A 115,343-nucleotide genomic window follows, 5' to 3' on the forward strand; every position below is an offset into this window, starting at 1 on the left:
AAGATTGATTTTTCATGTGTCTTTCCTTAATTATTATGAAAACCCGCTAATTTTTAGCGGGTTTGTCAATAACCTGAAACCTGCATTACGCAGGTTTTTTTGTTGTACTTCCAGTATAAGTGACTGTCACCAAATTAAAAATTTGGGTCATCTGCTTAATCTTCCATAGATTGAGCTCTTGGTCTGCATCCGCTGCCGCCACCTGCTCCGCCAACAGAGTTTTCATCAATCTGTCTTGGGAATAATCTTGGGAATGTCTGGCATAGACTCGTTTGTTCAGGAGATATCTCTGTAAAGCCGGTGCTTAGAACACACAATTGAACCGGAACAACTATTTTCTTCTCGCAAGAAATACATAATGAAATTATTAGGTTAACTGACAATTCACCTGTTCTCGGATCAAGAGTAAAGTCTCTTTGAATACTGTTAGTAGCAAGTCTAACCACGCAATCCAGGTTGCAGAATTCGGTAAATCTCGGTAAGAATGCTGTATCAAATACTGATGGAACACAAATTTCAAAGAAGTTAGTTAATATTAATGGATTGCATTTGTCTGCTATTTCAACCATTGCTGATAATGTAATTATACTTTCATTATCAGAATTGCACGGTGTTACAACCAAATCCATTTCTATTTCTATACATCCTGAAACTTCTACATTTTGTGTGCCGAATACAGGAGTTCCGCGATCTTCATCATCACATAATTCTGTATCAACCCAAATTAATTTTTCGCTTAATGTACCGTCCGGTCCAACTACCTTGTAGTCGCAGCCGTCTTCTTTTTTAACAAATTGTCCGCCGGATATTGTTGTATCCGGGTTAATTCTTAAGTTGCAGTCATCATTAATGTTATCAGGATTGAAAAATTTTCTGCATCTGATATCAGCTATTCTTATAATGTTGACTCCACATCCTAAATTAGGTTCAAAACAAGTGTTAGGAGCTGTTTTTAATCCTTGCAGGTTAAACAATACAGCATCATAAACTTTTTGTACGTAAATTGGTTCGGTTACTACGTTTCTTAAAGTACCATCCCAATCGCATCCGGATTGACCGACACAGCATCTTTCCGCTATACCGCCTGTTCCTAACACATCATTTTTATTTGAGCATCTCATGCTTATATAACCTCCCTATTATTTCTATAACTTACTTTAATATATTCGTATATGCGATACTTGTTACAACTGCATATATTAAAAAAACATTTTGTTTTATAACTTCTTAATATCCTTGAATTTATTTATATATTAGTGTAAAGTATATAAGTACATTATATAAGGAAGGGCGACACACCTCTTTTTAACAGGGCGAATCTCTGTGGGATAGGAGGATGTCGTCAGAGGAAAAGGGACACATCTCTTTATGTCAGAGAAAGTCTTTGCGGATAGGAGAAATGCCCCTAAATTTACTAATATAAAAAGGAGGATATATGAAATTACCAATAGCAACATTTGAATTTGAAAACGGAGATATAATAAAGGCAGAGCTTTATCCTGAAATTGCTCCTAATACGGTGAGAAATTTTATTTCGTTAATTAATAAAAATTATTATGACGGGTTAATATTTCACAGAGTTATCAATGGGTTTATGATTCAGGGAGGAGACCCTAACGGAACAGGAGCAGGCGGACCCGGCTATTCCATAAATGGAGAGTTTACATCCAATGGATTTAAAAATGACTTGAAGCATGATGCAGGTGTTCTTTCAATGGCGAGAGCCATGAATCCTAACTCGGCAGGATCACAATTTTTCATAATGCATAAAAAATCTCCGCACTTAGACGGTCAATATGCTTCCTTCGGTAAAGTTATTGAAGGACTTGATGTAGTAGATAAAATTGCCAATACAGAAACAGATTACAGAGACAAACCCGTTAATGAGGTTAAATTAAAAAAAGTAACAGTAGACACTTTCGGAGAAACCTACTCAGAACCGGAGAAACAATAGAACAAGACATTTTGGACATTTTGTGGACATTTTGCATTTTGGGGACGGTCCTTTTTGGTTCCTGAACCCCAAGGAACCAAAAAGGACCGTCCCCAAAATGTCTATTGCTTAAAATCCTAGGTGTTCTCCTACCAATATAACCTTGATCCTGTTTTTCGGTTTGCACATTCTTGTGATTACTATCTGACCGCACAATGTGTCCTGCATAGTGCATTCTGAACATTTGCCTGTTATGCGGCATGGCGGCTGCGTATTTGTTCTGAAAGCATTAGGAACTGTTGCATCAAGGCGTATTTTTCTTACAGCCATATCTAATTCTGTTACGACCTTGTTCATACCCGCAACAACGATTACGCTGTCAGGACCGTAACATAGAGCAGCTACCCTGTTGCCGTTACCATCTATATTTACCAGTTCTCCGTCCATCGTTACAGCATTGGCACTCATTAAGAAAACATCCGAAGTTAATGCCTGTTTCATAAGCTTAACTCTTTCTTCGGGAGATTTTGCCTTATCTCTGTCTATAACTGAAATTTGCTTTTCCTCAAGAAGCTTCTTTATACCTAATTCATCTATGGTATAAGTACCGCCCCAGCCGACAATGTCCTCCTGTTTAATCAATGACATCACTTTTTCTATTGCTTCCTCTTTCGTATCAACATAGTAACCTTCCATAAATCTTTTCTGAAGATTCTTGATTATAGTTGAAGCTTTAACCCTGTATCCTTCTCTTGTGAAATCCATATTATCCTCCCTAATGTTTTAATTGTTTTATTATCCCATTAATTATATAATATAGTTAATATAAATTCAAGAGTTGAGGGGTGAAACAATAAGTACGATCCCAAAAAAGAAAGGAATACACAATGAAAGTACACGAAAAATTTTTAAACTACGTAAAATATGATACACAATCCGTTCCTGATGTTGATAAAATACCAAGCAGTGAAAAGCAAAAGGATTTGGCCAGCTGCTTGGTTGAAGAAATGAAAGCGATGGGTATCAAAGATGCCCGCATGGATGAAAACGGATACGTTTACGGAACAGTACCGAAAAATACGGATAAAGATATACCGGTTATCGGATTTATTGCCCACATGGATACGGCTCCGGATATGCCGGGAAATGATATAAAACCTAAAATAGTATATAATTATGATGGTAAAAATATTGTATTAAACGAAGAGAAAAATATTGTTATGAAAACAGAAATGTTTGAGCATTTAACAGATTATATAGGTAATGATTTGATAGTTACCGACGGTACTACTTTGTTAGGAGCGGACGATAAAGCAGGTATTGCCGAAATAATGTCCATGGCTGAAATTTTTATAAACAATCCGGATATAGAGCATGGAGATATAAAAATTGGCTTTACTCCTGATGAAGAAGTGGGAAACGGAGCAGATTTATTTAATGTAAAAGGATTTGGAGCGGATTTTGCTTATACTGTTGATGGAGGCAAATTAGGAGAATTAGAATACGAAAATTTTAATGCAGCAAGTGCTAAAATAGAAATAAGCGGAGTTAATATTCATCCCGGTTCTGCCAAAGATAAAATGATAAACTCCATATTAATAGCCATAGAGTTTCAAAACATGCTTCCCGTGAGAGAAACGCCGGAAAATACTGATGGATACGAGGGCTTTTATCATTTAACCGATATACACGGTGAAGTGGAAAAAACTAAATTAGATTATATAATAAGAGATCATAATCTTGAAAAATTTAATAGGAAAAAAGAAAGAATTGAAAAAATTGCGTCTTACCTAAATGAAAAATACGGTGTGGGCACTGTCAAAGTTAAAATGACGGATTCCTACTACAATATGAAAGAAAAAATATCGCCGCATATGCATATAATTGAAACTGCAAAAAAGGCTATGGAAAATCTAAATATTGAACCGATTATAGTACCTATAAGGGGAGGAACAGACGGAGCTAGATTATCCTATATGGGTTTGCCGTGTCCTAATCTCTGTACAGGCGGGCATAATTTCCATGGCAGATATGAGTATATACCTATACAGTCAATGGAAAAGGTGGTTGAGCTTTTAATTGAAATAGTAAAATTGAATGTAAAATAAAAGAACTCCCTCATTACGCTCTGAATGACGGAGTTGTCATCCCGAACGCAGTGAAGGATCTCATCTTTAGTACAACGAGATCCTTCTATACGCTCAGGATAAGCGACTGACACCAAATTAAAATTTGGGTCATCTGCTTATTTTTTAACCTTTTTCAATATACCGATATACGTATCATCAATCGAACTTTTATTTGTTTTGTAACCATTAAATGTTTTGATGATATCATAATCATTGATACCTTCCACAAATGCTCTTTCCGATTCGCCTATAAAATTCAGCACGTAAAGACGATTTAAAGAGTATTTGCTGAAAATTCCTTCGTATTCAATCAAGTCAGGTGTCGAAGGTTTTTCTGCTTTTTCAATCATCAACAAATTTACAAGCTCGACAATTCTGAGATTTTTGTTTAATGAATTAATCCCCGATGTATACCTGAGAAAATTTGTATCCCTGTAAAGTGAATAGCTGTACTTACCGAAGCTGTAGTCTTTGAAATCAATCAATTCAGAATCTGCTGTCAGGTCCCAGTTTATATTTAAAAGAGAAGGTATGTCGTTTGATTTTTTCAAATCATCAAACACTAAAGCCCTGAGCATTTCTTTATTGTTGTTTTTAATATAATAAGTATATCTGTAAAATAAAATGTTTATTTTGGCATTGTTGTTTTCGGTTAAATTATACCACTTTTCTAATGCTCCCATGTATAGCTCTTCTGAAACGCTGTACTTGCTTAAAAGAGTAAAAATCTGCATAAGTTCAGAGTCATTCAGATCGTTTCTTGCCATAATGCTTGCCAATAATTCATCTGCAAGTTTAGATTTTTCCTCATCTGAATATTTACCGAAGGTAATCATGTAAAAATTTGTGCCTACTACATTGTAATAGCCTTTTGAGCGTAATTCAGTCATTGTTTCAACTGCATTTAAATCATAAAGATGAGCATCTTCAGGGAAAATTAATCCGCCGTAGGATACATATTCTAAGGTGTCCTTTGCTTTTATAAATTTCCTGTCGTCAGCGGTAGCATTACTCCAGTTATATGTTTGAAAATATGAGTACATGTCTTCACCCTTGATAGGCATGAACTCAATTTTATTTAAATACTTGCTGCTGTCGCTTGTTTTAATATCACGATAAACTCTGTTTATCAATGCTGCTGCTTCTGCTCTCGTAATATTGTTGCTTCCTTTAAAGGTTCCGTCTTCGTATCCCGAAATGATTTCCGAATTGTAAAGTCTTTTTATTTCATTATAATATCTGTTATTAGCGCTTACATCTTTAAAATTAAGATTGTTATCATATATTGCATCATTGCTGAAGACCGCCAGAAGAGCCACGGATTCTTCTCTGGTAATCGGTCTGTCCGGATAAAAATCAGAACCTCTGAAAATGTCGTAGAATGAATAATCCTTATTTGGTTTCAAGCGTTCATACATTGATATTACGAATGTATAAGCCCAATGCCTATCTGACATATCGTTATAAGACATGTCACTTGTGTAAACCTCATTCATTTGTTTTTGTCCATAAGCAGTTTTCGCTAAAATGGTTATAAATTCAGCTCTGGTGATATTGTTTTCAGGTCTGAAAGTAAAATCACCATATCCTTTAAAAACTTTTAAGGTGTTAGAAGCAAAATCAATATCGCTTGCCGCCCAGTGATTATATGTATCATAATACACTGTTTTTGCCAATGCGGGTTGAATGGATAACACATTAAAAATAGTAATTAATAATAATAGCTTAATAAATTTGTTCAATATGCATCATCACCCTTTTTCATTATACTTATAAATTATATTTACCTCCTCATCAGTTATATTAAACATCTTTTTAAGGAATAATTCAATACTAATTTTTCCTAAATCAGATATATTTTGAGTTTGTTTTTCAGTGGGTAAATATATTTTTGCATTATTCAATTTGTTGGGATAATATTCATATAATCCGTTTCCTACTTTTTTTGCAATACATTTGAAATAAAATTCAAATATATTAGAATTTAAATAGTTCAACAAATACTCATAATTGATATTATCTCTTAAATTATTTATAAAGTAAATATCTGCGCTGCAGAAATAACCTTTTTCGTCATAACAGAAATTATTGCCTTTAGACTTATATGGGAAAATTATTTTTGGATTCTCAAAATCAGATTGAATACGGCTCCACTGGAGCTCATACCATTTACGATATCCATTTTTGCATTCTCGTCTGTTTGACAGCTTATCCCTAAACTGTAACAAGTAATTGATTGTATTTGGATATTTTTCTTCGTCATCTATTAAATTTGTGTATATTAAGTATAAGTTATTATATTTAATATCTGATTTTGATATGTTACTGTTTTTAATCCATTTCCTGAGCAAATTTTCTTCTATATTATAATTTTTGATAATTTCCTCATTCACAATGAAAGCTTTGTCTAAACCGGTTATTATTCCCTGCTTTATGTTACATATATCCTTTATAAAAGTATTGGAAATTGCATTAATTCTATTGAACAGCTGTTCATCCGCATCCTTTAAAATAATCCAGCCTGTGCTTTTAAGCTTATCCTGATCATAGCGGAAGCTTTCAATTTTATCGTTAATATATTTGACGTAAGGAAATTGATTATTGTTCCCGACTAAATTAAATAATGTTATGACAGCCGGGCTTACCATAGCATTTTTAAAGGTTGTTTTCCCGCTGAAATCAGACAGAGATACAATGCTGAAATTTTCCTTTAAATATTCTCTCAATTTATCGGCATAAAGTGCTTCCAAAAAATACCTAGAGGTAATAAAGGATAGTATACCGTTATATTTTAATAATTTCTTGCTTTTTTGAAAAAAGCAGTAAGAAATATCAGCTTTATCATAAAAAACATCTGTATATTTTTCATACAAAATTTTTTTGTATTCAGCAGAAGTATTTTTATGTCCTACATAGGGGGGATTTCCTATTATAATATCAAAATTTCCTATGTTTATATCATCGGTAAGAAAATCCAGATTATATATGTTAAAGTGCACATCATAGCTGTCACTGATGAAAAGGATACTCATTTTTGTTAAAAATATGGAAAAATCATCTATATCAATACCATAAAGCATGTTTTCAATTATATATTTGTCGTCTACATCATTTAATTTACTTTTAATCCTTCTAAAACTTTCTGCAAGAAAGTAGCCTCCTCCACAGGACGGATCAAGAATTTTTAATTTTTTGTTTATTCCTTTAATACGAAATACCTGAGAAAGCATCTTATCAATCAATTCATAGGGTGTATACACTTGTCCCAGCACTTTCTTTTCCCTGGAAGTCAGCAAGATCTCATATAGCTCAGCAGGGCTGTACATTGGGTTTTTATCAATGCTTAATGAAATTAAATTGAATATTTTTTCTTCGGTATTTTTGTCATTTAAGTTAAACTTTATATGTTCCTTAAATACATTCGGTTCATCACCGTAAAAATTTGGGGTACTTCTGTATCTTGTGTAACCTTGGGTTAAAATATCTCTTCCTGAAGTCTTTATATCATAAAGGATTTTTGATACAAAAAAAATCACATATTTAACGCTGCATATATAATCCGCGTATTCCATTTCTTTTATAATCGAAACTATTCCTTTTGCCAATGACTTGTTCATCAGTACCTCTTGAGTTGCCTTGTTTTGCATATCTTATCATTTTTTTAAAACAAAATCAATATAATCGGCTATAAAATGCTATATAGTACATGTGGGGGTGATAATATGGCAATTATAGTTAATCAATCTAATTCTAAATTGAAATTATTCTTCAACGCAGGTACGGACGAAAATGATAAAGACATCATTAAGAATAAGACCTATTCAAACATTAAAGCAGCAGTGACTAACGATGATGTATACAACTTAGGTGTTGAACTGTCACAGCTTCAGGAATACCCGTTAGTAAATCTTGTTCGTTTGGAAGAGTATCAGCTATTAAATGATATTGAAGACTAAGTATGTGTCATCATGGACGTAGTAAAAGATCTCCTGTGTTACTCATGGTGATATTCTTAGTACTAAAGTCCTCGGAATGACGAAACTATATTATAAAGGGGTGATAATATGGCAAAAAGGTTATTGATGACGTTTAAAACCTTGGACGGGGCAACAACTTCATTAACAGTTGATGAACCGAGAGACGGATTGACAGAAGCTGAGGTAAGAGAGGTTATGGACAATATAATCGCAAAAAATATATTCGAAACCAAAAAAGGCGATTTGTTCGAAATAAAGTCTGCTGAAATAATATCTACAACCGAAGAAATTTTAATATAGATTTTGGTAATACTGTGATATAATCATACGTAGGGCGGATAACCGCCCTGCGTATAATAATGAACAGTGAATAGTGAAAAATGAACAATGAAAAATGAAAGACAGGAGGATTCAATGATAAATAAAGGAGAAATTACAAACAGTAACAAAACTCTAAAAGATGTATCTCAATTAAAAGAAGTTTTATGGATTAATCCTAAAAATATGAAGTACGAAGAAGCCGCAAAAACAATAAATCTTGATACATCATTGATAGATGATGCCGAAAGACGTTTAAACAAATTTGCACCTCTTATAGAAATTCTCTTCCCCGAAACGCAAAAATCCCATGGAATTATAGAGTCACCATTAAGAGGAATAGATAATATGAAGCAGGAATTAATATCATCATACGATACTCAGATTTCCGGAAAGCTGCTTCTTAAAATGGACAGTCATTTGGCTATAGCCGGCTCCGTCAAGGCAAGAGGAGGAATATACGAAGTTCTTAAATATGCTGAAACTCTCGCTTTAAAAAATAATATTTTAAAGGAAGACGACGATTATTCAATTATGGCAGAAAAAAGATTTAAGGATTTTTTTGGCCAGCATAAAGTTCAGGTAGGTTCAACAGGTAACTTAGGACTCAGTATAGGCATTACCTCAGCGACATTAGGGTTTAATGTAATGGTACATATGTCATCCGATGCAAAGCAGTGGAAAAAAGATTTGCTGAGATCCAAGGGTGCACAGGTCTTAGAATATGACGGCGATTTTTCCAAAGCGGTGGAAGAAGGAAGAAAAATGTCCGATCAAGATCCTATGAGTTACTTTGTAGATGATGAGAATTCAATGAATTTATTCTTAGGCTACGCAGTTGCTGCAAGAAGATTGAAAAAACAATTAGATGATATGAATATTACGGTAAATAAGGATAATCCGTTGTTTGTTTACCTTCCTTGCGGAGTAGGAGGAGCACCGGGAGGAATAACTTACGGACTGAAATCAATTTATAAGGATGATGTTCACTGCTTCTTTGTGGAGCCGACTCATGCACCTGCAATGCTGATAGGTATGGTAACCGGACTTCATAACGATATAAGTGTTCAGGATCTTGGTATAGATGGAAAAACTCATGCAGACGGATTAGCGGTGGGAAGACCTTCTAAGCTTGTGGGTAAGATGATGGATTATTTGTTAGGAGGAGTTTTCACCATAGAGGATTATAAATTATATGATAATATGAGAATGCTGAAAACTTCTGAAAATATAGATATTGAACCGTCGGCATGCGCCGGATTTGAAGGGGTAATAAAAATAGAAAAATCTGAAGCAGAAAAAGATTATATAAACAAGCATCAATTGAAAGGTAAAATGAAAAATGCAACTCATATAGTGTGGGCAACGGGAGGAAGCTTAGTACCGGAAGAGATAAACAAAGAGTTCCTGAATACCTACCTGTAAAGACCCAGAGGGGACGGTTCTTACTGGACCAATGAGATTTCCCAAGTATTTACAAAAAAACATTGATAATAAAGTAATATTTTGCTAACATAAAACAAAACAAATAAAAGTGCAGACAGAACCGTCCCTTTTGTCTGTCAAGAGGAGGAGACATGAAAGCAAATTTAAACCCTGCTAAGGGGATGAGAGACATAATACCACAGGAAAAAGAAATAAGAGATTACGTTGAGGGTGTTATAATTAATACATACAAGCAAAACGGATTTGAACTTATAGAAACTCCGATGGTAGAAAATATTGAAAATCTGATAGAAAGTAAAGGCGGAGAAAACCTTAAATTAATATATAGAATATTAAAAAGAGGAGATAAGCTTGACTTTTCAAAAGAGACACTGACAGAGGAGGATTTAGCTGATTTAGGACTCAGATATGATCTTACTGTTCCTCTCAGCCGTTTCTACTGCAACAACAAAGCAAAATTACCTTCAGTTTTTAAAGCTTTGCAGGTAGGCAATGTATTCAGAGCCGAAAGAGCACAAAAAGGAAGATACAGAAGCTTCAAGCAATGTGATATAGATATAATCGGTGACAGCACGAATAAGGCTGAGCTTGAGCTTATTGCCACTACTGCAAAAGCGCTGACTTCATTGGGTGTAACCGATTTTATGGTAAGGTTCAATGACAGAAGAGTATTAAAATCCGTAATATTAAACTGTGGATTTGCCGAAGAAGAATTTGACAATGTGTGCATAATTGTTGACAAGTTAGATAAAATCGGATTGCCGGGAGTGGAAAAGGAGTTAAAAGCTAAGGAATATTCGGAAGTCTCCATAACCAAATTAATTGAAGCACTTGAAAATATCAATAAAGAAAAAACCAATTGCCTGAAAAATTACGGAGTGCCTGAAGAAGTTGTAAAAGAAGTGGAAGAAATTCTCGAATTATCAAGAGAATACGCACAAAATAAGTACGATATAGAATATGATTTTACTTTAATAAGAGGTCTGGGATATTATACCGGCTCGATATTTGAAATTGCATATAAGGATTTGGGATATTCTATAGCAGGCGGCGGAAGATACGATGAAATGGTTGGTAATTTCATAGGTGAAAGAATACCCGCAACGGGCTTTTCGATCGGATTTGAAAGATTAGTAAATCAATTGATGGAAGAAAGGTTCAAGGTTCCTAATCAGGAAAAATTAGTTTTGCTGTTTGAAACATCGGACAATTATGTAGATGTTATGAGAAAAGCCGATGAATTAAGAAATAAAGGATATTCGGTATCGACTTACGAAAAGGCTAAAAAGCTTGGCAAACAATTGAATCAATTTACAGAGTATGGATTTAATAAATTTGCTGTATACGACAAAGAGGAAATGGAAATTAAAGAATTATCGTAAATATAAAGAGATAGATTCTTCACTGCATTCAAGATGACACAATTGTCTTGTCATTCTGAACGCAGTGAAGAATCTCATCTTTTGACCAACGAGATCCTTTGCTGTTGCTCAGGATAAGCAACTGACACCAAATTAAAATTTGGGTCATCTGGAACATTCGAACAATATTAGCCATGTCATTCTGAGGGTTTGCCCGAAGAATCTCATCTTTTGTACAACGAGATCCTTCGCTTTCGCTCAGGATAAGCGACTGACACCAAATCACAGATTTGGGTCATCTGCTTACTTCTCTGTTTCAAATGCATCTTTTTTAATAAATTTTGATAATATAAATGTTATCAGTATAGCTGAAATAAAACGTGCACCTAACAATGCCGCTATATTTGCTCCTACACCTGCAAAAATCATCGAATCTTCAATCACAGCGTGGCAAACGGATAAAAACATTGTAATCAGGAAAATACTTCTTTTATCAACATCGTAATCTTTAACACTTTGTATAATTGCTCCCGCGCCGATAGTCAAACCGAAAGTCATCCCGAACAGCAATGATACGCCGGATTTTTCACTTATAGTAAAAAAGTTGGAAATCGGTTTAATTGCTTTAGATAATTTGTCTATTAATTGAGTATCCTTGAATATTTCAATTGTAATCATTATGGGTATTAAAACCTTTGTTATACTCCATATAAATGAAATCAAATTAATTATTATATCAATTATTGCATTCATAACATCACCCAAATATCCTATAAAATAAAAATCCCATCAGCAATGAAAAAAATAAACGAACTGAAGTACTGGCGAATGTGCTGACTCCTAGCTTTTTAACAACGGCGCCTTCGGTTATTAAATTATGTGCTATGGAACTCATTATTGCTATTGTGCTTATTTGAAAACCTGTCAATTCTATTGCTGCTAAGGCACCCAATGCTGCATACGTTCCGGAAAAATAACTTAATATCATTATTAATGATGCCTCACCGGGCAGTCCGAATACTGACATAACCGGCGCAAAGAATTCAGCAATTATGTTTAATAATCCGGATAATGATAAAACCTGCACAATTATGTAGACAGGGACCAGTATTTTCATTAAATCTAAAAGGGTGGCAATACCATTGGTTAACCCCCTTTTAAATGTATCTATAGTAATCATTTTTATCCTCCTGTTATTAAGCATCCCTTTTTACACAGTACAGAGGGATATTCTAATATAGTTATAACACAGTTGCTTTTTATTAACAATGTATATTTTTATCTCTATTAATTTGACAACCTTATTATGTCTTGGTAAAATTGTAAATGACAGAAAATTTAAGAGAAAAGGGAGAAATTTATGAGCCTTAAAAAAATATTTGCTATTACATTTTCACTGTTGATATTATCAATCAATTTTGCATTTGCAGAAGAAAATTCAACAATTTTAACTCCATACTCCTCAGGTTACAATAAATATACAAATAATCCTTACGGATATGAAATTATTCTTTTGGATGCTCTTGAATTAAAGGAAGACATCGTAAGTGTAAAAAGCAGATTTGAATCTGAAAATGTAGTAGTTGATATTTTGTATGATAATTTTGAGAACTCTTTAGATAATATTACTACATATATAAATTACGGGAATAAAGGAATATTAAGAAACCCTGATTTTGTAATAACGAGGGAATACAATCATAATTTTAATGGAACCAACAGTCACATTACGCTGTTTGAAAGAAGAAAGGTAAAAAGTGATGTGCCGGATCGTAATTATTATGCTATGATTGCATTTCCGAGACACAACAAAGAAGTAATAACGGTGTTTATTAAATCTGCACACCCTATATATATAGATTATATTATGCCAAGCTTTAAATTAACAAATAAAGCAGGAACTATGAAAGAGGATGTAATTTTTAAACCGGTACAGAAAAAGTTCGATGAAAAAACTTCAGTGTTTTTTGATAATTATTTTATCAATAATGAAAAAATAGATTTTGGTATATTTGAACCGACGTATCCTACGTATGATTATAGGTTAAAGCAGCTTGAGCAAATGTTTGATTATGAATTTCCGGTTGTTCTGCTATATAATTCATTTGTGCTTCCTTTCAAAACAGATTATATGAATTTGGCAAAGGAACAAGGAAAAGTTGTTGAATACGGACTATATACAACCGACTTTATTGATGGCAGGGAAGTAGACATAACCCTTGATATAATCGAAGGAAAATATGATGATTATTTAGATCGTCTGGCGCAAAGCTTCAATGAATATGATTATCCTGTTTTATTCAGATTAAACAATGAGATGAACGGAGAATGGGTTTGGTATTCGGCACACCTGGTTGGCAAGGACACAGATTTATTTATTGAATGCTGGAGATACATCTATAATAAATTTAAGGAGCATGGAGTAGATAACCTGCTTTTCGTGTGGAATCCTAATGAAAAATCATTTCCCGGCTATGCATATAACCATTATTTAAATTATTATCCGGGTGATGAATACGTAAATATAGTAGGACTCACGTCATACAATACAGGTAACTATTACATTGGAGAAACGTGGAGAAGTTTTGCGGAAAGCTATGACCATTTCTATTATGACTATGTTAAGCGTTTTGAACATCCTATGATGATAACGGAATTTTCCGGCGCTTCATTGGGAGGCAATAAAAGCGCGTGGTTTGAGGATATGTTTAACAGAATCACTCAATACGACAGAATTAAGCTTGCAGTTTTATGGAACGGTCAGGATTACGACATGACAAAGCCGGAAAAACCGGTTTCAAGAAATTATCGTATAGACCAGGAGCAGGATGTTATAGATGCGGTTCGTACCGGTCTTGAAAGATTAAAATAGGAGTAAATTATGAACATTTTAGTTTGTGACGATGACAAAGAAATAGTTGATGCAATAGAAATATATTTAAAAAATGAGGGATATAATATCTTGAAGAGCTACTCGGGTTTAGAGGCTATAGAAATGATTAAATACAATGAAGTGCATTTAATTATTATGGATATAATGATGCCTGAAATGGACGGAATAAGAGCCACATCAAAAATCAGGGAAATAAAAAATATTCCTGTAATTATGCTGTCCGCCAAATCAGAAGAAACAGATATCGTATTCGGTCTTAATATGGGAGCCGACGATTATATTACGAAACCGTTTAATCCGTTGGAGCTGTTGGCAAGAGTTAAGTCACAGCTTCGAAGATATACTACGTTAGGCGGAGCCGGAGAGGTAGAAAGAAGCAACTGTTATAAAACGGGCAGCTTGTTCATGGATGATGAAAGGAAAATAGTTACTGTTGACGGGGAATCAGTGAAGCTGACCCCGGTTGAATATAAAATATTGTTATTGCTTACAAAAAATAAAGGCAAGGTGTTTTCCATCGACGAAATTTATCAGGAGGTATGGAACGAACCTTCTTTTAATCCCGAGAACACTGTGGCAGTCCATATCAGAAGGATAAGAGAAAAAATAGAGATAGACCCGAAAAATCCAAGATACCTGAAGGTGGTGTGGGGTGTTGGTTACAAAGTGGAAGATTTATAAAAGAAAAAGAATTACCAAAACAGCTGCTTTTATTTTGCTGGTGATATGCATTATGATAGGTGTATCATCCGGATTAAATATTTATCTTAATGTAGAGAATTATGAAAGTATATCTGAAAAGAATTATTTGAACAGCAATACATTAAGCAACGAGCTTCGTTATGCGGCGAATCGACTAGAACATGTTTTGAGTGTTTATAAAAGTGAAGATTATATACTCGAAGGAGGAACGGTCGAAGATTTAGAAATAGAGGACAGCTGGCAGCTTACTAACTTATACAACAATTATATTACCGAAATGGGTTATGAAAACAATCAGCAATCCAGAGAGTTTTTTTGGAAGGAAAAAAGTAAGGAAATAGATCAATTAAAAGAAATAATATTGAATTCTGATTTGAAAACCTACCATCAGATATTAGATAATCTGAACAATCCAAAGGGGATGATTTATTATGCTACTGATGGTAAAAATGTAATAACCAATACAGAAAGACCGGATAAAAACTATTATAAGCAATTTAACGTATACATTGTAATAGATAATAAATCCATTGAAATAGTCCCAAATAACGGATATGGAGAGTTTTCCCCATCCTTGACCGATACATTTGAAAAATTAGAGAAACAAAGAGATAAAACATCCATCTATGCAAGCTTAATTGATGATGGTCTTTTGCTGCGGGTAAACAGATGGAATTCGGACAGACAAATATTGATTAAAAACACAGCAGTTATAGCATTATGCTTGTGTATCATACTAACATGCTTTGTTTATCTTTCTTCAGTTGCAGGCAGGACAGTAAATAACGAAGAAGTTAATTTATATAAAATAGACGAATTACCTACCGACTTAAATTTAATATTGATAGCCGGTATTGTTGCATTTGGATATTTTAATTTTAACAGTTTGTTGGATCTTCGGTTTGTAAACATAAATTTACTGAGATTTGCAATGATATCTTCAGCAGTGATATTTGTACTGATATTATTATCATTGTTTTTTTCTATTGTAAGACAAATAAAGAAAAGAGCATTTATAAAACATTCATTGCTTTATTTATTATTTAAAGCTTTAATTAACAGTATATTAAAAATCGTTGCAAGCGGACCTTTGATGTTAAAATCAATAGGAGCAATACTACTCTTAATAGGAATATCGGCATACAGTTTAAACAACCCTCCTCTATTGGTAATTATTGCTTTAACTTCCGTCTATCTTGTATATATAAAGGTCAAAAAATTTGAAACTATCCAGGCAGGCTTACAAGTTGCAAAAAATGGTGATTATGACAACAAGATAACCGTAGAAGGAACAGGGGAATTTTCACAGCTTGCAGAAAATATAAATGAGATGACAAGCGGTCTGAAAACGGCGGTTCAAAACGAGGTAAAAAGCGAAAAATTAAAAACCGAATTAATAACCAACGTTTCCCACGACATAAAAACACCGCTTACCTCGATAATGTCTTATATTGATTTATTAAAAAGAGAAGGTCTTTGCTCTGATGATGCTCCAAAGTATTTAGAGGTTTTAGACAGAAAATCTAAAAGGTTAAAAACACTTACCGAAGATTTGTTTGAAGCGGCAAAGGCAACAAGCGGAAGCATTGAGCCGAAATTTGTGAAGGTTAATGTAAACGCATTGGTCTCACAAATCTTAGGAGAATTAGACGAAAAGATTAATGAATCAGAATTGACATTTAAGGTAACCGCAACGGAGGAAAAAGTATATGCATGGGCAGACGGCAGATTGTTAAGCAGAGTTATGGAAAATTTGTTGTCTAATATTTTTAAGTATGCCATAAAAGGCTCAAGAGTTTATATAAATATTACGGGAACAGAAAAAGAAGCAAAAGTAAGTTTTAAAAATGTTTCGGCCTACGAATTAAATATTCCTGCGGAGGAATTGATGGAAAGATTCAAAAGAGGAGACGAGTCAAGGAGCTCTGAAGGAAGTGGTCTGGGTCTCGCAATAGCAAAGTCACTGATGGAAATTCAGGAAGGTATTTTGGAAATCAGCATTGATGCAGACTTGTTTACAGCAGAAGTAATACTGAAAAAATGGGAGCCGGCTTAAACTGTTTAAAACGCTGAGACAAACACTAACTTAGTGCATATAATATTTATAGAAAGCATATGCTTTCTTTTTTTTAAAGGAGCAATTAACATGGATATAAATAATTTAATTCAGAATTTTGGTTTTCCAGTTTCTTGCGTAATAGGATGTGGCTGGTTTATATACAAAATGTATTTTAACAGTACAGAGGAAAATAAAAAAAGAGAAGAACGAAATTATGAAATGCTTGGCAGATTCCAAACAAGCATTGATAAATTTGCAGATGTATTAGAAGGCTATGAGCAGAAATTAACGGTTATAGAAAGAGATGTAAAAGATATTAAAGACGTTGTTAATAAGTAGATAATAATTAGCAAATTCCTTTTTTATAAATAATTTTTTGGAAACCATGAATAAAAAATAATTAATCGCTCATAATACTAAAAAAGAAAACAGCGTGTAACTTTTAAATATAACGTCCCCCTTTATTTTAATCATACGCTTTTTTCTTTTTTTTATTGAAATTTTTTGCGAAAAATGTTATTATATATGAATATAAAAACAGCAAGCTATTAAGGGAGAAACATGGAAAAAATAATAGTAAGAAAAAGCTTAGGGCTTAATGGAAATATAAGAGTTGACGGTTCCAAAAATGCAATACTGCCTATATTGGCAGCGACACTGTTGACCGATGAAGAATGTATAATTCATGACGTACCATATTTAGAAGACGTTCAGGTTATGTGTAAACTGCTTGAAAGTTTGGGAGCAAATGTAGAAAAAACAGAAAACACTTTGAAAATTTCAGTTAAAAATATAAAAACATGTGAAGCACCGTATGAATTAATCAGTAAAATGAGAGCATCATTTTTAGTAATGGGTCCTTTATTGGCAAGATGCAATAGTGCAAAGGTTTATATGCCCGGTGGGTGTGCTATTGGGACAAGACCTATTGACTTACATTTAAAGGGTTTTAAATATTTAGGTGCTGAGGTAAAGTCAGAAAGCGGCTATGTTAATGCTGTGACCGAGAAGTTGACCGGTAATGATATTTATTTAGATTTTCCCAGCGTAGGGGCTACGGAAAATATTATAATGGCTGCTTCGCTTGCGGTCGGAGAAACAATTCTGGAAAATGCCGCAGAGGAGCCGGAAATTGTAGACTTGGCAAACTTCCTGAACAGTATGGGTGCCAACATTATTGGAGCCGGAACAAAGACAATACGTATAAAGGGAGTAAATAAGCTTCATAAGACAGAACATACGATAATACCGGACAGAATAGAAGCAGGTACATATATGGTTTTAGCAGCTGCAACGGGGGGGAATGTAACAATAGAAAATGTTGTTTCCAGTCACCTTCAGCCGGTTATTGCAAAGCTAAGAGAAGCAGGAGCAATCGTAGAAGAATATGATGATAAAATAAAGGTTGTATCTAACGGCAATATCAAGCCAGTAGATATTAAAACACTTCCATACCCGGGATTCCCTACGGATATGCAGGCGCAATTTATGGCTATGCTTGCCATAGCGGAGGGTACAAGTATCATACATGAAACTATTTTTGAAAACAGGTTCATGCATGCGAGCGAGCTGTCCAGAATGGGAGCAAATGTGAAAATTGAAGGAAGCAGCGCAATTTTAAAAGGAAGCAGCAAATTAAGCGGCGCGAAGGTTAAAGCAACAGATTTAAGAGCCGGAGCAGCTTTAATAATTGAAGGACTTATAGCCGATGGTGAAACAGAAATCACGGAAGTTTATCATATAAAAAGAGGCTATGCAAATATTATAGAAAAGCTTCAAAATATCGGAGCTAACATACATTACGAGGAATGACGATGTATTCAATGCCACTATACAGACCGCCCAGTGAGGCAAGAAGTTTAATAATCCAAATAACTGAGGGCTGTTCACACAATAAATGCAGGTTCTGCTACATGTATAAATGCAAGCAATTCAGATTAAAATCGGATGATGAAATAAAAGAGCACATAAATGAATTGAAGGCGTATTATAAAAACCCGGACAGGATTTTTTTAGCAGACGGAAATGTATTATGCTTAAAAACCGATAAATTAGTCAGCCTATTAAATTATATAAAGACTGAGTTTCCATCGGCTCAGAGAATCAGCTCTTATTCGGGACCATTGGATTTAATAAGAAAAACAGATGAAGAATTAAAACTAATAAGAGAACATGGCTTAGAGTTTTTGTATCTCGGGGTTGAAAGCGGTTCTGATAAAGTTCTTTCAATGATGGAAAAGGGCGTTAATCAGCGTGAGATGATTGAAGCAGGTCAAAAGGCGGTAAAAGCAGGATTTAAGCTTTCATGCATGATTATTTCGGGACTTGGCGGAGAAGGGCTTATGGAAGAGCATGCCGTAGAATCCGCGAAAGTTATTTCGGCAATAAATCCCCATTACTTTTCATTGTTGAGGTTAGTTGTTGAAGAAGAATCAGAGCTTGCAGATGACGTAAGACAGGGTAAGTTTAAATTGCTGAATCCGATCCGGATATTGGACGAAAATATACTCATGCTTGAAAATATGGAGTTAACTGACTGTATATTCAGAGCAAACCACGTTTCAAATTATCTTAACCAAGCAGGTGTCTTGAACAAAGACAAAGATATGCTGGTTGAACGATTGAAAAAGTTCAGAGAAAGCAATGATTTTATACCTATGGGTAATGATAGGTTGTAATTAAAAAGATGAGATTTTTTGCTATCGCTCAGGATGACGCATCTGTCATTCTGAAGGCTTTGCCCGAAGGATCTCATCTTTTTGTCTGCTGCTTATATTATCTCAAAAAAGCTTATTCCTAATTTTATACCATAATAAATTATAACCGCGCCGCATACTACGTTAATTATTTTTAACGCCTTTTCATTAAATGCCTTCTTAAATACACTTACAATTGTTCCAAGTGATAAAAACCATGTTAATGATGCCAATGAAGCTCCAATTATAAAGTATTTTGCCATATCTGCAGAAAGTGAAGCTCTGAATCCACCGAAAAGCATTGTTCCGTCTATGAGTGCCTGAGGATTTGCCCAGGTTACAAAAAAGCAGGCTAATGCAACTTGAGCGAAGGTTTTCTTGGTTTCTACCGTATTGTCCAACTTTGGGGCAGAACGTATCAGCCCGATACCAATCCAAATTATTGCAACGGAGCCTAAACCTAAAAGCAATGTTTTTACAATGGGAACTGCTTCGATCAATGCACCCATTCCGAAAAAGCAGGCAAGAGCCAATGAAATATCAAAAAATATGGTTATGAGTGCAACCATGTACAGCCTTGATTTTGGCTGGGTCATTGCCGTGTTGATTACATACATATTTTGCATGCCTATCGGAGCAACGTATGCGATACCAACGGTAAATCCTTTTATAATTGTCTGAATCATAAAATACCTCTCTTGATTAAATTTTTCGCCTGCATAAATAATATTACTTTATCACAATAATGTCAATGAATGTCATATTTCGGTCATGTTGAGCGATAGCAAAGTATTTCCAAAACATCCGTTGACACATCAGATACAAATGTTATAATGAATTAAAACAATGGCTGTCATAATAGGGGTAATTATGAAACTGAGAATAGATAAATTTCTTTCTAATATAGGAATCGGCTCAAGAAAGCAAATAAAGCAGGATGCAAAAAAGGGACATATTAAAATAAATGATGAGGTTATAAAAGACAGCTCAAAAATTGTAGACACCGACACTGACCAAGTAAAATACAAAAATGAAATAGTAAAATATGTTCAGTATATATACTTGATGATGAATAAACCAAGCGGAGTTGTTTCGGCAACAGAAGACAATTTTGACAAAACAGTTATAGATCTATTGAATGAAGATGACAAAGCATACAACCCGTTCCCCGTGGGACGTTTAGATAAGGATACAGAGGGTCTTTTGTTGATTACAAACGACGGTCAACTTGCCCACGACCTGCTTTCACCAAGGAAACACGTTGATAAAACCTATTATGCTGAGGTTGAGGAGGAAATAACGGAGAAGGATGTAAAAGCATTTGCCGAAGGAGTTATACTAACCAATGAAAATTATAAAACTCTGCCTGCCAAGCTTCAAATAATTGAATCCGGATATCCGTCATTATGCTATGTAACCATAAAAGAAGGCAAGTTTCATCAGGTAAAAAGAATGTTTAATGCTGTAAGCAATGAGGTAATATATTTAAAGAGATTATCAATGGGTCCCTTGAAATTGGATGAAGGGTTACAATCAGGAGAATACAGGCACCTGACGGATGATGAAGTTGAGCAATTAAAAAAGAGAGATTCCTCACTGCGTTCAGTATGATTAATATTGTTATCATTCCAAGCAGTATAAAATAAGAACAAAAAGAGTCTGGAGGTAATTACTATGAAAAAAATTATTTGTTTAGGTGACAGTTTAACCTATGGATACGGAGTGAGAAGGTCGAAGATCTGGACTAAGTTAGCACAAGATAAGCTAGGTATTGAAATAGTCAATGAAGGAATATCCGGTGATACGTCAGGAGGCATGTTAAGCAGACTTCATAGTTGCGTACACATGCAAAAACCGGATGCGGTATTTATAATGGGTGGAGTCAACGACTTAATTGCAGGGGCTGATTTGGGTGTGGTTAAAGCAAATATTATGTCAATGGCACATCAATCTGCAGCAAAACACATTGAACCAATTATAGGAATTCCTGTAGATATACAAGTAAACAGTATAATTAAAGAATGGTATGAACTTACCGATTTTAATAAAATATCGGGAGAAATTAAAATATACCGTCAATGGATATTTGATTTCTGCAAAAGTTTTAATATAAAGTACATCGATTTTTATGAAAAAATAAAAAAGGCAGGCGATGAGATTTACATAGACGGCCTGCACTTTAATGAACGTGGCAATGAAATAATGGCAGAAATTTTCTGCAATGAAATTCTCCCTAAAAATTTTCAACTACTATAATGCTGGCAATTTGAATTACAGAGTCAAAATTACCGATTTCTTTTAAGGCAGTATCAATATTTTTTCTTTCAATATCATGAGTAATGAATACCAATGGCGCCGTGTTGTTGCCATTTTTTTGTCTTTGGACAACTGAATTCAAGGATATGTTATTTTTGCCAAATACATTTGCTATTCTTGCCAATACTCCCGGCTTATCTATAACTTCAAATCTGATGTAATATTTTTTATATGCCCTGTTAACTATTTTGTATTTATCGGCATTTATAATTCCATCATTATATTTTCTGCATTCATTTTTAATAATGGATACTATATCATTTAATACAGCACTACCTGTAGGAAGCGAACCGGCTCCCTTGCCATAAAGCATTATTTCTCCTGCGGCGTTACCCTTTAAAAACACGGCGTTAAATTCGTTTTTTACAGTAGATAAGGGATGATCCGAAGGGATAAATGCAGGATGAACCCTTAATTCTATTTCGTCGTTTGTCTTGGAAGCAGAAGCCAAAAGCTTAATATTGTAACCTAATTCCTTTGCATAAACGATATCCTCTTTAGAGATTTTAGTGATACCTTCCTTTGGGATATCATTAACATTAATCCTCTGATTAAATGCAATTGAAGATAGTATAGCTATTTTATATGCGGCATCGTCGCCGTCCACATCCGAAGAAGGATCAGCCTCGGCGAATCCCAGTCGTTGTGCTTCCTTGACAGCTTGCTCATATTCAAGACCATTTTCCGTCATTTGTGTCAGAATATAATTAGTAGTTCCGTTAATTATTCCGGTTATTTGTTCGAATTCATTTGCGGAAAGATTTTCTGTAATAGTATTAATTATGGGAATACCACCGCCGACGCTGGCCTCATACAATAATCTTACACCGTTTATACGTGCTAATTGTTCCAGCTCTTCGCCGCGAGTCGCTATAAGAGCCTTATTGGCGGTTACAACATGCTTTTTACCGTTCAACGCATCTTTTATATATTCATAAGCCGGATTTATACCTCCGATCAATTCAACAACAATTTGGATATCCGCATTATTTATGATTTCATAAGCGTCTGTTGTATAGACATCTGCCGATAAATTTACATTTCTTTTTTTATTCACGTCCTTTACCAGAACCTTGCTGACAACTAATTGCTTATTTATACTTCCAACAACCTTTGTATTGTTAAGCTCAATAATATTTATAAGTCCTGATGCAACAGTTCCCATCCCCAATATTCCTAAGTTTATTGATTCCATTTTGTCCTCCGTTAATGTATTTAATTTATATACAAGTGTTTTTAAAACGAATATTTTAATAATATATCATGGTTTTTAATTAAATTCAATAAAATAATAAAAATAAATATCAGCAATTTCTTTTCAATTCGAAAATTGCTGATATTTATTTTATTTTATTCTACAAGGAAACTGGAAAGTGCAATTGATATTAGCTTATCTTCAACTGAGTCTGAACGTGATGTCATAACTAACGGGACGGTTGTACCAATTATTACTGAACCAATTCTTTTATCGGCGTAATATGTTATTGCTTTATGCAGCACATTGCCCATTCTGATATCCGAAACTAAGAGTATATCGGCATTTCCCGCGACCACGCTTTTTATTCCCTTATGCATTGCGGACTCTGCAGAAATTGCATTGTCAAGGGCAAAAGGACCGTCCACAATACAATCTTTTATTTGTCCCCGTTCATTCATTTTACTCAGTATTGCCGCATCTATAGTTTCTGGCATAGCCTGGTTTACTGTTTCAACCGCTGTTAAAACTGCAACCTTCGGGCATTCAAATCCCATTTTTTTTGCTAAATAAACTGCATTTTGAAGTATTTCTTTTTTAGTATTAAGGTCCGGTGAAATATTCATTGCGCAGTCGGTTATAAAGTTTAGTCCTGTTCCGGAAATATTATCTGTTACAGTTATTTGAGATACTAATTTATCTGAACGAAGTCCCCTTTCTTTATCTAAAACCGCTTTCATAAAAGTTGCTGTTGGCAATAATCCTTTCATAGGCATATCAGCCATACCTTTTTTAACCAATTCTACAGTCTTTACAGCACATAGAGTTTCGTTACCGGCATCAATTATTTCTACATCGGTAAGATCGTAATTACCTTCTTCAATCATATTTGTGATAGTTTCTTTATTTCCGACAAAAATAAAGTTGGCTAAATTTTTCTTTATTGCAATATCAGCAACCTGAAGTACATCTTTATCCGCTGCCTGTGCAACTGCTATGGTTTTTTTCGGACGTTTTGAAACTATGTGTAGTGCATCATCCAATGATTTAATCATAAAAAGCTCCTTTGATATTTTTTATTTATAATTTTGAATTGGCAGCTCACCGCTTATTGCTAACAAAGCACCTTCTGCAAGAGATTCTATTTCGTTTTCCCCGGGAAATAAATGAATCGGAGCAATAAAGCTGCACCATTCGGAAATTTCATTAACAATATATTCTGAGTAAGCTAATCCTCCAGTAAAGGCAATTGCATCCACTTCACCCTTGAGAGTAATCGTAGCTGAGCCAATACTTTTCGCTATTTGATAAATCATAGCATCGTATATTTCTTTTGCATTTTTATCTCCATCAGCTATCATTTGTTCTATTTCTTTGCAATCAGTAGTTCCTAATAATGAAAACAGGCCGCCTTTTCCGTTAATCATTCTATATAACTGCTCATAAGTATATTTATCGGAGTATGCATATCTTAGCACTTCACCTGCGGGTAAAGTTCCCGCTCTTTCGGGTGCCATAGGACCATCACCATCCAATCCGTTATTAACATCCTCAACCTTCCCCTTATGATGAGCGGCTATGGACATACCGCCTCCCATGTGTACTATTATGGCATTTAAGTCATTATAGTCCTTGTTAAGTTCATTCGCCAATTTTCTGCCTACAGCTTTTTGATTTAAAGCCTGGTAGAAGCTTTTACGATAAACATCCTTCCAACCGGTATATCGTGATTGAGGTATGAATTCATCAATGCAAGGTGCATCTACAGTTAAAGCCGTTATATTCAATTCATCAGCTAAATCTAAAGCAATAGCGCACCCCACACCACAGGGATGATTTCCATAAAGTCTGCTTTTTGCATCATTTACCATGGCTTCATTGATCCTGTATGTGCCGCTGTTCATAGCTTTAACCGGTGCACCTCTGGATATTATATAGTTAAAGTCTGACAGCTTGTATTTGCATTGATGTACGAAATCTGTAATAATGTTTTTCCTAAAATCGTACTGCTCCCAAATATCATTTAATGCACGAAATGAAGTATCCTTATCATGACGAATAGTATCCTGATGAAGACATTCTTTATTTTTATAAATTGCAACTTTTGTCGATGTGCTGCCAAGGTTCATTATTAATAATAAATTATCCATAGACAAGATCTCCCTTCAAAGATTAATTAATTTATCTAAAAATAATTTATTATAAATAAAAAAACAAAACTGTGTTAATTAGCACAGTTTTGTGAAAAAAAGTATGTCATTATGTATATACGATATGAATCAATCCAAATTAGAGAGTATATCTTCTAAAATTGAAAGATCGGGACAACATATAGTTCGCTTGTTTTTATAAATTAATTTTTGACTTTTTAAATTGTTGAGGGCTTTGGTTATAGCTTCTCTGCGGGCGCTGATCATGTCACCGATTTCCTGGTCTGTAATTGTCAAATTTAAGAATTGACCGTTAGGACATGCATCTTTAAGCTTACAAGGTTTTTCTTTACTTATATTATCATTTGAGCACTTTACACCAAAGGTAAAGAACAGTGTTAATAGCAATGATACTAATCTTTCCTCGATTTTCATAAAGGAGAGATATTCCACCTGAAATGACAGCAGACGGATTTTTCGGCTCATGGAATTGAATATATAGAATGCAAGATCAGGATAATCTTTTATCATATTTGTAATTTGTTCTTTATTTAAAAGAACCACGGTAGAGTCTTTAAGGGCTTCAGCACGTGAAAAGCTCGGAAATTCATCGAAAAAGGCTGTTTCACCAAAGAATGAAGCGGGCTCATTGATTGCCAGCGTTTTTTCAGAACCGTTAGAGTTTGAAATGCTGACCCGAACGCTGCCTTCAGTAAGGAAGTATAAGAAATCTCTCTTATCCTCTTGCTGGTAAATTAAGCTACCCTTGCGGTAGTAGCGGATATTTTTAGAATATTCCATAACTTTATTTTGGATACTTTCATCTTCAATAATAAAAAGTGAGTTATTAAGCATAGATAAACCTCCTGTTTACATATGAGCTTACATTTATTATATGATATAAATCTGTATAGTCAAACAATAAAATAATATACATAAAGAATGTTGTTCAAAATATCTAAAGTACTTATAAGGTTTATACCCAAAACGTGAGATACAGACTATTTTGTATAAATATATAAAAATTCGCAAGATTTGTATTGATATTGTGACAGAAAAGGAGAGTGAAATTTAATGAAAGAAATTAGAATTCACGGAAGAGGAGGACAAGGAGCCGTAACTACATCAGAGATAATTGTCTATGCAGCAGTTCAGGACGGTAAATACGGAGCTTGTTTCCCTTATTTCGGATTTGAAAAAAAAGGTGGTCCGGTTAGTGCCTTCGTAAGGATTGACGAAAATAAAATCAGAGAAAAAAGCCAGGTATATAACCCGGATTGTATAATGGTGATTGACCCCACGCTGCTTAACAGTGTAGATGTATTTGTCGGTGCCAAAGAAAACGCTATACTTGTTATTAATACCAAGACAATTGAAGGTATAGAAATTCCTGGAAATATTACTAAAGTAGCTTACGTAGACGCAAATGCAGCTTCGATGGATATATTCGGAAAGCTGTTACCAAACACTATTGTATTGGGTGCGTTTGTTAAAGCTACGAATTGGGTGAGCTTTGATAAGGTCAGTGAGAAAACTCAGGAAATATGGGGACCTAAAAATATTGAAGCATTGGAGTTTGGATATAACAATGTTGTCATAAAGGAAGTTAAGGGAGGGATAATTCATGACTAAGACTGATTTTATATGTGCTGTAGGAAAAGAATTGAACATTATCGATACAGGAAGCTGGCAGGTTTATCCTCCTGTTATACAACAAGATAAATGTAAAAAATGTGGAATGTGTTTGTTGTATTGTCCAACTAATTCCGTTAAGTTAATCGACGGTAGCTATTATATAAAATTAGATTTTTGTAAGGGATGCGGAGTATGTATTAATGAATGTCCTGCAAAAGCTATTAAATTTATTAAGGAGGATGAGCAGAAATGAAAAATATTAAAGTTCTAGACGGAAACCATGCAGCAGCTATAGGCGCAATTCTTTCAAAGCCTGATGTTGTAGCTGCTTACCCCATAACACCTCAAACTCCGTTGGTGCAGCATTTCAGTCAATACGTTGCGGATGGTGTAATGAATTCTACAATCGTTGAGCCGGAATCAGAACATTCGGCTATGAGTGTTTTAACAGGAGCTTCTCTTGCTGGAGCGAGAACTTTTACAGCTACATCTTCACAGGGACTGGCATTAATGTATGAACCGTATTTCAGGGCATCCACGATGAGGTTACCCATAGTAATGAATATTGTGAACAGAGAAATGATATCGCCTCAATCAGTCTGGGGAGGACCTCAGGATTCTCTGACGGTCAGAGATGCAGGATGGATACAGATTTATGTTGAGGATAACCAGGAGATCCTGGATATGACAATCCAAGCATTTAAGATAGCAGAAAATAAGGACGTTTTATTGCCTATTAATATATGCTATGACGGATTCTATCTGTCACATATGACAGAAGGTGTAGAAGTTCCGTTACAAGAAGAAGTCAATGGATTTTTACCACCTTATAAACCGACTCATGTGAAGCTGGATCCGGAAACTCCAATGGCTGTTGACCCGTTAACCCCCGGAAACTATCTGCAATATTACAGGGAGCTTCATATGCAAGCAATGGATAATGCAAAAAAAATCATTAAGGAAGTAAATGATGAATTTGCCGAAAAATTCGGAAGAGATTATTTTGGACTTGTTGAGCCGTACAGGATGGAAGATGCCGAATATGTTCTTGTAACATTAGGTTCTTTGACAGGAGCAGCAAGGATAGCTGTTGACATGGCGAGAGAAAAGGGTATTAAATGCGGACTTATAAAAATAAGATCACTCAGACCTTTCCCAAAAGATGAAGTGAGGGAATTACTGAAAAAAGCCAAAGCAATCGGAGTAATAGACCGTAATGTAAGCTTCGGCTGGCATACAGGTATTATTTATCAGGAAATAAAATCAGCCATAAGTAATTTAGATGCTGTTCCGACTGTACCTTTTATAGGCGGATTAGGCGGAGAAGACTTAACTACTGATTTGATGGTTGAAGCATTAGATTGTGTTATCAAAGCCGGAGAAAATAAACAAATTGATAATGAAGCCCATTGGCTGATTAACAGAAAGGGGAGATAAATATGTCTATAGCAGAAAAAATAGCGTCATATGAGGATATGGTAGGTCCCGGCATAACTGCCTGTTTAGGATGTAATGTCGAGCTTTCAATGAGAACGGCGTTACAAGTTTTAGGACATAATACAATAGTTGCAATCCCGCCGGGATGTATGGGAGGAGTACAAAGCGTAGGCTGGGCGGATAAGACCGGCATGAAGATCCCTGTTTTCTTTCCGCTCCTTGACAATACAGCATCAATGCTCACAGGAATAAAGAAATACTATGAGCGTATCGGAAGAGATGTGAATGCAGTTGCATTTGCGGGAGACGGAGCAACCTTGGACGCCGGCTTTCAGGCATTATCGGGAGCAGCAGAAAGAGGAGATAACATAATCTATATTTGCTACGATAATGAAGGGTATATGAACACCGGATTTCAAAGAAGCAGTTCAACATCTTTAGGTTCCTGGACATCAACTACTCCGGTTGGAGAAAAAAGTAAAGGTAAATCATCCCATAAAAAAGATATGCCTTTAATAATGGCTGCTCATGGCATACCATATATGGCGACAGCATCACCGGCCTATATGCCTGATTTAATAAAAAAGCTTGAAAAAGCTAAAAATGTAAAAAATGGATTAGCTTATATCCACATATATAACAGCTGTTCAACAGGCTGGGGATATGACTCTGAAAAGAGTATAGAAATTGTCAGAAAAGGTGTTCAATCAAGATTTATGCCGATTTATGAGTTTGAAAACGGTAAGTACAAGTTAAATATTGATGTTAAGAACCCTATTCCGTTAAAGGATTACCTGTCATCAATGAAGAAATACAAACATGTCAGTGAGGAGCAAATAGCAGAATTGCAGGAATTTATTAATGAGAAGTGGGATAACCTTAAGAAGCTTTGTGCGGAATAGAAAAATGAAAGGGTGAAGATATGAAAACGATTAATCGAGTAATTGATATTTGTATAGCTGCTCTATCCGGAATTGCTGCAATAGCATTGGCGTTTTTATTGGTAGGTATATGTTATTCAACTTTTTCAAGAGTTGCATTTAATAAGCCGCTTTCAAACTTAGTTGAGTATTCGACATACAGTTTGCTGTACGTTACATTCTTAGGCGCACCGCAGATATTGAAAAATAAGGGTCACATAAATTTAGATATAGTAACAAATGCATTGCCTTCAAAGGTTAATAATATTTTATCTTTATGTATTGATGTTGTTGGAGCGATTATATGCGCATGCATTTTCTATTTTGGATTATTAGTGGTAACTGATAATTATAATTTTAATATTAAGGTAATGGATTCAATGGGAACGCCGATGTGGCTGCTTACAATTGTTATCCCTGTGGGTATGTTCTTTCTCGCTATACAATTTATAAGAAATTTCTTTAATGATTATGATGAATTTAAGAAATACAAAAAAGTAGTCTAAGGAGAGGTGATAAAAGTGGAGTGGTATATAGTATTATTATCTGTTTTCTCTGTTCTGTTGTTTATAATGTTGACCGGATTACCTATTGCCTTTAGTTTTATCCTTGTATCTTCAGTTATCATATTTAATATGCAAGGAGCATTTGGGATTCGCCAACTCGTACTGGGTATGTATGATCAGGTAGCACAGTTTTCACTGACTCCCATACCATTTTTTATGATAATGGGTGAAGTGTTTTATCAATCCGGATTGGTGTCACGGACGCTGGATTCACTGGCAAAATTCGTTAAAAAGGTTCCGGGAAGATTAAGTATTATTACTTTGCTTGGAGGGGGTATATTTGCAGCGCTATCCGGTTCAGTTGTTGCAAACACAGCAATGTTTGGTTCTCTTATGCTTCCTGAAATGATGAAAAGAGGTTATTCAAAGAGTTTAATAACCGGTTCAATAATGGCTTCGGGTGCTCTTGCAATGGTAATACCACCAAGTGCGCTAGCTGTTTTATTAGGAAGTATAGCAGGGATTTCAGTAGGTAAGATATTAATAGGTGCAATACTTCCGGGAGTATTATTAATGGTTATATATATTGGTTATATTATGGTGGCTTGTATTATTAATCCTGATTTGGCACCATCATACGACGTTGAAGAATCTACCTTGAAGGAAATGATATTAGGAGCATTGAAGGATATTGTACCTTTATTCTTTATATTCCTTGTAGTAATGGGAATTATCTTTACCGGGATCGGAACACCAACAGAGGCGGCGGCAATTGGAGCCTTAAGTTCTTACATTTTAACGATTTTTTATAAAAAATTTTCTTGGAAGTTAGTTTACAAAACATTGGTGGATTCGTTAAAAGTAACATCTATGGTTTTAATTATTATAGCAGGATCAGCAGGATTCAGTCAAATATTGGCAATGACGGGCGCAAGCAGGGAAGCAGTTGTAGCTATAATGGGAATGTCAGCATCTCCTTTTATAATTATTTCTACAATGCTCATTATCATAATAGCTCTTGGCTTCTTTATGGAACAAACAGCTATCATGATGATTACTTTACCTATTATGATGCCGGTAATAATAAATTTAGGTACTAATCAGATCTGGTTTGCAGTTCTTTATCTGATATGCTTACAGATAGGTCAGCTTACTCCACCGGTTGGACTAGCACTGTTTACTATGAAGGGTGTATCCCCACCGGAAGTGACTATGCGTGATGTATATGATGGAGCAATACCATTTGTTACAATGGATATATTAGCATTAGTCGTAATGGCGGCAATCCCATCAATCATCACTTGGTTGCCAAGCTTATATTAAACAAACGTTATTAATTTGTTCATTAATAAAAAATAAAAACAAAAAATAGGAGGTAATAAAATGTCTTTTAAAAAAGGTTTACTATTTTTATTAATTGTCACATTAATTTTTGGTGTTGTTGGATGCGGAAAAAATGATACACCGGCACAATCTTCAGGTGACCAAGATTCAGATAAAAAGGTAACACTTTCGGTTACAGCTGCATGGGCTGAAGGCAATAGTATGCTGTATGGTATGGATGATTTTGCAAAAAAAGTATCTGAAAAAACAAATGGTACGGTTGAAGTTGTATGGGGAGGAGGTCCTGAAGCAATACCGACATACCAGCTTGTGGAAGCTTTAAGAAACGGCATAATCGATATAGCCTGGACATCACATACTTACAATGTTTCCCACGTGCCCGTTATGGAAGCAATGAAGTTAACCGATGCTGTAAAGCTGAGAGAAACAGGCGGATTTGATCTTGTGAAAGAGTTATATAAAGAGAAACTAAATTCTCACTATATAGCAGCAACTACAAACGGTTTGACATATAACCTGTACACAAAGAATGAAGTTAATGAGCTTGAAGATTTTGATGGGTTGACTATCAGGGCTACTCCTGCTTATCAGGCGTTTGTTGAAGCATTAGGCGCAGGTGTTGTTAATACTGCCCCGGGCGAGGCGTATCAAGCGTTAGAACGTAATGTAATACAAGGTTATGGTTGGCCAAGCGTTGGTGTAAAAGATTTCGGATGGCAGGAAGTGTCTAAATATATAATACAACCGGCTTTCTACAATGTAGACGTATGTATTATGATGAGCGATAAAGCCTGGAATAAATTGAGTGAAAGTCAGCAGCAAGCAATAATGGAAGCGGGAAGAGAAGTTGAGGCAGCCTCGAATGAATACTATGTAAAAGCAATTGCTGATGAGAATGATGTTTTAAAAGCAGAAGGCATGGAAGAGCTTACTTTAACACCAGAAGTAGCGGATGCTTATTATAAATTAGCTTATGAAAAAGGTTGGGAAAGCGCTTTAAAAGTAGATCCTGAAAATGCTAATAAATTAAAAGAACTATCAGAATAAAAATTTAGCTTCTTTATCCTAGTGAAGCTAAAATATCATAGATATAAATAGCACCCAATTTCTTTTCAATTCGAAAATTGGGTGCTATCTATTTGGGTTTTCTTTTATCATGCCTGTTGGAACCACCTCCTTCATCAATATCTATCTATATTATCAACCGGCTAATCTATACTCTTACAAGTCTATATTCATTTGATTCATCTTATCCATTACTGCAACTTTGAGCTTTTCCTATAGAATGCTCCTGTGCAATACTTTTGCAGTGTGTCCTCAAATTACTGATAGATTTTGTGTTTCTGTAAGATTTTAGTTTAACTTAAGTTGTATTAATAATATACCCCCTAAGTGCAGCTTTAAACATATAAAAAATAATTTTTTTACGCTTCTAATTTGTATCCTATGCCTCGTATGGTAGAAATTATATATCTGTATTTCCCGAGGTTATTCCTAAGCATTTTTATATGTGTATCAACAGTTCTGTCAAATCCGAAGAAATCATATCCCCAGACATCCGATAAAATTTTTTCTCTGGAAAGAGCCACATTTTTATTTTTTATTAAATAAAATAACAGTTCATATTCCTTTGGAGTAAGATCGACCTTTTCTCCTTCCACATAGACGCACCTGCCGGACATATTAATTTCAAGACCTTTAAATTTGAAGCTTTTCATTATAGGTTCGGAATCTTTTTTGTGGTTTCTCTTTAAAACAGCATTAATCCTTGCCATTAATTCCTTTGGAGAAAACGGTTTAACAACATAGTCATCGATTCCTATTTCAAATCCGAACAACTTGTCATATTCTTCTCCGCGGGCTGACAGCATTACAATAGGTACTTCCTTAAGCTTTCGTATTTCCCTTGCTGCATGATATCCGTCGATTTTTGGCATCATAATATCCATGATTATAATATCATAATCATTTTCCTTGCAAAGGTTTACAGCAGTCATGCCATCGTTTGCCTCGCTGACACAGTAACCCTCAAATTCAGCATATTCTCTTATAACCTCACGAATTTTGCTTTCATCATCAACTATAAGAATTTTATACAAGGCATTCACTCCCTAAAGGTATCTTACTAAAAGTATAGCATAAAAAAATAAATAACAAAACAAAAAATGCAATATTAATGATCAATCTTTCAATTTTCACAAAACTATCATAATTCATTCATTTGTTCAACACAATCAGGATGTAAAATGAAAACGATTACATTTTGAATAGGAGGAGTATAATGAAATCAAAATTAGCTTTGTTTTTAGTGTTAATTATGTTAATTTCAACTATGGCAACAGGCTGTACAAGCAGCCAGACTCAGGCGCCGGCAGAACCGCCGAAGACAGAGGATCCGGCAAATGAGCCTGAAGGGCCGGCAGCAGGTGAGCCTGTCAAGGTTGGCGCAATATTGCCATTATCCGGTTCAGCTGCGGCAACAGGTGTTAAACTGAAATATGCAATTGAAGTGGCACAAGAAATCATAAATGGCGAACATCCTGATATTGCTTTACCGTTAGCTGAAACTATGGGACTTCCCAACTTAGGAAATGCACCTATACAGGTGGTATTTTCAGACCATCAGGGAAATCCTGAAATAGCAAAGACTGAAGCAGAAAGATTGATTCAGAATGAAAAAGTGGCTGCATTGGTTGGAGCATATCAAAGTTCTGCAACAAAACCCGCAAGCCAATCGGCAGAAAGATTTAAAGTACCTTTCGTTGCAGGATCATCAAGTTCAGCAGCCCTAACTGAAAGAGGACTTAATTATTTCACACGTATAGCTCCTAACGATGATATGGAAACGGAAGTATTTTTCGAATATTTAAAATATTTGAATGAAGAAACTAATGCCGATATTAAAACAATAGGAGTCGTATTTATAGACAATGAGTATGGCGTGCACGCAGCTGAAATGGTTGATAAATGGTTAGAGGAAAAATATGCTGCCGACGGTTTTGAAAAAGTTGTTGCGGTTAAGTATCCTACAGACGTAACAAGCGTTGATACTGAAGTTCAACAAATCAAGGCAGCTAATCCGGACGTATTGTTCCACGCTTCATACATAGGTGATATAACTCAATTCGTTAAGAAATATAAAGAATTTGAATTTTCGCCAAAAGCAGTCGTAAACTATTGCGGAGGATTCCAGGATACGCAATTTGTGGTAAATCTTGATAAGGACGGAGATTTCTTCTCAGGTGGAGCGGCGTGTGCACCTACATTGTTCAGTACAATGGAAGTTGCAGATAAAATCAACGAATTATTTAAGGTTAAATCAGGCGGAGAAAATATTGACGGTCCTGCATTAGAAGAATTTGCTTCCCTAATGGTTGTAGCTGACGCTATCAATCAAGCTAAATCCACAAACGGTGATGCGATAATGGAAGTTATAAGAACTGCAAAATTTGATGCTCCATATTTCTCTACAGGTGCAATACAATTTGATGAAAAAGGTCAGAATTTTTATTCAGCATCATTTATAGTTCAAACTCAAGGTGCAGAGTATGAAGCAGTATTCCCGGTAGAAATTCAGACGGCTAAACCGATTGCTCCGTTCCCGACATGGACAGAACGTAAATAAGAGTCATCCTAATTAATGAAATAAATATTTCTGTATTCGTCATCCTGAGCGTAGCGAAGGATCTCAGCATTTGAAAGTCTGAGATTCCTCGCTTGTGCTCGGAATGACGAAAAACGGACGACAATCGATGACAAAAATAAAGGAGGAATTATGTTAGGGCAAATCATAAGCAACGGATTATTAATGGGATTCATATATAGCTTAGTTGCCGTGGGCTTAACCTTGACCTGGGGCGTTATGGATATTACAAATTTTGCTCACGGTGAAATGTTAATGCTTGGCATGTATTCTGCATTCTGGATGTTTCAGTTATATTCAATAGATCCGCTGTTATCAATACCTATAAGTGCAGCGGTTATATTTGTATTAGGAATATTAATATATAAGCTGATAATTAAAAAAGTATTGGGAGGAACCGGTCTTACGGCTCTTCTTGCTACATTCGGATTAAGTATGTTTTTAAAGAATTTAGTACAATATTTGTGGACTCCAAATTACAGATATATTAACGGTGCAATAGTAACTGATAATAAAATAGTTATTGGAAATATAATATTGGGTATGCCTCAGGTTGTGGCAGCGATCGGAAGCATCGCAATGACCCTGATTGTAATATATTTTATGAATAAAACGAAGACAGGAAAAGCAATTCAGGCAACTGCTCTGAACAGAGATACTGCTTCACTCATGGGAATTGATACCGGTAAAATTTATGCAATAACCTTTGGACTTTCAGGTGCATGTGTTGGAGTGGCAGGAGCTTTAATGTCATCGTTTTTTCCCATATATCCTCAATCAGGAGCACTTTACAGCATACTTGCCTTTGTTATAGTGGCACTGGGAGGTTTCGGAAATATCAAAGGTGCATTGTTTGCCGGCTTAATAATCGGATTGACGGAAGCTGTGGGTGGATATTTCTTAGGAACACAATTTAAATATGCTCTTGTATTCTTGATTTATTTAATAGTTATACAAGTGAGACCAAAGGGGTTGTTCGGATGGTAAAGAATAAGAAGACATTAATCATAATTATAGCTGTATTAGCAGCACTGCCTTTAATTTTCAAATCGGACAGCTTCCATAATATTATGGTGCTGCTGCTTATATATGCCACACTTGGGGAAGCATGGAACATTATTACCGGTTTCGCGGGTCAGATATCATTTGGACATGCGGCATTTTTTGGTATAGGTGCGTACACCTCGTCGGTTCTTTTTTACAGATTTGATATAAGTCCGTGGGTCGGTATGGTTTTAGGAGGAATATTTGCAGCTATGGTCGCATTAATTATAAGCTATCCGACATTCAGATTAAAAGGGAGTTATTTTGCAATAGCGACCTTGGCTGTTGCCGAAATCATTAAGCAATTATTCGTAAGCTGGAAGTTTGTAGAGGGTGCAACCGGTATTTCACTTCCCATAGTTGATGACAGCTGGCTTTGTATGGAATTTCACACCACAAAGCTGCCATACATCTATATTGCACTGGGACTGTTTGCAATCGTGATATTTGTATGCAACTACATTGAAAATTCAAAGACAGGATTTTACTTGAAAGCTATCAGAGAAAGTCATGAGGTAGCCGAATCCATAGGAATTAATACAACAAATTATAAGACGCTGGCAATGGTTATAAGTGCATTCATTTCTGCATTTGCCGGCTCATTGTACGCTCAGTACGTATTGTATATAGATCCGTTCATGATTTTCACATTGGACATATCGATTAAGATTGTTTTGTTGACTGTTCTGGGAGGTATAGGCAATATTTACGGACCGTTAATCGGAGCCTCCATACTCATACCTTTATCAGAAATCACCAGAGTGCAATTAGGAGGTACAGGCAGAGGAATAGATTTGATGATATTTGGTTTGCTTGTAATTCTTGTAGCATGCTATCAGCCGAAAGGAATTATCGGATTGGTAAATAAGGTAGCGAAGAAATTTAAAAAGGAAGGTGAAGGAAATGTTGAAGCAAATTCTTAACATAGATAATATAACTATGAAATTCGGCAGCCTGGTTGCTAATGAAAATGTGTCCTTTACCATTAATGAAAATGAAATAGTAAGCTTGATAGGACCTAACGGAGCCGGAAAAACCACGCTTTTTAATTGTATAACGGGATATTATCAGCCTTTCAGCGGAAAGGTTACATACAAGGACATGGATATCACCGGTTTTACGGCATATAAAATATGCAGATTAGGAATAACAAGGACATTTCAGATAGTTCAGACGTTAAAGGAAATGACTGTTGAAGAAAATATAATGACAGGAGCATTTCTTAATACAAAGAGCAGAAAAGAGGCTGAAGCAATTACATCAGAAATTATGGAGTTGACCGATCTTACCAAAAAGAAAAGTATTCTTGGAGGAAGTCTTACCATAGTTGATAAAAAAAGAGTTGAAATAGCCAGATCCTTAGCAACTAAACCGCAAATACTCATGCTGGATGAGTGTATGGCGGGGCTTAACCAAACAGAAATCAAGGATGTAATGAACCTTTGCTTAAAGCTTAAAGAAAGCGGGCTTTCACTGTTGATAGTTGAACACATAATGGAAGCAATAATGCCTATATCAGACAATATTGTGGTTTTAAATGCCGGTAAAAAAATTGCCGAGGGTGTACCTTCGGACATCGTCAATAACGACGACGTAATAAAAGCTTATTTGGGGGATAAATATCATGCTAAAAGTCAAAAATCTTAAAGTTGGATATGATAATGTTCCTGTTATCTTTGATGTATCCTTTGAAGTAAGAGAAAAAGAAGTAGTCTCGATTGTTGGCTCAAACGGAGCCGGCAAATCAACTATTTTAAGGACGGTTTCAGGACTGCTGAAGCCGATGAACGGAGAAATAGAGTTTTTCGGTGAAAGGATAGATGGTCTCAGGCCGAATAAAATAGTTGAAAGAGGAATATCTCATGTGCCTGAGGGCAGACACGTTTTCGGTAAGCTGAGCATAAAAGATAATTTAATGATGGGCGCATACATCATAAAGTCAGAAGCAGAAAAAAATAAAAAACTGTCTGAGGTATATGAAATATTTCCGAAGCTTAAAGAAAGGGAAAATCAAAAGGCAGAAACATTGAGCGGCGGGGAACAGCAGATGCTTGCCATAGCCAGAGGGCTTATGTCAAATCCAAAGCTGCTGATGGTGGATGAAATGTCTCTGGGACTTGCTCCCCTGATGGTGGAAACAGTTATGCAGGCATTAAAATATGTAAGTTCCACGGGCCTTACAGTTCTGTTGGTTGAACAGAAGGTTCAGGAGGCCTTGGAAATAGCCGATAGAGGATATGTAATTCAAAACGGCAGAATGGTAATTGAAGGTACGGGCGAAGAACTGATGGAAACAGACATAGTTAAAAAAGCATACTTAGGTCTTTAATGTTATTCTGAGCGGCAGCCATTATGTCATCCTGAGCGGCAGCGAAGGATCTCATCTTTTGTCATATTTCAAACCAGAACGTACAACCGTTGCCTGGGCTGTTTACTATACCGTATTCAGCATTGTGAAGCTTTAAAATGCTTTTAACTATTGACAGACCAAGTCCCGTGCCTGCAACAGGGCGGGACTTGTATTCATTTGCCCTGTAAAATCTATCCCAAATTTTATCTTCTTGATCTGACGGTATTCCATCGCCTGAGTCGGTAATTTCGAACCTGATTTTACCATCTGTTTTTTTAACTGATATGAATACTTTTTTATCATCTCCTGTATAATTAACGGCATTGGAAATGAGATTGTAAAGTATTTGATTGAATTTTTTATCATCAACCGAAGCTTCTAAATTTTCTTCACAGTGCAGTATAAAATCATAGCCATCCTTGGAATACATTTCGCTGAATGTTTTAATTATATTTTTAGTTACCTTAGTTATATTTACAGAGGAAAATTCCAATTGGCTTGTACCCGATTCGTATTTAGATAAATCCAATATATCATTAACTAAATCAGTGAGGCGATTTGATTCATTAATTATAACATCAAGATGCTGTTCCCGCTTTGCCGGGTTAGAGCCGGACAGATCTCTTATCATTTCAGCATATGATTTTATCAATGTAAGAGGTGTACGAAGCTCATGAGAAACATTGGATATTAATTCTCTCCTGAGCCTGTCTGTTTTAGACAGTTCATTTGTGGCGTAGTTTAAAGAATCGGCTAATTTATCAATTTCAGCGTAAACACCCCCTTCAAAGGTTATATCATAGTTCCCCGTAGCTAACTGACCGGCAGTATCCGTAAGCTGAGATATCGGTTTAGCTAATCTGAATGAAATAACCAGCGATAATACAACAGCAAATACTAAAGATATTATTGTGATTAGCACTAATTGCTCCTTTAAAACCGAAGCAGTGTTATCCATTGAAGCAAGCTGAGAAAAGATATATATGTAAATATCCTTACTTTCGGTTTCGCCTTCTTTCAAAAACATGCCGTAAACCATGTATTGAGAACCGGAAGTGCTTGGGTTGTCCAACACCTTGAAAATTTCGTTAGTGTAGGTTTCTCCGTAGGGCTCAGAAAACAATATTATATCAATGGGGTCCGGATTGGAAAGCTGCAATAAGGACGAAGCCAAATTAGCAATGCCGTCCCTGTTAAATATACGAACAGGCATGCTGTCATAGTTGGTTTTCCTGTAAATATTTCCGTGGAAATCTTCGGCCTTGTATTCGGAAACCAATGCATTACCTATATTTCTTATTTCACGTTCTTTAAATTTTAAATAAAATTGGTTAAAGAACACAATCTGAAACAACCACATAAGTACAGCAATGAAAATTATTAAAAAAACAAAGTAAAACCAGATATTATATTTTAAACTGTGTTTAGCAGGCATTATATTATACTTTTTCATAATAAACCTCTTTGGTATTCCGTCCTTCGGTTCTGTCATCCTTCGCTATCGCTCAGGATGACAAATACAGACATATTATTACGATTCAATTATACCACAAAGCAAATGTATGGAAAACATTTTTCTTTCCAATTTCAATACGCTATGTTATAATGAATACCGTTAATGAAACAAAATCTTAGTAAGTCGGTTTATGTCGTTAGCAAGTTGCAAGGAGAGACGTCATAATGAAAAATATTAAAATAAGTGTAATAATAATTATAGCAATCATTTTTTTAATAGCATTTAAAAGTATCAAAGGGCTTGATATCATTGCCGATGTAAAGGACGAAACTGTTAAAATCGGTGTCTTGCTTCCTTTGACGGGACCTGCAGAACCGACAGGTACAAAGCTTAAATATGCTATCGAAGTGGCGGAGGAAATAATAAACGGTAAACACGATGTAGACTTTGCCTTAGGTACTACAGAAGGTCTTCCTAATCTTAATAATAAAAAAATAGAATTCATATATACAGATCATAAAGCAAATCCCGAAACAGCAAGGATTGAAGCTGAAAGACTAATAAAAGAAGAGAATGTTGCCGCGTTGATAGGTGCGTACCACAGTTCCGCAACCAAGACGGCAAGTCAGGTGGCGGAAGAGTATAAGATACCTTTTCTCGCCGGCTCATCAAGCTCCGCATCCTTAACAAACAGGGGTTATGACTATTTTTATAGAATTGCTCCCAATGACGATATGGAAACGGAATTTTTCTTTGAGTACATAACATATCTTAACAAGAGATTCGACGCAGGCATAAAAACCATAGGGATAGTATATATAGACAATGAATATGGAATTCATGCTGCTGAAATGGTAGATAAGTGGCTTGATGAAAAGTATGGGGAACAAGGTTTTGAAATAGCTGTCAAGGTAATATACTCAGAAGATTTATTAGACATAGACGACGGTATCAATAAAATAAAGGAAGCAAATCCTGACGTTATATTTCAAGCATCATATATCGAGGATGTAACGCAGTTTGTGAAAAAGTATAAGGAAAACAACATAGTTCCAAAAGCCGTTTTAAACTATTGCGGAGGTTTCCAGGACCCTGTATTTATAGACAATTTAGGAGATGACGGCAATTATTTTTCCGGTTCAAGCGCAAGCATGCCCGCAATATTTAAAAACAGCGAATCAGAAAATCGAATCAATGAGTTCTACAAGAAAAAATCAGGTGAAGACATTGACGGTCCGGCATTGGAGGAATTCAGCTCAGCCATGATAATTGCCGATGCAATCAATACTGCCGGTTCAACAAACGGCGATGAAATTGTTGAAGTTTTAAAAACCAAAAGCTTTCAAACACCATATTTCATATCAAGAAGTATTGAGTTTAATGAAAACGGCCAGAATTCTCAGACCATATCATTTATGGTTCAGATACAGGATGGGAAATATGAATTAGTGTGGCCTATGGAAATTCAAGAAAAACAACCTCAGATTTTAAATAAATAATTAAGTAATTCTTCGGTTGGGTCATCCTGAGCGTCAGCGAAGGATATCAGGGTGTGTCCCCATACCGCTTAAATTTAATATATTAAAGGAGCATAAATGGAAGTAATTATCAAAAATAATTATCAGGAAGTAAGTGATGCAGCAGCAGAATATTTGTTAAATGTAGTAAAAAACAAGCCAAACGCAGTATTAGGACTACCAACAGGCAGTTCACCAACAGGAATGTACAAAATTGTAGTTGACGAATACAAGAATAACAATGTTTCATTTGAAAATGTAAAAACATTTAATTTAGATGAGTACATGGGATTAGACAGAAGTAACGACCAAAGCTATTATTATTTTATGAATGAAAATCTTTATTCTCATGTAAATTTAAAACCCGAAAATATTAACATACCAAACGGTATGGCAAAAGATATAAATCAGGAGTCAATCAGATATGAAAATAAATTAAAAGCCGAAGGACCTATGGATATCATGTTTTTAGGTATCGGCAATAACGGACATATCGGTTTTAATGAACCAAATGAATATTTTGAACCATTTACACACGAGGTTAATTTAACTCAAGATACAATTGAAGCAAACGCAAGGTTTTTTGAGAAAATTGAAGATGTTCCGACAAAGGCAATCACAATGGGTGTAAAAACAATTTCCTCCGCCAGGAAAATCGTTTTAATCGCAACAGGCTCTGCAAAAGCAACCGCAATAGCTAAAGCGGTTAAAGGAAAAATAACTCCCCAGGTACCTGCATCCATATTGCAAATGCATGATGATGTAACAGTCATTATTGACAAAGAAGCGGCAAGCAAATTGTAAAATATATTGACTTTGTCATTCTGACACTTTTGTCATCCTGAACGAAGTGAAGAATCTCATCTTTTCATAATTAAACAATTGGGGTTTAAGCTAAATTTATAATAAATTTGGCATAAGCCCCGAACTTTTTGTTATATTTGCCGAAATATATATGAGCGGTGTATAGGGGGAATGTATATGTATAAGAAGTTATCGGAATTCGTGGAGAATAGTATAAAAAAAGACAATATAGTTGTATGGATGAGCTTTGTAGCATTACAAATTGCTGTAATAACTTATCTTGTGTATATTACGGGCGGCGCATCATCCGTTGTTCAGATGCTGTATATTCCCATATTAATTATAGTTATTAAATTCGGTATAAGGTATGGAATTGCGATTGCGGTTATTGCCGGTTTAGCTGTGGGACCTTTTATGCCTTATGCGGCGACAAACACCATGCAGCCAACTTCATTGTGGGTATTGAGAATTATTATATCCATAGTGATTGTTTTTATTGTGGGAAAGTTATCGGAGAAATTAAACAAATTTAACGAGTTAGAAAAGAAAAAGGCATATGAGGATATTACAACAGGGTATCACAATTTAAATAAGCTGAAGGTTGATTTAAACAAAGAAATCAGCAGCAAAAAATACTCAAATATATCCATAATATCGTTTAAATTTGAAAATATGGATATGATCAGGCAGTACGTAGATTTTGAAGTAGGTGACAAATCATACATAAGGCTGCATGAAATTGCGGGAGAATTCTTTTGCAATAAATGCGTTTATTCTGCCTATGGGAACAAAATAGTTATAATGCTGCCGGGGTATAATATAAATGAGGCATATAACTCAGCCAAGAAATTTATACAGCAAACGAAGAATCCCATATACATAGATGATTTACCTATTTCACCTGTTATTAAGGCAGGCATAGTTAATTATCCGTTGCACGAAACAGACGTTGACAATATAATCGTTATGCTCGACAAGTCTTTGAAGCTATCTGATATGACCCACAATGACGTAATGATTTATGACGATATGGCAGAAAAAGAAAAAGACAGATACTATCAGGACCTTGTTTCATTGTATCATGCATTGAAAGACAACATGTTTAAAATGCATTACCAACCCATAGTAAACGTTAAAACAAATCAGGTTGTAAGTGTAGAAGCATTGCTTAAATGGAATGACACTAATCACAACAATATGTCAATAGCAGAACTGATTAAAATAGCAGAAGATGCCGGCTTCATCAATGAAATAACCAAGTGGGTTATAAAAAATGTAATAGATCAAATAAAAATATGGAATGATAAGGGTATAGAAATACCCGTTTCAATAAACGTTTCAGCCAGAGATTTATCAGATGAAACATTCATAGATTATGTAAAGGATTGTATATCATCAAACAACATAAAACCTAAAAACATACAATTTGAATTAACAGAACGCTCCATCATAAATGACGGAGAAACCGCTGCTAAAACCCTTAAAAGCTTAAAGCATATGGGTATAAAGATATCCCTTGATGACTATGGTACCGGATACAATTCATTAAAGAATCTGGTTGATTTTGCAGATAAATTCGATTATCTTAAAATTGATAAAATTTTCATAGACAAAATCATAAAGGACGAGAAACTAATCATAGTAGATTATATCATCAGCGCCGCCCACCGCCTCGGCATAAAAGTAGTTGCGGAAGGCGTCGAAATGATAGAACAAATAGAAATCCTCAAAATTGTTGACTGTGACATGATACAAGGATTCTACTATGCCAAACCTCTCCCGCCGGAGGAGTTAGAGGAGTATGTCAGCCAAAGCGAAGAGTCATCCTGAAAACATGTCATCCTGAGCAAAGCGAAGGATCTCATCTTGTTGTATCATTCCGAGTGCAAGCGAGGAATCTCTCTGCGATTCATGTCATTAAACCATCTGTTATCTTAAGCGTCAAAAATAGATAAGAATAATAAGATTGATTTAATAAATTGACTTTGGTCGACAAATCGAATATACTATATTAAAGCACCCATCGATTGGCTTAAAACCACGTGGTTTAGTAGAGGATAACATATGACAAAGATAGATAAAATTAAAGAAACGTTTAAAGAACACGGAAATGTACTTACTACTGCTGAATTGACTTCTTATAAAATATATTATGCGGATATCCAAAGGCTATTGAGTGAAGGATTTATTGAGAAAGTAAAACGTGGATATTATCATTGGATTGATGAATCTAACAGCAGTGAGGTTGTTATTATTAACAGCCTGTTTCCTGATGCAATTCTTTGCATGGACACAGCACTTTTCTATTATGGGTATAGTGACAGAAATCCTGTTGAATGGCATTTTGCCATAGATAAAAATGTTTCTAAGCAGCGTGTAAAAATCGACTATCCGTTTATAAAGGCATATCGTACAGAGCCTTACCTGCTGCATATAGGTGAAAGTACAGGGACCATAGACGAAACACCTGTGCGTATTTATGACAAGGACCGTACCATCTGTGACTGCCTGAAAAATATGAATCGTATGGATAAAGAAGTGTTCAATAAAGCAATTCAGGGCTATGTTAAAGACACAAAAAAGAATATTCCTAACCTGATGCAGTATGCAAAGGAACTTCGGGTTCAAAGAAAAGTGAAAGATTTGATTGGAGTGTGGTTGTAATGGTTGATATTGCAGCATCTGTTCTTGCCAAACTTAAAAACAAAGCAAAAGCTTCCAATATTAGTTATCAGCAGTGCTTGCAGCTTTTTATGCAGGAGGAATTTCTGCGTAAGCTGTCAAAGTCACAGTATACTAATAGTTTTATTCTTAAAGGGGGACTGTTCATTTATACTCTTACTAATTTTGAAAGCCGTGCAACGATTGATGTGGATTTCCTACTTAGGCATCAAACTAATTCGATGCAATTCTTCAGCGTTATGAGTTGACGGGACGTATGAAAGATTTTTATGATATTTACTATCTGTCTATGACATTTGATTTTGATGGAACAACATTGCAGACGGCAATATTTGAAACATTGCAAAATCGAGGTACACCATACGAAAAAAGTAGCTTTCAGCGTGTAGTCGATCTTGCAAATGATCCTGATATGCAAATTAAATGGAGATTTTTTTTGAAGAACATAAAAAATGATTCGTTAAACTTTAATGTTGTTATACAGAAAATACAAATATTTCTTGAACCGGTGTATAATGCAATTATAAATGAAAGCGAGTGGCAGCAAAAATGGGACAGCAATGTAGAAAAGTGGAAAGAACAATGATGAGAACTATAGTTGATAATTCTTGATTTAATATTACCACCTTATGATTCAATAATTAAAGAGGATGAATTTTTTAATAAATGGAGTTATAAGGACAGAAAATATATTTAAAGGTAAGCAAATTAATTATGGTATTTAGTAAATGCTTTTCAAGCTAAAATATTAGATATGGACCACTTGCATTTGAGTGCAAATGGTCTTCTCCCATTTTTGGAGGATAATATAATGAATTCACGACAAAAAACAGTTGAATATATATCTTTCAAATAATATAATAAATGACTATAAAGTAAGGGTGCAGTGAGAAATGGAAAAATTAAAGAAGATTATGTTAAATAAAAAAATAATGTCGGTGTCTGTTTCAATTTTAATAATAATATTGATAATAAGCAGCATGTATGTAAATTCATTGTTAAACAAAATCAATCGCCACGAAAAACCGCCTGCTGTAAATTCAGAAGACAATGGTATAATAGCAAGCAGACACGGTGAACCGCGAGTTGATATCGATGATATATTTACCGAAGACGACAAAGAAATAATCAATATCCTTTTAATAGGTAAGGACATAAGCTCAGAGGAAGAAAACTCTCGGTCTGATTCAATGATTATTGCTACAGTTAACAAAAAAAGTAATTCCATAAAACTAACATCACTTATGAGAGACATGTATGTGGAAATTCCCGGCTACATTGACAACAGAATCAATGCCGCCTATGCCTTCGGCGGAATGGACCTCCTGACTGCAACCGTAGCACAAAACTTCCATGTAGGAATTGACGGATGTGTAGAAGTAGACTTTTCCGGCTTTGAGAAAATAATAGATAAAATAGGCGGAGTAGATATAGACTTAAACGTAGACGAAGCATATTATCTGAGCAGCATAAGCGGTGTAAATTTCAAGACAGGAACAAACAATCTGACGGGAGAAACCGCTTTAAAACATGTCAGAATCAGATATGTAGGACATGATGATTACGAACGCACAGAGCGTCAAAGAAAAGTGCTTGTAGCAGTATTTAACAAGCTGAAGAATTCAAATATAAAAACCTTATTGGATATTACAGACGATATTTTACCTCTTGTAACAACCAATTTGTCAAGCACGCAAATATTAGGACTCACATCAAATATTATACTCATGGGTGTTTCAGATATAGAAACATACCGCATACCGGCAGACGGTGCATTCACCCCTGACACAATTCGTGATATGTCGGTACTTGTTCCCGATTTACCCAAAAACAGGGAATTGTTGAAGGAGTATATAGGTTATTAAGTCATACCGAGTGCCTTGTCATCCTGAGCGTAGCGAAGGATCTCATCTTTATTAATAGAAGAGACCTTGTACACAAAATGAAATTATGGTAAAATGCAATTGAAGACCTGCAATGAAGAACGGAGACATAAATGCTTATACTAAACGAATTTAAAGTATTACTTACCGCAGCACTTCCCATAGTGGAGGTAAAGGGAGCAATTCCGGTAGGGATAGCCTTGGGTATGTCACCAATCCATGCTACCATACTTGCTTTTTTGGGAAGCATCCTGCCGGTACCTATAATTTTATTTACAATAAGACCCATTTTCAATTATTTAAAGGAAACAGTTACCTTCAAAAAAATCATCCATAAGCTCATTCACAGATCCTTGAACAAAAGCGGCAATGTCAAGAAGTACGGATACTGGGGACTGTTTATTTTTGTTGCAATCCCACTGCCGGGCACCGGAGTATGGACCGGAAGCCTCATTGCCTCACTCCTTGATTTGAGATTTAAGTATGCCTTTCCCACAATTGTAATCGGAAATCTCGTTGCCTCCATATTCATAATGACTTTAAGCTTTGGAGCTGTAAGCATATTTGGAGGGTAACTCATATAACAGCCCTATTATGTCATTCTGAACCGAAGGTGAAGAATCTCATCTCTTGATCCTGTCACCATGAGCGATAGCGAAGGATCTCCTCTTTTGTGTCATTAAGAGCGATAGCGAAGGATCTTAGGTTTTGTCATTCAGAGCGATAGCGAAGAATCTCAGCCCCTATATATACTTTCACATATACTATAAATAACCATTGCGCCACAATCCATATAGTGTTACAATATTATACGACAAATAAAGACCATATGCGGGGTAATACTGTGAAATTTAAAAATGATAACAAAAATAAGCAAAAGAATACAATTACTATAGATTACGAAAACAAAAAATTATCGGTTTTTTATTTTCTACCACTATTACTAATAGCAGGCTTTGTACCTTTAATAGTATATGCAAAATATGTTGACCTTACAGGTACAACTCAATCATTATATTGGACAGGTCAGCAACAGTACCTGGATTTCTTCAGCTATTGGAAATCATGGTGGGTAGTCGCACTGACAGCAGTTGCACTAGTATTTTATATTATCTTATATGTGCAAAAAAAACTGCCCCTTAAGAACTTAAAACAGTACTATATACCTCTCGGTATCTATGCACTATTCGTTATAATATCAACCATGTTTGCAATAGACAAGCCAACAGCTCTATGGGGGTTTGTGGATATGTACCAGGGTATGTTTGTGTTGTTAAGCTATGTTACCATCACATTTCTGACAATCAACTTTGTTAACAACAAAAGAGATGTAAATCTCTTTGTAAATGCCTTCTTATTCCTTATGATAGTAGAAGGAATCATAGGGGTAGGACAATATTTTGGTTTTGATTTTTTCCAGACAAGCATTGGTAAATCCTTAATCATACCGGGTAACTTAGTTGTAGAGGACCTATCATTTTCCTTCGGACCGAAAACTATATACGGTACATTGTTTAATACGAATTTTGTCGGCAGCTTCGCTACATTGATGTTGCCGCTATCAGTTGCATTCCTATTAGGAGCAAATACTAAAAAGCAGAGAATAATTACAGGAATAGCTGTAGTATTGATGATATTTATATGGATTGGATGTAATTCAAGGGCTGGATATCTGGGAGTAGCGGTATCAGTTCCGTTTACTTTGTGGCTATTTAGGAAGGTTATAAGGAAATATTGGATTGGATCTGCAGTATTATTAATGTCCTTTATGTTGGTTTTATTTGGATTAAATAAAGCTTCGGGTGGTAGGATATTTGATAGGTTGGAAGTATTTAATATTAAAAAGCAAATAGAAATAATTAAAGAAAATAATGATAATGTATTAAAATTTGAAGAGATATATTTAAATAAAGATAAATTTTCCATAAAAACAAATAGAGAAACACTAAATTTAAGAGTGAATGAGAATAAAATATTTTTTCTAGATGAAGACTTTAACGAATTGGAAATCCAAAACAATGGAAATAAACTTACCATTAAAGATCGTAAGTATAAAGATTATAGGATAACAATCCCCAATAATTATCCAGGAGTATCTATTTCAAGAGCAACATATTGGAATTGGACATCTGTTAATTTTTATATATCTGATGGAGTAATAAAGATATTAGGTTCTGGCAGTAGAATCATAGACCCTATAATAGCTGAGACTTTTACACCATTAGATGGATTAGAAAGAATAGGATCTAACAGGGGGTATATTTGGGGACGAACTATAATTTTACTAAATAAATATATTATAAAAGGTTCGGGACCTGATAACTTTCCTATGGCATTTCCCCAAGACGATATAGTAGCTAAAATAAATACATTTAACGATCCAGTCATAGTAGTAGATAAACCTCATAACTTATTTCTTCAAATTGCAACTAATACAGGGATACTATCCCTTATACCATTATTAGCAATATGGATCATGTATATTATTAGCAGCCTAAAGTTATATAGTAAAATAACCTTTGATTCATTAGATAAATTCATAGGAGCATCCTGCGTAGTAAGCATTATAGGATACTTAGTAGCAGGAATATTTAATGATAGTATAATTAGTGTTGCTCCAATGTTTTGGATTATACTGGGATTAGGCATGAGTATTAACATAAGGTTGAAGAATAATATATCCTAATTTTATTAAGAGGAGAATAATGTCAAATTTATACAATAATATATATAAATTATTAAATAAATATCGTAAATATGTATTAATACTTATAGATACATTCATTGTTATAATCTCATACTTGTCACCACATATCATAAGTGGTGTTCACCCTACTAAAATAGATTGGTTTGAGAATACATGGTACATCTATACATTAATATACATGGTAACATTTGTTGTTATGGGCGTTTATAAAAATATATGGCGATATGCAGGAATACAGGACATATATAAATGTCTAAAAGCTTCCGTTATAGCTAATTTAATATTTTTAATATTCACGAAGTCTTCTAATATATTTGTCAGATACTATGTTTACTTGGTATCATTTATAGTCACAAGCTTTGGAACAATGGCTATAAGAGTTATTTACAGAGCTGTTCTTATTGTAGGTGAAAAGGGATCAAAAAAATTATCTCATTACACAAATATTATGATAGTAGGAGCAGGACAGGCTACGGTGTCTATATTGAGTGAAATAAGCAGGAACAATCCTAATAATTACATGGTTAGATGTATAGTTGATGATGATAAAACAAAGATAGGCAGGAATATAAGTTCTGTGCCTGTTGTTTCTTCAACAGAAGAAATTCCTACAATGGTAAAAAAATATGATATAGAGGAAATAATACTATCCATACCTTCTATAGATAAAGAAAACAAGAAACGAGTACTTGACATTTGTGCAAATACTAAATGTAAATTAAAAATTCTGCCAGAGGTATACAGTCTACTGACGAATGATAATGAAATAATGAACAAAATAAGAGAGGTTCAGGTAGAGGATCTATTAGGCAGAGATCCAATTGCTTTGGATTGCTCAATGACTAAAGAATATATTCAGGAAAAAACCGTCCTTGTAACAGGTGGAGGGGGTTCCATCGGTTCAGAATTGTGTAGGCAGATTGCTTCATATTCACCAGAAAAATTAATAATTTTGGATATATATGAAAACAATGCATATAGCATTCAACAAGAATTGTTAAGAACATACGGTGGTGACTTGACTATGGAGGTTGAGATTGCTTCCGTAAGAGATAAGAATAAATTGAATAAATTATTTGAATCAAAAAATATAGATATCGTATTTCATGCGGCGGCTCATAAGCATGTGCCCCTCATGGAAAAAAATCCTGAGGAAGCAATAAAGAATAACGTAATAGGAACATACAATTTAGTGCAAGTAGCTCATGAGTATAAAATAGAAAAATTTGTGCTCATTTCAACAGACAAGGCAGTTAATCCTACAAATATTATGGGTGCAACAAAAAGAATTGCGGAAATGATAATTCAGTCTTATAACAAACATAGTAAAACAGAATTTGTAGCAGTTCGATTTGGAAATGTATTAGGCAGTAATGGTTCTGTCATCCCCCTGTTTAAAGAGCAGATTAAAGCAGGCGGCCCTGTAACAATAACACATGAAGAAATAACCAGATATTTCATGACTATACCAGAAGCAGTGCAGTTGGTTCTTCGAGCCTCTTCGATGGCTGAGGGCGGTGAAATATTTGTATTGGACATGGGTCAGCCAGTTAAAATTAAAGAACTTGCCTATAATTTAATCAGACTGTCAGGACTGGAGCCGGAAGTTGATATAAATATCCAATATACAGGGTTAAGACCTGGAGAGAAACTTTATGAAGAACTGCTTATAAGCCAAGACAAAAATCAGATTAAAACAAATATAGATAAGGTATTTATAGAAAGACCAACAGAATTTGATGAACAGGAACTGTTTGAACTGATAGTACAATTGGAAAAAGCAGCTTATGATTTGGATATAGAAACAATAATACTTTTAATTGAAAGATTGGTCCCAACGTACAAGAGAACAAAGAATGACAAAACAACGAAAATCAGTTGTGCTTAATGTAATTTGCCATGAATAAACGCACAGTATTTTTTATGTTATTTCGAATATTGGTTAGGAATCTTGCAAATTTTTTATGTTTCTAGGTGTTACAAAAGCTATCATAGTAAGGTGGTAAAAATGTATAAATATATAAAAAGAATAATTGATATTATCTTATCGTTATCAGGGCTTATCATATTATCACCTGTTTTTTTAATAATAATTATTGCCATTAAACTTGACTCTAAAGGACCAATTTTCTTTAAACAAAAGAGAGTCGGGATTCATAAGAGTCATTTTCACATATTAAAGTTTAGAACCATGTGCATTGATACCCCGAAAGATATCCCGACGCATCTTTTAGAAAATCCGGATCAATGGATTACGAGTGTAGGTAAATTCTTGCGTAGAACTTCTTTAGATGAGCTGCCACAAATTATCAATATTTTTAAGGGAGAGATGAGTATCGTTGGTCCGAGACCAGCACTATGGAATCAGTATGATCTTATTAAAGAAAGAGATAAATATGGTGCCAATGATGTGCCTGTAGGTCTTACGGGATGGGCGCAAATAAATGGTAGAGATGAGCTTGAGATTGATGTAAAGGCAAAGTTAGATGGGGAATATGCTAAGAAGATTGGATTAGTTATGGATGTCAAATGTTTCTTTGTGACGATATTTAGTGTACTAAGAGGCGAAGGTGTTGTTGAAGGTGGAATTGGAGCTAAAGTGAAGAGAACTGATAAAAATTACTAATAATTCCAAGTCTGAGGAGATATAGATAAAATGAAAAACATATTAATAACTGGTAAAGATAGTTATATAGGTAATTCTCTAGAAAATTGGCTTATGAGAGAGCCTAATAAATATAAAGTAAATACGATTGATATGAAAGATGAAACATGGAAGGAGAAAGATTTCTCTCAGTATGATGTTGTGTTTCATGTTGCTGGGATAGCGCATGTATCATCTGCTCCGAAGATGGAAGCCCTATATTATAAAGTAAATAGAGATCTTGTAATTGAAACTGCTAAAAAGGCTAAAGAAGAAGGCGTTAAACAGTTTGTTTTTATGAGTAGTATAATTGTGTATGGTGATAGTAGAAGCAGTAAAGGAGTTATTGATAAAAATACAGTTCCAATACCAAGTAACTTTTATGGAAAAAGTAAACTTCAAGCAGAAGAGCATATTAGATTAATTGAAAGTGATAATTTTAAAATAGTTATAATTAGACCACCAATGATTTATGGTAAAGGGTCTAAAGGAAATTATACAAGACTTGCAAGATTTGCCAAGAGAATATTAATATTTCCTGATATTAATAATGAACGCAGCATACTTTATATAGATAATTTATGTGAATTTATTAAGTTAATTATTGATAATGAAGAGAGTGGATTGTATTTCCCACAAAATAAAGAGTATGTAAATACTAGTGAGATTGTTAAACTGATTGCTGAAGTGCATGGAAAGAAGATAAGATTAACTAAGGTGTTTAATCCAATAGTAAGATTAATGTTTGGAATAGGAATTGTGGGTAAGGTATTTGGTAATTTGGTTTATGAGCATTCTATGAGCAATTATGCTAAAGCTAGTTACCAAAATATATCATTAAAAGAATCTATTGAATTAACGGAGCGTTTAGACTGATGGAAGCAAAGTATAGTGTATTAATGTCAATATATATAAAAGAAAAACCTGAGTATTTTGTTGAAAGTTTAGAGAGCATGATTAACCAGACTCTTAAGCCAGATGAAATTGTGATTGTTAAGGATGGAGAATTGACAGATGAATTAGAAGATGTAATTGATTGTTATATAGATAAATATCCTAAATTGTTTAATATTGTATCACTTAAAGAGAATATTGGGTTAGGTCGAGCATTGGATGAAGGAATTAGACATAGTAGAAATGAGCTCGTGGCAAGGATGGATACCGACGATATTTCATTACCAGAACGTTGTGAATTGCAAATCAAGCAATTCATTAATAATCCAGATTTATGTATTGTTGGAACAATGATTGATGAATTTTATGATAGCCCTAGTAATATAATTTCCTCTAGGATTGTACCAACGACAAATGATGAAATATATAAATTCATGAAGCGTCGAAGTCCATTTAATCATCCAACTGTTATGTATAAAAAATCTGAAGTAATTAGATGTGGTGGATATGGTAAAATGAGAAGAAAACAAGATTTAGATCTTTTTTCTAGAATGATTAATAATGGATGTATTGCACAAAACATAAATCAATCACTTTTGTTGTTTAGATCGAATGAAGATAACTTTAAACGTAGAAAAAGTTGGTCATATTGTAAGAGTTACATTAATGTTCAGTTTGAAATTTGGAAGAGAGGTCACTGTAGTATTGAGGATTTAGTATTTGTTACTATTGGACAATTGGTAATATTTCTAGTTCCGATTAGATTTCTTAAGAAAATTTTGAATAAGTATTTAAGAAGTACCAAAAATTAAGAGATAAGAGAGTAGTAAGTAATTTATTAGTATAAAATTGGGTGGTGTTTGTTTATTAATGAATGATATAAGTGTTAAATTTTATATTATAGTGCCTGTATATAATTCAGAACTGTATTTAGAGAAATGTTTAGAAAGTATATTATTTCAAACATATACAAATTGGGAAGCAATTATTGTTGATGATAATTCTAAAGATGGAAGTTTTAAAGTGTTAAAGGATTATTCTAAGAAAGATCAAAGGTTTAAAGTGTTTGCCAATTCTGTAAATCAAGGGCCAGGAATAACACGTAATAATGCTATAGAGCATGTTGTAAATAACTATGATAGAAATAGAAGTTTTAACTATATTGTATTTTTGGATTCAGATGATTGGGTTGATAAAAATTATTTGGAAACTTTAGCAAAGAATATTATAATAAATAAGCCGGAAGTTATATTTATAGATGTAATACAGGAGAATGATAATGGTAATTTCATTAAAAATCAAAATATGTCATTATATAAGGGAAAAGATAAAGATACAATAATTAGATATCAGATGACAGGAAAGATTCCATGGGGTGGTGTTAGAAAAGTAGTATCGGTAGATCACATAGAATCCAAAAATATCAGATATACAAATGATAGTATTGGGGAGGAGGCTATTTATAGTTTTAAGCTTCTTCATACAGCTAAAAGAATTTCTTTCTGTAAAGATACTAATTATCATTATGTAGTACATAGAGATAGTCAATCAAGATCTTTTAATGAAGATCCTTATAAGCCTATATATTTAAAGTTAAAAAAAGTGCTTGATGAAATGAATGTTTATGAATATTATTCGCGTACGTATAATAGTTTTGTTTATACATCTGTAATAGTGTCCATATACAGACATGTTGCATATTACGGAGTAAAAAAAGCTAACAAGTATGCTAAGGAAGCAATTAAAAATTTTAGAGATGAATACGAGTATGATATAGACTATGATAGCTTAGAAAAAAGAGTAAAAGTGTTAATTCCTATTGCTAAATTGAATTTATATTGGGTAATAGTTATGATTGCGTACGCAAAGAACTTAATATCTAAAAAAATAGATTGAGCATTAAATTATTCAACATTATAAGGAGGTGAATGGTTGGGAGCTTCAGTATATTACTTTGTATTTACAGTATATTCTTATTTGATTATTTTTACAAAAAAAAATAAATGGTTGAGGATTTTACCTTATGTGATTTTGGCTTTATTTAGTGGATTTAGATATGGAGTAGGAACAGATTATTTTAATTATGCAAGTATTTTTAACGATGTAGCTAGTGGAGTCTATCCATGGAAAATTGAAAAAGGTTATGAATATCTGATTTTATTTATAAGTAAAATTGGAGGGACTTATCAACTTGTTTTTTTAATAATGAGCTCATTAACTGTTTTCTTTACTTATAAATTTATTAAGGAAGAATCAGTAGATTATGTTATGTCTTCAATTCTATATTTACTTATTGGACCGTTTTACCTTAGTTCGATGAATGGTGTGCGTCAAGCACTAGCTATTTCAATAGTTGCATATTCGTTGAAATTTATAAGAAAGAATAAATATGTTAAAGTAATTTTTTGGATTATATTAGCAGGACTATTTCATTCAAGTGCATTTATTATTTTACCTATAGCTATAGCGATGAAAAGACGATATGAATTAAAAACATTAATTATTGCCTTTTTTAGTGTTTTTATAATAATGCGTTCAAAAATAATTTTTTGGATTATGGATTTGTTTTCGTATGGCAAATATATTAATTACGGAGAATATGACATAGATAAAACACTTTTACTTTTTGTTTTTATAGGGATTTGTGTAATTTATATTGTAGAAAGATATGGAATATCTAAAGAAAAGGAAATGTATTACAATATGAGTATAAGTTCATTAATGCTAATTTTGCTAGCTTTATTTACTGATAATGTGAGTAATGTAGTTTTTATGAGATTTAATAATTATTTTTTTTACTCATATTTAATATTGACTCCAATTATTGCTAATAAATTTAGGGAAAAAATTTTTGTAAAGTCCATAATTTACATATTCTCATTATTATATTTTACATTAACTATTTTTATGAGTAATAATATGCTTCCGTATCAATTCAATTTTAAAATTTTTTAATTGCCATTTCAATTTAGATTATTATGAAATAAAAATGCTAGAAAGAGGAACTAATTTGAAAAAAATATGCTTTATTCTCGCTAGTTTAAATGTCGGCGGGGTAGAAAAGAATACATTGAGATTAATTAAAAAACTTTTAGATAAAGGTTATCAGGTGGATTTATTAGTTGTTAGAAATGAAGGAGTATATAGAGAGCAGTTAGATAAAAGAACTAATATAATTTATTTAAACAATAAAAAAATCTCGCATTCTATTATAAAAATTTCTAATTATTTAAAGGAAAATAGACCAGATGCATTTATTTCGGCAAAAGATTATATTAATATTATTGTTATTTTAGCTAACGTACTTTCAGGAACTAAAACAAAAACAATAATAAGTACAAGAACGCAGGTTTCAATTGAACTTAATACACAAAAGAGATTTAATAGAATTATCAATAAGTTACTGATGAAAATAACATACCCCTTTGCCACTCACCTAGTAGCAGTATCTAAAGGAGTAGCAAATGATTTAGCTTCTATAATAGGAGTTGATTCAAATACAATCAATGTAATTTATAATCCAATAGTTGATGAAGAAATAAAGAAAAGGAAAAAGTTACATGTCGATATTGAAAACAAAAATGATAATGAAGCAATGCTAGTATGTGCAGGTAGATTAACCACTCAAAAAGATTATCCTACTTTACTTAATGCGATGGAAATTGTTAAAATATATAAAAATGTTAAACTAATAATTTTGGGAGAAGGAGATCAAAGAAAAAAAATTGAAGATATGATTCATAAGCTTAATTTAGAAGATTTTGTATATTTAAAGGGAAATGTTACAAATCCATATCCATATATGAGAGCGGCTGACTTGTTTGTGTTATCTTCAAAGTGGGAAGGTTTTGGCAATGTTATAGTCGAATCATTGGCAGTTGGCACACCAATAGTTTCCACAGATTGTCCTAGTGGACCTAATGAGATTTTAAATAATGGAGAATATGGAATTTTAGTGCCTGTTGGAAATGCAAAATTATTAGCAAAAGGAATAATTGAGGCTTTAGATAAAACTTGGGATAAAGAAGCTTTAATTAATAGGGCTAATGAGTTTTCTGTCGAAAGAGCTACAAACAGCTACATTACTTTAATTGAATCATAGTTATGTTTTAGGATAATTTTAATCCGCTTATAACAGATTTTTAATAGGAGTGAGTTAATGAATTTATCTATTATTGTACCCCATTTTAATTCGGTTAGTTCTTTAAAGGTTCTCATTGATACAATTCCAAGTATTGATGATATAGAAGTAATAATTATTGACGATAAAAGTGATGAATTACATCTAGATAGTTTGAAAAGATTTATAAAAAGAGATAAGCATAAAAATATTATACTATACAATAATACAACAGAAAATAAGGGAGCAGGAACTTGTAGAAATATTGGTCTGAAAAATGCAAAAGGAAAATGGGTGATTTTTGCGGATTCGGATGACTATTTTATTGAGGGATTTTATGAAATAATTACTAAATATTTTAATTCTGAATATGAGGCTGTGTTTTTTATCCCTACGAGTAAGGATGTAGAGTCAGGTAAACAATCAGATAGACATATATTATATAAAAAAATTATGACTTCTTATATAAATGATAAGAACATTAAAACTGAGTTAGATATGAGATTTGGTATAGTGGTGCCATGGTCAAAGTTAATAAACACTAAATTTTTAAAGAAGTATAATATAGAGTTTGACCAAGTGATTGCTTCTAATGATATTATGTTTTCAACCAAAGTTGGTTATTATATGAAAAGCTTTTATGTTGACAGTCAAATTATATATTGTGTAACAAAAAGAAGAGGTAGTTTAACTACAAAAATTAGAGAAGACATTTTTAATACTAGGAGAGATGTGTTTATTGAATACTATATATTTCTTAAGAGCAATTTAGAAGAAGATAAATTTAATATATTAGAGTTAACTGGAAACAGATACTTACCATTAGCGTTAGAATATAAGTTAGGAGTAAAGAAAGTTTTTGATACATATTTAGTATTTAAAAGAAATAATATTAAAATTAATATTTCTAGATTTATATACTTGAATCCTATAGAGCTATTTAAAAAAATGCTAAAATATTATAGGAAAAATATAATTAATAAAAGATTTATGACTAAATAAGTTAGCATATTAGGAGTATTAACTATGAATAAATATATAAAATTAATTGAAGTTATAGATGGGGATCTATGTTCGGGATGTGGAGCATGTGCTGGTATATGTCCAGTACATGCTTTAGATATTAATAGTAAAGTATCTCATAAACCAGTATTGAATGAAGAAAAATGTATTCAATGTAATTTGTGTTACGAAGTTTGTCCTGGAAAGGGATGGAATCCTGTTGAAAAAGCAAATGAGATGTGTATTAGAGAAAATATAAATATGGATTTAAAATATGGACCAGTTGTAGATTATTACTTAGGTAAGGCTACAGATTCATCAGTACATCTGTCTGGCGCATCCGGAGGAATTGGAACTGCATTATTATTATATTTACTTGATAAGAAAATAGTGGAAGAAGTAGTTGTAATAACATTAGAAAAGGGAATACCAAAGGTCTTATTTACAAATGATCCATATGAAATAAAGGCAGCAAGTGGAAGTAAGTATAGCCCTGTGCCAGTAATGAAAGAAGTTCTTCGAGAGTTAAGTAATCGACCTCGGAAAATAGCTATAACAGTTACTCCCTGTCAAATGGCAGCATTAGAAAACGCAATTAAGTTGAGACGTAATATTAGTAGAGATTTAATTTATGCTATTGGTTTATTTTGTGGTGATGTAAAAGATTATAAATCTGTTTATTATATTTCAAAAAATTTAAATATAAAAAATATAAATGAATGTGAATTCATAGGTTGGAGATATGGAAAATGGCCAGGAAAAGCTTCCTTTAGACTTAAGGATGGATCAATAGTTGGAAAAGAGCTACAGAAATGGTTAGGCTTATCAAGGACATTTTATACTCTTAATAGGTGTTTAATGTGTCCTTCTAGAGAGAATTGGTTAGCTGATATATCACTTGCTGACAATCATAAAGGATATACGGATGAAACTGTCATTATAGTAAGGACCAAAAAGGGGTATGATTTACTAAATCAAGCCTGTACAGATGGTGTGATAAATAAGAGGGTAATGGGAAAGAGTTCAAACGAGTTCTGTGTAACATTAACCAAATTTAAATCAGCCTTGATATATATTGAATATACAAGGAAGAAAAAATTACCAGCGCCAACATACGATTATGAACCAGTAATATATTTAGGTGACTTAAAACCCAGGACAAAAAAAATATTTTTATTCAAGCACAAGATGTTTATGTTTTTTAGAAATAAAAAAGTATATAATATACTGAGCAAATCTGCTCCCGTGATGGAAAAGGTTGGTGTTTTTACTAACGGATTTCCTTCAACAATACCAGGAATATCTTATTTTTCAAAGATTAAGAAATTTATTAAAAACAACAAGAATAGGTGATTGAAGTGAAATTATATGATCTTATTGTTAATAGTGCTACTAGGGGATTAGAATTACAATATAAAAATGGGAGCTTTCCAAAAGGGAAAAATGGACCTTGGAAAGATAACGACACATACATGAGAACAACAGCACACTGGGCACAATTACTGTATAAAGCATATTTGATAACAACTGAAGATAAATATTTAAGGGGAGCATTAAGGGCATGTAATTACTTAATAGATGATGAAAATAGACCCAATAATTTTACATTCTTATGCCGAATTAGTGATACAAAAGATAATTGTAACGGTTTGATAGGTCAAGCTTGGACTTTAGAACCATTAATACAGATAGGTATAAAGGAAAAAAAGGATGAATATATAAATATTTCAAAAAATTTACTAGAGAGAATTCCATTTAACAAAGAACAATATTTATGGGAAACAATTGATGTTGATGATACAAATAGAGGTTGCCATCGAACAATTAATCAACAGCTTTGGATTTCTGTTATGAGTTTGATTTTAGGTGACTACTTAAAAGATGATACACTTATTAATAATTCAACCAATTTCTTTTTAGGACTTTCTAGAAATATTGAATGGCTTGAATATGAGGGGTTAATTAAGCATACAACTAATAAAAGAGATAATTTCCTTAAAAATATAATTAAGAAAGCTGTGCTAAAAGAAAAAGTGAAAGCTTCTACAAAGGAAATGCAAGTTCTTTCAAACGGATACTTATCATTTATTCTACATGGTTTTGCTTTAGCCTATGATTATTGCTCTGAATATAGTTTTTGGCAGGATGCAAGTTTATATAATATTATAAAACAGGCATACAACTTTTTGGATAACAGGTTTCCATTCGGCTATTTAGAATCAGACAAAGGGTTTAGATGGGCTTATAACCCAGTAGGAATAGAAATGGCATATGCTACTCAAGTTTTTGACAAATATATTTCTATTAAGGATACAAGCGAAAAAACCGAGAAGTGGTTAAGCCTTCAAATTTCTGGTTATTACGATTTTAATAATAATTTAATGAATAGGAATACAATAGACCAAAACATTCTATCATCAAGATTATACGAATCAATCAACTTGAAAAACATTGAAATAAAGCCTGAATATTGGTCAGCAAAATTGGAGAACAACTATGAATAAATATAAAAAAATTCTCCAAAATAATTTAATAAAAGGTTTCTTAATGATATCAGGAGGAACAGCTTTTGTTCAGGTATTTAATATGCTTCTATCTCCTGTAATTACGAGAATTTATACTCCAGAAGAGTTTGGTATATTAACACTTTATACATCTGTAATGTCTATTCTTATAGTATTAGGCTCATTTTATTATGAATCAGCTATACCGATTGCAGAAACTGAAGAAAAAGCTATTAATGTTTTAAGTTTATGTGTTCTAATTCTTGTAGCAGTAGTATTATTTATTAGCATTACATTGTACTTCTTAGGTGCTAATATACTTGGATTAATTAATGCGAATGCACTAACTAATTATTGGTACTTAATACCGATAGGCGTATTTACCGTAGGTCTATACAATATTTTAATGAAATGGGCACTTCGTGAAAGGAACTATAAAAGCATTTTCAGATCAAAAATTAGCCAAAGTATTACTGGGAATTTAATAAAAATTTTATTAGGAGTATTGAACTTTGGACCACTAGGACTACTCCTAGGTAATATATCTAATCAGAGTGCTGGAGTAACAGTCCTTTCGTTAAACATCCTAAAAAGAAGCTTGATTAAATTTGTAAATTTAAAGGAAATGCTATGGTGTGCAAAAAGATACATTAACTTCTTTTGGTATTCATTGCCTAATGCAGTAATATTAAGCTTTACAACTCAAATACCTGTATTTTTTTTGACTGCAATATACGGGAGTGAAATTGTTGGTTACTATGGATTGGCAAACTCCATTATTAAACTACCAGTTTCATTAATAGGGATATCAATTGGTGAAGTATTTTATGCTGAAGCAGCCGCAACGGGTAAAAAAGACCCTAATGGTCTCAAAGAGTTATCAAATAAACTATTAAAAAAAATAATTCTTTTAGGAAGTATACCATTTCTAATTTTAGGAATCGGTGGAGCGCAAATTTTCTCTTTCGTGTTCGGTAGTAATTGGTATGATGCAGGTGTATATGCTCAAATGCTTTCATTGGGGGTTTTTTCTAACTTAATATTTCATCCTATAAGTAGAATTTATGGAGTTTTTGAAAAGCAACGATTGAAACTTTTAATAGATTTAGGTAGATTTGGATCTATTACGGTAGGATTTATCCTTTCAAACAGATTAGGGTTACAGCCTAATATTGCTGTTTTAGTATATTCAATTATAACTATGACTTTCTATTTTATTACGTATATTTTTGCACAGCGTATAATGGAAGAAAAATAAAAAAGTATGAATGAGTAATAGAATATCTATAGCGTAAAGCTACAAAGATATAGAAAGGTTTGTGCTTATGAAAATAATAATAACAGGTGTAGCTGGCTTCATAGGCTTCCACCTATCAAAAAAACTACTAGACAATTCTTATCAAATAATAGGAATTGATAACATTAACGATTATTATGATCCTAACCTTAAGCAATCAAGGCTTGAAGAATTGGAGAAATATAATAACTTTAATTTCTTCAAGGTATATCTTAAGGACAAGGATGCTGTTGACAAGATATTTGAGACATACAAACCAACTTATGTTATAAACTTAGCGGCTCAAGCAGGAGTGCGATATTCTATTGAAAATCCCTATGCTTATGTTGATTCTAATCTAATTGGTTTTATGAATATACTTGAAGCTTGTAGAAATTATCCTGTTGAGCATCTTATATATGCTTCTTCTAGTTCAGTTTATGGAGGCAATAAAGTAGCGCCATTTTCTACAAATCACAATGTAGATCATCCTGTGTCGCTTTATGCAGCAACGAAGAAGTCTAATGAGTTAATGGCTCACACATATAGTCATTTATATGGCATACCTACAACGGGATTGAGATTTTTTACAGTTTACGGTCCTTGGGGCAGACCGGACATGGCATACTTTTCGTTTACAAAAGATATACTTGCCGGGAAGCCTATAAAGGTATTCAATCATGGAAAGATGGAAAGAGATTTTACGTATATAGATGATATTGTTGAAGGAATAATCAAGCTCATTGATAAAGCTCCTGTTGCAAATAAAGAATGGGATGAAAGCAAGGATGATTTAAGTACAAGCTTTGCGCCTTACAAAATATATAATATTGGTAATAACAATCCTGTACCACTTATGAGATTTATAAATGCCTTAGAATCTGCTCTCGGAAAAGAAGCAAAGAAAGTTTATATGGATATGCAGCCGGGGGATGTACTTAGAACATATGCAGATGTATCAGATCTTGAAAGAGACATTAATTTTAAGCCATCAACAAATATAGAAGAGGGTCTTAAGAAGTTTGTAGACTGGTATAAAAAGTATTATAAGGTTGGAGAATAAAATATTAACATAGAAGATAAGATAAGATAAGATAATATAAGTACCTATAGGGGGTAAACCATGAAAATAACAATTGCCGGAACAGGTTACGTTGGATTGTCCAATGCTATACTTTTAGCACAGCACAACGAAGTCATAGCACTCGATATAATTAAAGAAAAAGTTGAAATGATAAATAATAAGAAATCTCCGATAATTGACCAGGAGATAGAAGAATATTTAGCATCGAAAAATCTTAATTTAAGAGCAACTACAGATAATTATGAAGCTTATAAGGATGCTGAATATGTAATTATTTCTACACCAACAAATTATGATCCGGAGAAAAATTATTTCAACACAAGGACTGTCGAAGCTGTTATAGCTAATGTTCTTTCTATTAAACCTGATGCTGTTATGATTATCAAATCTACAGTACCGGTAGGATATACTGAATCAATAAAAGAGAAATTTGATACGGATAATATTATCTTTTCACCGGAGTTCTTAAGAGAAGGAAAAGCACTATATGACAATCTCTATCCATCAAGAATTGTAGTAGGAGAGCAGTCTGAGAGAGCAAAAGTTTTCGCTGAACTTTTAGCTGAAGGTGCAATCAAAAAAGATATTCCAATTTTATATACAGGTTCAACTGAGGCAGAAGCAATTAAATTATTTGCTAATACGTATCTTGCACTTCGTGTAGCATATTTTAATGAACTTGATTCTTATGCAGAAATAAGGGGACTTAATACGCAGCAAATTATTGAAGGTGTCGGATTGGACCCACGTATAGGAACACATTACAATAATCCATCTTTTGGATATGGTGGATACTGCTTGCCAAAGGATACAAAACAGTTGTTAGCAAACTATGCGGATGTACCGCAAAATATAATGTCAGCTATTGTTGACGCAAACAGGACGAGAAAAGACCATATATCAGATATGATTATTAAGAGAAATCCGAAGGTTGTTGGTATATATAGGTTAACGATGAAGATGGATTCGGATAACTTCAGACAGTCAGCAATCCAAGGTGTTATGAAACGTATTAAAGCAAAGGGTATAGAGGTTGTGGTTTATGAGCCTGCACTTAAAGAGGATGAATTCTATAATTCAAGAATCATTAAGAATTTTGATGAATTTAAGAAAATCTCTGATGTTATTGTAGCAAACAGATTATCTGACGAAATTAAAGATGTAGTGGACAAGGTATATACGAGGGATTTGTTTAGCAGGGATTAATTTTGATAATAAAATGAAAATTAACAAACGGATATAAAATTATTTTGAAAGAAGCAAGATAGATATTGTATAAATTAGTTTTCAACAAAAATAATACAACTATAATAAGGGGAAGAGATATGGTGTTATTTAATGACAGTAGTTTATTCAAATCGCACATTCCGGCTAAAGAATTCATTAATAGAGAAACACCAAGAAATATATTTTATTCTGCAATAGACAATTCTAATACACTGAAGAAGAATGTAATAATGTACTATGGAATTGGAGGAATTGGTAAGTCAAGCCTCATCAAAAATCTGAAAGACTATGCAAATAAAAAAAATATATTATATTCTTTTGTTGATTTTGATGATCCCGCATTTCGCTTACCATTTAAGGCACTCATTGAATTGAAAAAAAATCTGAATATTCCAATGCCACATTTTGATGTTGCCGCGGCTTTGTGTTTCATCAAAAGAAATCCAGAATTGAAGTTTAATGATAAATCATTATTTGAGGGAAATGCAATAAAAATCATGAAATCAATGTCGTCATTAGAACAAACTGGAATTTTAACTTCTATTCTTGGATTGACAGAAGTTATATACGATAAATATGCAGATAAAATCAAGCTAAATAAGGAAATAAAAAAACATCTTGAAATTCTTAAAGGAAAAAGTTCAAATGAGATTGAAAAGGAATTGCCCGACTATTTTGCATATGATGTTATCAAATTCTTATATAAGGAAAATAGAGATAATTGTGTTTTCTTTTTTGATACTTATGAGTCATTATGGGACAAGGGTAGAAATGAATCAAATAGACTTAAAAACGATTCTTGGATCAGGAGGCTTGTTTTAAATATCCCAAATGCAATTTTTGTTATTTCAGGGAGAGAAAAGATTCAGTGGGAACTCGAGGATGAGCAATGGTCAACAAATATAAGTTACGTCTCTCTGGATGTGCTAAGAAGAGATTTTGCTGTAAAATATTTGGATATTTGTGAAATCAAGGATGAAAAAATCCAATCTAAAATTATTGATTCTGCTAAAGGACATCCGTATTATTTAGATCTTTGTGTAGATACATATTATAAATTGTTGAATACAGATAGACAAATTAGTGTTGATTCTTTTGGTCGAGGAAGAATAGAAATTCAGGAATGCTTTCTTAAGAACTTATCAGATAGTGAAATTAATACACTTAGAGTTCTTGTAATTCCTCGTTTTTATGATAACATAATATTTGAACTTTTAATAAATACCTTTCAAACGGGTTATTCTGTTATAAATATGGAGAGTTTTAATTCCTTTTCATTTGTAAAGCGTGACAAAAACAATAAGTATTTTATACACGTATTAATGAGAGATGAAATAAAAAGCCATATGTCTGAACAATTGAAGACATCAGTTAATGCAAAAATGGTGTCCTATTATGAAAACAAACTATCTGATAGAGATATTTTTGTTGATGATATCAAATACTTATTTGCAGAATTACTATATCATTTAAAGGATTCATGTACAGACCAGGATCTTGTGAATTATATTGAAAACAATCAGCTGCAAATTATTAAAAAACTTCAATTTTCTGGTGAAACAAGTTATCTGCTTGATCAATTTTTAGATTTATTTTATACAAACAAATCCACTATAGAGGGAACCGAATTTTTCTCAATAATGATTGATATGATTCATTTATCCGGGAAATATAGTGAAGCCGTACAAATAATATCTGACTATTTGGGTTCCTTTAGTCTTAAGGATATAGTAAATTCATCATATCGTTTGGATCTGTTTATTCGTAAAGTACATCACATGATGTTTTATACTCCACTTAAAACATTAAAATATGAAATGGATAAAGTGATGAATGTGTTTTCAGAACAAGAAAATCTCCGGATTCAGTATTGTGAAATTCTTTTTATGATGGGGGCTCATATATATTTGCCACTAGGGGATTTTGAAAATGCTAAGTCTTGTCTTAATAAATCAATTTGTATTGCTAGGGCTATTGGCTCAAACAATCTCATCTGCAGGGGTTTACGTAAATATTCGGAGTTGCTTTGTGCAAAAGGAAAGCTTGATGCAGCAGAAAGAATATGCAAAACTGCTATTGAAATCGCAGATAAAAATTCATTGACCAGATATGAGTTATATTTAAATTGCGTATTAGGGGAAATTAATCGTTTAAATGGGTTAGTTAATGAATCTATAAAAATTTTTGATGATGCTTTGCCTGTTGCAACTTCACTTGGAATAAAGGGATGGATTGGTCATATAAATTTATCGTTAGGAAACTGTTATGCCGATTTAGGTAATTATGATCTTGCTAAGGAATTTTATGAAAAAGCTTTATGTATATATAATGATGTTGAGCAGAAGTGGGGGATAATTAATGCAAGCTATGCTATTCAACGACTTTTACTAATTTCAGGAAATGCTCAGAACATAGCTATGCTTGATCATTTGTCGCTGGAATCTAAAAGAATGGGATATACTAAAATAAGTAAGTACATTGAACAAACCAAGAATGGTGAGTTGCATGTTTTTCATTTTGAGTTTTTATAAGGAGGATTTTTATGTTTAAGAAAATTAGTGCAGAAGACATTTCTGCTTCCCTTGAAGTAAGCCACCGTCAGTATCTGATAGGAAAATTAAAACTACCACAGATTCTCTCTCATATTGACGATGATAATATTGAGATTGGATTAACCTCTTATAAAGAATATAACATTGAATTACCTCATAAACATAAGATGGCTTTTGAATATCAATATATTATTAGTGGAGAGACGAAGTATCTTGATTTGCATAGTGGAGAAGAATTTTATTATGCTGCCGGAGATTTTTACAGAATAGATCCGGGAACAGAATATGCGCAAAAATCATTAGAGGATACATCTATTCTGTTTATTAAAACACCTCAAGGTAATGATAAAGTAGTTTTAGAGCAATCACCTGCATTGAAAAAATGGTTTTCTAGTTGGGATGCAGAAATATAGTGAACATTTTCAAAAGCTTATAACCTTTGAAGTGATAGATCCCGAAGTTTGGTATACTAAGGTAAAAAGGGTATACTTAGAATGGGAGAAAAGATATGGTGATTTTGAGGAATATTTAGAAATTTTAGCTGGTGTTTACTTAGATGAGCTAAAGGGTTTCGATAAATCTTATATCGAATATATTGCTGATCATGTTATTAAATCCAATGGTGACATGATCTATAAGTATTCTAGAAATCAAATTGAATATCATAAAAAGCAAAATCATAAAGTTTTTTTCATATCCGGCAGTCCTGATTTTCTTGTATCAAAAATGGCAGAAAAGTATAAGGCAACAGATTTCAGAGGAAGTATTTATAAGGTTGATTCACAAAATAGGTTTACTGGTGAAATAGTGAAAATGTGGGATTCTGAAAGCAAACAGAGAGAGCTTAACAATCTGATTAAAGTATATGATGTTGATTTAGAAAACAGCTACGCTTATGGTGACACAACAGGAGATTTTTCGATGCTTAAAATGATTGGTAATCCGGTTGCAATTAATCCAAACATAGACTTGTTGCTATCTATAAGAGAGGATGAAGAATTAAGTAAAAAAGCTACTATAATCGTTGAACGTAAAAATGTAATATATAAATTGGATCCAAATATAGAATTGTTGTAAAGACTGACTATTGATAAGCATTTAAATTGATGTATTAGAATAGATTATTAGAACTTGTACCTGGCATTGAGCCAGGCACAATATGTTGTTATAGGAATTTCATTAATCTTTCAATATTATCCTGTTCCAATTCAATAAATCTACTTGCCAATACCTGAATTTGCGGGTCGGAGTTTTGATGGGAATTTAATGTTTTTGTTATACCTGTAACTCCCATGGTATTTCCCTTAATAAGCATATCGGCAACATGAGATGGACTGTTACTGATTAGAGTATTAATTTCTAAGCCCATTCTTGAGCTAAACTTAGTCATTGCTGAAATGTCTTTAGGTTCATGATTTCTTTTTAACAGCTCTTCGTATGCTTCATTAGCAATTTCGTCATAGCTTCTAAGCTGATATTTAAGTTCATCATATATTTTATTATCTTTAACCTTTTTTAATAGTGTATTTATTGTTTCAACACCCATTTTAGCTCCTCGATAAATTTCAGATAAAAAATCTACAGTATTATTACTTTCCATTTTGCTCTCCTTTTTACCCTTATTATTAGCATGATCGTAGCTTTAATACGCAAACAAATGCCTTGTTACATAATTTGCCATTCAATGTTGATTTATATGCAGAGAGTATATATAATTATATATATAAATTTGATTTACTGCGATTAGAGATGCTTATGGAATTCAAAAGATTTAATGTAATTACAAAAGTATAATTATTGGAGAATAAATATGTTTAACACAGACTCACCTATAACTACCATGAAGGATGACTTGCTGAATAGGGATAAATTTGCAAAGCAGTTGGCACAGGCTGTACTATCTTATAATCAATCTAACAGCTTTAATATTGGATTATATGGAGAGTGGGGTTCCGGAAAAACATCTGTAATTAACATGGTTGAGGAAAGTATAATATCATTTACAAGTGAGCAACAAGAAAAACCTGTAATTATAAGGTTCAATCCGTGGCTTTTTTCTGACCAGACGCAGCTTACAATTCAATTTTTTAAACAGCTTTCATCTGCTTTTAAAAGATCATCTGCAGTACAAGCTGTTGGAACAGCAATGGAGGCATTAGGCGCGGCGTTTGAACTTACAAGCTTCGTTCCTTTAGTCGGTACATCCGGAGGAGTGGTGGCAAAGATAGTTGAAGGAATAGGAAAGGGACTGTCGGGTAAAACATTATCTCCTGATATACAGAATCTGAAAAATGAAATAGCAGACAATTTAAAGGAAAAAGAAGTTAAAACAATAATTATTATAGACGATATAGACAGATTGTCAAATGAAGAAATACGGTCTGTTTTTCAGCTTGTTAAATCGATTGCCGATTTTCCAAATACAATATATTTACTCGCTTTTGATTATGAGATTGTTACAAGAGCACTTGGAGAGGTGCAAAACACTGATGGACAAAAATACTTGGAGAAAATTATTCAGGTTCCATTCCAATTGCCTAAAATAAATGAACAACAGCTCATAGGTTTATTTTTTAATGGATTAAACAATATTATAGCTGAAATACCGGATGAAAAGTTTGATAAAGAAAGATGGTCGCTATTGTTTTTATATGGCATCAAGAATTACATAAAGACTATCAGGGATGTTGTGCGGTTAAATAATACAATTTCATTAAAGTATAGTTTTTTAAAGGATGAAGTAAATATAATTGATTTAATAGGAATAACTACAATTCAAGTTTTTGCACCGAGTATTTACGAACGGTTACAACACTATAAGGATAATTTTTGTGGGGAATTTTCTTATTATTCAAATAATGACAATGAAAAAAATGAATTCGGAGAGTTGTATGAATCTATTATTAATAATCAGGATGAGATTGAAAGAAAAAATATTTCAGAAATTCTTTCATTGCTATTTCCTAAAGTAAATAGTATTGTAAAGAATAATTTTTCAAATTATAACTATGACAGTAACAACTCAATGTTATTAGGAAGTATATGTAACAAGGATTATTTTGACAGATACTTTTCACTGTCTTTCAGTGAGAGCTTATCTTTACAGGAAGCAGAGCACATTATCTTTAAAGAGGAGAACAGGAAAGAGTTAAATAAATTATTACTAAAGATAGATGAAAGAAATCAAACTAATATTTTCTTGAATTATTTTAATTCAGCTATGAGAAAATTGAAAAAATCAGATGAGTATAGAAATAGAATTGATATAGTACTAAGCTCAATTTTAGAAAATTGGGATAATTTACATGATGTTGATGAAAGACAATTTTTTTCATTTCCGTGGGTCTGGCGATTAATGAATGCCGTGGACCATTCTTTAAAGACTTTTTCTGAAGAAGCGGATAGGTTTTCAGTCATATTGAATATGTTCAATAATACAAATATTAGCTTATATGTGAAGCTAACAATCTTATCAAGTTTTGAACGAGAATACAATCGTTACTCGGGAGACGATAATAAGGACCGGACACCGGATGAATATATTTTAAGCTTGGAACACGTTTTAATGTTAGAAGAAATATGCTTTCATTATATAGAAGAGCTTATCAATAATGATAATTTAATAAATATAAAAGGTTTTTCAAGTGTTGAGTGGTTTGTTGAAAATTCTGAAAATGAGACATTGAAGAGTAAATTCCATAATTATATGAATCATATAATTCAAACGGACGATGATTTGGCTAGGTTAATTTCTTCGTTAACCAGTCACGGAAAAGGTGCCGGTAATATTGTTTATGAATTATGGAATGTTGATTTGAAACATATGAGTAAATATTCTGATATTGAGGAAGCAGTTAACAGAATGAACAATTATATTAAAAATGACAGCTTTAACAAGCTTAATCGTGCTGTCAAGGAGGATATTATAGCGTTCTTAGTATTTTATGAAGTTAAGGATGAACCTTACAGAGAAAGCGTTACGCGTCCATTGATAGAGAAATTTTGTAAAAAACATGATATTATACTTTAAACAATATAATCATACAAAAAAGGAGATTTTTAGATGGGTATTATGAAATTATCATCACAAATAACTTTTTTATATTTTGAAAAATTAGATGAGGCAAGAACATTCTTTGAAGATGTACTTGAGCTCGAGAAGGTGTTTGATCCAAAATGGGCATGTGTATGGAGAATAGGAAAAGATTCTTTTATCGGTGGAGTTGATGTCAAGGAAGGGTCTATAGAAGTAACAAACAGAGGTGGAGTGTTGATCAGTTTTACAGTTGAAAATATAGAAGAAGTGTATGAGAAACTAAAGAAATACGATTTGAAGGATATGACGGAAATAAAGTTTTTTGAAGATATTAGTCTAAATTCATTTTTATTTACAGGGCCTGAAGGATACAAATTCGAAGTTCAGCAGTTTGAAACTGAAGAATTACGCAGATTATTTTAGACGGCAATTCCCTATCTTTCATAGCTGTTTTCAAGTTAAAGTGAGGTGATAAAACAAATAGAAAAATATTGAACGAAAGGCTATATTGTGGTATAGTGAAATAACAATATTTGTAAGGTTATTAAATATATTTTGTTTAAGGATGTGTGGAAAATGCCAAGGTTAAGTCGAGGTCAGTTAAGCAAAATTCGCATTAGAGGATTTAAGTCAATTAAGGAATGTGAAATTAAATTTAATAAAATTAATGTATTAATAGGCAGTAACGGTGCAGGTAAATCTAACTTTATTTCTGCATTTTCTTTGCTTCAAAATATTTTAATAAAAAACTTACAATTAACGGTTGCGCAAAGCGGTATTAACTCCTTGTTTTTTAACGGCAGAAAGATAACCGAGGAAATAGAATTTGAAGTTTTTTTCGGGAATAATTCTTATGGATTTACACTTGTACCAACCGAAGATAACAGACTGATTTTTAAAAAAGAGTATTTCGGATATTACGGAACGTTTAATACACAGAGTTTTGTATCCAGCGGCCATAGTGAGGCAAGGTGGGAAACAGGAACAGGAAATAAAATTCAGGATTATGTTGCTCCAATATTAGACAAACAAAATTGGAGAGTGTATCATTTTCATGATACAGGAAAGAGCGCAAAGGTAAAACAAGAGCATAATATTTCAAATAATAAAGTATTACTTTATGATGCTTCGAATCTCGGTGCATTCTTGTATAGATTACGAAACCATTACAAAAATTCATACGATGAAATCGTTAAAACTATAAGGCTGATAGCTCCATATTTTGATAACTTTGAATTGGAGCCGAATGAGGGTAATAATGAATTAATAATTCTCAGATGGAGGCAGAAAGGATGCGAAGATATATTTAATGCTTCTCAGCTATCTGATGGTACATTGAGATTTATTTGTCTTGCAACTTTATTGCTGCAGCCTCATGAACTACAACCAGAAACTATAATAGTTGATGAACCGGAGCTTGGACTTCATCCGTATGCCATTACTATATTTTCTGAAATGGTCAGACAATTATCCGATGAAAAACAAATAATTATTTCAACACAGTCTGTAGAGCTTCTTAATGAATTTGATATTGAGGATATCATTGTTGTTGACAGGGATGAGTCAGGTTCAATATTTAAACGTCTGAGCGAAGAAGAGTTAAAAGAGTGGTTGGAGTATGACTATGCGTTAGGTGATTTGTGGAAAAAGAATGTGCTGGGGGGTAGACTCTCAAAATGAAAAATGTGTATATTTTATGTGAGGGGCAAACGGAAGAGTCTTTTATCAATGAAGTTATATATCCGTATTTTTTAAATATTGGTATTTATATAAGACCAATAATATGCGCAACAAAAAGAACTATAGCTAAAAAGCACAAAGGTGGAGTATCTGATTATAATAAAATTAAAACTGAACTGAAAATTTTATGTAAGCAGCACAAAAACGAAATTGTAACAACGATGTTTGATTATTATGCGATGCCGGATAATACTCCGGAAATTCATCATAAAGATTCAGATATATATAAACAGATTGAGTATATAGAAAATAAAATTACCGAAGATATTAATCACTCTAATTGTTTTTTCGGGTTAATGCTTCACGAGTTTGAAGGATTGCTTTTTTCTTCGCCACAGTCATTTGAGTTAATAACTGATATTAATACTACCAATATTATACAAGATATCAGGGATTCGTTTGATTCTCCTGAGCATATAAACAATTCCGTAGAGACCGCACCATCAAAGCGATTAGAAAAACTAATACCTAACTATTCTAAAATAAGAAATGGTACAATCATATCCAAAGAAATAGGGATTGATAGACTAATGGAGGAATGTAAACATTTTTCTGACTGGATTGAAAAAATAAAGACGTTTGAATTACAGAGCAGATAACATAAATTTTAGTTTAGGTCGTGAAAGAGTGATTTTCGGAGTTGGTCCGACAACACTTTTTTATTTTTCAAATAATATAAAAACATATTACTACTGGCAAAGAAGAGTATACAATGCGGTATGTAATGAGTTAGCAATAGCAAATGGAAATAAAGCAGTACCGGTATTTGCAGAAGTGAAGATTCCGGCAGGAAGGTCCTTAGATGTAGCAATTAATATTATTTTTTCACCGGAGTTCTTGAGAGAAGGGAAAGCATTATATGACAATCTATATCCATCAAGAATTGTAGTCGGAGAACATTCTGAGAGAGCAAGGGTATTTGCTGAACTTTTAGCTCAAGGAGCTATTAAATAGGATATTCCAATTTTATCTAAATGAGCGATGTCAATGAAGGAGCGTAAGACTATGGCGAAACTTAAATATAATCTTAAGAATTTTATATATAGCATAAAATTTTTATTCCGACCAATAGCTCCAGTGGCAGTTAGCCTTGTGTTTTTAGCTATGAGTTTTGCGTTACTAGTTTTTATCCTATTCAACATAGATGAAAGCACAAAAGCATATCAAGTACTTTTAGCTATTTTAACAGGAGTTACAGCATCCCTTCTGATTGCCATTATGATGGAATTATATAATAATTATCGGTTCAATGTTAAGCGTCAGAGAGAGTTAAGAGAATTCTTTAGAGTTGTTGCTAACTATAAAGTTAATATAGATTCAATTATTAAGACAAATGATAGGTATGAAAACATATTAGGAAATGGAAGGTCTTACGCTATATTTTGTCAGTTATATAAAATCGTTCCTAAGCTTAAAGAAGCACTTAATAATAGGGATTACCTATACCAAAAGGAAATAGAAGAGATAGACGATATCCTATATGAGTATGATGACTTACTTAATATTATTCATTATAAATCGTTTGAATATTTTTTAGGCTTGATAGTTGATGAAACTGAGGATCAGACCGAATTTAAAGGCAAACCTGCGGAACAAGTTAAAGCTCATGAATTTAATGACGATAGTGAGAATACTGATGAAGCAATTAGTTCTCTTTTAAAGTTTCTTGAAAAAGAGGCAAAGAAATATGAGAATAAAGAAAGGGACTCATTCTTTTACGACGAAGCCCCAGAATATCTGAAATCTATTATTGAAAAAGCAATATTCATGGATCGTCATATATTTAGAAATTATTTTGAGGTAACTGATAAGCGGTATGAATCTTCGAAGAAAAATGATGGAGAAGAATATCTTGAAGAAAACAAAAACGATAAAGATACAGGATATGAGTTTCGCTCAAATATGATTAGCTTAGCCTGTGGCAATATCGATAAATCAATGACAAAGCTTCAAAAAAGAGCGGAAAAAGAACCATATTTTTGGATTATGGCAAGCTATAAAGAAAAAAACAAAGTAGACTAGGGCTTCTAATATAAATGATTGCAGAAATGGTCACAGATAGTAAAAGAATGCAGAAACAGTGGACAAACGGCAGTTAAGTGGTGTTCGGAAACCAGAGATAAGGCAAGAAGTATTAAGAGGGAAGTTGTTGAATTCGAAATAAACAGCAAAGAAAAGTGTTCTAATTGTGATGGCAAACTAACTCTCATATGAAAAGAATATTTAAGAACACTAGTAAAATAAACTCTTTAAGTGAGCATTACAAAATTGATGCGGATGTAGAAAGAAAGAGTGCTGAAGATGAATGATAAAAAGGTATTTAAGGGTGGTAAGCACTAAATTTAATTCTTTTTTAGATTTTGAGAATGTTATTGCAATTGAATGACAGGATACTGCGGAAAATATGAATAGGCAAAGAACAAATGTTCGCAAAAACTCTTGGCAATATATAATTAAAAGTTTAAAATGTTAATATAATAATTGTACATTTATCAAGTGCAGAAAATAACTATCTGAAGGATATAGAAAGTAGGAGTTTGTATGGAAAATGTAGAACAAATGTCGTTGGACGGATATTTTGGGATTCATGCCTTGTCAAATAATTCTCAAATTGTTGAAGCAGTTGAAAAGTTAGCTTCAACTAATGAACGTGATGCCAGAGGTGCTGTATATACACGGGTTGAAGTCGTAGAATTTATTTTAGATTTGGTAGGTTATAAAGATGATGAAAAACTCTATAATAAAAAAATATTAGAACCGTCTTTTGGAGAAGGTTATTTTTTATTGACAATTATTGAACGTCTGATATCCTCTTGGAGGAAATACAGTGATCAAGCTTCATCAATAGTTGAAGTTCTTAAGGACTCGATATGTGCTGTTGAATTACATAAAGAAACATTTTATAATACGAGAGAATTAGTTGTTAAAAGATTAAATGATGAGGGTATTTCTAATGCTGAAGCAAAACAATTAGCAGAATTATGGTTAATTCAAGGGGACTTTTTATTAGAAGATCAAACAGAGAAGTTTGATTTTATAGTTGGTAATCCCCCTTATTTAAGACAAGAATATATCCCGCAAGCACTTCTCAAGGAATATCGTTTGCGATATAAAACAATGTTTGACAGGGCTGATATTTACATTGCCTTTATTGAAAGAACCTTGTCTCTATTGAATGATAAAGGCAATTTAGGTTTTATCTGTTCCGATAGGTGGATGAAGAATCGCTATGGAGGACCGCTAAGAAATTATATATCTAAGAACTTTAATTTTAAAGTATATGTTGATATGTTTGAAACAGATGCTTTTTGCACTGATGTGTCCGCTTACCCTGCTATTACAATTATAAGTAGAGAAAGTCAAGGCGTAACCAGAATAGCTTATCGTCCCAAAGTTGACAGAGATATTTTAGAATGTCTCTCATCGGAATTGACTTCTAAAAAACTTATAAAATTTAATTCAGTAAAAGAACTATCAGGAATTGTCAATGGCACAGAGCCTTGGTTGATGGAGTCTACATACAAACTCAATTTGTTAAGAAAAATTGAATCAGAATATCCACTGCTTGAAGATGTAGGGTGTAAGGTTGGTATTGGTATAGCGACGGGTGCTGACAGAATATTCATTCAAGACTATGACAGTCTGGATGTTGAAGAAGACAGAAAATTACGTTTAGTTACTACACAAGATATCTATAATGGTGAAATTAATTGGTATGGGCAAGGAGTAATTAATACATTTGACGATAATGGTTGTATTATTAAGTTAGACTCTTATCCTAAGTTGAAGAAATTTCTCGAAGACAATGAGAAAGTTATTAGAGATAGATATATAGCAAAAAAAAATCCAAACAAATGGTTTCGGACAATAGATAAGGTATGGCCTGAGTTATTGAATAAGAAAAAATTACTGATACCAGATATTAAAGGTGAGCCCCATATAGTATATGACTCCGGAGAATATTATCCTCATCATAATTTATATTATATAACTTCTGAGGAATGGGATATTAGAGCATTACAGGCAGTTCTTTTATCAAATATTACAAAGCTCTTTATTAACAAATATTCAATTAAAATGCGAGGAGAATATTTACGCTTTCAGGCTCAGTATTTGAGAAGAATTCGAATACCAAGATGGGAGAATGTTAGTGAAAAAGTAAGAGTGGAATTAATTAATGCAACAAAGGAAAGGAACATAGATATGTGTAATAATGCGGTATTTGAATTATATAGATTGAACAAAGAGGAACGCTCGGTCTTAGTAAAGGATGGTGAATAAATGACAATTGATTTAGTGGATTATGAAGAAAAGGTTAAAAAAGCAGTTCAGGTATTCTGGAGTAGCAGGTATATTGCAAAACAAAAGCAAGTTGAATCAGGTAATGCTGATCAAGGAGAGCGTGCAGGAGTAACCGCAGGGAAAAATATGGATAGCTTCGTAGACTTGATTATTGATATTATTAAGGCTAACGGACTTGGAAATGCTGAAATTTATAAAAACAGATCTGTACTTTCTCTTCCTGGATATTTTCGACCGACTAAACTTTGGGATATTATTGTTATACACAAGGGCGAGTTAATTGCTGCCATAGAATTAAAAAGTCAAGCAGGTCCATCGTTTGGGAATAATTTTAATAACAGAGCAGAAGAAGCAATCGGAAGTTCTCATGATTTTTGGACAGCATATAGAGAAGGCGCTTTTGTGAACAGCCTAAGCCATTTGTAGGTTGGATAATGTTGGTTGAAGATGCTATCGAATCAAGAGCTCCGGTATTATGTTCTTCACCACATTTTTCAATTTTCAAGGAATTTGAAAATGCTTCTTATTTGAAGAGATATGATATTTTATGTAAAAAACTAGTAAGAGAACAACTTTATACGACGGCAGTTGTAATAGCATCACCTCGAACAGCCATTAAGGACGGTAGGTACACTCATATTTCGAATATGACAGATATAAAAGTATTTGTTACTTCTTTTGCCGGGCATATAGCTTCGGCAGCAGCGAGGCTTAATTAAGAAAATACAATAATAGATAGTATTTCTAATAATTGTTATGTTGTTGTGAAGATGCTATCTTTTATATGAAAAGGTGATGGTAACAGGATGCAAGATTATTATACTCAGGAACTTTCTTGCGAAACATGCGGAAGGCCATTTGTCTTCAGAAATTATGAGAAGGAACGCTTAGCAAAGCAGGGATTGGCAAAGTCAAAACATTGCCCGTTGTGCCGTAAAGCTGCGCATGATCTTAGGAAAGAAGATACAAGGCGAATAGAAAATGAAATATGGCAGCAAAAAAAGGCAGAAGATAAAAAACTATTTGATATTCGATTGAACGAGTGGAAGGTTGTTACGAAAGGATAGTATTCATCCGTCTAACGACAATGTTCTTTATATAATCGGAAATGGATTTGCAACGGTTTCGTTATTGACAATTGGCTTGATATAGTTGGTGCGTATGATGAAGATGCGGGTGAAGAATGCGGTGATGTAGGTATAATATTAATGATTTCGGCTTGCTTATCGTTACAAATCATTTTGAAACGATAAAACAAAAATCGTTTCAAAATGCAACGATAAATGTAACGATATGATTATTGTTGCAAAATTACAGTAAGTGTGGTAAAATCTTATTACTAATACAATAGGAGGTGGTATTGTGGAAAATAAAGAAAAGTTTAATTTAGAATTTAAGTTAGAGGTTTCTAAAACATTTTTGAAGACCGTCAGCGCGTATGCAAACTATAACGATGGGGTAATAGTGTTTGGTGTTGATGATGATGGCGAAATTATCGGTATCGAAAATGCCACGGAAGAGTCTTTAAGAATTGAAAATATGGTTAATGACTCCATTGTTCCGGTTCCTATTTTTGAAATTAAGATTAAGAAAGCAGATAATAATAAGATTATTGTTTTGGAAGTCAAAAAAGGCAAGGATACTCCTTTTTATTATCAAGGAAAAGCATATAAGCGTGCTAATACTTCTACTGTTGAGGTTGATAGATTTGAACTTAGAAGACTATCTATGGAGGGATTAAACGTAGATTACGAAGAGAGAAAAGCATCTTCTCAGAATTTAAGTTTCGCTGCATTGGAAGAATTGCTAAAGGAAAAGGTTGGAATAGAGAAAATAAATTTGGATATTTTGAGAACTTTAAATTTATTCAGCAAAGAAGGATACTACAACATAGCAGGAGAATTGCTGGCAGATAAAAATGAAGTCGATTTTTCAGGAATTGATATAATTAAATTCGGTAAGAACATCAATAAGATTCTTTACAGAGAAACAATCGCTAATGAATCTTTATTAGTGCAATTTGACAGGGCAATAAAAATTTTTGAGCAGTATTATCAATATGAAGAGATAGATGGATATGACAGAATAAAAAGAGAATTAATTCCTAAAGAAGCATTCAGGGAAGCTTTGGCAAATGCGATAGTGCATAGGGTGTGGGACATAAACTCATATATTCAGATATCAATGTACGAGGAAAGGATTGAAATAAATTCACCTGGAGGATTACCGGCAGGTATTTCAAAGGAAGAATATTTGAATGGAAATATTTCTGTCTTAAGAAATCCCATAATTGCAGGAGTTTTTTACAGATTAAATATTATAGAGAAGTTTGGAACAGGGATAGCAAGAATAAATGAGGAATATATCCATAGTATATCAAAACCAAATTTTGATATAAGTGAAAATAGAATCAGAATAATATTGCCGGTTACTGAGTTTGATAAATTAGATTTGTCAAAGGAAGAAGTGCTTGTTTATGGTCTGTTAAAAGAAGAAGTTGAGCTTACAAGAAAGGAAATAGATTCAAAAACAGGATTTGACAAGTCAAAAACTCTCAGAGTTATAAATAATCTTATTGAAAAAAATATAATAGAAAAAACAGGTAGCGGTGTTGCTGTAACGTATAAAGTAAAATAAAATCAGCAGAGATATTGTTGAAGCATGAGGATAAGATTGTTGAGATGTTGAAAAATATGTAAAATAATACTTGAATATGACGTCAAAAATGGACGGCATTTATGCATTTATACATAAATATTGCATGATTATTATTGAATGCTTCTGTTTTTAAGAAATGTGATGATTTTAAGGCTATTTTAATTATTGAAAAAAGGTTTTTTGAGAGCTTTGTCAATTTGTTTAATACAACTTAGGGTTTTTTCAAGAAATAATTTTCAAAATAATGTATAAAATCGTATGGATTTATACACTATTATCCCATACATATATACTACTGCTGAATGTAATATGCCCTGTTATCATTATATTCAGCTATGCTGCTGTTGTTACAAATTTTGAGGGCAATGCGCATACATTGAGGATTTTAACCAAACTTCATCCTTCTATAGATAAATATAGTATGAATCTGACCGCAGCATTACTGAATACCCTTGTCAAATATCCTAAAGATTCAATGAATTTTAATAGTAAGGATGCGGATATTAAAAACCATAAACTGGGATATTATTTTTTTGAACAGGATGAGTTTGACAGAATTACAATGTTGACAACCACTAATTTTAATTCAGATATTGCAAGGCATCCGTTGACATATATTCTGGAGGCTGCTGATGATATTGCCTACGCAACAGCAGATCTCGAAGATGCACATAAAAAAGGTCTTTTCTCTTTGCAAGAGTTTGAAAGCTTTTTTAATGATCAAATAGAAGAATATAAGTTAAATGGCAGTATGGGCACAGAGCAATAAAAAAGTCGAAATTATTAATCGATGAATTAATTTCAGAGGAAGTGTTTATAAGGTTGAACCTATCTTTCATAGCTGTTTTCAAGTTGAAGTGAGGTGGTAAAACAAACAGAAAAATATTGAACGAAAGGCTATATTGTGGTATAGTAAAATAACAATATTTGTAAGGTTATTAAATATATTTTGTTTAAGGATGTGTGGAAAATGCCAAGGTTAAGTCGAGGTCAGTTAAGCAAAATTCGCATTAGAGGATTTAAGTCAATTAAGGAATGTGAAATTAAATTTAATAAAATTAATGTATTAATAGGCAGTAACGGTGCAGGTAAATCTAACTTTATTTCTGCATTTTCTTTGCTTCAAAATATTTTAATAAAAAACTTACAATTAACGGTTGCACAAAGCGGTATTAACTCCTTGTTTTTTAACGGCAGAAAGATAACCGAGGAAATAGAATTTGAAGTTTTTTTCGGGAATAATTCTTACGGATTTACACTTGTACCAACTGAAGATAACAGACTGATTTTTAAAAAAGAGTATTTCGGATATTACGGAAATTATAATTATGAGAGTTTTGTATCCAGCGGTCATAGTGAATCAAGGTGGGAAACAGGAACAGGAAATAAAATTCAGGATTATGTTGCTCCAATATTAGACAAACAAAATTGGAGAGTGTATCATTTTCATGATACAGGAAAGAGCGCAAAGGTAAAACAAGAGCATAATATTTCAAATAATAAAGTATTACTTTATGATGCTTCGAATCTCGGTGCATTCTTGTATAGATTACGAAACCATTACAAAAATTCATACGATGAAATTGTTAAAACTATAAGGCTGATAGCTCCATATTTTGATAACTTTGAATTGGAGCCGAATGAGGGTAATAATGAATTAATAATTCTCAGATGGAGGCAGAAAGGATGCGAAGATATATTTAATGCTTCTCAGCTATCTGATGGTACATTGAGATTTGTTTGTCTTGCAACTTTATTGCTGCAGCCTCATGAACTACAACCAGAAACTATAATAGTTGATGAACCGGAGCTTGGACTTCATCCGTATGCCATTACTATATTTTCTGAAATGGTCAGACAATTATCCGATGAAAAACAAATAATTATTTCAACACAGTCTGTAGAGCTTCTTAATGAATTTGATATTGAGGATATCATTGTTGTTGATAGGGATGAGTCAGGTTCAATATTTAAACGTCTGAGCGAAGAAGAGTTAAAAGAGTGGTTGGAGTATGACTATGCGTTAGGTGATTTGTGGAAAAAGAATGTGCTGGGAGGTAGACTCTCAAAATGAAAAATGTGTATATTTTATGTGAGGGGCAAACGGAAGAGTCCTTTATCAATGAAGTTATATATCCGTATTTTTTAAATATTGGTATTTATATAAGACCAATAATATGCACAACAAAAAGAACTATAGCTAAAAAGCACAAAGGTGGAGTATCTGATTATAATAAAATTAAAACTGAACTGAAAATTTTATGTAAGCAGCACAAAAACGAAATTGTAACAACGATGTTTGATTATTATGCAATGCCGGATAATACTCCGGAAATTCATCATAAAGATTCAGATATATATAAACAGATTGAGTATATAGAAAATAAAATTACCGAAGATATTAATCACTCTAATTGTTTTTTCGGGTTAATGCTTCACGAGTTTGAAGGACTGCTTTTTTCTTCGCCACAGTCATTTGAGTTAATAACTGATATTAATACTACCAATATTATACAAGATATCAGGGATTCGTTTGATTCTCCTGAGCATATAAACAATTCCGTAGAGACCGCACCATCAAAGCGATTAGAAAAACTAATACCTAACTATTCTAAAATAAGAAATGGTACAATCATATCCAAAGAAATAGGCATTGATAGACTAATAGAGGAATGTAAACATTTTTCTGACTGGATTGAAAAAATAAAGACGTTTGAATTACAGAGCAGATAACATAAATTTTAGTTTAAGTCGTGAAAGAGTGATTTTCGGAGTTGGCCCGACAACACTTTTTTATTTTTCAAAATATAATAATAATTCTGATACAAATATCAATGAAATTCATAGTTTATTAAAAATTGCATTTGAGAAGTATCAGGATGACGACGGTTATGTTAACGTTAGTTTCGCAGGAACATTTATTAAGAGAACAAAACCGGATTTTGATTTGCATTCTTATGGATATTTGAAATTGCCGGATTTAATAGAAGCATATCCGGATAAAAATATAAACAGACTTAATAGTACACAGTGTTGAGGATATAAAATGAATTGGAATCATACATCGATAGAAAAAGAAGAATATTATAATATGCTTTCGACAATGCATATAAAAAATGATTGTGAAACTCTTAAGGCGTTAGCTCCTGTTATTTCTCAACCTATAATTATTTTAGGTATGTTGCCATATCTATCATTGTTTTGTAACTCTGTACAGGAATATATCAATAGAAATATTGCTTATACTGCTATTGAAAATGATTCACCTTTTTCCATTTCAGATATGAGAAGCAAGTTGAAATTATTTGATGAAAGATATAGTAAAGCAAAAAAACAGATACTATTGTCAGATGATTTGCAAGATCAAAAATTCAGAGACAGACTGCGTTTCCCTTGGACAAGAGGTCTAAATATTCACTATAATCTAGGAGTTTTTTGCGATGAGGAGGGACATATTATTGGTAATACCCAATATATATACTTTCTATTTCAAGATAAATTATTTTCAAAATCGTTAGAGGATCCGAACGAATTGAGAGAATTTGGTCAAGCTATCGGTACTGTTATCAGTTCGACATGTTCAGGACTAAAGGATTTTTTACCGGATTATTGTGTTAACATTAATAGCAGAAAATTTAAAATCAGTTATAAAGATTTTAATACTAATCACAGATTCAACCTGTTTCCACAAATTAAAAACGGAAAGGAAGTTACATTACGATTACTTCATATTCTTACTTATATTAATTTTTTGCGTTATGTAATAATGAATATAGCTGATTATACTAACCCTTGGCGGTTAAGGGTAATGTATATAACATTATATTACGCAGTAAAAAGTATTGATAAACTTGTTTTCATTTTAGATGCCAATAATAAAGAGAAAGAATTAGCAATGGAACTTAAAAATTTCATATCATTTAAAGAGGGTATATTTGATTCGGTGTTCCGTAACTGCATGATGCATTATGGTTTTTTTGATAACGGAAAATCGTCAATCAATGATGAATACTTAGATGTGCAGATACCCTTTGGTGGACTTATTGAAAGTAGATTTAACGGATATAATTATGCCAAATACTCTAATCTGCTGAACGATAAAGTTATAAAACTCTCAGATGATTTAACAGCTATACTTCCCATCAATTTAACCGGATTAAGGGAATTGTAGGTATAGTAAGACATATTATGTAATGCGTAAAAAACAGTTGATACAGATAATAAATCTATATAATTCTTATGTTAAAACTAATTAGAAAATTGTTAGGGGGTAACTGGTGATGAAAATAACATTTACTACCAAAGAAATGATAGCTGCAATTGCTCGTCGAATAACTATTGTTACAGCTCTGCATGGTGGCATGCAAATTCAAGATGCAGAATTTTCGGGAAGTATTTTAGAAGGAGCCGTAAAAGGATTTGGCTTAAAAAATGAGCCCCAATCCGTTTCGGAAAAACTCATGGATACCATAGATCATGCGCTGAATGAGATTATTTCTTCACCTGATTATGAACTTCCGGATGTTTGTAAAGAAGAATTACGAAAAGAGGCATTCTCTATTCAAAAAGCATTACAGTACATTCAATCTGATTCTCCGGTGGAACTGTTTACGCAAACTATTTCCGATATTTGTGCACAATCATCGGAATGTGATATCAAAACTCTTCCAATTGATAATATGGTCGCTAAGATGATTAGTCATGTAGAAAAAGCTATACAAGACAATCACGAACTTACGGGCCTGTCTACGCTAATAAATTCCAAAGAGATACTGAGTAAATTAGATATCATCCTTTCCATTTTGACATCAAAAATGGGAAGCTACTATGCTAAAGAAGAATATACTGATATGGAAAATTATAAGAAAGCAAGGCAAACTGCAGAAAGTTTTGCTAAAGCTTTTAATGAACCGCTTTTTGCTGAACATCAATTTGAGAAATCGATTCGTTTGCGTGATGTTTACGTAGATTCTATCTTTGTTCCTTCAAGCGGATATGAATATTCCGATTTTGATGAGTTATATAAATCTTGTAAAGAAATGTCCTGTATTTTAATTGAGGGAGATCCAGGTATAGGAAAATCTTCACTTGCAATGAAAGTTGCTATGAGTTATTTAAGCAACGATATTTTTCAGGATATGAATGTGTTTTTTATACGTGGCAAGGAAATTCGGCAATCAGATGGAAATCCTATTGAGGATATCCTTAAGATAACTAGGATTAAAACAACAGATGCTTTGGATAATTCTATTATCTTTTTAGATGCATATGATGAAATTTCCTATGTATCCGAAAGTGTGGAGCGAAATCAAGAATATATGAATCGCCTAGTTAGAGCATTTGACAATGCTGTTTTGATTATAACTTCTCGACCTAAATACATAAAACATTTTGTTGGTGAAACTGTGAAAATGCGTGGCTTTTATCCGGAACAACGCAGAGTATTTTTAGAGAAATATAACTCAAAACGAGATGAGGCTGATAAATTACCAAGAAATTTCATTGAAGAATTAACTCAGGAAGACATACAGTATCAGGATCAGATAAATGAGATTTTATCAATCCCAATGCTGTTGTATATAATTTCAGTGCGGATGGTTAACATTAATGAAATTGAAGATAGATTTAATCTTTATGAAGTCATATTCGGACCTGATGGAAAAGGTGCGTTGAATACTAGAGGTAAGGAAAGGAAGTCTGTATCACAATCTATATGGAGTGAAACATATGAGTTAGCATTGCAAATAGCAAGAACCATATATTTTAAAAATGATTTATACATAAGTGAAAATGATATCATTTCCCATATTTACAATATGAAAATCAGTGCATCCAGTAAAGAGGTTTTGAAAAATCGTTTTGGAGTAGAAATATTTTTGAAAGGTGCTCAGAACAACATTTTTACTTTTGTACACACAAGTATTTATGAATATTTTGCCGCTAAGTGGATCTGTAAAAAATTGAGAGAAATAATCATAGGACACCTACACGAAAGTTGGTCTTTAGAACAAGTAATTGTAGAATTGAACAAAACTTTTAACACAATGCACTTTGACCGAAATGTTTTCTATTATGTAATGCATAATATAAATAAAGAGTATTTTACATCTATTTTTAGGGATGAAAACCTTCTGTACAACACTTCAAATTTGCTGAATAATCTTTTATGTTCCAATATCTGCGAGGGAAATGACAGTAGTGGAATCCCATACTTTATACAGATGAAAAATATGCTTTTGTGGACTTTTAACTCTTTTAACATCATTTTTGGTATGTTTGAGATAGATAAAAATGCTCATTGGGTAAAGTTGAATTATGATGCTATTCGATTTTTATTAAAGTTGAAAAATGCAGAGGATGTTCTTTTTCTTTCACATTTAGATTTGAGTAATATTTTTCTTGAGAAGACTGACTTTGGAGAAACACATTTTATTGACAATGATTTAACTTCAGCAGATTTTACATCCTCAAGCTGCACTTCTATTTCAAGTAGCGGTCAGCGCTTCTGCAAAATGAGATTTAAGTTTGCAGATTTCTGGAAGAACGATCTTAGAGGATATGTGTTTGACGGTTCTGATTTTAGGTTCTCTGATTTTAGAGAAACTATATTAAATGGAGCGAGTTTTCGAGGGGCAGATTTAAGATGCGTTAGTTTTGACAATGCTGAAATTTATGGTGTTGACTTTACCGATAGCCATATTATAATTGAGGATTTTGAGAATGCCCATTATGATGAAGATGCCTTTATTAATGCAATTATTCATGACGTTTCGGAAGATCCAAATTATCCTTTATTGTTTTTCGATGAAGAACTTCAAGATAACTAGTTCCGACTTATGACCGGTAATAATACTCGACATTTGATTACTGAAATAAAATAAAATGTATTGCGGGAAAGAGGTGATAATTTAGTTCCGTTCATGAGTGACAGTATTCTTAAAACCGATTTTAATGATGGATTATTATATGATTGGAATATTTATCATTTACACCTAACAAAGCAATTTAGGACAGATGGTTTTGCAAAAAGAAGTAATTATGAATTATTTGTCTATCTTACAGAAGATACCACTTACTTCATTCAAGTATATAGCCATAATAAAAAGAATCTTTACTCAACGGAAGATATGGTAAGGATAATTTATGATAATTGGTCACACCTTATTGAAAAAAATCGTATTACGAGTGCAATTCGTTTATCGGAAGAGATTGATGATGAAGCTTATGGTAAATTAAGAAAAGCCAACATGACAACCTTTGTTCAAATACGGGAGAACGAAATTTTTGGACTTATTGATGGAGGATATATGTCAAACGGATTTTCAACGGAAGCTTTAAGAAATGCTAACCATCTTCTAAGATGCGACCTGCAAGAGCACCTTGCTTTGTGAAAACATTCAAATAAATTGTCGAAATTTAGTCAACACAATCCGTAAAAAATTTACGGATTGTGTTGACTTTTTAGAGGGAAATTATTTATAATGTTTTAAAGAGGTGAAAATCATGATTAAAATTTTCGAAGTTTCAGGTTTTAAAAATTTTAAGGATAAGATTATATTAAACTTTTCTGATGTAAGGGACTATAAGTTTAACTCTGATTGTATTACAAATGGATTAATAAGCAAGGCTATTATTTATGGCAAGAATTCTACCGGAAAATCAAACTTTGGGCTGGCTATTTTTGATATTGTTTCACACTTGACGAATAGAAACATTACCACAGGAATGTATGATTATTATTTGAATGCGAATAATTTTAATAAGTTTGCGGAATTCCACTATATTTTTAAATTTGGAGACCAAATACTTGATTACAATTATAAAAAAAATGAAAAACAAATATTGATATATGAAAAATTATTATTAGATAATAAGGTGTTGTTTGAATATGAATTTGAAAATAAAACAGGTAATATAGACGGTATTAGGGATATAGTTCCTTCGCTTAACTGGATATTTCAGGATTCAGATTCTATTTTGAAATATGTTATCAATAATACAATACTTGATGATTCTCATCCAATTAGACAGCTGATGCGTTTTGTTTCGAATATGCTGTGGTTCAGGAGCTCGGACGAAAACAGATACATAGGATATAAAAATAAAATTAATGACTATTTTGATTTCATTTTTGAAAAAAATTATCTTAAAGAATTCGAAGATTTTCTTCATTCGGCTGGCATTAAAGAAAATTTGAAAGCAATAAAGGATAGTGATGGTATAAAACGGCTATATTTTACTGGAAAGACTCCATTACCTTTCTTTAGAGTTGCTTCAAGTGGCACAAAAACACTATATAATTTCTTCTATTGGTATAAGACTGCAGAAGAAGTTTCTTTAATGTTTATTGATGAGTTTGATGCCTTTTATTATTATGAACTATCAGAAAGTATAGTCAGTATAATTGAAAAAATGAAAAATACACAAGTTATTCTTACTTCACACAATACAAACCTTTTATCAAATCGTATTATGCGACCAGACTGTTATTTTATACTCACAGACAACAAGTTAACATCTTTTGCAAATGCTACAAATCGAGAACTTAGAGAGGGTCACAATTTAGAGAAGCTATATATAAGTGGTGAATTTGATGAATAAAGAAAGATCTAAAATTCTTGTCATTGTGGAAGGTGAAAAAACAGATGTAAGATTAATGGAGCATTTGTTGAGTATATACGGAATTGACGAAAAACATGAGATTGGATCAATATGATATAAAGATTTTTAATGAATTAACAAGATATTGATTTTGTTTGAAAATCTTTTCAAAGGATTTGTATATAATTTAAAAATTAATCAAAGTTCAAAAACTAAATAATATTGGAGAAAGTATGAAAAGATGTATTATAAGTATAATATTAATCATAAGTCTACTTTATTTTATTAGTAGACAAATTATGGACTTTTTTCCGGCAATAGTATTTTGTGCAAGTTTTTTTATGAGTGTATATGTATCTAAATTTGTTGATTTAAAGAGCAGTATATATAAAGAATATAATGTTAAACTTGTATTTAATAGATTTGGATTGCCTCGAATTGAATATAATAATGTAATAATACAAAGAAAAATCGCGGATGCACTTATTTGGGCATCAAAAGTTCTCGTTATATCGGTACTAATGCTATTTGTAACAGTTTTAGGGTTTGTTTTAAAGTTAGATTTAGATTATTTATTTTTATTGATAATAATTGGGCTAATATTTGGTTCATTATTTCATTTAAACGATATAAAAAAATTATGGAAAATATACTTTGGAAAAAGAAATTCACTAAATGTTAAGTTTGTGAAAGATGATGTAGAATTAATTGAAACAAAAGGTGTTATGTATTTGCATAAGGATGTTTATTTTTATGAAGAGATTTTTAACAAATATAGTATTGATGATTTAAGACGTGAGCTGATTTTAATAGAACAAGAAATATATGATAGCAATAAGCGTAGATTTTGGGATAAGTATATAGTTCCAACGTTATTTTTATTAACTACAAGCACTATGGGGTTTATAAATGCTTTATTTGTAAAAGACATTTCAATGGAAATATACGATGTAAATATTTTGATGATGCAATATTCTGCATTAATAAGTATAGTTGTGATTATAATTATCCAAATATTTTTGGCAAAGCATTTGTTATTTAATCCCCCTGCAAAAAAGCTAATATTGCAAAAACTTGTAATTGAAGCTATTCTCGCGAAAAATATGAATTTAAATTAAAAATACGGAACAAATCTTGTTAGTACTATATTTAGAACCATGGTTTAGGAATGATCAGAAAGAAAATGCCTAACATAGATTTGTTTGAGATGACGAAGGTATAAAATGAACAGAAAAAAAGATGAAAAAACTGCAAAAATATTGTATGAAGTTATGGAGAGTGCGAAAGCACTTAGTCGTGAGTTGCATGAAAAAAGAGATAAAAGTCTCTGGAAAGAAATTAAAATGCCGTGTAATTTGGGGGATATAATTCATGGATTGAAAAAAAGTGAAATGACTGACATCCGCCAAAATTTAGGGATAAAATATTTAAGCTCCCTAAATAAAGATGATTTAGCCTCGGAGCTGACTAAATTACTACCGATATTTTTTGAATATACAATACGTAAATTTGACCGTAGCTTATTTGACTTAATAACATCAATAGTTCATAATTCCGGGGCAATACCATGTGCAGATATGGAACTTTCAGATGTTGAAAAGTTAATGAGGTATGGCATTGCCTTTCCGGTAAAACTGGACAAGCAAAAGGTTCTTTTTATGCCTGAAGAATTAATAAATCAATATAATTTATTAAATATTATTGAAACTGAAAGGGTAATTCAACGAAATACAGAATGGATACTTTTAGTGCAGGGCATGCTTTATTACTATGGTGTAATGGATGCATGGCGTTTAATTAAAAATGTTGAAAAATATGTTGATCAAAAAGTTAATATTGATGAATTTATAGATGTGTTATCTTTTTCTTGCTATTTTTATGAGTATATGGATATGACTGATTACGGTTACAGAGATAGCAGAGTGCATGACAGCAGAGCAATAATTGCAGAGCATAACAAACGACATGATGTTGATTATTATCCATTTACAAAAAAATATCTCTTAAAGACAGGTGATCGAAATAATAGAAGCTTGTCATCGGAAATGAAAAGCTTTACAGACTTTCTCCTGTTGAATTATGACATACCAAAGGATGGAATATATGAAATATCGGATCAATTAATCAATATTATAAATACGGGATTGAATCCATCGGTAATTATCGAATATTTAGAAACATGGATTGAGATACCTTCTTTTGAGTATTTGCAAATTTTAACCACTAAAGTAACGGAGCTGTACAACAATACGCGTCAATGGGCACTAAAGGGACATACACCCGGAGAATTGTTCAAAGCTTCTTCACCCCCAAATAATGTAATTGAAATGCCAACGCAAAATAAGATTGGCCGCAACGATCCGTGTCCCTGCGGTAGTGGTAAAAAATACAAAAAATGCTGCGGGAAGTAATACAATTATGCATTTTATATTATGCTTTTGATATAGGCTCAGAAACAACCTCACTATACTGATATATACAACTATTGTGCTAAAGCAATTTTTGTGACAGCAACCTTATAAAACGAAGCTTTAAGTTTGAGTCATAAAAATAACAATCCGCCATCGAGCGAACAAAAGTTCGAAAATGGTTGCAAAAAATACAATTCTCTGATATACTATAATAAAAATAATTTTCCAAAAAAAAGGGGTTTACCATGAAAACAATAGAGAATATTATAGATATTTTAGGATATAAATATTCTGAATCTTTATTCTATAGAGATAATATTTTTAGAGATTCTGGTATAAAAAAGCACCTTACTTCACAAATGTATAGGATAATAACAGAGATAAATCCTGATGCAGTTTATTGTGCTGATAATAAGCCCTTTATTGTTTTTTTTGATATAAGTAATAATGAGCATAAAAAATCTTTATTTAAGAAAATCTGGAATGCTCAAATTCCGGTAGTCTTTTTTAATTATGAAGATCGAATTGAAATATATAATGGTTGTTCATTAAAATTGGATACACATGAGTTAATGAATGTTGATAGTTTGCAAAGCGATGCGATTAATGAATTTAGTGATTTTTCATTTTGGAATGTAACAAATGAAAGCTTTTGGCTGAAATACAAAAAATCATTTGATGCACCTAAAATTGATAGTGTAATGCTTGATAATATTAAATATATAACTGATCTTCTCAAAAAATCATCATGTAAAGATTTTGCTGTTAAATTGGTATTAAGATTGATTTTTATAAGGTTTTTAATTGATAGAGGCGTTGATTTAGATTATCCGGGCTTTAATGAATCTATTGAGAGCTCTAAGGAATCATTATTAAAGATCCTTCAGTCAAAAAATTGTTTATATAATTTATTTATCTATTTAAAGGATAAGTTTAACGGAAATTTATTTGAACTGTATGTGAACGGAGCAGGACAAAGTGAAGAGGAAATTATGGAGGATTCTGTTATGGGATTGCTCTATGATTTAATGTCAGGACAATTGGAAATCAGGACTAATCAATGGTCCTTGTTTCCTCTGTATGATTTTAATATTATTCCGATTGAACTTATAAGTAATATATATGAGAGATTTTTAGGAGAAAAAAGACAAAAAGAGGATAGTGCATTTTATACACCTCCTTATTTAGTAGATTATATTTTGAATCAAACAATAAAACCTTACCTGAATGATCACAAATCTTGTAAGGTTTTGGATCCTGCTTGTGGATCAGGAATTTTTTTAGTGGAAACATTGCGTTCTATAATTGAAGCTAATATATCTGAGGATTCATATATAAATGATGATGAAAAATTAATAGAACTTATTAAAAATAATATCTTTGGCATTGATAAGAATGGAGAGGCTATTGATGTTGCGATTTTTTCAATGTATGTAACAATACTTGATTACAAGGATCCTAAATCTCTAAAAAATTTCAAGTTACCTTACTTAAAAGAAACTAATTTTTTTGAAAATGATTTTTTTGATGATGGTATTGAGGAAGTCTTTAAAGGTGTAAAGTTTGACTTTATAATAGGGAATCCGCCTTGGGGTAGAATAGATGGTGGATTGCATATTGATTACTGCAGAAAAAATAAATATGAAGTACAAAACAATGAAATATCAAGAAGCTTTATATATAGAACAAAGGATTTTTGTTGTGACAAAACAAAATGTTGTTTAATAGTTACTTCTAAAATATTTTATAATTCTCAAAATCCGGCTGTTAAATTCAGAGAATGGCTTTTGACAAATTCAAAAATTATGAAATTTATAGAACTGTCTGCGGTAAGAGAGTTGGTTTTCAAGCACGCTAAAGGACCGGCTGCGGTAGTCTTTTATACATTCTCAGAAGAAAAAAACAAGAATCTTTCAAATGATATTACTCACATTGTTCTTATGCCAAACGTATTTTTCAGCCTTTTTAATATTATTGTAGTTGAAAAGATAAATTATAAATATATTAAGCAGATTATATTATTCGATAATGATTGGGCATGGAAAACAATAGTATTTGGTACTTCAAAAGACTTTTTATTATTGAAAAAGATGAAAAGCAAATACAAAAATCTTAAAATGCATATTGAAAATAATAATTTATTATATGGGACAGGTATTCAAACACAAGATGGAAAAAAGGATGCATCACATTTATTGGGAAAAAAGATCATTGACCCCAAAGGAATAACATCTTTTTACGTGGATACAAGCAAGTATACAGTTTTTAATAAAAGGTCAATACACAGGATAAGGAACGAAAAATTATTTGAGCCTCCTTACGTATTAATAAAAAAGGGATTTAATATTAAAACATACAAATTGAAGGCTGCATATTCAGAAGAGGAGTTCTTGTATAGTGATGCAATAACCGGAATTGTGGGTAAAGATAAAAATCTTTTTCTTTCGTTAATGGGACTTATAAACTCTTCTTTGTATGCTTACTTTAATTTAATGTTAGGAACTTCAGCAGGGATAGAGCGTGAACAGGGGTTTCCTACAGATATATTAAAATTTCCGGCTCTTGTTGACAGTGAAATTGCTAATCTTACGGAATCCATTGTTGATTTGCTCAGCAATGATCATATTATGCAAGTTGGCTTTAATGAAGACAAAGAGGAAAAAATAAGAGCTCTTGATGAATATGTATTAAAATGTTTTAACTTAGAAAACAATAGTTCTATTGATTATGTTTTGAATATTCAAATTCCACTTCTGTCAGGTGGCAATACATATAAGGAAGTGTCGGATGAACAATTAAAAGTATATTCTGAAGTTATAACAGATTATTTTGATGATATTTTGAAAGAAAATAATCAATTTATAGAAGCAAGAGTTTATAAAAAAATTATGTCTCATTATTCAGCAGTGGAATTTACAATAGTTAATGATGAGCCTATGAAAAAAGTGAATTTTGTAGAAAATGAAAAAAGAGATAACTTAGAACTGTTTAGTAAGTTTATGATTGGAAAAACAAATGACATGTTTTTTCAGATTAAAGATATTATTAATTTTGAGGAAAATTCATTTTATATATTGAAAACGAATGATGTGAAAAATTGGCATGAGGCAATTGCTGAACTTGATCTCAGTGATATACTTAATTCAATTTTATCTCAAAAGGAGGAATTGAGATGAGTGGATTTAGGAATAATATTTCTTTAAATAGAAGTATATCACAAGGAATATTAAAGAATATTATATCAAAATTATTGATTTGCTGTGATTTAATGCTTGATGACTGTATAAAAAACAGCTTGAAAATTAATAACTTAGAAGAAGATATAAGGGATTATCTATATGTAAACTACTTAAATGATGATGATATTATGGAGAAAGTTGGCTTGGATGAATTCAGATTTTATTCGGAAGTACCTGAAAATTATCAAAATAACAAACCTAAAGGCAGAACAGATTTACATGTTTTCAGCATAGATATGTTTAAACATAGAAAGCAGTATTTTACCATAGAATGTAAACGAATTAATGGTAAAAAAACTTTAAATAGATATTATATTGAAAATGGAATAAAAAGATTTCTTGGAAAGCAGCCATTGTATTCATCTTTTTTTGGTATGAACTGTTTGTTTTCTTTTGTTGTGGAAGATATAGATATAGAAAAAAATACTGATGAAATTAATGGATTAATATCATGTGATTATGAAGAAATAAATGTAAAAAGCCCTATTTCCCATATAGAGATATCATCAAGTTACGACTATACATATAAATCTGAATATGTGGCTAATCATGATACTGATATTTTACTCTATCATGTCTTTTATAATTTTACATCAATTATTAAATAAATATTAATTATACAATAACGTGGAGGCTTAGGATGAAATCCATAAGAAACAGCGGTAAGAAGACAATAACCCTTGATGAAATATCAAAAGTGTATAAATTAAGGGACTACCATTCCTTAGTGGATTTTATAATGGATAAAATAGAATCTGAACTTATTGAGCCTGTAAAAAGCTCAGGGACTAATGGTAAGACTCCTGCATTGTATAATAAATATAGAATTAAAGATTTAAAGGTTGATAATACAGAGTATGAGAATGAGCTTATGTTTAATATTCATCCTTCTTTGAAGATAGATTATTACCTGAAAAATATTATTCAATATAAAGAAGACAGAAAATATATTTTGCAGCTTAGTAATTACATATCTAAGCATAAAGAACTTTTAAATGATTCTGTATCAATAAATGAAAGAAGCTTTGAAATTTGGAACAGAGAGAAATTTCTGTATAAAGAAGGCGGCTTAAGAATTTTAAAAAACGTCGGATTTTCATTACATGATTTAAATATCTATGAAACTACAGAGCCGCTGTCGTATTATTCACATCATAAAGACATCCCACAAAATATATTAATTTTAGAAAATAAGGATACATTCTACAGTATGAGAAGATATTTAATAAATACCGGCAGAACCATACTCGGATTACCTATAGGAAGTTTAGTATATGGTAAAGGAAAAGGAATATTCAAGTCCTTTAAGGATTTTACATTCTGTGTTGAACCGTATTTGAGCGACCAGTCTAATCAAATACTTTATTTAGGGGATTTAGATTATGAAGGTATATTAATATATGAACAGTTATCTGCTGTCTTCATGGACAGTATACCCATCAGACCATTCGGTGAAGCGTATGTGTATATGTTAGAAAAGGCAAAGAGTGTTATTTTGCCTGAAATGAAGGAAGGACAAAACAAAAAAATAGGCAGCCTTTTTTTGAACTCATTCAATGATAATGTTAGAGTTGAAATTTTAGAAATATTAAGGAATAACAAGTATATACCTCAGGAAATATTAAGTATCAGGGACTTTTAGGAGGACGTATGGTTTCTTTTTTGAACAATTTTCCGAAACGAATGAAAAATGTAGGCTCCTATGCTTTTTTATTTAAAAATAGTATGTCTAAGACCACGTGGAAGCAATACGGTTTTGAAGACTTTTATGAACAGACCAACATGGTGTTCATAGTAATGCTTTTTATTATGGAGCAATCGTTAAAAGATGAGCCATGTACCATGGACGATATTGGCGGGTTTATAGACATGGTAAATATGGAAAATTTTAAGAAACCTATTTCCTATGAAGAATGCAAGGAGTTAGGTGATTTTATTATAAATGTAATCTTAGGAAATCAAGGAAAGGTTATGTATTTTAGGGGGTATGATTTTCAGGATGAAGAGTACAAAAATATACATATAAGTTTTATCAACAACAAGCCTGTGTATATTGATGATGAAATCAGAAGGACATCATATCACCTGACAGATGATGGATATAATTTAATGTTATCCACGTTAGAAATGGAAAGCAATATGCTGTTAACTATTCATGAAATGATTTTCAAGCTTCATATAGAAAAAGCATCCTATGATAAGGCTGTAGATGATATTAAGAATATATTCAATCAGCTGCGTATACAATATCAGCGTATAAGGGAAGCTATGAGAAAGATAAAGCAAAATGCACTGAATTACTCAGTATTGGATTACAAGATATTGTTGGAGGAGAATCTTGAGACAATAGGGGATACAAGCAGGAAATTTTCAGGGTACAGGGAGAATATAAGGGAAAGAGTAAGAGAGTTAGAAGAAAAAGACATAAATATTCAAAAACTGGACAAAGAAGATACCAAGAATCTTATGAATTTAAAAATAATTGAAAATTATCTGGGCAGGGCAATAGATGAGCACCAACAAATATTAAAAAGTCATTTTGAGCTTAACTCGTTATATAGCAAAGAATTAGAGGATCTATCTCAGATGACCTTGATAAAAAGGTTTAATATAAGGAGTGAGTTGTACGATAAAATATTGGAGAATCCTGACAACCTAAGAAATATTGAATATTTTATCCGACCTTTGTTAAATCAAGAGGTGGATAAGGTCTACAATATAAATAAGTCAGTGGAAATACAAAAACCAATCCGGACTAAGCTTAGGGATGATGAAGAAGAAGTACTGGAATTTGATGATGAGAAATGGCAGGAGGAGCAAGCAGCTAAGCAAAAAGAAAAAGTAAAGCTATATAATCGTTCTCTTTTGTCGATACTTACTTACGCTTACGAACATAATGGAATAAGTCTTAAGGATTTAAAGGAAAGTCTAAATGAGGATTATTCAGAATTGATTCCTAACGTAGAAATATTTAAAGAAATCGTAATTGAACTTCTCAGGAATTCAAATATTGATATACAAGAATTAAAAAAGGAGCGTTCAGAGCATATAGCAGAAAATACAACTTTAGAATTTCAATTAAATGAAAGTATTTTGGATTTAATAGAGAATAATCATAGTTTAGAAGGTATAAAAAAGATAAGTACATTCAGGCTTGATGATGAGGATCTGGTTATATTTGAAAATCTCAATAGCAACACCGGTAAGATTAAGCGCATTTATTGTTCTAATATCTATTTCGATTTAAACCAATAGATGAACAGGAGGTAGTTATGGGTTACGAATTAGAAGAAATAACTCTAAGCCAGAGTATTTTTTATTACTTAATTGAACACAGGGAGTTAAGAGAAGAAGATAATATTTCATTATATAAAGCGTATACGGAAAATGATAATATAATGGATTTAGTAAAAAGACAAGGAATTATAGCCGAAAGTTTAATTGAACGATATGGAAATATAATATATTTAATTCCCAACGAAGATAATACGTACTTAGGATTTTCAAAGCAGAATCTGAAATCAATACTGTGTAAATCAACAGCAACGGATAAAGACTATTACTTGTCTCAGTTTGTTATATTAACATTATTAGTAGAATTCTATGATGGGCAGGGAAGCAGCAGTAAAGCGAGGGATTATCTGAGGGTAGGAGATCTTTTAAACAGTGTGTCAGAAAGGTTAAAAGAGGGGATAGAAAGTTCGGACGAAGAATCCCAAGATATTGATGGATTGGCTTTTTCTAATATGTTAGAAGCCTTTGAAGCACTAAGAAGCGAAGAGAAAGGCTCCAGAGCTAAGACTACGAAGGAAGGCTTTGTTTACAATATATTAAAGTTTTTGCAAAATCAGGATTTAGTTGATTTCATAGAAGAAGATGAAATGGTAAAGACTACAAAGAAGTTAGATCAATTTATGGACTATAATCTTTTAAACAAAAAGAACTACAGGAGAGTTCTGAGAGTTTTAGGAGTGGTGGAAAATGAGTAAAATAAATGCTATCAGGCTGATAAATATTAATTATAATTACAATGGAATTCGCGTTGATGATGAAACATTTCATCTGAATAGTGAGAGCACCCTTCTTTCTCTTAGAAATGGCGGCGGAAAGTCTGTGCTTGTACAGATGCTTATAGCTCCATTTGTACATAAAAGATACAGAGATACTAATGATAGAAAATTTTCCGGCTACTTTACTACAAATAAGCCAAGCTTCATATTAGTAGAGTGGAAATTAGACGGTAACGCAGGATATGTGCTGACAGGAATGATGGTCAGGAAGAATCAGGAAGTAAACGAGGAACAAGCCCAAAGGGATTTGGACATACTGCAGTTTATCCATGAGTATAAAGGGCAAAATCAATATAGTATTCACAATATCCCCTTCATAAAGGCTGATGATGAAGGTAAAACTCTTATGAAGTATAGTGATTGTAAGAAGCTTTTGGAAGCACTAAAGGTATCTGATGACTACAGTTTTTCTTTATATGATATGAGTAACAGCAGCCAGTTGAAGAACTATTTTAATAAGTTGGAAGAATACCAAATCTATTACAAAGAATGGGAATCCATCGTTAAAAAAATAAATCTTAAAGAGTCGGGGCTGTCGGAGCTTTTTACAAAAGCAAAAGATGAAGCAGGATTAATAGAAACATGGTTTTTACCTGCAGTTGAGGATAAATTAAACAAGGATAAAAATAGAATTGAAGAATTCAGAGATATTTTAAGTAAATATATAAAGCAGTATAAGGACAATAAAGAAAAAATAGATAAAAAGAATACTATTTTGTTGTTCAAAGAGGAAACATCCGAAGTTTTAGATATAGCTGAAAATCTTAAAGATTCCATAGAGGGAAAAAGCAGTTTAGAAAATAAAATAGCAAATTTAATTAATAAGTTAAGAGAGCTTAAGCTTAGTCTTGATTCGGATAAAATAAGTCTGGAAGAGAAAGAGTTTATTTTAAATGAAGAGATCAATCGTATTAAATACGAGGAAATATCCTTTGACATATATGGTCTGGAAGACGAGAAAGAAGTATTGGCAGATAAGTTTTCGGAAGCAAGTACCTTAATTAAGAAAAAAGAAGAGGATAAAAAAACTTGTGAAAAACTTAAAAACATCCAACTTTGTGCAAAGATAAATGAACAATACAGAGATGCATCTCAGGAAGTTCAATTATTAGAGAATAAACTTGAATTAATAAAGCATAAGGAAAAGGATCGGGCTCCTGAAAGAGAGTCCTTGGGATATGCTTTAAGGTATCATTACGAAAATGAAGTAAAAATGTTAGAAGATATATTGCTTAATATAAAAAAAGAGCTTAAGGAACTTGAAGAAAATGACGAGCGGCTTAATAAGGAAGCAGAGAAGCTTAGGAAGAGGGAAGTACAAGAGAATGCATACTTAGCTGAAATCAATGCAAATATATCAAGCTTTGACAAGGTAGAGAAGAGTTTTAATGAATTATATAGGGAGGACCTAAGAAGAAATATTCTTAATGAATATGAAGAAGGCAGCTTAGAAATAAGAATCAAAAGATTGAAGGAATCAATAGGACAGTTAAGTACAGAGATTGTCAGATTAAAGAAAGCAAGTTCTGAGAATGATGAAAGTCTGAAAGTATACGGAAGACAATTGCAGGACAAGATTGATGAGCGTGCTACAATATCTCAGAAAATTACAGGAATAGAAGAAAAACTGGAAGCCCTGGATTCTAAAATTGAAGTCAGGAAATCAATAATAAAGCATATAGGCTTCGGTGAAGAAAGGATTTTTGATACGGAAGAGATATTAAAGGAATTCCAAAGGAGAATAACCCAGGTTCAGGAATCTGTAAAGCATATTGAAATTAATCTTAGGGACATGGAAAAAGAGTATAATAACATAAAGTCAGGCAAGGTATTAGAGCTTCCGGCCAACATTAAAGAAGCACTGGATGCAGAGGGGATAAATTATGTATACGGAATGGAATGGCTGAAGAAAAACAATAAAAGTCTTGATGCAAACAATAAAACAGTAAAAAACAATCCCTTTATACCCTATGGACTAATATTGACACAACGAGATATAGAACGGTTAAAGGCAAGTAATTTAGGTATATATACATCATTCCCTATTCCGATAGTTATAAGAGAGAATATAGAGAAAAATATTGAAGGAAATGCATCCTCTATATATGCAGGGGGAAAAGTTAACTTCTATGTTCTGTTCAATAATAATTTGCTAGATGAGGAGGAGCTGGCTAAGATTCTGCTTGCAAAAGAGGAAGAAATTCAAAATATCAAAGAATCTCTGAAAAGACGAAATGAGGATTTAGAAGAATACCAACAAAAATATAATAAGATATTTTATCAAGAGTTGACAGAAAAAAACTATAGAGATGTAAAAAACAGTCTTGAATCCAATCTTAAAATCAAGAGCTCCATTGAGGTTGATTTGAATTCTCTCAGAGAAAAAGAAAATAATTTAAGAGAAGAACAGGAAAAATTGAAAGAAACTATCAAACAAGGTGAAAAGGAATTAGATGGATTAAATCGCAAGAATAAAGATTTAATAGACTTAATGGAAGAATATAAAGAGTATTTATTTCTTATGAAGGAGAGAATTGAAGTCAGAGAAAGCATCTCAAAAATCGTATCAGACAGTAAGCGCATCAGAGATGAAATCAGAAGTCTAAAACAAACACAAAATGATAAATTGGATTCCGGACGAGTATATTCAGGCAAAAAGAAGACTTCGGAAGAAAAGCTGCAAAAATATTTAAAGTATGATAAAAAGGAATTAGTTCAAAAAGATATTGAAGACATTGAGGCAAGATATGAAGCATTGACAAAGGAAATAACCGGTGAGTTAAAAGATGTTGAAGAATCTTTGGACAGGGCCTTTAAAAAATACAACGACATGGAAAAATACTTAATAGAAACTTACAGTCGATTAAAAATTAAGGAAGAAGAGTTTGGAGAGGTAATATACGACAGCTTTACTTTAAGCTCAATAGAAAATGATTTGCTGAATATAGAGGATGAAATAAAAAACTTGTCAGAGTATTATTCGGAATTAAAAAGTAAAATTGCAGTTAAGGAAAATCAAATAGACACGGAGTACAAGAAACTAAAGGAAGCTCATAATAAAGAGCAGCTAATGCCAAAGGCTGAGATAGTATCAACTGATTTTAAAACACGAATTTCAGAGAAAAAGCATGAACTTAACAAGTTAAATATTAAATTAAACAACATTATCAGTCGTATAGGTTATTGTGATAACAATCTTTCCGCATTAGCAGAATATTACGAATTACCTGTAATAGAGGAAATAGAGTTTTCTCAGGATATTGCGCTAATGGATAAGGATTCTTCAGACCGATTCAGAGGAGTAATGGTAAGAGATTACAGACAAATAATCGGGCACATTAATGAGTTGAAAAACAAACTATCGGCATCGATTGATAAATTGTTGAGAAATGATGCTTTCCAGGAAGATTTTTTCGGCAGACCATTGAATATGCTGCATTCGTTGATAGAGACGCCAATAGAATTTATTGAGCAGTTAATGACTACAATTAAAGCCTACGATGATTTAATGGCTAAATTAGAGGTAGATATTGCCCTGGTAGATAAGGAAAAGGAAAGGATATTGCAGATATTATTGGAATATATCAGTGATATTCATAAGAACTTAAGTAAAATAGATAAAAACTCTACCATAAAAATCAGAGAGAAATCCGTAAAGATGCTGCGTATGGATCTACCGGATTGGGATGCAGAAGAAAACCAATATAGGAACAGACTGCAAGATATAGTCGAAGACCTGACACAAAGCGGAATCAGCCGGTTGGAAAACAATGAAAACATAGAAGAAGTAATCAGCCCTGTAATAACTACAAAGAATTTATACAATTCAGTTGTTGGAATTAACAATATTATAATTAAGCTATATAAGATAGAGGCTGAAAGGCAGTATCCAATTGATTGGGCTGAAGTATCAATGAATTCAGGAGGGGAAGGTTTCTTATCTGCATTCGTAATATTATCAAGCTTACTGTCCTTTATGAGAAGGGACGAGACAGATATATTTGCTGAATTAGAAGAGGGGAAAGTCCTCATAATGGATAATCCTTTTGCACAAACATATTCTGCCCATTTATTGAGACCTTTAATAGATGTTGCAAGGAAGAGTAATACTCAATTAATTTCTTTTACGGGGCTTAGCGGAGAGTCAATATATAATTCTTTTGAAAATATATATGTTTTAAATTTAGTTCCTTCAAGTCTCAGAAAGGGAACACAATACCTGAAAGGTCACCATGCAAAAGGTGAAGATATAGAAGTCATGGTTACTTCACGGGTAAAAACAGAAGAAGTAGAGCAAATGAGGCTGTTTTAAGAAGTCAATAATTTAGAAAACTAAGGTATTTGAAAACAAAAAAATTCATACTGTATGGGATAAAGGAAATGAAACTGTTACAAATTATAACGCTTTGAAAATAACGCTGCTTTTGTGCAACTTATTTAAGTTTCTTTTTAATAAAGCAACCAATATTGGTTGCCTTTTTTCTCCGTTGTGTTATAATAATTGTTAGGGGTGATGTTATGAAGAGTTACACTGCATTAATAATAGATCTGAAAAGCTCTCGATCATATTCAGTCGAAGATAGAAATTCTATACAGAACTACATTATTACTGTAATTCAAAATTTGAATGAAGTGTTTTCGAGTTCTTTGTCCAGGGATGTCGAATTTAGTGCAGGAGATGAGGTGCAAGGTTTATTCGTTTCTCCGGAATCGGCATATCTATATTTTAGAATGTTTAGTATGCTAATTTCTCCTGTTGAAATCAGAGCAGGAATTGGCGTGGGAGAGTGGAATGTAAAAGTTGAAAATGCAAGCACCACAGCTCAGGATGGTCCGGTATATCACAATGCACGCTACGCTATTGATAATTTAAAGGATGCGATAGGGTATTCTGTGCTTCTTTATTCAGGGAGCAAGGTTGATTTGTTTTTAAATGCTGTAATTAATACATCTTTTGCATTAACTAATAACCACAGTGAATACCAAAATGAACTTATGCTACTTTCGGAATTGCTTTACCCCATTGATTACTACCAAGTGATTGGTCATAATAAAATTAGCTTGATTTCAAAACTTATAACTTCAAAAAACAAACTTAATTATTATACGTATTATAAGAAAAGTAAATCAGTAAAAAAATATCCCTTCGACAAGATTGAGTATATAAGCTTTGAATCTTTTCCAATAGATGCGGCTAATGATGATAGCACCTTTTATGTTTCCGGCGGGAAGAAAAGAGGAATGATTACACAGTTATCCGAAATTTTAAATATAAGCAGACAAAGTATTGAAAAAACCTTTAAGGTGGCCAATATATACGAAGCTAGAAATTCAACTATTGTCGCATTAAGATTTATGGATGAGTATTTATAAGAGGTAAATATGATTATATATATCTTGCTTATAGCCCACCTTCTTGCCGATTTTACCTTTCAGACTACAAAATTGGCACAGCAAAAACGTAATAGCTTTAAATATTTTCTTTTCCACATATTGATTTATGCTGTCATATTTTTGATGGCAATTTTCCCTTGGGTGAAATTCGGAAAGGCCATTTTACTCTACATAATTATTATAAGCTCACACTTTTTTATTGATTGGACAAGAACATCTGTGGATAAGAAATTTAGTAGTAAAGCGATTATATTTGCCTCTTTTATTATGGATCAAATTTTACACATTTTGATTCTTGCCATTTTATATTATGCTTTTGATATAGGTTCAGAAACAACCTCAATATACGGATATATACAACAATTGCCACATTTTAATAGTTTGATTATTTACTCTTTGATATTTGTGATAATATGGGATCCTGCAGCGGTTTTTATAAAGAAGCTATTCTCGTATATTATTGATGGAAATAGTTGTGCTCAGGAGGAAAATGATCCTCAAATAGGGCGTGTAATTGGAAAGCTTGAACGAATTATTGTTTCAGTTTTAATCTTATGCAATCAATTTGGGGCAATTGGCTTTGTGTTGACTGCAAAAAGCATTGCTCGTTACAAGCAACTTGAAGATAAAAATTTTGCTGAGAGATATTTGGTGGGGACCTTGACTAGCGTATCAATTGCGTTTATTACAACTATTGTGCTAAAGCAATTTTTGTGATGGTAACAGAATACCGGTGACTGATACTAATAGTTCGGATGGCTCAAGGGATGTAATTTAGTATATTTGAGTTAACAAAAATAAAACCAGGAGAAGAAGATGGAAAACCTACAAAAAATAGTAGTACTGATTGATGCGGATAATACGCAGCTTTCCAAAATGGATAATGTGATGCGTGAAATTTCTACGTATGGTCGTATTATCGTAAAAAGGGCTTATGGAAATTGGAAGAAAGAAAACCTCAAAAATTGGGAAGATGAGGTGAAACGTTTAGCAATCAAGGCAGTGCAGCAATTTGATTATGTATCCGGGAAAAATGTAACAGATATGGCTATGGTTATAGATGCTGTAGATTTGTTACATACAGGTATATATGATGCTTTTGTTATTGTTGCAAGTGACAGTGACTATACCCCTATTGCAATAAAACTACATGAATCTGGTGTATACGTTATAGGGGTAGGTGAAAAGAAAACTCCCGAAGCCTTCAGGAATTCTTGTGATGAATTTATTTATTTAGAAAATTTATCAGAAAAAGAGTTATCTAAAGCTGATGACACAGATATTGAATATGATAATGATTCTGATGCAAATATCAATGAAATTCATAGTTTATTAAAAATTGCATTTGAAAAGTATCAGGATGATGACGGTTATGTAAACGTTAGTTCTGCAGGAACGTTTATTAAGAGAACAAAACCAGATTTTGATTTGCGTTCTTACGGCTATTTGAAATTGCCGGATTTAATAGAGGCATATCCGGATAAATATGAAATAAAAAGGTATAGAGGTAAGGGAACGGTTACTATTGTTGCTTACAAATGCTTATAATATGGCGATAAAATAAAATGAGAATAATTCAAGAAAAATGATGATGATATTGTACTGACAATACGTATAATTTGTGTGTGGATTGCCATAATGAGATTATATACAGTTGTACCGAATAGATGAAAAGTTTTATTTAAGCATAAACTATATACTTAATACCAGATTATCTCAAAGGAGGATAACACTATGCCGGAGCTTCCTGAAATGGAAACATACAAAAAATTACTTGCTGAAAAAATTCTCGGAAAGACTATCACAGATATTGAAGTTAACAGAGAGAAGTCGATTAATGTATCAAGTTTAGAATTTGTTCAAGAAATTAAAGGAAAACAGATTGTAAAAATAGATCGCAGGGCTAAACACTTAATTTTTAGTTTAAATTCCGGGAAACACCTTTTATTGCATTTAATGCTTGGAGGGTGGATGTATCTTGGGAATGAACATGACAATCCTGAACGTACGAAGCAAGTCGTTTTATCCTTTGGTGATATGAATCTATATTTCATTGGTCTGCGATTGGGTTATCTTCACCTATTGGATGAGCAGGATCTGCAGCAAAAGTTTTCTGATTTAGGTCCTGAACCTTTGGAATCGGACTTTACATTTGATGCTTTTCAAGATATGTTACAGTCTAAACGTGGAAGGTTAAAAATGACTCTCACAGATCAAAAAACAATATCAGGTATTGGTAATTTATATTCGGATGAGATTTGCTTTGAGGCGAAAATTAGGCCAACTGTGACAGTAAATTCTCTTGACGGCGATAGTATGTTTTCTGTATACAATTCAATACATACTGTTTTGCGGAATGCTGTTAATCTTGGCGGATATATGGAGATCCCTTTATTTCTGGGGGATCAGCACACTGGAGGATATAATAATCACATACTGGTATATGACAGAGAAGGAGAGAAATGCTTACGATGTGGAGGAATCATTGTCAAAATAGAACTTAATTCTCGCAAATGCTTCTATTGCCCGGATTGCCAGCTGAGTTAAAGTCACTCACTATTCACAGTTTAATGTGAAAAGGGTATATGGAAATTGGACAAGTATGAAATAAAAAGGCTCTTTTAGCTGGTGATTATTTTCCGGCTAATGAATATAGGAGATTAAGGCAACGGGAGATAATATGGAAAATTAATTAAAAGGGTGATGGTAACAGGATGCTAATTTATTATACTCAAGAACTTTCTTGCGAAACATGCGGCAGGACATTTATTTTCAGAAATTATGAAAAGGAACGCTTTGCCCAACGGGGTTTGGAAAAGCCTAAACACTGCCCGTTATGCCGTAAAGCTGCACAGGAACTGCGTAAGCAAGAAATAGAACGGATAGAAAGTGAAAGATGGCAACAAAAAAAGGAAGAAGAGAAAAAGATATTTGATATTCGATTGAACGAGTGGAGGGTTGTTGCAAAGGATGATATTCATCCGGCTGACGGTCACGTTCTTTATGTAATCGGAAATGGGTTTGACCTGATGCATGGGGTAAGCTCAAGTTATTATGCATTTCGAGATTCCCTTGGGAGAAACAGTGCGCTCCTCCACGCTTTTGAGAATTTTTTGACATCAGAGGATATCTGGGCAGATTTTGAGGAAGCCCTTGCCCACTTTGATATAAAAGCCATGAGCAACGGTTTCGTTGTTGACAGTTGGCTCGATATACTTGGTGCGTATGACAAAGATGCGGGTGAATCCGAATTCTATCAAGCAGGTGAAGCAGCGGCAAATCCCATTTTGACAGCTGTACATGAACTACCGCGACGCTTTCGCATGTGGATTGAAACACTTTCAATCGGAACCGATGACCGGCCGCTGCAAAATATGTTCCGGCAGAACGGCAAGGTGCTTTGCTTTAATTATACAGAGTTTGTCGAAACGCTTTATGGAGTTTCTGAGGATAACATCTGTTATATCCACGGCTGTCGAAGAAAAAAGAAATATTGTCCAAAGGAAAGGTTGGTCTTAGGACATATGCCCTGCGAAGATACAAACACATATGACTTTGATGATGTTTCTCCTGTGGGTCCCAAAAATCCTTTTAAACTCTCAATGATTGATGCGGCACAGGATTATGCTATTCAACTGATTGGGGAAAGCGATGAGGTGCTGACAAAGAATTGTGGTGATATCATCTCTGCTAAAGGGACATTTTTTGCAGGCTTAAATGAAATAGAGGACATTATTACAATCGGTCACTCCCTGTCACCTGTTGACTGGGACTATTTTTTGGAGATTGCATCAAGGATTTCTAACATCAAAGATGCTCGCTGGTATTTTGGATGCCATGGAATGCGTGATCTGGATAATCTTGAAAAGCTGCTTGTGAAGCTTGGAATTAATCAGTCAGCTGTATCTGTTTTCCGCACGGACGATATTGCTGTGACTCCTCTGAAAGATAACATATTGACTGGAACGCTGAAAAAGTTGCCGGTTGAAAAAAAGCTGTGTACCTCTTCTGATGGCAGGTGGTTGGTAAAGACGTCAGCTCTATCGCTTAAGATTGTTAATCAGGAAAGCCATGCAGTTGATTATGAAACGGTATTTTCGTCATCTGTAAGTGATGCCTTTTTCGTTCTGTCCGGAAAATATATGTTTGCTGTCATTCGTGGCGTCGATTCAGGGGTCTTCCTTTTCCGAATCATTGATAATCATTGGAGATTTATTAATGAACTTGAAAGCATTCAAAATCAAAGTTTGATTAACCGTCGATTACGTTGTGTTTTCCTAACTGCTAATGAAATCATTTTTGTATATAACAACCGGGTGAGAAAATACTCTCTTTCGGATGGATCTCTTGTGTCCAATAAAGCTTTGCGCAATGCCCCAAGTTATTTATATAGTGGGGTGGATATAAGTCAACTGTTCTTTAAAAAACTACTCAAGTAATAGTATATATATAAACATTCACCAAATTACGCCGATATAATTTATGTGCAAAATACTATTTTTTACAGTAAGTCTAAACTATTAATTGATGAATTAACCAAACTGAAAGCAATACATTCGTCGGAACACACTGCTTTTCATGAATGGGTGCAGTTTTCTAGACAATGGCTTTTATATTCTGCAGCTTTTGGCTTTACAGACAATTATGATGAAATAATGGATGGAAAATATACTAATGATATCCTATACGGTACATTTCATCAATATTCAATAGAAATTATGAAAAAGAAAGTAATGATCAAGTATGTATATTCTGATGCTTCAATACTGAAACCGGAATTTGCGACTCAAACCATTATTAACTCATTGTTGGAAAAATTTGTCCTGCTGTGCTTGAATACGATGAAGATAATGAAGATTACGAACAATCAAAAGGTGAACGAAAATTAACGGATTTAATTTCTGAAAACTATAAAAGGTGTTATAAATTACATAAAACTGATGATGATTCATATAATTTATACCTGAGGTTACTGCTCGTTACGGATTTCATAAGTGGAATGACAGATTCTTATGCCAAGAACTTGTATAAAGCTTTGGTAGGTATTTATTAGGCAGTACACATGAGAGCATGATATACCTGCGGGAGCAGTTTGCAACGTAGTGGACAAGGCATTTGTTTATTCGGGATTAAATTCTTGATAAGCATAAAAAAGAAGTTGATAATGGAACAAACGTTTATTATGTTATATTAACAATTAGTCGATAGATTTTATTATATGATGAGAAAAGGAGTAAAGTGTTTTGTATGATAGATAGGTATAGGCGGTCCTGTTCTTGGGGTTTATTGAAATAAGATATCTTGAAAATGAAATAGTTAATTCAGACCATTTCAAAGACTTTGTAATATGAAATAAACTTGCATTGCTGACATTATCAGAAAAATTGATACTTAATATAAGGCAAAGTATGGTGACAAATATGATATAAATCCGGAATTGTATAGATAGGGTTTTAACTGTAAAAATTAAATGCTTTTAAAAACTAAACTACATAGTTAGATATATGGAGGTGATTCCAATAGATGATTTTTTATATGATATTTTAATTGCATTTTTTTCAGCAATCGTAGGAGCAATTTTTGGTGTAATTATACCTAAATTGTTGAAAAGTAGTGAAACTAGTTGTTCTGTTAATAAACAACTGAATTTTTCTCAGATACATTTTGAACAAAATAAATATATTTATAATAATTATACACAAAATACAATTACCCATGGTAAGGAAAAGACACAAGGCATGAGTAGTGAAGAAATACTCATTGCATATATTGTTGGTTCTTTATTGTTGATTTATGGTTTTTTAAAATTTGAACCTCAAATTAGTAGGTTAATTTTGATAATGACAGTTTTTTTAGAAACTGCATTTTTAACTACTGCTTATTTAGTAACAAAAAAAAATTATATTGATTTGTCAATAAAGACTATATTAGTGTTCAATATTATTGCCACTATTTGCTTTCCTATTTTATTGTACTTGATGAAAAATCCTATAACAGGTGAATTTGTTAATAAAGGTGAAATTTTAAGTTTAATAGAAAAAGACGGACTCTTTTCTATTCTATTAAATATAAACGCATACGGTTTTTTGTTATATCAAGCTTTAGGGGTAATAGTTCTCTTTGGATTTATGTTCTTTACGTTGATTAGTACATTACATATTTTATCTATGATAAATTTGACACTGGAAAATCGGTTAACAAAACTTTGGAGGTATATATATAGAAAGACTGTAAAAACCTGCAGTTCAATGAGTTCTTATATAGGGTTTGGATTGTTGTTGCTTTTGATAAGTTTTCTATTTGTATCAGGAGTATTATCTTCATTTTTAAGTGCAATATAATACTTGCTATAGTTTGAATGTAAAGCTAAAATGTTCAGTATCAGAGGATTTTGTTACTGCAACATTACTTTCGATTATTTTATCTTGATAGGTCTGCAATATTATTTGAATATTTTTATATTCCAGCGTTAAAGTAGATGTTAAAACCTTTATGCAAACAGCTTCAAGGCTTTTGACGGAATTTTTATTAAAAATAAAAAAATTAGAGAAACAATTTTATAAAGCCTTATAAATATTTATTTAAAACTACTAAATTTTCACTAAAATACAAAATATTTGTATAAAATATTGATATTTGCGTAAAATTATAGTATAATTTAAGGTAGGAAGGAGGTAGTTCCTATGTTAGAAGAAGAATTAGTGCAATTAGTTAAAAAAATCATTTCTGAAAAATGTGAAAAACAGTATATAGAGCTTAAGAAAGCATCAGGAGGAACACCAACTAAACTTTACGATACTTTATCTAGTTTTTCTAATCAAGTAGGTGGAGGAATCATTATCTTCGGAATTGATGAAGGAGCTGGGTATAAAGTTGTAGGTGTTTATGATGCCCAAGACCTTCAAAAGAAGGTAGTGGAACAGTCTCTGCAAATGGATCCTGTAGTAAGACCATTATTTACAGTTGCTCAGGTAGATGGTAAGGTAGTTGTTAGTGCAGAAATTTCAGAGTGTGACATTTATGATAAGCCATGCTTTTATAAAGGTGCCGGGAGAATAAGGGGGTCTTACATACGTGTTGGTGATTCTGATCATCCTATGACAGAATATGAAATATACAGCTATGAAGCATTTAAAAGAAGAATCCATGATGAACTTCGGATTGTCGATAGAGCCACAATGGAATATTTGAAAAAGGACAATATTATTGAATATCTTTTAAAACTGCGCAGACAAAAGGTTAATTTAGCAAACCTTGATGATAAACGAATACTGGAAACTCAAGGTATAAGTCAGGATGGATTACCCACTTTGGCGGGATTGATGCTTCTTGGTGAATATCCACAAGAATTTTATCCTCAACTAAGCGTAACGGCAATGGTGGTACAGGGAAAAGAGATAGGTGAACTTGGAGAAGACGGGGAACGCTTTGTAGACAATAAACGGGTTGAAGGAACCATATCTCAGATGCTTGAGGGTACGTTAGCTTTTGTACGAAGAAATATGAGGGTTAAAACTATAGTCACAGAAGATGGTACTCGTGCTGATAAACCGGAATACCCAATAAAGGCAGTCAGGGAGATTATACTAAATGCACTTATACATAGAGATTACAGTGTCCATACAGAACGTTCACCTGTCAGATTAATCATGTATGAAGACAGATTGGAGCTGGAGAATCCGGGAGGTCTATATGGCAGAATAACTGTAGATGATTTAGGTAAAGTAGCCGCAGACACCAGGAATCCATACTTAGCAGGAGCGTTGGAGATTATGATTGATACAGAAAATCGATTTTCTGGTATTCCTACTGTTATAGCTGAACATAAAAAAGCCGATATGCCTGCTCCTGTATTTATAGACAGACGAGGAGTATTTAAAGTAATATTTTACAAGAAGACAATCGTACAAGATAAAAATATTGATTTTGAACAGGAGATTTTAAATTATTGCATTACACCACGAACCAGAGAAGAACTCGCTTATAAATTTGGCTTTGAAGCACCGAGTTATTTTATAAAAACGTATATCTATCCGTTGATTAATAGTGGGAAAATTAAAATGACTTTGCCAGATAAACCAAAGAGTAAATACCAGAAGTATTATTCATGAATGACCGGGAGTAAATAACATAGAATTAATTAATAATAAATGCAAATAATATTTTAGAATAATTGTTAGGGAGTGGGAAAATGTCCAAGGTATCAATTTTAATAAGTAATATTAGAGTTAAAGGTTTTAATTTTCCAAACAGATATGCCTGTGCTCCGTTTGATATAGCTAAAGCAACTGAAGACGGATTGATAACTGAGGAATTGCTTTCAATTTATGAGCAGAGAAAGGGTCCATCTCTTATAATTGTTGAACAGGCAGCCATAGCGCGTGCAGGACAGTACAGAGATAAGCTTATATTTGTGGATAGAGATGAATGTATTGAAGGATTATCAAGACTTGCAGATATTATACATAAGAATAACCAAGTAGGAGTTGTTCAGATAAATCATGCCGGTAGTGCTGCGGATGTTGAACTTACAGGAATGGAAGCTGTGGCTCCATCTGCTGTTGTAAACCCTGCATTTGAACGTACACTGCCAAGGGCGTTAACTGTAGCAGAAATTCATGAAATAAAAGAAGATTTTGTAAAAGCTGCGCTGAGAGTAAAAAAAGCAGGCTTTGATGGTGTAGAAATACATAATTGTCATGGATTTTTATTGACACAATTTTTATCGACCTTAACTAATTTAAGAACAGATGAATATGGCGGGAGTTTGGAAAACAGAAGCCGTCTTTTATTAGAAATAACAAAAGATATAAGAAAGGTCGTAGGTGATGATTTTTTATTGCTGGTTCGTCTTGGGCTGGATGACCTTTTACCGGGAGGGTTAACTCTTGAAGAAGGATGCCGGGTGGCGGAGAAGCTTGTTGAAGCAGGAATAGATATTCTTGACACTTCATCGGGTATGCTTCCGCCGTTAGTATTAAAAGGACCGGCGATGCTAAGAGATATGATAAAAACCGTAAAATCAAGAGTGGATGTTCCGGTTATTGGGGCAGGTGAATTAGAAGATATTGAAATAGCGGCAGATATGGTTGGAAAAGGTGAGGTTGATTTTATAGCTCTAGGAAGGGCTGTACTAAGCCAACCAAATTTTATAGAGTGTTTATTGGAAAAAATAAAAGCTTATTAGACATTGTGTCTTGGCGGTAAACCAAGGCACAATGTTTTGTTATAGGGATTTCATTAATCTTTCAATATTATTCTGTTAATTCTGTAAATTTCTTGTATTTAGTGTTTTATATTTGCTTTTCCTCCTTGTTTTAATTATACTGATATTGGTTTACTTTAGATAAAACGGATGACCTTATTGGAGAAGAACACATATGAAAAAAAAGAATGCTATAGTTATTATCACATTTTTTATGCTTATTTTGATAATTCAATTTTTTATAACTAATAATGAAAAATATTTAACCAAAGATGAAATCAAGTGGCTTAAGGAGCAGGAAGCCATAATTTATGCTGCCAATGAAAATGCTCCGCCGCTGCGCTTTGTTGATGAAATAGATAACCAGTATAAGGGAGTCGTTGTTGATGTTGTAAATCAGCTGTCATTGGAACTGGGAATAGATATACAGACTGTACCGATGAAATGGGATGATGCATTATTGTCATTAAAAGAAGGTCGCACACAAATGTGCGACATGTTTATAAATAGGGAAAGAAGCCAGAATTACTTATTTACAGATCCAATATATAATTTAAGAACTGTCTTATTGACAAGGGCGGATGATAATTTTGATACAGGAAATATTAATAGTATGAAAATTGCAACGGAATTAGGTGACTATGCTAACAGTTATTTAATCGAGAATTATCCTGATGCCGAATTAATATACACACATAATGTTGAAGAAGGGCTTGAGCTGTTTTTAAATGGAACAGTCGATGCAGTTATAGGAGACGAACCTATCATAACTTTTCTATTGGTAGAAAAGAATGAAAATCTTAATCCTAAATACAGTAATATAATTCTGTATCAACAGGAGGTTGTATTTGCGGTAGCTAAAGATAAGCCTGAACTGGTGCAGATTTTAAATAAAGCGATTCCTCAGCTCAAAAGTAAGGGACAGTTAGAAAAAATTCAGCAGAAATGGTTCGGGATATCTACCCCGCTGATTGATACGGATAATTCATCCGAATTAATTAAAACTATGGTAATATCCTTTGTAATTGCCTCAATAGTAGTGGGAGGTATATTTGTTTTAATTATATTCAATAATTTTTCATTGCAAAGGTTGGTGAAAAAAAGGACGACGGAATTAGAAAACAGCAGAAACGAACTTCAAATAATATTTGACGGTATATCTGATTTCATGCTGGTTATCGACAAGGATAAAAATGTATTGAAAATTAACAAGAGCTTTAATGATTATGCTGTGAATAATGGATTCATGGATAGAAATGCTAAATGTACCGAATATATAAACAAATTTTGCAGTGACTGCACCAATTGCCTGCTTGATGATGCATATAAACAGGAAAAGAATATTAATAAAGAAGTCACGGCTGGACACGATGTCTTTGAAATGAATTTTCAACCTTTAAAGGATGCTAACAATACTGTCCTCATTACAATTAAAAACATAACACTTGATAAAATTAACCGAAATAAAATGCTCCAGACAAACAAAATGATAGCTGTAGGTCAATTGGCGGCCGGATTAGCTCACGAAATCAGAAATCCGTTGGGTATAATCAGGACTCAGAGCTATCTGTTGAGAATTAATGAAAAAATAGATGATGCAGCATACAAATCTTTGGATTATATAGATGTGGCTGTAAAAAGAGCAAGTAAGATAATCGATAATATTTTAAGCTTTTCAAGATTTTCAAGCAAGGCAGAGAAGTTAATTGATGTGAATCAATTGATTGAAAGATTAATTGAAATACACAATGAAGCTATAAAAAAATACAGGATTATTGTCAATGTAGAAAGTAATATTAAGGAACAAATACAATTAAATGTTGAAAGTGTTGAACATATTATATTGAATTTAATATCTAATTCGATTGACGCCATGAATGATGGCGGAATATTAGGATTAAAAACAAAGGTTGAAGATAATATTTTTACAATAATATGTGAAGATAATGGATGTGGAATAGATGAGCATAACATTAACAATATATTTGATCCTTTTTTTACAACAAAAGAATTAGGTAAAGGCACAGGTCTCGGGCTGTTTATTGTATATTCGGAGGTTGAAAAATTAGGCGGAAAAATTGATGTGAAAAGCAAATTAGGAGAAGGTACAACATTTATAATTACGATACCTTTTGAAAGGAAGAAAAGTTGATGACAGGCTTATTTAAAATTTTAATTGTGGATGATGATGCTGATTACAGAGAAACATACAGGATGCTATTAGTCAAGAAAGGATATATAATTGCTGTTGCATCTTCTGCTGAAGAAGCATATAAGTTAATGGACAGGGAATTTTATCCGTTAATTATCAGTGACATTATGATGCCCGGAGTCAGTGGTGTTGAATTTTTAAAGGAAGTAAAGGATAAGTATAGTAAAAGTATAGAAGTAATAATGGTTACAGGATACGGAAGTGTTGAAACCGCTGTACAAACGATGAAATTGGGTGCATTTGGATATTTTATTAAAAGTCATAATCCGGAAGAGCTGATACTTGAAATAGAAAAGGTGCATAAAATATTTTCGCTCCAGAATGTTAATGAAATTAATAAAAATAGCAAGAAAAGCCGATATCTTTATACCAGCAAGAATAAACAGATGCAAAGAGTTTATGAAATGGTAGAACAGGTTGCGGAAAGTAATTCAAATGTGTTGATAACGGGAGAATCCGGAGTCGGAAAGGAAATAATCGCTAACATGATTCACGATAAAAGCGGCAGATCAAATAAGCCGTTTATTCCAATAAATTGCGGATATTTTTCTACCGGTTTAATAGAGTCTGAGCTTTTCGGACATGAAAAGGGTGCATTTACAGGGGCTACCACAAGAAGAATCGGGCATCTTGAGGAAGCTAATGAGGGTACGGTTTTTTTAGACGAAATAGGTGATATGGAAGAAGGAACTCAGGTGAAACTGCTTAGGGTTCTGGAAACAAGACAGATAGAGCGTATCGGCTCTAATAAGCTTATAGATGTTGACTTCAGATTAGTATCTGCCACAAATAAAGATTTAGTGAAAGCTGTTGCAGACGGTAAATTCCGTGAAGATTTATTTTTTAGAATTAATACTATAGAAATTAATATTCCTCCATTAAGACAAAGGAAAGAAGATATTGAAGATTTAATATATTTTCTATTAAACAGATACAATAAGGAAATGGGGAAGGGTATTACTGATATAGATGAAAACACAAAACAACAGTTATTAAATTATAATTATCCAGGTAATATCAGAGAGTTAAAAAACATTATCGAAAGGTTAGTCGTATTATCAAGAGGTAA

The 115,343-nt window shown here is 32.9% G+C and carries 103 protein-coding genes and 2 pseudogenes (1 of these 105 running past the window's edge); 91 read left to right on the forward strand and 14 right to left on the reverse strand.

What is annotated here, in order from left to right; translation table 11 throughout:
• Positions 1-155: 155 nt before the first annotated feature.
• Complete coding sequence (locus HZF24_RS09940) at positions 156-1,121, reverse strand: hypothetical protein (protein ID WP_179238166.1); 966 nt, start codon at positions 1,119-1,121, stop codon at positions 156-158.
• Positions 1,122-1,435: 314 nt separating this feature from the next.
• Between HZF24_RS09940 and HZF24_RS09945 the strand changes: the two genes are divergently transcribed.
• On the forward strand, positions 1,436-1,954 hold the full coding sequence (locus HZF24_RS09945; protein WP_179238167.1) for a peptidylprolyl isomerase: 519 nt from the start codon (positions 1,436-1,438) through the stop codon (positions 1,952-1,954).
• A 108-nt stretch (positions 1,955-2,062) separates the two neighbouring features.
• Here the strand turns inward: HZF24_RS09945 and HZF24_RS09950 are convergent, their stop codons facing one another.
• Complete coding sequence (locus HZF24_RS09950; RefSeq protein WP_179238168.1) at positions 2,063-2,698, reverse strand: lactate utilization protein; 636 nt, start codon at positions 2,696-2,698, stop codon at positions 2,063-2,065.
• Between the two features lie 122 nt (positions 2,699-2,820).
• On the opposite strand from HZF24_RS09950, the gene pepT reads away from it, so the two are divergent.
• On the forward strand, positions 2,821-4,041 hold the full coding sequence (pepT, locus tag HZF24_RS09955) for a peptidase T (protein ID WP_179238169.1): 1,221 nt from the start codon (positions 2,821-2,823) through the stop codon (positions 4,039-4,041).
• Between the two features lie 137 nt (positions 4,042-4,178).
• Here the strand turns inward: pepT and HZF24_RS09960 are convergent, their stop codons facing one another.
• Both HZF24_RS09960 and HZF24_RS09965 read right to left on the reverse strand, forming a co-directional pair.
• On the reverse strand, positions 4,179-5,804 hold the full coding sequence (locus tag HZF24_RS09960) for an S-layer homology domain-containing protein (protein WP_179238170.1): 1,626 nt from the start codon (positions 5,802-5,804) through the stop codon (positions 4,179-4,181).
• Between the two features lie 9 nt (positions 5,805-5,813).
• A complete protein-coding gene (locus tag HZF24_RS09965; RefSeq protein WP_179238171.1) occupies positions 5,814-7,679 on the reverse strand; it encodes an Eco57I restriction-modification methylase domain-containing protein in 1,866 nt (621 codons plus the stop codon).
• Positions 7,680-7,784: 105 nt separating this feature from the next.
• On the opposite strand from HZF24_RS09965, the gene HZF24_RS09970 reads away from it, so the two are divergent.
• From HZF24_RS09970 to hisS, 4 genes are all read left to right on the forward strand, one after another.
• Complete coding sequence (locus HZF24_RS09970) at positions 7,785-8,018, forward strand: DUF1659 domain-containing protein (RefSeq protein WP_179238172.1); 234 nt, start codon at positions 7,785-7,787, stop codon at positions 8,016-8,018.
• Between the two features lie 108 nt (positions 8,019-8,126).
• Entirely contained in the window at positions 8,127-8,339 is a 213-nt protein-coding gene (locus HZF24_RS09975) for a DUF2922 domain-containing protein (protein WP_179238173.1), read from the forward strand.
• 114 nt (positions 8,340-8,453) lie between these two features.
• Positions 8,454-9,782 carry a D-serine ammonia-lyase gene (gene dsdA / locus HZF24_RS09980; protein ID WP_179238174.1) on the forward strand — a complete coding sequence of 443 codons (1,329 nt, stop codon included), beginning with the start codon at positions 8,454-8,456 and terminating at the stop codon, positions 9,780-9,782.
• 152 nt (positions 9,783-9,934) lie between these two features.
• Positions 9,935-11,185: a histidine--tRNA ligase gene (gene hisS / locus HZF24_RS09985; RefSeq protein ID WP_179238175.1), complete on the forward strand. Its 1,251-nt coding sequence runs from the start codon at positions 9,935-9,937 to the stop codon at positions 11,183-11,185.
• 282 nt (positions 11,186-11,467) lie between these two features.
• Here hisS and HZF24_RS09990 read toward each other — a convergent pair whose 3' ends face one another.
• Positions 11,468-11,917, reverse strand: coding sequence for a nucleoside recognition domain-containing protein (locus HZF24_RS09990; RefSeq protein ID WP_179238176.1), 450 nt, complete (start codon positions 11,915-11,917; stop codon positions 11,468-11,470).
• A 4-nt stretch (positions 11,918-11,921) separates the two neighbouring features.
• Positions 11,922-12,344, reverse strand: coding sequence for a nucleoside recognition domain-containing protein (locus HZF24_RS09995; protein WP_179238177.1), 423 nt, complete (start codon positions 12,342-12,344; stop codon positions 11,922-11,924).
• Positions 12,345-12,524: 180 nt separating this feature from the next.
• Between HZF24_RS09995 and HZF24_RS10000 the strand changes: the two genes are divergently transcribed.
• The 6 genes from HZF24_RS10000 to HZF24_RS10025 all read left to right on the forward strand — a co-directional run bounded on the left by HZF24_RS10000 (position 12,525) and on the right by HZF24_RS10025 (position 19,496).
• The gene (locus HZF24_RS10000) at positions 12,525-14,036 is read left to right on the forward strand and encodes a glycoside hydrolase family 26 protein (protein WP_179238178.1); all 1,512 of its coding nucleotides are present in this window, start codon (positions 12,525-12,527) and stop codon (positions 14,034-14,036) included.
• A 9-nt stretch (positions 14,037-14,045) separates the two neighbouring features.
• Positions 14,046-14,738, forward strand: a complete 693-nt coding sequence (locus HZF24_RS10005) for a response regulator transcription factor (RefSeq protein WP_179238179.1) — start codon at positions 14,046-14,048, stop codon at positions 14,736-14,738.
• A complete protein-coding gene (locus tag HZF24_RS10010) occupies positions 14,710-16,815 on the forward strand; it encodes a HAMP domain-containing sensor histidine kinase (protein ID WP_179238180.1) in 2,106 nt (701 codons plus the stop codon). The genes HZF24_RS10005 and HZF24_RS10010 overlap by 29 nt, the downstream gene beginning before the upstream one ends.
• Positions 16,816-16,905: 90 nt before the next feature.
• Positions 16,906-17,157, forward strand: a complete 252-nt coding sequence (locus HZF24_RS10015) for a hypothetical protein (RefSeq protein ID WP_179238181.1) — start codon at positions 16,906-16,908, stop codon at positions 17,155-17,157.
• Positions 17,158-17,379: 222 nt separating this feature from the next.
• Positions 17,380-18,630, forward strand: a complete 1,251-nt coding sequence (gene murA, locus HZF24_RS10020; RefSeq protein WP_179238182.1) for a UDP-N-acetylglucosamine 1-carboxyvinyltransferase — start codon at positions 17,380-17,382, stop codon at positions 18,628-18,630.
• Between the two features lie 2 nt (positions 18,631-18,632).
• Positions 18,633-19,496, forward strand: a complete 864-nt coding sequence (locus HZF24_RS10025; protein ID WP_179238183.1) for a radical SAM protein — start codon at positions 18,633-18,635, stop codon at positions 19,494-19,496.
• A gap of 92 nt (positions 19,497-19,588) precedes the next feature.
• Here HZF24_RS10025 and HZF24_RS10030 read toward each other — a convergent pair whose 3' ends face one another.
• Positions 19,589-20,200 (reverse strand): LysE/ArgO family amino acid transporter, encoded by a 612-nt coding sequence (locus HZF24_RS10030; RefSeq protein WP_179238184.1) that lies wholly within the window; start codon positions 20,198-20,200, stop codon positions 19,589-19,591.
• 190 nt (positions 20,201-20,390) lie between these two features.
• Here HZF24_RS10030 and HZF24_RS10035 point away from each other — a divergent pair, with 190 nt between their 5' ends.
• Positions 20,391-21,125 carry a pseudouridine synthase gene (locus HZF24_RS10035; protein WP_179238263.1) on the forward strand — a complete coding sequence of 245 codons (735 nt, stop codon included), beginning with the start codon at positions 20,391-20,393 and terminating at the stop codon, positions 21,123-21,125.
• A gap of 63 nt (positions 21,126-21,188) precedes the next feature.
• Positions 21,189-21,770: a GDSL-type esterase/lipase family protein gene (locus HZF24_RS10040; RefSeq protein ID WP_179238185.1), complete on the forward strand. Its 582-nt coding sequence runs from the start codon at positions 21,189-21,191 to the stop codon at positions 21,768-21,770.
• Here HZF24_RS10040 and HZF24_RS10045 read toward each other — a convergent pair.
• From HZF24_RS10045 to HZF24_RS10060, 4 genes are all read right to left on the reverse strand, one after another.
• Positions 21,748-23,025: a homoserine dehydrogenase gene (locus HZF24_RS10045; RefSeq protein WP_179238186.1), complete on the reverse strand. Its 1,278-nt coding sequence runs from the start codon at positions 23,023-23,025 to the stop codon at positions 21,748-21,750. The two genes, HZF24_RS10040 and HZF24_RS10045, sit on opposite strands and share 23 nt — an antisense overlap.
• 155 nt (positions 23,026-23,180) lie before the next feature.
• Positions 23,181-24,080, reverse strand: a complete 900-nt coding sequence (locus tag HZF24_RS10050) for a bifunctional enoyl-CoA hydratase/phosphate acetyltransferase (protein WP_179238187.1) — start codon at positions 24,078-24,080, stop codon at positions 23,181-23,183.
• Positions 24,081-24,101: 21 nt separating this feature from the next.
• Positions 24,102-25,175 (reverse strand): butyrate kinase, encoded by a 1,074-nt coding sequence (gene buk, locus HZF24_RS10055; RefSeq protein WP_179238188.1) that lies wholly within the window; start codon positions 25,173-25,175, stop codon positions 24,102-24,104.
• A gap of 129 nt (positions 25,176-25,304) precedes the next feature.
• The gene (locus HZF24_RS10060; protein ID WP_179238189.1) at positions 25,305-26,030 is read right to left on the reverse strand and encodes a Crp/Fnr family transcriptional regulator; all 726 of its coding nucleotides are present in this window, start codon (positions 26,028-26,030) and stop codon (positions 25,305-25,307) included.
• Positions 26,031-26,249: 219 nt separating this feature from the next.
• On the opposite strand from HZF24_RS10060, the gene HZF24_RS10065 reads away from it, so the two are divergent.
• Genes HZF24_RS10065 through dctP form a run of 7 tightly spaced genes read left to right on the forward strand, consistent with a single transcriptional unit; the run spans position 26,250 to position 32,064 of the window.
• On the forward strand, positions 26,250-26,807 hold the full coding sequence (locus tag HZF24_RS10065) for a 2-oxoacid:acceptor oxidoreductase family protein (protein ID WP_179238190.1): 558 nt from the start codon (positions 26,250-26,252) through the stop codon (positions 26,805-26,807).
• Positions 26,800-27,063: a 4Fe-4S binding protein gene (locus HZF24_RS10070; RefSeq protein ID WP_179238191.1), complete on the forward strand. Its 264-nt coding sequence runs from the start codon at positions 26,800-26,802 to the stop codon at positions 27,061-27,063. Before HZF24_RS10065 ends, HZF24_RS10070 begins: the two co-directional genes overlap by 8 nt.
• A complete protein-coding gene (locus HZF24_RS10075; protein ID WP_179238192.1) occupies positions 27,060-28,247 on the forward strand; it encodes a transketolase C-terminal domain-containing protein in 1,188 nt (395 codons plus the stop codon). The genes HZF24_RS10070 and HZF24_RS10075 overlap by 4 nt, the downstream gene beginning before the upstream one ends.
• Before the next feature lie 2 nt (positions 28,248-28,249).
• The gene (locus tag HZF24_RS10080) at positions 28,250-29,149 is read left to right on the forward strand and encodes a thiamine pyrophosphate-dependent enzyme (protein WP_179238193.1); all 900 of its coding nucleotides are present in this window, start codon (positions 28,250-28,252) and stop codon (positions 29,147-29,149) included.
• 20 nt (positions 29,150-29,169) lie between these two features.
• The gene (locus tag HZF24_RS10085; protein ID WP_179238194.1) at positions 29,170-29,673 is read left to right on the forward strand and encodes a TRAP transporter small permease; all 504 of its coding nucleotides are present in this window, start codon (positions 29,170-29,172) and stop codon (positions 29,671-29,673) included.
• A 15-nt stretch (positions 29,674-29,688) separates the two neighbouring features.
• Positions 29,689-30,996 (forward strand): TRAP transporter large permease, encoded by a 1,308-nt coding sequence (locus HZF24_RS10090; protein WP_179238195.1) that lies wholly within the window; start codon positions 29,689-29,691, stop codon positions 30,994-30,996.
• Positions 30,997-31,056: 60 nt separating this feature from the next.
• Positions 31,057-32,064, forward strand: coding sequence for a TRAP transporter substrate-binding protein DctP (gene dctP / locus HZF24_RS10095; RefSeq protein WP_179238196.1), 1,008 nt, complete (start codon positions 31,057-31,059; stop codon positions 32,062-32,064).
• 377 nt (positions 32,065-32,441) lie between these two features.
• On the opposite strand, the gene HZF24_RS10100 is transcribed toward dctP, so the two are convergent.
• Entirely contained in the window at positions 32,442-33,116 is a 675-nt protein-coding gene (locus tag HZF24_RS10100) for a response regulator transcription factor (RefSeq protein ID WP_179238197.1), read from the reverse strand.
• Between the two features lie 182 nt (positions 33,117-33,298).
• Here HZF24_RS10100 and HZF24_RS10105 point away from each other — a divergent pair, with 182 nt between their 5' ends.
• From HZF24_RS10105 to HZF24_RS10125, 5 genes are all read left to right on the forward strand, one after another.
• Positions 33,299-34,642: an ABC transporter substrate-binding protein gene (locus HZF24_RS10105; RefSeq protein WP_179238198.1), complete on the forward strand. Its 1,344-nt coding sequence runs from the start codon at positions 33,299-33,301 to the stop codon at positions 34,640-34,642.
• A 150-nt stretch (positions 34,643-34,792) separates the two neighbouring features.
• Entirely contained in the window at positions 34,793-35,647 is an 855-nt protein-coding gene (locus tag HZF24_RS10110; RefSeq protein ID WP_179238199.1) for a branched-chain amino acid ABC transporter permease, read from the forward strand.
• Positions 35,641-36,627, forward strand: a complete 987-nt coding sequence (locus tag HZF24_RS10115; protein WP_179238200.1) for a branched-chain amino acid ABC transporter permease — start codon at positions 35,641-35,643, stop codon at positions 36,625-36,627. Before HZF24_RS10110 ends, HZF24_RS10115 begins: the two co-directional genes overlap by 7 nt.
• Positions 36,608-37,351: an ABC transporter ATP-binding protein gene (locus tag HZF24_RS10120; RefSeq protein ID WP_179238201.1), complete on the forward strand. Its 744-nt coding sequence runs from the start codon at positions 36,608-36,610 to the stop codon at positions 37,349-37,351. The genes HZF24_RS10115 and HZF24_RS10120 overlap by 20 nt, the downstream gene beginning before the upstream one ends.
• The gene (locus HZF24_RS10125) at positions 37,329-38,033 is read left to right on the forward strand and encodes an ABC transporter ATP-binding protein (protein WP_179238202.1); all 705 of its coding nucleotides are present in this window, start codon (positions 37,329-37,331) and stop codon (positions 38,031-38,033) included. Before HZF24_RS10120 ends, HZF24_RS10125 begins: the two co-directional genes overlap by 23 nt.
• A gap of 61 nt (positions 38,034-38,094) precedes the next feature.
• On the opposite strand, the gene HZF24_RS10130 is transcribed toward HZF24_RS10125, so the two are convergent.
• On the reverse strand, positions 38,095-39,507 hold the full coding sequence (locus HZF24_RS10130) for a sensor histidine kinase (RefSeq protein ID WP_179238203.1): 1,413 nt from the start codon (positions 39,505-39,507) through the stop codon (positions 38,095-38,097).
• Positions 39,508-39,734: 227 nt separating this feature from the next.
• On the opposite strand from HZF24_RS10130, the gene HZF24_RS10135 reads away from it, so the two are divergent.
• The 25 genes from HZF24_RS10135 to HZF24_RS10250 all read left to right on the forward strand — a co-directional run bounded on the left by HZF24_RS10135 (position 39,735) and on the right by HZF24_RS10250 (position 67,483).
• Complete coding sequence (locus HZF24_RS10135) at positions 39,735-41,009, forward strand: ABC transporter substrate-binding protein (protein WP_179238204.1); 1,275 nt, start codon at positions 39,735-39,737, stop codon at positions 41,007-41,009.
• 96 nt (positions 41,010-41,105) lie between these two features.
• Entirely contained in the window at positions 41,106-41,831 is a 726-nt protein-coding gene (gene nagB / locus HZF24_RS10140; RefSeq protein ID WP_179238205.1) for a glucosamine-6-phosphate deaminase, read from the forward strand.
• Between the two features lie 177 nt (positions 41,832-42,008).
• A complete protein-coding gene (locus tag HZF24_RS10145; RefSeq protein WP_179238206.1) occupies positions 42,009-43,661 on the forward strand; it encodes an EAL domain-containing protein in 1,653 nt (550 codons plus the stop codon).
• Positions 43,662-43,895: 234 nt separating this feature from the next.
• The gene (locus tag HZF24_RS10150) at positions 43,896-44,495 is read left to right on the forward strand and encodes a type IV toxin-antitoxin system AbiEi family antitoxin domain-containing protein (protein WP_179238207.1); all 600 of its coding nucleotides are present in this window, start codon (positions 43,896-43,898) and stop codon (positions 44,493-44,495) included.
• Positions 44,495-44,761: a nucleotidyl transferase AbiEii/AbiGii toxin family protein gene (locus HZF24_RS18995; RefSeq protein WP_246346056.1), complete on the forward strand. Its 267-nt coding sequence runs from the start codon at positions 44,495-44,497 to the stop codon at positions 44,759-44,761. The genes HZF24_RS10150 and HZF24_RS18995 overlap by 1 nt, the downstream gene beginning before the upstream one ends.
• Before the next feature lie 8 nt (positions 44,762-44,769).
• Positions 44,770-45,099: a nucleotidyl transferase AbiEii/AbiGii toxin family protein gene (locus tag HZF24_RS19000; RefSeq protein WP_246346058.1), complete on the forward strand. Its 330-nt coding sequence runs from the start codon at positions 44,770-44,772 to the stop codon at positions 45,097-45,099.
• Positions 45,100-45,427: 328 nt separating this feature from the next.
• A complete protein-coding gene (locus HZF24_RS10160) occupies positions 45,428-46,378 on the forward strand; it encodes an LCP family protein (protein ID WP_179238208.1) in 951 nt (316 codons plus the stop codon).
• Positions 46,379-46,509: 131 nt separating this feature from the next.
• Positions 46,510-46,971 (forward strand): COG2426 family protein, encoded by a 462-nt coding sequence (locus HZF24_RS10165; protein ID WP_179238209.1) that lies wholly within the window; start codon positions 46,510-46,512, stop codon positions 46,969-46,971.
• A 269-nt stretch (positions 46,972-47,240) separates the two neighbouring features.
• Positions 47,241-49,082, forward strand: coding sequence for an O-antigen ligase family protein (locus HZF24_RS19350; RefSeq protein ID WP_179238210.1), 1,842 nt, complete (start codon positions 47,241-47,243; stop codon positions 49,080-49,082).
• A 19-nt stretch (positions 49,083-49,101) separates the two neighbouring features.
• Positions 49,102-50,991 carry a polysaccharide biosynthesis protein gene (locus HZF24_RS10175; protein ID WP_179238211.1) on the forward strand — a complete coding sequence of 630 codons (1,890 nt, stop codon included), beginning with the start codon at positions 49,102-49,104 and terminating at the stop codon, positions 50,989-50,991.
• A 120-nt stretch (positions 50,992-51,111) separates the two neighbouring features.
• The gene (locus HZF24_RS10180) at positions 51,112-51,729 is read left to right on the forward strand and encodes a sugar transferase (protein ID WP_179238212.1); all 618 of its coding nucleotides are present in this window, start codon (positions 51,112-51,114) and stop codon (positions 51,727-51,729) included.
• Positions 51,730-51,759: 30 nt separating this feature from the next.
• Positions 51,760-52,623, forward strand: coding sequence for an NAD-dependent epimerase/dehydratase family protein (locus HZF24_RS10185; protein WP_179238213.1), 864 nt, complete (start codon positions 51,760-51,762; stop codon positions 52,621-52,623).
• Entirely contained in the window at positions 52,623-53,453 is an 831-nt protein-coding gene (locus tag HZF24_RS10190) for a glycosyltransferase (protein ID WP_179238214.1), read from the forward strand. The genes HZF24_RS10185 and HZF24_RS10190 overlap by 1 nt, the downstream gene beginning before the upstream one ends.
• Before the next feature lie 58 nt (positions 53,454-53,511).
• Positions 53,512-54,537 (forward strand): glycosyltransferase, encoded by a 1,026-nt coding sequence (locus HZF24_RS10195; RefSeq protein WP_179238215.1) that lies wholly within the window; start codon positions 53,512-53,514, stop codon positions 54,535-54,537.
• A gap of 36 nt (positions 54,538-54,573) precedes the next feature.
• Positions 54,574-55,596, forward strand: coding sequence for an EpsG family protein (locus tag HZF24_RS10200; protein WP_179238216.1), 1,023 nt, complete (start codon positions 54,574-54,576; stop codon positions 55,594-55,596).
• 55 nt (positions 55,597-55,651) lie between these two features.
• On the forward strand, positions 55,652-56,743 hold the full coding sequence (locus tag HZF24_RS10205) for a glycosyltransferase (protein ID WP_179238217.1): 1,092 nt from the start codon (positions 55,652-55,654) through the stop codon (positions 56,741-56,743).
• A 57-nt stretch (positions 56,744-56,800) separates the two neighbouring features.
• The gene (locus HZF24_RS10210) at positions 56,801-57,763 is read left to right on the forward strand and encodes a glycosyltransferase family 2 protein (protein WP_179238218.1); all 963 of its coding nucleotides are present in this window, start codon (positions 56,801-56,803) and stop codon (positions 57,761-57,763) included.
• A 24-nt stretch (positions 57,764-57,787) separates the two neighbouring features.
• Positions 57,788-59,116: a Coenzyme F420 hydrogenase/dehydrogenase, beta subunit C-terminal domain gene (locus HZF24_RS10215; protein WP_179238219.1), complete on the forward strand. Its 1,329-nt coding sequence runs from the start codon at positions 57,788-57,790 to the stop codon at positions 59,114-59,116.
• Between the two features lie 5 nt (positions 59,117-59,121).
• The gene (locus tag HZF24_RS10220) at positions 59,122-60,267 is read left to right on the forward strand and encodes a hypothetical protein (protein ID WP_179238220.1); all 1,146 of its coding nucleotides are present in this window, start codon (positions 59,122-59,124) and stop codon (positions 60,265-60,267) included.
• Positions 60,260-61,525: a lipopolysaccharide biosynthesis protein gene (locus HZF24_RS10225; RefSeq protein ID WP_179238221.1), complete on the forward strand. Its 1,266-nt coding sequence runs from the start codon at positions 60,260-60,262 to the stop codon at positions 61,523-61,525. Before HZF24_RS10220 ends, HZF24_RS10225 begins: the two co-directional genes overlap by 8 nt.
• A 67-nt stretch (positions 61,526-61,592) precedes the next feature.
• Positions 61,593-62,606 carry an NAD-dependent epimerase gene (locus HZF24_RS10230; protein WP_179238222.1) on the forward strand — a complete coding sequence of 338 codons (1,014 nt, stop codon included), beginning with the start codon at positions 61,593-61,595 and terminating at the stop codon, positions 62,604-62,606.
• Positions 62,607-62,666: 60 nt separating this feature from the next.
• The gene (locus HZF24_RS10235) at positions 62,667-63,833 is read left to right on the forward strand and encodes a nucleotide sugar dehydrogenase (RefSeq protein WP_179238223.1); all 1,167 of its coding nucleotides are present in this window, start codon (positions 62,667-62,669) and stop codon (positions 63,831-63,833) included.
• 119 nt (positions 63,834-63,952) lie between these two features.
• Positions 63,953-66,385 (forward strand): tetratricopeptide repeat protein, encoded by a 2,433-nt coding sequence (locus HZF24_RS10240; protein WP_179238224.1) that lies wholly within the window; start codon positions 63,953-63,955, stop codon positions 66,383-66,385.
• A gap of 11 nt (positions 66,386-66,396) precedes the next feature.
• Positions 66,397-66,819, forward strand: coding sequence for a cupin domain-containing protein (locus tag HZF24_RS10245; RefSeq protein ID WP_179238225.1), 423 nt, complete (start codon positions 66,397-66,399; stop codon positions 66,817-66,819).
• Positions 66,806-67,483, forward strand: coding sequence for an HAD family hydrolase (locus HZF24_RS10250; RefSeq protein ID WP_179238226.1), 678 nt, complete (start codon positions 66,806-66,808; stop codon positions 67,481-67,483). The genes HZF24_RS10245 and HZF24_RS10250 overlap by 14 nt, the downstream gene beginning before the upstream one ends.
• Before the next feature lie 88 nt (positions 67,484-67,571).
• Here HZF24_RS10250 and HZF24_RS10255 read toward each other — a convergent pair whose 3' ends face one another.
• On the reverse strand, positions 67,572-68,006 hold the full coding sequence (locus HZF24_RS10255) for a hypothetical protein (RefSeq protein ID WP_179238227.1): 435 nt from the start codon (positions 68,004-68,006) through the stop codon (positions 67,572-67,574).
• A 210-nt stretch (positions 68,007-68,216) separates the two neighbouring features.
• On the opposite strand from HZF24_RS10255, the gene HZF24_RS10260 reads away from it, so the two are divergent.
• From HZF24_RS10260 to HZF24_RS10450, 40 genes and pseudogenes are all read left to right on the forward strand, one after another.
• Entirely contained in the window at positions 68,217-70,436 is a 2,220-nt protein-coding gene (locus tag HZF24_RS10260) for a KAP family P-loop NTPase fold protein (protein WP_179238228.1), read from the forward strand.
• 33 nt (positions 70,437-70,469) lie between these two features.
• Positions 70,470-70,865 (forward strand): VOC family protein, encoded by a 396-nt coding sequence (locus tag HZF24_RS10265; protein WP_179238229.1) that lies wholly within the window; start codon positions 70,470-70,472, stop codon positions 70,863-70,865.
• 153 nt (positions 70,866-71,018) lie between these two features.
• Positions 71,019-72,122 (forward strand): AAA family ATPase, encoded by a 1,104-nt coding sequence (locus HZF24_RS10270; RefSeq protein ID WP_179238230.1) that lies wholly within the window; start codon positions 71,019-71,021, stop codon positions 72,120-72,122.
• Entirely contained in the window at positions 72,119-72,781 is a 663-nt protein-coding gene (locus tag HZF24_RS10275; RefSeq protein ID WP_179238231.1) for a DUF4276 family protein, read from the forward strand. The genes HZF24_RS10270 and HZF24_RS10275 overlap by 4 nt, the downstream gene beginning before the upstream one ends.
• Before the next feature lie 214 nt (positions 72,782-72,995).
• Positions 72,996-73,133 (forward strand): annotated as a pseudogene (locus HZF24_RS10280) (UDP-glucose 6-dehydrogenase); the annotation flags it as partial.
• Positions 73,134-73,187: 54 nt separating this feature from the next.
• The gene (locus HZF24_RS10285) at positions 73,188-74,204 is read left to right on the forward strand and encodes a hypothetical protein (protein ID WP_179238232.1); all 1,017 of its coding nucleotides are present in this window, start codon (positions 73,188-73,190) and stop codon (positions 74,202-74,204) included.
• An 18-nt stretch (positions 74,205-74,222) separates the two neighbouring features.
• The gene (locus tag HZF24_RS10290; protein WP_179238233.1) at positions 74,223-74,396 is read left to right on the forward strand and encodes a hypothetical protein; all 174 of its coding nucleotides are present in this window, start codon (positions 74,223-74,225) and stop codon (positions 74,394-74,396) included.
• 327 nt (positions 74,397-74,723) lie between these two features.
• Positions 74,724-76,463: an Eco57I restriction-modification methylase domain-containing protein gene (locus HZF24_RS10295; RefSeq protein ID WP_246346060.1), complete on the forward strand. Its 1,740-nt coding sequence runs from the start codon at positions 74,724-74,726 to the stop codon at positions 76,461-76,463.
• A pseudogene (locus HZF24_RS10300) lies at positions 76,464-77,203 on the forward strand (PaeR7I family type II restriction endonuclease).
• 87 nt (positions 77,204-77,290) lie between these two features.
• Positions 77,291-77,551, forward strand: coding sequence for a zinc-ribbon domain containing protein (locus HZF24_RS10305; RefSeq protein ID WP_179238234.1), 261 nt, complete (start codon positions 77,291-77,293; stop codon positions 77,549-77,551).
• Positions 77,552-77,846: 295 nt separating this feature from the next.
• Positions 77,847-79,121: an RNA-binding domain-containing protein gene (locus HZF24_RS10310; RefSeq protein WP_179238235.1), complete on the forward strand. Its 1,275-nt coding sequence runs from the start codon at positions 77,847-77,849 to the stop codon at positions 79,119-79,121.
• Between the two features lie 265 nt (positions 79,122-79,386).
• Complete coding sequence (locus tag HZF24_RS10315) at positions 79,387-79,911, forward strand: hypothetical protein (RefSeq protein WP_179238236.1); 525 nt, start codon at positions 79,387-79,389, stop codon at positions 79,909-79,911.
• A gap of 201 nt (positions 79,912-80,112) precedes the next feature.
• Positions 80,113-81,216: an AAA family ATPase gene (locus HZF24_RS10320; protein WP_179238237.1), complete on the forward strand. Its 1,104-nt coding sequence runs from the start codon at positions 80,113-80,115 to the stop codon at positions 81,214-81,216.
• Positions 81,213-81,875: a DUF4276 family protein gene (locus HZF24_RS10325; RefSeq protein ID WP_179238238.1), complete on the forward strand. Its 663-nt coding sequence runs from the start codon at positions 81,213-81,215 to the stop codon at positions 81,873-81,875. The genes HZF24_RS10320 and HZF24_RS10325 overlap by 4 nt, the downstream gene beginning before the upstream one ends.
• Entirely contained in the window at positions 81,856-82,179 is a 324-nt protein-coding gene (locus HZF24_RS10330; RefSeq protein ID WP_179238239.1) for an OST-HTH/LOTUS domain-containing protein, read from the forward strand. Before HZF24_RS10325 ends, HZF24_RS10330 begins: the two co-directional genes overlap by 20 nt.
• Before the next feature lie 9 nt (positions 82,180-82,188).
• The gene (locus tag HZF24_RS10335; protein WP_179238240.1) at positions 82,189-83,313 is read left to right on the forward strand and encodes a hypothetical protein; all 1,125 of its coding nucleotides are present in this window, start codon (positions 82,189-82,191) and stop codon (positions 83,311-83,313) included.
• A 109-nt stretch (positions 83,314-83,422) separates the two neighbouring features.
• On the forward strand, positions 83,423-85,969 hold the full coding sequence (locus HZF24_RS10340; protein WP_179238241.1) for a pentapeptide repeat-containing protein: 2,547 nt from the start codon (positions 83,423-83,425) through the stop codon (positions 85,967-85,969).
• A 93-nt stretch (positions 85,970-86,062) separates the two neighbouring features.
• Positions 86,063-86,533, forward strand: coding sequence for a hypothetical protein (locus tag HZF24_RS10345; protein ID WP_179238242.1), 471 nt, complete (start codon positions 86,063-86,065; stop codon positions 86,531-86,533).
• Between the two features lie 112 nt (positions 86,534-86,645).
• On the forward strand, positions 86,646-87,743 hold the full coding sequence (locus tag HZF24_RS10350) for an ATP-binding protein (RefSeq protein ID WP_179238243.1): 1,098 nt from the start codon (positions 86,646-86,648) through the stop codon (positions 87,741-87,743).
• On the forward strand, positions 87,736-87,858 hold the full coding sequence (locus HZF24_RS19240; protein ID WP_281372278.1) for a hypothetical protein: 123 nt from the start codon (positions 87,736-87,738) through the stop codon (positions 87,856-87,858). The genes HZF24_RS10350 and HZF24_RS19240 overlap by 8 nt, the downstream gene beginning before the upstream one ends.
• A 118-nt stretch (positions 87,859-87,976) precedes the next feature.
• Positions 87,977-88,861 carry a hypothetical protein gene (locus tag HZF24_RS10355; protein WP_179238244.1) on the forward strand — a complete coding sequence of 295 codons (885 nt, stop codon included), beginning with the start codon at positions 87,977-87,979 and terminating at the stop codon, positions 88,859-88,861.
• A gap of 105 nt (positions 88,862-88,966) precedes the next feature.
• The gene (locus HZF24_RS10360) at positions 88,967-90,154 is read left to right on the forward strand and encodes a YecA family protein (RefSeq protein WP_179238245.1); all 1,188 of its coding nucleotides are present in this window, start codon (positions 88,967-88,969) and stop codon (positions 90,152-90,154) included.
• Between the two features lie 245 nt (positions 90,155-90,399).
• Positions 90,400-93,330 carry an Eco57I restriction-modification methylase domain-containing protein gene (locus tag HZF24_RS10365; RefSeq protein ID WP_179238246.1) on the forward strand — a complete coding sequence of 977 codons (2,931 nt, stop codon included), beginning with the start codon at positions 90,400-90,402 and terminating at the stop codon, positions 93,328-93,330.
• Positions 93,327-94,001, forward strand: coding sequence for a hypothetical protein (locus tag HZF24_RS10370; RefSeq protein ID WP_179238247.1), 675 nt, complete (start codon positions 93,327-93,329; stop codon positions 93,999-94,001). Before HZF24_RS10365 ends, HZF24_RS10370 begins: the two co-directional genes overlap by 4 nt.
• Before the next feature lie 32 nt (positions 94,002-94,033).
• On the forward strand, positions 94,034-95,035 hold the full coding sequence (locus HZF24_RS10375) for a Wadjet anti-phage system protein JetD domain-containing protein (protein WP_179238248.1): 1,002 nt from the start codon (positions 94,034-94,036) through the stop codon (positions 95,033-95,035).
• An 8-nt stretch (positions 95,036-95,043) separates the two neighbouring features.
• Entirely contained in the window at positions 95,044-96,648 is a 1,605-nt protein-coding gene (locus HZF24_RS10380) for a ligand-binding sensor domain-containing protein (protein ID WP_246346062.1), read from the forward strand.
• Between the two features lie 17 nt (positions 96,649-96,665).
• Entirely contained in the window at positions 96,666-97,382 is a 717-nt protein-coding gene (locus HZF24_RS10385) for a DUF6063 family protein (protein WP_179238249.1), read from the forward strand.
• On the forward strand, positions 97,375-101,775 hold the full coding sequence (locus tag HZF24_RS10390) for a coiled-coil domain-containing protein (RefSeq protein WP_179238250.1): 4,401 nt from the start codon (positions 97,375-97,377) through the stop codon (positions 101,773-101,775). The genes HZF24_RS10385 and HZF24_RS10390 overlap by 8 nt, the downstream gene beginning before the upstream one ends.
• A gap of 206 nt (positions 101,776-101,981) precedes the next feature.
• The gene (locus HZF24_RS10395) at positions 101,982-102,836 is read left to right on the forward strand and encodes a SatD family protein (protein WP_179238251.1); all 855 of its coding nucleotides are present in this window, start codon (positions 101,982-101,984) and stop codon (positions 102,834-102,836) included.
• A gap of 9 nt (positions 102,837-102,845) precedes the next feature.
• A complete protein-coding gene (locus HZF24_RS10400) occupies positions 102,846-103,574 on the forward strand; it encodes a DUF3307 domain-containing protein (protein WP_179238252.1) in 729 nt (242 codons plus the stop codon).
• Between the two features lie 99 nt (positions 103,575-103,673).
• Positions 103,674-104,405, forward strand: coding sequence for an NYN domain-containing protein (locus tag HZF24_RS10405; RefSeq protein ID WP_179238253.1), 732 nt, complete (start codon positions 103,674-103,676; stop codon positions 104,403-104,405).
• 186 nt (positions 104,406-104,591) lie between these two features.
• Positions 104,592-105,404 carry a DNA-formamidopyrimidine glycosylase gene (gene mutM / locus HZF24_RS10410; protein WP_179238254.1) on the forward strand — a complete coding sequence of 271 codons (813 nt, stop codon included), beginning with the start codon at positions 104,592-104,594 and terminating at the stop codon, positions 105,402-105,404.
• A gap of 167 nt (positions 105,405-105,571) precedes the next feature.
• A complete protein-coding gene (locus tag HZF24_RS10415) occupies positions 105,572-107,296 on the forward strand; it encodes an AbiH family protein (protein WP_179238255.1) in 1,725 nt (574 codons plus the stop codon).
• Between the two features lie 45 nt (positions 107,297-107,341).
• Complete coding sequence (locus tag HZF24_RS10420; RefSeq protein WP_179238165.1) at positions 107,342-107,746, forward strand: hypothetical protein; 405 nt, start codon at positions 107,342-107,344, stop codon at positions 107,744-107,746.
• The gene (locus HZF24_RS19435; protein ID WP_179238256.1) at positions 107,686-107,910 is read left to right on the forward strand and encodes a hypothetical protein; all 225 of its coding nucleotides are present in this window, start codon (positions 107,686-107,688) and stop codon (positions 107,908-107,910) included. Before HZF24_RS10420 ends, HZF24_RS19435 begins: the two co-directional genes overlap by 61 nt.
• A gap of 451 nt (positions 107,911-108,361) precedes the next feature.
• Positions 108,362-109,198, forward strand: a complete 837-nt coding sequence (locus tag HZF24_RS10430; protein ID WP_179238257.1) for a hypothetical protein — start codon at positions 108,362-108,364, stop codon at positions 109,196-109,198.
• Positions 109,199-109,540: 342 nt separating this feature from the next.
• Positions 109,541-110,968, forward strand: a complete 1,428-nt coding sequence (locus HZF24_RS10435) for an ATP-binding protein (RefSeq protein WP_179238258.1) — start codon at positions 109,541-109,543, stop codon at positions 110,966-110,968.
• An 80-nt stretch (positions 110,969-111,048) separates the two neighbouring features.
• A complete protein-coding gene (locus HZF24_RS10440) occupies positions 111,049-112,044 on the forward strand; it encodes an oxidoreductase (RefSeq protein ID WP_179238259.1) in 996 nt (331 codons plus the stop codon).
• A 193-nt stretch (positions 112,045-112,237) separates the two neighbouring features.
• On the forward strand, positions 112,238-114,214 hold the full coding sequence (locus HZF24_RS10445; protein WP_179238260.1) for a transporter substrate-binding domain-containing protein: 1,977 nt from the start codon (positions 112,238-112,240) through the stop codon (positions 114,212-114,214).
• Positions 114,214-115,343, forward strand: the 5' portion of a protein-coding gene (locus tag HZF24_RS10450) for a sigma-54-dependent transcriptional regulator (RefSeq protein WP_179238261.1). 253 nt of this gene lie beyond the right edge of the window; 1,130 of the gene's 1,383 nt are visible here — the first part of the coding sequence; the start codon lies at positions 114,214-114,216; its stop codon lies beyond the right edge, outside the window. The genes HZF24_RS10445 and HZF24_RS10450 overlap by 1 nt, the downstream gene beginning before the upstream one ends.

Source organism: Sedimentibacter hydroxybenzoicus DSM 7310 (assembly GCF_013403245.1).
GTDB classification, from domain to species: Bacteria; Bacillota; Clostridia; order Tissierellales; family Sedimentibacteraceae; genus Sedimentibacter; species Sedimentibacter hydroxybenzoicus.

Coding starts and splice junctions, on each gene's coding strand:
- HZF24_RS10245 (WP_179238225.1), top strand. CDS start 66,397: ATGTTTAAGAAAATTAGTGCAGAAGACATTTCTGCTTCCCTTGAAGTA.
- HZF24_RS10160 (WP_179238208.1), top strand. CDS start 45,428: ATGTTAAATAAAAAAATAATGTCGGTGTCTGTTTCAATTTTAATAATA.
- HZF24_RS10415 (WP_179238255.1), top strand. CDS start 105,572: ATGCTAATTTATTATACTCAAGAACTTTCTTGCGAAACATGCGGCAGG.
- HZF24_RS10135 (WP_179238204.1), top strand. CDS start 39,735: ATGAAAAATATTAAAATAAGTGTAATAATAATTATAGCAATCATTTTT.
- HZF24_RS10345 (WP_179238242.1), top strand. CDS start 86,063: ATGAGTGACAGTATTCTTAAAACCGATTTTAATGATGGATTATTATAT.
- HZF24_RS10110 (WP_179238199.1), top strand. CDS start 34,793: ATGTTAGGGCAAATCATAAGCAACGGATTATTAATGGGATTCATATAT.
- HZF24_RS10065 (WP_179238190.1), top strand. CDS start 26,250: ATGAAAGAAATTAGAATTCACGGAAGAGGAGGACAAGGAGCCGTAACT.
- HZF24_RS10185 (WP_179238213.1), top strand. CDS start 51,760: ATGAAAAACATATTAATAACTGGTAAAGATAGTTATATAGGTAATTCT.
- HZF24_RS09990 (WP_179238176.1), bottom strand. CDS start 11,917: ATGAATGCAATAATTGATATAATAATTAATTTGATTTCATTTATATGG.
- HZF24_RS10355 (WP_179238244.1), top strand. CDS start 87,977: ATGAAAAGATGTATTATAAGTATAATATTAATCATAAGTCTACTTTAT.
- HZF24_RS10385 (WP_179238249.1), top strand. CDS start 96,666: ATGGGTTACGAATTAGAAGAAATAACTCTAAGCCAGAGTATTTTTTAT.
- HZF24_RS10195 (WP_179238215.1), top strand. CDS start 53,512: ATGAATGATATAAGTGTTAAATTTTATATTATAGTGCCTGTATATAAT.
- buk (WP_179238188.1), bottom strand. CDS start 25,175: ATGGATAATTTATTATTAATAATGAACCTTGGCAGCACATCGACAAAA.
- HZF24_RS10325 (WP_179238238.1), top strand. CDS start 81,213: ATGAAAAATGTGTATATTTTATGTGAGGGGCAAACGGAAGAGTCCTTT.
- HZF24_RS10145 (WP_179238206.1), top strand. CDS start 42,009: ATGTATAAGAAGTTATCGGAATTCGTGGAGAATAGTATAAAAAAAGAC.
- HZF24_RS10440 (WP_179238259.1), top strand. CDS start 111,049: ATGTCCAAGGTATCAATTTTAATAAGTAATATTAGAGTTAAAGGTTTT.
- HZF24_RS10120 (WP_179238201.1), top strand. CDS start 36,608: ATGTTGAAGCAAATTCTTAACATAGATAATATAACTATGAAATTCGGC.
- HZF24_RS10250 (WP_179238226.1), top strand. CDS start 66,806: ATGCAGAAATATAGTGAACATTTTCAAAAGCTTATAACCTTTGAAGTG.
- HZF24_RS10230 (WP_179238222.1), top strand. CDS start 61,593: ATGAAAATAATAATAACAGGTGTAGCTGGCTTCATAGGCTTCCACCTA.
- dctP (WP_179238196.1), top strand. CDS start 31,057: ATGTCTTTTAAAAAAGGTTTACTATTTTTATTAATTGTCACATTAATT.
- HZF24_RS10210 (WP_179238218.1), top strand. CDS start 56,801: ATGAATTTATCTATTATTGTACCCCATTTTAATTCGGTTAGTTCTTTA.
- HZF24_RS10070 (WP_179238191.1), top strand. CDS start 26,800: ATGACTAAGACTGATTTTATATGTGCTGTAGGAAAAGAATTGAACATT.
- nagB (WP_179238205.1), top strand. CDS start 41,106: ATGGAAGTAATTATCAAAAATAATTATCAGGAAGTAAGTGATGCAGCA.
- HZF24_RS10075 (WP_179238192.1), top strand. CDS start 27,060: ATGAAAAATATTAAAGTTCTAGACGGAAACCATGCAGCAGCTATAGGC.
- HZF24_RS10360 (WP_179238245.1), top strand. CDS start 88,967: ATGAACAGAAAAAAAGATGAAAAAACTGCAAAAATATTGTATGAAGTT.
- HZF24_RS10240 (WP_179238224.1), top strand. CDS start 63,953: ATGGTGTTATTTAATGACAGTAGTTTATTCAAATCGCACATTCCGGCT.
- HZF24_RS10180 (WP_179238212.1), top strand. CDS start 51,112: ATGTATAAATATATAAAAAGAATAATTGATATTATCTTATCGTTATCA.
- HZF24_RS10350 (WP_179238243.1), top strand. CDS start 86,646: ATGATTAAAATTTTCGAAGTTTCAGGTTTTAAAAATTTTAAGGATAAG.
- HZF24_RS10150 (WP_179238207.1), top strand. CDS start 43,896: ATGACAAAGATAGATAAAATTAAAGAAACGTTTAAAGAACACGGAAAT.
- HZF24_RS10320 (WP_179238237.1), top strand. CDS start 80,113: ATGCCAAGGTTAAGTCGAGGTCAGTTAAGCAAAATTCGCATTAGAGGA.
- HZF24_RS10430 (WP_179238257.1), top strand. CDS start 108,362: ATGGAGGTGATTCCAATAGATGATTTTTTATATGATATTTTAATTGCA.
- HZF24_RS10405 (WP_179238253.1), top strand. CDS start 103,674: ATGGAAAACCTACAAAAAATAGTAGTACTGATTGATGCGGATAATACG.
- HZF24_RS09975 (WP_179238173.1), top strand. CDS start 8,127: ATGGCAAAAAGGTTATTGATGACGTTTAAAACCTTGGACGGGGCAACA.
- HZF24_RS10295 (WP_246346060.1), top strand. CDS start 74,724: ATGGAAAATGTAGAACAAATGTCGTTGGACGGATATTTTGGGATTCAT.
- HZF24_RS10435 (WP_179238258.1), top strand. CDS start 109,541: ATGTTAGAAGAAGAATTAGTGCAATTAGTTAAAAAAATCATTTCTGAA.
- HZF24_RS10335 (WP_179238240.1), top strand. CDS start 82,189: ATGAATTGGAATCATACATCGATAGAAAAAGAAGAATATTATAATATG.
- HZF24_RS10015 (WP_179238181.1), top strand. CDS start 16,906: ATGGATATAAATAATTTAATTCAGAATTTTGGTTTTCCAGTTTCTTGC.
- HZF24_RS09945 (WP_179238167.1), top strand. CDS start 1,436: ATGAAATTACCAATAGCAACATTTGAATTTGAAAACGGAGATATAATA.
- HZF24_RS10130 (WP_179238203.1), bottom strand. CDS start 39,507: ATGAAAAAGTATAATATAATGCCTGCTAAACACAGTTTAAAATATAAT.
- HZF24_RS09995 (WP_179238177.1), bottom strand. CDS start 12,344: ATGATTACTATAGATACATTTAAAAGGGGGTTAACCAATGGTATTGCC.
- HZF24_RS10270 (WP_179238230.1), top strand. CDS start 71,019: ATGCCAAGGTTAAGTCGAGGTCAGTTAAGCAAAATTCGCATTAGAGGA.
- HZF24_RS10040 (WP_179238185.1), top strand. CDS start 21,189: ATGAAAAAAATTATTTGTTTAGGTGACAGTTTAACCTATGGATACGGA.
- HZF24_RS10030 (WP_179238184.1), bottom strand. CDS start 20,200: ATGATTCAGACAATTATAAAAGGATTTACCGTTGGTATCGCATACGTT.
- HZF24_RS19000 (WP_246346058.1), top strand. CDS start 44,770: ATGAAAGATTTTTATGATATTTACTATCTGTCTATGACATTTGATTTT.
- HZF24_RS10445 (WP_179238260.1), top strand. CDS start 112,238: ATGAAAAAAAAGAATGCTATAGTTATTATCACATTTTTTATGCTTATT.
- HZF24_RS10260 (WP_179238228.1), top strand. CDS start 68,217: ATGTTTAACACAGACTCACCTATAACTACCATGAAGGATGACTTGCTG.
- HZF24_RS10115 (WP_179238200.1), top strand. CDS start 35,641: ATGGTAAAGAATAAGAAGACATTAATCATAATTATAGCTGTATTAGCA.
- HZF24_RS10005 (WP_179238179.1), top strand. CDS start 14,046: ATGAACATTTTAGTTTGTGACGATGACAAAGAAATAGTTGATGCAATA.
- HZF24_RS10050 (WP_179238187.1), bottom strand. CDS start 24,080: ATGATTAAATCATTGGATGATGCACTACACATAGTTTCAAAACGTCCG.
- HZF24_RS10105 (WP_179238198.1), top strand. CDS start 33,299: ATGAAATCAAAATTAGCTTTGTTTTTAGTGTTAATTATGTTAATTTCA.
- HZF24_RS10285 (WP_179238232.1), top strand. CDS start 73,188: ATGGCGAAACTTAAATATAATCTTAAGAATTTTATATATAGCATAAAA.
- HZF24_RS18995 (WP_246346056.1), top strand. CDS start 44,495: ATGGTTGATATTGCAGCATCTGTTCTTGCCAAACTTAAAAACAAAGCA.
- HZF24_RS09940 (WP_179238166.1), bottom strand. CDS start 1,121: ATGAGATGCTCAAATAAAAATGATGTGTTAGGAACAGGCGGTATAGCG.
- murA (WP_179238182.1), top strand. CDS start 17,380: ATGGAAAAAATAATAGTAAGAAAAAGCTTAGGGCTTAATGGAAATATA.
- HZF24_RS10060 (WP_179238189.1), bottom strand. CDS start 26,030: ATGCTTAATAACTCACTTTTTATTATTGAAGATGAAAGTATCCAAAAT.
- HZF24_RS10215 (WP_179238219.1), top strand. CDS start 57,788: ATGAATAAATATATAAAATTAATTGAAGTTATAGATGGGGATCTATGT.
- HZF24_RS10000 (WP_179238178.1), top strand. CDS start 12,525: ATGAGCCTTAAAAAAATATTTGCTATTACATTTTCACTGTTGATATTA.
- HZF24_RS10125 (WP_179238202.1), top strand. CDS start 37,329: ATGCTAAAAGTCAAAAATCTTAAAGTTGGATATGATAATGTTCCTGTT.
- mutM (WP_179238254.1), top strand. CDS start 104,592: ATGCCGGAGCTTCCTGAAATGGAAACATACAAAAAATTACTTGCTGAA.
- HZF24_RS10380 (WP_246346062.1), top strand. CDS start 95,044: ATGGTTTCTTTTTTGAACAATTTTCCGAAACGAATGAAAAATGTAGGC.
- HZF24_RS10400 (WP_179238252.1), top strand. CDS start 102,846: ATGATTATATATATCTTGCTTATAGCCCACCTTCTTGCCGATTTTACC.
- pepT (WP_179238169.1), top strand. CDS start 2,821: ATGAAAGTACACGAAAAATTTTTAAACTACGTAAAATATGATACACAA.
- HZF24_RS10085 (WP_179238194.1), top strand. CDS start 29,170: ATGAAAACGATTAATCGAGTAATTGATATTTGTATAGCTGCTCTATCC.
- HZF24_RS10225 (WP_179238221.1), top strand. CDS start 60,260: ATGAATAAATATAAAAAAATTCTCCAAAATAATTTAATAAAAGGTTTC.
- HZF24_RS10390 (WP_179238250.1), top strand. CDS start 97,375: ATGAGTAAAATAAATGCTATCAGGCTGATAAATATTAATTATAATTAC.
- HZF24_RS10275 (WP_179238231.1), top strand. CDS start 72,119: ATGAAAAATGTGTATATTTTATGTGAGGGGCAAACGGAAGAGTCTTTT.
- HZF24_RS09950 (WP_179238168.1), bottom strand. CDS start 2,698: ATGGATTTCACAAGAGAAGGATACAGGGTTAAAGCTTCAACTATAATC.
- HZF24_RS10370 (WP_179238247.1), top strand. CDS start 93,327: ATGAGTGGATTTAGGAATAATATTTCTTTAAATAGAAGTATATCACAA.
- HZF24_RS09965 (WP_179238171.1), bottom strand. CDS start 7,679: ATGAACAAGTCATTGGCAAAAGGAATAGTTTCGATTATAAAAGAAATG.
- dsdA (WP_179238174.1), top strand. CDS start 8,454: ATGATAAATAAAGGAGAAATTACAAACAGTAACAAAACTCTAAAAGAT.
- HZF24_RS10165 (WP_179238209.1), top strand. CDS start 46,510: ATGCTTATACTAAACGAATTTAAAGTATTACTTACCGCAGCACTTCCC.
- HZF24_RS10190 (WP_179238214.1), top strand. CDS start 52,623: ATGGAAGCAAAGTATAGTGTATTAATGTCAATATATATAAAAGAAAAA.
- HZF24_RS10080 (WP_179238193.1), top strand. CDS start 28,250: ATGTCTATAGCAGAAAAAATAGCGTCATATGAGGATATGGTAGGTCCC.
- HZF24_RS10045 (WP_179238186.1), bottom strand. CDS start 23,025: ATGGAATCAATAAACTTAGGAATATTGGGGATGGGAACTGTTGCATCA.
- HZF24_RS09970 (WP_179238172.1), top strand. CDS start 7,785: ATGGCAATTATAGTTAATCAATCTAATTCTAAATTGAAATTATTCTTC.
- HZF24_RS10235 (WP_179238223.1), top strand. CDS start 62,667: ATGAAAATAACAATTGCCGGAACAGGTTACGTTGGATTGTCCAATGCT.
- HZF24_RS10375 (WP_179238248.1), top strand. CDS start 94,034: ATGAAATCCATAAGAAACAGCGGTAAGAAGACAATAACCCTTGATGAA.
- HZF24_RS10025 (WP_179238183.1), top strand. CDS start 18,633: ATGTATTCAATGCCACTATACAGACCGCCCAGTGAGGCAAGAAGTTTA.
- HZF24_RS10340 (WP_179238241.1), top strand. CDS start 83,423: ATGAAAATAACATTTACTACCAAAGAAATGATAGCTGCAATTGCTCGT.
- HZF24_RS10315 (WP_179238236.1), top strand. CDS start 79,387: ATGTATAAAATCGTATGGATTTATACACTATTATCCCATACATATATA.
- HZF24_RS10255 (WP_179238227.1), bottom strand. CDS start 68,006: ATGGAAAGTAATAATACTGTAGATTTTTTATCTGAAATTTATCGAGGA.
- HZF24_RS19240 (WP_281372278.1), top strand. CDS start 87,736: ATGAATAAAGAAAGATCTAAAATTCTTGTCATTGTGGAAGGTGAAAAA.
- HZF24_RS10265 (WP_179238229.1), top strand. CDS start 70,470: ATGGGTATTATGAAATTATCATCACAAATAACTTTTTTATATTTTGAA.
- HZF24_RS10395 (WP_179238251.1), top strand. CDS start 101,982: ATGAAGAGTTACACTGCATTAATAATAGATCTGAAAAGCTCTCGATCA.
- hisS (WP_179238175.1), top strand. CDS start 9,935: ATGAAAGCAAATTTAAACCCTGCTAAGGGGATGAGAGACATAATACCA.
- HZF24_RS10365 (WP_179238246.1), top strand. CDS start 90,400: ATGAAAACAATAGAGAATATTATAGATATTTTAGGATATAAATATTCT.
- HZF24_RS10175 (WP_179238211.1), top strand. CDS start 49,102: ATGTCAAATTTATACAATAATATATATAAATTATTAAATAAATATCGT.
- HZF24_RS10305 (WP_179238234.1), top strand. CDS start 77,291: ATGCAAGATTATTATACTCAGGAACTTTCTTGCGAAACATGCGGAAGG.